Below are 111,362 nucleotides of genomic sequence, written 5' to 3'. Positions count from 1 at the left end.
GCCGAGTGGACTTCGAACCCTGCCTGGCTCAATACGGCTTCGACAAGGTTCCGAACATCTTCGTCGTCTTCTACAACGACGGCGACTCCCATGTCGGTCATGGCCCCCCTCATGTGTCACGCTACGCTGCCGTTCGCGGATGCGGCGGCAGCAATTATCTCGCCGGTCCCCACCAGCAATGTCAGAATACCCACCCTAAGGGGCAAATTCGCGGCTGCCCGGTAACAGAAATGGCAAAACTTCGATTTATGTCAAATTTGCGTGACACAGGGTGTAAAACTGGAGCAACGAGAAGGGGGCACGGCGTCTTTGCTTAGACAGCGGCTGATCCGCAGTGTGGATCGACACGGGAAGGCTTTGGGGCCGCGCGGGCGGGTCCTCGTATGCCAGTTGCCGCTGGCCGTGATGCTGGCCGGAATCGTCATGGCTGCCCCGGCCGCCTGGCCCGGCCTTCCGGACAGCATCCTGTGCCGCTACGCCTTTGCCCTGCAGGCCGCCCTCCTGGTGGCCTGCGTACTGGTCCCCTGGCAGCGTTTTGGGCCGTTGGCCCCGCTCGTCATCCCTGTCCTGGACCTGGTTGCGATTGGGCTGCTCCGGGACGGCACCACCGCCGGGCTGCCGGATCCCGGTGTGCTCTCCGTCTTGCCCGTGGTGTGGATTTCGGCGTCCAGGCTCTCCGCCCCCGCGAGCCTTTCACTGAGTTTCTCGGTGCCCCTCCTGGCCGCCCTGCCCTGGCTCCTGGCGGACCGATCGGCACCGCTTGCGGCCCGCACGGCCGAAGCCCTGCTGGTGCCCCTGATGATGCTCGCGGTGTCCCTGGCCATGCGTTTCGCGCGGGCGCGCCTGCGGCGCGAGCAGCGGCGGATCAGGTCCAAGGAAGCCGAGCTGGAGGTCCTGCTCGCGGACAGCCGGGAGCGCGAACGGCTCCTGAACACCATTCTTGACACCGTCGACGTCGGGATCGTGGCAGTGGACGCCAGCGGCCGCCGGCTGCTGACGAACACGTGGCAGGCCGAACTCGAGGAATCCGCGGCCGCGGCGCCCCGTCCTACGGCCGAAGCGGCGGGGGAAGTACTGCCGGAAGAAGAGGGCCAACTCGTGCTGACCGGGCAGGACCGAAGCACCCCCCTGCCGCTGGAGCGCCGTCCCATCCGGCGGGCGCTTGCCGGCGAGTCGTTTGCCGACTACCTTGTCTGCTTCGGTGAGGAAGCGGCCAGCCGCGTGGTCTCTACCGGGGCCCGGCCCCTGAAGAACGACGCCGGCGACTTCCGCGGCGCCGTGGTGGTCTTCAACGAGGTCACCGGCCTGGTGGACGCCCTCGCAGCGAAGGACGAGGTCGTCTCCACTGTCTCCCACGAATTCCGCACGCCGTTGACGTCCATCATCGGCAACCTGGACCTGGTGCTCGCCGACACCGAGGGCCTGGACAGTCCGGTGGTCCGCCGCGTCGAAGTGGCGCTGCGCAACGCGGAGCGGCTGCTGGCCCTGGTCTCGGATCTTCTCATGTCCGCCAGCGCCGCGGTCCATGTCCATCCGCGCCGCACCGACCTCGCCGGCATCGTGGAGGCGAGCCTCGGCTCGGCCCAGGCCCACGCCCAGGCGTCCCGCGTCTGCCTCGCCACGGACGTCCAGGGTCCGCTCTGGGCCCACGTGGACCCGCTCCGGATCAGCCAGGCCCTGGACAACCTGGTTTCCAACGCGATCAAGTACTCGCCCGACGGCGGATCGGTGCGGGTCTCCGCCAGCTCCGGCGACGGCCTGGTGCGCCTTCACGTCGAGGACACCGGGATGGGCATGACCGCCGCCGACGCCGGGCGGGTCTTCACCCGTTTCTTCCGCAGCCCGGCCGTCCGGGACGGATCCATTCCGGGCGCCGGCCTGGGGCTGTCCATCACCAAGGCCATCGTGGAAGGGCACGGCGGATCCATCTCGTGCCGCACCAGTCCGGGCCACGGCAGCACCTTCACCCTCGAGCTTCCCGCCTAATTTAGGCCCGCAGGGCGCACCGCCTATTCGTGGCCACATGGCCGTGGTGGCGTCAAAGTTTCCCGACCTTTGGTGGCCGACGCCGGCGTGTTGCGCCGACCCGCCGGCGTAGAGCGGCCTCGCTCCGGCAAAGGTGGGGAAAATCGGTGGCGCAGCTTAGGCCCGCAGTGCCCGCGTCAGTTCGGCCCGGGCCAGCATGCCGCTCTCTGTCGGGTAGGCCACTTCCTCGAGCACCAGCGGGTGCGGGGCTGCGAGCACGGAGCGGGCGTCGCGCTGCCGGGCGAGGAGCCGCTCGTAGAGCCATTCCGGGGCCTCTTCGCCCTCCCCCACGTACAACGCCGAGCCCACCAGGGAGCGGACCATGTTGTGGCAGAACGCGTCAGCCTGAACGGTGACGACAATGACCCCATCCGTGCCGCGCTCGAATTCGAAGCGCTGCAGTTCACGGATGGTCGTGGCCCCCTCGCGGGGCTTGCAGTACGAGCGGAAGTCCTGCAGGCCCAGCAGCGGCGCGGCGCCCTCGTTGAGGAGCCCGACGTCCAGCGGAACCTTGTGCCACAGGGTCGAGGCGCGTCCCAGCGGGTCCCACAGCGCGGGGCCGTCCGCGATCCGGTACGAATAGCGGCGCCAGAGGGCGGAGAACCGGGCATCGAAGCCAACGGGTGCCACGCCCACCCGGTGCACCTCGATGGCGCCGCTGAGGTCGCCCAGGCCACGGCTCAAGGCACCGCGGATACGGCGGAGCAGGGCGACGGCGGGATCCAGTTCGGCGCCCCGGTTCAGGCCCAGCCACTCCGCCTCGCTGAGGTCCAAGTGGACCACCTGGCCGCGGGCGTGCACCCCGGCGTCGGTGCGCCCGGCAACCGTAACCCGGACGGGCCGCCGGATCAGCAGCGCGAGGGCCTCCTCCAGGACGCCCTGGACGGTGCGCAGTCCCGGCTGCACGGCCCACCCGCTGAACGGGCCGCCGTCGTACGCCACATCCAGCCGGATACGCAAAAACCCGCCGCCCCCCAAGACGGGGGCAGCGGGTTTGAGCTCGTTCATAGACTTAAGTCTATAAGAAAGATTTAGCGAATTACTTCGCGTCCTTCTCGGACTCAGCGGCTGCTTCCTCAGCGGCCGGAGCCTCTTCGGTAGCGGCTTCGGTCTCAGCGACTGGAGCCTCTTCGGTCTCAGCAGCCTCTTCGGTCTCGGCAACCGGAGCTGCGTCGGCCTTTTCGGCGTCCTTCTTGTCAGCGTCGCGCTTGGCAGCAGAGGTAGCCTCGGCTACCACGGCCTGCTTTGCGGAAACCGGCTCGAGAACCAGTTCGATGACAGCCATGGGAGCGTTGTCGCCCTTGCGGTTGCCGATCTTGGTGATGCGGGTGTAGCCGCCATCGCGGTTTTCCACTGCCTGTGCAATGTCGGTGAACAGCTCGTGGACGACGCCCTTGTTGCTGATCAGGCCGAGTACACGACGGCGGGACGCGAGGTCGCCACGCTTGGCGAAAGTCACCAGGCGCTCGGCGTACGGCTTCAGGCGCTTGGCCTTGGTCACCGTGGTGGTGATCCGCTTGTGCTCGAAAAGTGCGGCGGACAGGTTCGCGAGCATAAGACGCTCGTGAGCCGCTCCGCCTCCGAGGCGCGGACCCTTAGCGGGGGTAGGCATTATAGTTTCTCCTCATTGGAAGCCGTTGGGCTGCGCACACCAGGGTGCATCCAGCCAGCCGGCCAAGATCTGTTGGTTAGAGCTCGTCGTCGCTGAACGCGGCGTCGTCCTCTTCGATGGCTGCGGCACGTGCTGCGAGATCGAAACCGGGAGGGGAGTCCTTGAGGGACAGGCCCAGTTCGACCAGCTTGGCCTTGACCTCATCAATGGACTTCGCGCCGAAGTTGCGGATGTCCATGAGGTCAGCCTCGGAGCGGGCAACGAGTTCACCCACGGTGTGGATGCCCTCACGCTTGAGGCAGTTGTAGGAACGGACCGTCAGGTCCAGATCCTCGATCGGCAGTGCCATGTCGGCTGCCAGGGCAGCGTCCGTCGGCGACGGACCGATCTCGATACCTTCAGCTGCGGTGTTCAGCTCGCGGGCCAGACCGAACAGTTCCACCAGGGTGGTACCTGCCGAAGCAACGGCGTCGCGCGGGGCGATTGCCTGCTTGGTCTCGACGTCGACAATGAGCTTGTCGAAGTCAGTGCGCTGCTCAACACGGGTAGCTTCCACGCGGAAAGTAACCTTCAGAACCGGCGAGTAGATCGAGTCGACCGGGATGCGGCCGATCTCGGAGTCGCCGGACTTGTTCTGAGCTGCCGAAACGTAGCCGCGACCGCGCTCGATGGTCAGTTCGAGTTCGAACTTGCCCTTCGAGTTCAGCGTGGCAATGTGCAGATCCGGGTTGTGGAATTCGACGCCGGCCGGCGGAGCGATGTCCGCGGCGGTGACGACTCCCGGTCCCTGCTTGCGCAGGTAAGCAACAACCGGCTCGTCGTGCTCGGAGGAAACCGACAGGTTCTTGATGTTCAGGATGATCTCAGTGACATCTTCCTTGACACCCGGAACCGTGGTGAACTCGTGCAGCACGCCATCGATCCGGATGCTCGTTACAGAGGCACCGGGGATGGAGGAGAGCAGGGTACGGCGGAGGGAGTTTCCGAGGGTGTAACCAAAGCCCGGCTCCAGCGGTTCGATGATGAACCGTGAGCGGTTTTCGGAGACGACCTCTTCGGAGAGGGTGGGGCGCTGTGCAATGAGCACTTAGGTTTCCTTTCGGCGAGCATCCGCTATATGACGCAACACAGGTGGTGGAAAGATCGGTCTGAAGACTTAACGCGGCCGGGCCTGCCCGGACCGGTGAGGGTCCGGGCAAGCTCCTGGGCGCTGGAAAGCCTTAGACGCGGCGGCGCTTCGGCGGACGGCAGCCGTTGTGGGCGCTGGGGGTGACGTCCTGGATGGAGCCAACCTCGAGGCCAGCGGCCTGCAGCGAGCGGATGGCGGTTTCGCGTCCGGAACCCGGTCCCTTGACGAACACGTCAACCTTGCGCATGCCGTGCTCCTGTGCACGCTTTGCGGCGGCTTCGGCGGCCATCTGGGCAGCGAACGGGGTGGACTTACGCGAGCCCTTGAAGCCAACCTCACCGGACGAAGCCCAGGAGATGACAGCACCGTTCGGGTCCGTGATGGACACGATGGTGTTGTTAAAGGTGCTCTTGATGTGCGCCTGGCCCAGCGCGATATTCTTCTTGTCCTTCTTACGCGGCTTGCGAACCGCGCCACGAGTCTTCGGGGGCATTTTTTCTCCTACAGAAAGTTATCGGGGGAAAACCGAGTTAATCCCTCAGGGATTAACGGGCCTTCTTCTTGCCTGCGACGGTGCGCTTCGGACCCTTGCGGGTACGCGCGTTCGTCTTCGTACGCTGACCGCGCACTGGCAGGCCCTTGCGGTGGCGAATACCTTCGTAGCTGCCGATTTCAACCTTGCGGCGGATATCAGCGGCTACTTCGCGGCGAAGGTCACCCTCAACCTTGTAGTTGCCTTCAATGTAGTCACGCAGCTCAACCAGCTGCGCGTCGGTCAGGTCCTTGACCCGAACGTCAGCGCTGATGCCGGTAGCAGCCAGGGTTTCGTGTGCACGGGTCTTGCCCACGCCGTAGATGTAAGTAAGCGCAATTTCCAGCCGCTTTTCGCGGGGAATGTCTACGCCAGCGAGACGAGCCATATTGGCAGTACTCCTTGTATAAACCGGAGGTCGTAGGCAGTACACCCGCATGTTCAGTGCGGCCCCAGCCTCCGACCGGGGGTTAGCTGTCCGGGCTCATACGTCCCAGTTCAGCTTGTGCTGCCTTTATTTACTTGCGTGGGTTAGCAACCCAGGATTTCCTGTGAAGGAAATTAGCCCTGGCGCTGCTTGTGGCGCGGGTTCTCGCAGATCACCATGACCCGGCCATTACGGCGGATCACTTTGCACTTTTCGCAGATCTGCTTGACGCTCGGCTTGACCTTCATGGCGTTCCTTTGCGTGTTGCAGTTGGTCAGCTGGACCGGCCCTCGGCTGTTGCCCTGGCCGCCCAGCGTTTACTTGTAGCGGTAGACGATACGACCACGTGTCAGGTCGTAAGGGCTCAGCTCCACCACTACGCGGTCCTCGGGGAGGATCCTGATGTAGTGCTGGCGCATCTTTCCAGAGATGTGTGCCAGAACGATGTGCTTGTTGGTGAGCTCAACGCGAAACATCGCATTGGGCAGCGCCTCGGTCACAACGCCCTCGATCTCAATGACCCCGTCCTTCTTGGCCATACCCTCCGCTAACTGTTGTTGCCGCAGCCTCCCGGTTTGCACCGGTCATGACCGCGGACGTTTTTGATTGATTGGCTGGTGCCACCCGACCCCAAAAGGGCACAACGGGGCAGACAACCAACAGACAACACTACGCCATCGCGGCCCGATTGTTAAATCCGAAGTTAAATCCGCCCATCGTAGCGCACTCAGCGTCCGTACGCACCTAGCGTCCCGGCCGCCGTCGTCACTGCCTCCGCCTGCGAGATCCCGTCGAGGATGGCCAGCCGGACGACGTCGGCGGCCGCGCTCTGCAGGGTAATGAGGCTGATCTGCCGGGCCGCCGGGGTGCTGCGGTCAAGCGCGACGGCGCCCGTCGCCAGCGCGAACACGGTATCGCCGTCGGCGAGGGTGTGGCTTGGATTCAAAGCCCGGGCCAGTCCGGCATGGGCCGCCGAGGCGGTGCGTTTGCAGTCCGCCTTGTCCAGGACGGCGTCCGTGGCGACGACGACGAGCGTGGTGTTGAGCGGCGGGGGCGTACCGCCAACGCCGTAGTCTGCGGCTTCGGCCTCACCTCCCGCCCCAACAGCCGAAACCCTCTGCGTGCTCGCTCCTTCGTCGCTTAGACGCACGCTGCCGGGTTCCGCCTGCTGCGGCGATGTGCCCCACGGCAGTCCGAGCGCGTTGACGACCGCAATGGCGCCGACGGTCACCCCGTTTTCTAGGGTGAGGGAGGCTGTGCCCACTCCCCCTTTGTACGTGCCCCTGCCGATTGCCGCTCCTGTGCCGGCGCCGACGTTGCCGCGTTCGACGTCGTGCCCTTCCGGCTGCCCGGCGGCGGCGGCCGTCGCCGCGTAGCCCATCGCCTCTCCAGGGCGGGCGGAGAAATCGCCGCCGCGGCCCAGGTCGAAAATCGCGGCCGCCGGCACGATCGGAACAAGCCCGCCGGGGACCGTGAAGCCTCGGCCGTTCTCCTCGCACCAGCGCATGGCGCCGCCCGCGGCTGCGAGGCCAAAGGCGCTGCCCCCGGTCAGGACCACGGCGTCCACGGTCTGGGACAGCGTGGTGGGATCCAGTGAGTCCGTCTCGTGCGTCGCAGGCCCGCCGCCCCGGACGTCGACCGAGCCGACGGTGCCCGGCGGCGGGAGAACCACAGTCACTCCGCTCAGCCAGCCGTCGCCGGACTTCTGGACATGGCCTATCCGGATGCCGGCCACATCTGTGATGGCTCCTGTTGCTCCCATGGCTCCATTGTGCGCCCCGGTTGACCTGCGACACGCAAAATCCCTGGCGCTACCGTATTCCGGTGTCGCCAGGGATTTTGCGCGTCGCCAGAAAAACTCGCGAGTCGCCGTGTGAGTCGGGCCTAGGGAATCGGGACGGGCACGACGCCGAGCGGCGCCAGTTTCGCCGCTCCCCCGTCAGGTGCCGAGAGGACCCAGATCCCCTTCTCGTGCACGGCCACCGAGTGCTCCCACTGGCAGGAGCGCTTGCCATCCGTGGTGACGACGGTCCAGTCGTCGTCCAGGATTGCGGTCTCGATGCTGCCCCGGACCAGCATGGGCTCGATTGCGAGGCACAGCCCCGGGCGGATCTTCGGCCCGCGGTGGCCGGTGCGGTAGTTCAGCACGTCCGGCGCCATGTGCATCTCGGAGCCGATTCCGTGCCCTACATAGTCCTCCAGGATGCCCAGCGGTTTGCCCGGCACGGAGGAGACGTAGTCGTCCACGGCGTTGCCGATATCGCCCACGAATTTCCCGGTGGCCAGGGCTGCGATGCCACGCCACATGGCTTCCTCGGTAACCTCGGAGAGGCGAACGTCTTCGGGATCGGCGGTGCCGACAATCACGGTCCGCGCCGAATCGGAGTGCCAGCCGTCCACGATCGCGCCGCCGTCGATCGAGATGATGTCGCCGTCCGCCAGGACCCGGCCGCCGGGGATGCCGTGCACCACCTCTTCGTTCACCGAGGTGCAGATCGTGGCCGGGAACCCGTGGTAGCCGAGGAAGTTGGACTTGGCGCCGGCGTCCTGGAGCACGGCGGCGAAGACCTCATCCAGCCGGGCAGTGGTGACGCCGGGGGCCGCGGCGGCCACCGCCGCATCCAGTGCCCGGCTCAGGACCAGTCCGGCCTCGTGCATCGTGCGCATCTGGGCGTTGGTCTTGTATTCAATGCGTGCCTGGCCGAATGCCATCGCTACCTCAAAATTTTCTCTCGCGGTCCGGGCGGGCTGGATCCCGGACCTCCACCATGGGTCATCAACCCAAGTCTTCAAGCTCTATTCTCCCGTACCGGTTCAACGGTTCGGAACGGGCTCGCTGCGGGGCCGCCCAACGCCGAAGGGCGCGTTCCGTACCCGATGGTACGGAACGCGCCCTTCTGCACTGCGTCTCTGTTCTGCGTCAGCCGCAATGAGCATGCGTGGATCAGGGGGTGAGGATCAGGCGGCCTGGGCCGACTTGATCGCTTCCATGACGCGCTCGGTGACTTCGTCGATGGCACCGATGCCGTCCACCTGGGTCAGGATGCCGCGTTCGGCATACTTGGCCACCACAGGTTCGGTCTGCTCGTGGTACAGGTCCAGCCGGTGACGGATAACGCCTTCGTTATCGTCGCTGCGGCCGGTTTCCTTGGCACGGCCCAGGAGGCGGGTAACCAGTTCCTCGTCGTCAGCGGTGAGCTGGAGCACGACGTCGAGCTTCTGGTCAGCGCCAGCGAGGATGTCTTCGAGGTAGTCCACCTGCGCGGTGGTGCGCGGGTACCCGTCGAGCAGGAAGCCTGCCTCGACGTCGTCCTCATTGAGGCGGTCGCGCACCATCTTGTTGGTGACGCTGTCCGGGACGAAGTCGCCGGCGTCCATGTACTTCTTGGCTTCGACGCCGAGCGGAGTCTCACCCTTGACGTTGGCGCGGAAGATGTCTCCGGTGGAGATCGCAACGACGCCGAGGCGTTCTGAAATGCGTTCCGCCTGCGTTCCCTTGCCGGACCCGGGAGGTCCGATAATCAACATTCTCGTCATCGCAAAAGCCCTTCGTAGTGACGTTGCTGTAGTTGCGCATCAATCTGCTTCACGGTCTCCAGACCGACGCCCACCATGATCAGGATCGAGGTGCCGCCGAACGGGAAGTTCTGGTTCGCGTTAATCAGGACCAGTGCAACCAGCGGGATCAATGCCACGAAGCCGAGGTAGAAGGCGCCGGGCAGGGTGATCCGGGATAGGACGTACTGAAGATAGTCCGCGGTCGGCTTGCCGGCGCGGATGCCCGGAATGAAGCCGCCGTACTTCTTCATGTTGTCCGAGACCTCTTCGGGGTTGAAAGTAATCGCAACATAGAAGTAGGTGAAAAACACAATCATGGCGAAATACAGTGCCATATAGATCGGGTGGTCGCCCTTGGTGAGGTTGTTGTTGATCCACTCAACCCAGGGCTGTACCGGCTCGCCGGCCTTGGGCTGGTTGAACTGTGAGATCAGCCCCGGCAGGTAGAGCATGGACGAGGCGAAGATGACGGGCACGACGCCGGCCATGTTCACCTTGATGGGGATGTAGGTGCTGGTTCCGCCGACCGTGCGGCGGCCGATCATCCGTTTGGCGTACTGCACCGGGATCCGGCGCTGGGACTGCTCCACGAAGACCACGAGTGCCACGGTGAGCAGGCCGATGATGAGGACCAGGAAGAACGTGCCGGGGCCCTGTGCCTTCCAGATCGCACCGAGCGAGCCGGGGAAGCCTGCGGCGATGGACGTGAAGATCAGCAGGGACATGCCGTTGCCGACGCCCTTTTCCGTCACGAGCTCGCCCATCCACATGATCAGGCCTGTGCCGGCCGTGAGCGTGATGATGATCAGGACCGTGGTGACGATCGAGCTGTCCGGGATGATGGGCAGCTGGCAGTTAGGCAGCAGCTGGCCGGAGCGTGCCAGCGACACCAGTGTCGTGGCATTGAGCAGGCCAAGTGCGATCGTGAGGTAGCGGGTGTACTGGGTCAGTTTCGACTGCCCTGACGCGCCCTCCTCGTACAGCTGCTGGAAACGGGGAATGACCACCCGGAGCAGCTGGACGATGATGCTGGCGGTGATGTACGGCATGATGCCGAGGGCAAAGATGGACACCTGCAGCAATGCACCGCCGCTGAACAGGTTGACGAGCTGGTAGATCCCGCCCGAGGTCTGACCGTTCTGCAAGCATTGCTGGACATTCTGGTAGCTCACACCAGGCGAGGGGATGAAGGCACCCAAGCGGAAGATTGTGATGATTCCCAGCGTGAACAACAACTTGCGTCGCAGATCAGGCGTGCGAAAGGCCCGGCCAAATGCGCTAAGCAAGCGTCCTCCTGAGTAATAAGTAAAGTCGTGTGAGACAGGTCAAATAAACCCAACAACCGAGTCTAACGGGTGGATGCGCCCCGCGAACAATCGGCGGGGCCCGGAAAATGAAAAAAACTCCCGGCACCGGGGGCCTGAGCCCCTGGTACCGGGAGTTTCAACAACGGGCAACTGCCCCGCCGCCTCGTTAGAGGGCGGTGGTGCTTCCGCCTGCTGCAGCAATCTTGTCAGCAGCGCTGGCCGAGAATGCGTGGACGGTGACGTCAACCTTGACGGTGATGTCGCCGGTGCCCAGCACCTTGACGGGCTGGTTCTTGCGAACGGCACCCTTTTCGACCAGGTTCTCCACGGTGACAGCGCCACCTTCCGGGAACAGCTCGTTGAGCTTGTCCAGGTTTACAACCTGGTACTCAACCCGGAACGGGTTCTTGAAGCCGCGCAGCTTCGGCAGGCGCATGTGCAGCGGCAGCTGGCCGCCGGCAAAGCCAGCCTTGATCTGGTAGCGGGCCTTCGTACCCTTGGTACCGCGACCAGCGGTCTTACCCTTGGAACCTTCACCACGACCAACACGGGTCTTGGCGGTCTTGGCACCCGGGGCGGGACGCAGGTGGTGAACCTTCAGTGCGTTCTGCTTCTCAGCGGCGCCCTGTGCCTTTTCGGCGGTGTTCTTCTCTGCCATTTACTTCGCCTCCTCTACCTTTACCAGGTGCGGAACCGTGTTGAGCATCCCGACGGTCACGGCGTCGGCGGTGCGGACAACGGTGTGTCCGATCCGCTTCAGGCCGAGGGACCGCAGGGTGTCGCGCTGGTTCTGCTTGCCGCCAATGGCGGACTTGATCTGAGTGATCTCCAACTTTGCGTCGGAGACAAGCACGTTCTTAGCCATGACTCAGACACCTGCCTTCTGGTTCAGGAGCGCCTTGACCATTGCCGGCGGGGCGATCTCGTCGAGCGGGAGGCCGCGGCGTGCTGCCACTGCTGCCGGCTCTTCGAGGCGCTTCAGCGCGTCAACGGTCGCGTGAACGATGTTGATGGCGTTGGAAGAACCGAGCGACTTGGAGAGGATGTCGTGGATGCCCACGCACTCCAGTACTGCACGGACCGGGCCACCGGCGATAACACCGGTACCGGCGGAAGCCGGGCGCAGCATGACGACGCCTGCGGCGGCCTCACCCTGAACGCGGTGGGGGATGGTGCTGCCGATGCGGGGAACGCGGAAGAAGGACTTCTTGGCCTCTTCAACGCCCTTCGCGATAGCGGCAGGAACTTCCTTTGCCTTGCCGTAGCCGACGCCGACCATGCCGTTGCCGTCACCGACGACGACGAGGGCGGTGAAGCTGAAGCGACGACCACCCTTGACGACCTTGGAAACGCGGTTGATGGTTACGACGCGCTCTACGAACTGGCTCTTCTCGGCCTCGCGGCCGCCGTCACGGCCACCACGGCCGCCACGGTCGCCACGGCCCTGGCCGCGGTCGCCACGCTCGCCACGACGAGCGCCACCACGGCGGTCGTCAGTGGTAGCAGGCGCAGCGGTCTCAGTTGCCGGAGCAGCTACAGCTTCAGTCACCTGAATGTCCTTTTCGTTATTTTCGGTCACAGTGCCAGCCCACCTTCACGTGCGCCGTCAGCGACGGCGGCGATCCGGCCGTGGTACTTGTTACCACCGCGGTCGAAGACAACTGCTTCGATACCGGCAGCCTTGGCACGCTCGGCGACCAGTTCGCCAACGCGCTTGGCCTTGGCGGTCTTGTCACCGTCGAATGCACGAAGGTCGGCTTCCAGTGTGGAGGCGCTTGCCACGGTCAGGCCCTTGGTGTCATCGACAACCTGGACGAATACGTGACGTGCGGAGCGGTTGACGACCAGACGCGGGCGTACAGCCGTTCCGGAGATGCGCTTGCGGATACGAAGCTGGCGGCGGCTGCGCTGGGCAGACTTGCTCTTGTTCGTACGCTTCTTGTTAATTGCGATCGCCATGGTTACTTACCAGCCTTTCCGACCTTGCGGCGGATGACTTCGCCTGCGTAACGGATGCCCTTGCCCTTGTAGGGGTCCGGCTTCCGCAGCTTGCGAATGTTGGCAGCAACCTCGCCGACCTGCTGCTTGGAGATACCTGAAACAGAGAGCTTGGTCGGGGTCTCAACTGCAAAGGTGATGCCGTTCGGTGCCGAGACGTTGACCGGGTGGCTGTAGCCCAGAGCGAACTCCAGGTCAGAACCCTTGGCCTGGACGCGGTAACCGGTACCGACAATCTCAAGCTTCTTCTCGTAGCCTGCGGTGACACCCTGGATCATGTTGGCGATCAGGGTGCGGGTCAGGCCGTGCAGCGAACGTGAGGCGCGCTCGTCGTTCGGGCGGGCGACAGTCAGGGTGCCATCTTCCAGGGAAACCTCGATCGGGCTGGCCACAGTGTGGCTCAGCTCGCCTTTGGAACCCTTGACGCTGACGACAGAGCCGTCAACCTTGACCTCAACGCCGGCAGGAACGGTGATGGGGAGACGTCCAATACGTGACATTATTCTCTTCCTTTCCCGTTACCAGACGTAAGCGAGGACTTCGCCGCCCACGCCCTTCTTGCCGGCCTGCTTGTCAGTCAAGAGGCCGGAAGAGGTGGACAGGATTGCGACACCCAGGCCACCGAGCACGTGCGGCAGGTTGGTGGACTTTGCGTAAACGCGCAGTCCCGGCTTGGAAATACGACGAACGCCAGCGATTGAACGCTCGCGGTTCGGACCGAACTTGAGCTCGAGGGTCAGCTTCTTGCCAACCTCAGCGTCTTCTTCTTTCCAGGAGGCGATGTAACCTTCAGCCTTCAGGATGTCGGCAACGCGTGCCTTGAGCTTGCTGTACGGCATGGTCACGGAATCGTGGTATGCCGAGTTAGCGTTGCGCAGACGCGTAAGCATGTCTGCGACGGGATCTGTCATTGTCATGTGGGCTCTTGCCCTTCCTCATAACGGTTTCCGCCGTGCTGGTTGTCCCGAACAGAATTCGGAAAGGAGCGCGGGCGGACCTTTTACGTAGCTAGATTAGTCTTCGGTCTTGAACGGGAAGCCAAGCGCCTTCAGCAGCGCGCGGCCTTCGTCGTCGGTCTTGGCAGTGGTCACGACGGTGATGTCCATACCGCGAACGCGGTCAATGGAATCCTGGTCGATCTCGTGGAACATAACCTGCTCGGTCAGACCGAAGGTGTAGTTGCCGTTGCCATCGAACTGCTTGCCGCTGAGGCCACGGAAGTCGCGGATACGCGGCAGGGCCAGCGTGACCAGACGGTCCAGGAATTCCCACATGCGGTCCCCACGCAGAGTTGCGTGTGCACCGATCGGCATGCCTTCGCGCAGCTTGAACTGTGCGATCGACTTGCGGGCCTTGGTTACCTGCGGCTTCTGGCCGGTGATCAGGGTCAGATCGCGGACAGCGCCGTCGATCAGCTTGGAGTCCTTGGCGGCATCTCCAACACCCATGTTCACAACGACCTTCACCAGGCGGGGAACCTGGTTGACGTTCTGGTACTTGAATTCCTCAGTCAGCGTGTTCTTGATGGAATCGGCGTACTTGGTCTTCAGACGAGGAACGATCTTGCTTGCCGGAGTCTCGAGAGTCTCAGTCATTAGATGTCCTTCCCTGAGCTCTTGGCCACGCGGACGCGCACGTCACGCTTCACGCCATCGCGCTCAACGGTCTCGGTGCGGAAACCGACGCGGGTGGGCTTCTTGGTGGACGGGTCAACCAGAGCCACGTTGGAGATGTGGATCGAAGCCTCGACGACCTCGATGCCACCGGTCTTGGTGCCGCGCTGCGACTGACCGACCTTGGTGTGCTTGGTTACGCGGTTAATGCCTTCAACCAACACGCGGTTGGTCTCCGGGTACACGCGCAGAACCTTGCCCTGCTTACCCTTGTCGCCGCCGCGCTCAGCCTTGGCGCCAGTGATGACCTGAACGAGGTCACCCTTTTTGATCTTAGCCATGGACTAGAGCACCTCCGGAGCCAGAGAAACGATCTTCATGAACTTCTTGTCGCGAAGTTCACGACCAACCGGTCCGAAGATACGGGTACCGCGGGGGTCACCGTCGTTCTTCAGGATGACGGCTGCGTTCTCGTCAAACTTGATGTAGGAACCATCCGCACGGCGGCGTTCCTTCTTGGTACGGACGATGACAGCCTTGACGACGTCGCCCTTCTTTACGTTGCCGCCCGGAATTGCGTCCTTGACGGTAGCGACGATTACGTCGCCAATGCCTGCGTAGCGACGGCCAGATCCACCGAGAACGCGAATGGTAAGGATTTCCTTAGCACCCGTGTTGTCGGCGACCTTGAGTCGCGACTCCTGCTGAATCACTATTTACTCCTTGCGTCGCGCTGGTTCTCAGACCGAAAATCTTCCTACGGAATGAGCCTTGCGGAACGGTTGATCGGGGTGTCTCTTGACCTGCCTGGATTTTGCCAGACCAGGCCTAAACGCCCGTGCCAAAAACATTTGCTTCCCAGGCGGTTCCCGACGAGTCGGGGCGCAAGGGGGCACTATGCCGTGGCACGATTGTTTACGAGGTTGATGACGGCGCGCAAACGGCGCCATACAAACTCAAAATCTTAGCACGTTTTGGGCGTATCCCCATATCACAGCCATGGAGCCCGCACACCCCCTCCCGCGCAGCCGCGACGCCGCCACGCCGGACAGGCTTTGGGCCAGCCCGCCGCCGCGCACCCCGGGAACCCGGCCCGCCGGCGTCGTAAGCCCCCCAGTCGTAAGCCCCCCAAAGGCTGCTTCGCGTGACGGGCACGGTAGACGGCTGCCGCCGGTCGCAGGCTGCCGGCTGCGGCGGCTGCCGGCAACGCAGAAGCCCCCGCTCCCCCAAAGGGGAACGAGGGCTTCCGCTGTATCACCAGACAAAAAGGTGCAGGTGTTACTTGGCCTTCTCGAGGATCTCGACCAGACGCCACCGCTTGGTAGCGGACAGCGGGCGGGTCTCGGCGAGGAGCACGAGGTCGCCGATGCCGGCGCTGTTCTCTTCGTCGTGAGCCTTGATCTTGGCGTTGCGGCGGATGACCTTGCCGTAGAGGGCGTGCTTCACGCGGTCTTCGACCTGGACAGTGATGGTCTTTTCCATCTTGTCCGAGACGACGTAGCCGCGCTTCGTCTTACGGTAACCGCGCTCGTCAGCCTTGGCTGCGTCGGAAACAGTTTCCGTCACGTTCTCGTCCTTTTCACTCACTTGGCATCCTCCTCGGATTCAACCGTTTCAGCCTTCTCAGCCTTCTTGGTTGCAGCCTTCTTGGACTTCTTCTCTTCCTTGGCTTCCACAACCGGTGCGGCAACCTCGGCACGAATGCCGAGCTCGCGCTCACGGAGAACGGTGTAGATGCGGGCGATGTCCTTCTTTACCGCGCGCAGACGACCGTGGTTCTCCAGCTGACCGGTGGCGGACTGGAAACGCAGGTTGAACAGCTCTTCCTTGGCCTTGCGGAGTTCTTCAACGAGACGCTCGTTGTCGAAACCGTCCAGCTGTGCGGATGCAAGTTCCTTGGATCCTACTGCCATTTCTACTCACCACCTTCGCGACGCACAATGCGTGCCTTCAACGGCAGCTTGTGGATTGCCAGGCGCAGGGCCTCGCGAGCTACCTCTTCACTGACACCGGAGAGTTCGAAGAGAACCCGGCCCGGCTTGACGTTTGAGACCCACCATTCCGGAGAACCCTTACCGGAACCCATGCGGGTTTCGGCCGGCTTCTTCGTCAGCGGACGGTCCGGGTAAATGTTGATCCAGACCTTTCCGCCACGCTTGATGTGGCGGGTCATCGCGATACGGGCAGATTCGATCTGACGGTTCGTGACGTAGGCCGGGCTCAGCGCCTGGATGCCCCACTCACCGAAGGAGACCTGGGTGCCGCCCGTAGCAGCGCCGGAACGACCCGGGTGGTGCTGCTTACGGTGCTTGACTCGACGTGGGATAAGCATTTAAGCCTGTCCTCCTTCTACTGACTGTGCCGTGCCTGCGGCACCGGCTTCGACAGCCGGAGCTTCGGCGGCAGGTGCTGCCTCGGCTGCGGGGCGGTCGGGACGACGGCGGCGGTCACCACGGTCGGCGCCACCCGGGCGGCCCGGGCGGTCGCCGGCACGGCCACGGGACGGAGCAGCAGCTGCCTGCTGAGCCAGTTCCTTGGCAGTGACGTCGCCCTTGTAGATCCAGACCTTCACGCCGATGCGGCCGAAGGTGGTCTTGGCCTCGTAGAAGCCGTAGTCGATGTTCGCACGCAGGGTGTGCAGGGGCACACGGCCTTCGCGGTAGAACTCCGAGCGGGACATTTCTGCGCCGCCCAGTCGACCCGAGCAAGCGATCCGGATGCCCTTGGCACCGGCGCGCTGTGCGGACTGCATGGCCTTCTTCATCGCACGGCGGAAAGCCACGCGGGAAGTCAGCTGCTCAGCAACGCCCTGGGCAACAAGCTGGGCTTCCATCTCGGGGTTCTTGACCTCGAGGATGTTCAGCTGAACCTGCTTGCCCGTGAGCTTCTCAAGCTCGCCGCGGATGCGGTCTGCTTCAGCGCCGCGGCGGCCGATGACGATGCCCGGACGTGCCGTGTGGATATCCACGCGGACACGGTCGCGGGTGCGCTCGATTTCGACCTTGGCGATACCGGCGCGCTCCATGCCCGTGGACATGAGCTGGCGGATACGGATGTCTTCGCGAACGAAGTCCTTGTACCGCTGGCCGGCCTTGGTGCTGTCGGCGAACCAGTGCGATACGTGATCGGTGGTGATGCCGAGTCGGAACCCGTGCGGGTTAACTTTCTGTCCCACTTAGCGAGCCTCCTCTTTCTCCGGGGTAGCGACTACCACGGTGATGTGGCTCGTGCGCTTCTTGATCTGAAATGCACGACCCTGGGCTCGCGGCTGGAACCGCTTCATGGTCGGGCCTTCATCAACAAACGCTTCGCTGATGATGAGGTCACCTTCGTCAAACGCCACGCCGTCGCGGTCCGCGAGGACCCGGGCGTTGGAGATTGCCGACTGAACTACCTTGAATACCGGCTCCGAAGCTGCCTGGGGGGCAAACTTCAGAATTGCCAGAGCCTCATTCGCTTGCTTACCACGAACAAGGTTGACGACGCGCCGGGCCTTCATAGGCGTTACGCGGATGTGACGCGCAATTGCCTTGGCTTCCATTGCTTTCCTTCTCTCGTCTTTGACGTAAGTGCAGGCGCCTAGCGGCGCTTGCCCTTACGGTCGTCCTTGACATGGCCGCGGAATGTCCGCGTGGGAGCGAATTCGCCGAGCTTGTGCCCGACCATCGACTCAGTGACAAACACGGGGATGTGCTTGCGTCCGTCGTGTACGGCGATCGTGTGGCCGAGCATGTCGGGGACGATCATCGAACGGCGGGACCAGGTCTTGATGACGTTCTTGGTGCCCTTTTCGTTTTCCCTGGCTACCTTTACAAAGAGGTGCTGGTCAACGAAAGGACCTTTTTTCAGGCTGCGTGGCATGTGTCCAGGCTCCTATCGCTTGTTCTTGCCAGTACGACGGCGACGAACAATAAGCTTGTCGCTCTCTTTGTTGGGACGGCGGGTGCGGCCTTCGCGCTTACCGTTCGGGTTGACGGGGTGACGTCCACCGGACGTCTTACCCTCGCCACCACCGTGGGGGTGGTCAACCGGGTTCATGGCGACACCACGGACGGTCGGGCGAACGCCCTTCCACCGCATACGGCCGGCCTTGCCCCAGTTGATGTTCGACTGCTCGGCGTTGCCGACCTCGCCGACGGTTGCGCGGCAGCGCACGTCAACGTTGCGGATTTCGCCGGAAGGCAGACGCAGCTGGGCGAAACGGCCTTCCTTTGCAACGAGCTGGATCGATGCGCCGGCGGAGCGGCCCATCTTGGCGCCGCCACCCGGACGCAGTTCGACTGCGTGGATTACGGTACCGACCGGGATGTTGCGCAGCGGAAGGTTGTTGCCGGGCTTGATGTCAGCGTCGGCGCCGGCCTCTACGAAGTCGCCCTGGGACAGCTTGTTCGGGGCGATGATGTAACGCTTGGTGCCATCAACGTAGTGCAGGAGGGCGATCCGAGCCGTGCGGTTCGGGTCGTACTCGATTTCGGCAACGCGGGCGTTGACGCCGTCCTTGTCGTGGCGACGGAAGTCGATCAGACGGTACTGGCGCTTGTGTCCACCACCCTTGTGACGGGTCGTGATCTTACCGGAGTTGTTACGGCCACCCTTTTTCGGGAGGGGACGTACCAACGACTTTTCCGGCGTCGACCGCGTGATTTCAGTGAAGTCCGCTACGCTCGAGCCGCGACGGCCCGGGGTAGTCGGCTTGTATTTACGGATTCCCATAATTTATTTCCTCGTTAAAGTGGTCTCCGCTATGAAAGCGGACCGCCGAAGATGTCGATAGTGCCTTCTTTGAGGCTCACAATTGCACGCTTGGTGTTCTTGCGGGTACCCCAGCCGAATTTGGTGCGCTTGCGCTTACCGGCACGGTTGATGGTGTTGATCGATTCGACCTTGACGGAGAAAATCTTCTCCACGGCCAGCTTGATCTCGGTCTTGTTCGAGCGGGGGTCCACCAGGAAGGTGTACTTGCCCTCGTCGATCAGGCCGTAGCTCTTTTCCGAGACAACGGGTGCAAGCACGACGTCGCGCGGGTCTTTGATGGTGGCTGCACTCACTTGGCATCCTCCTCGTTCTTTGCAACCTTGTCAGCAACGAATGCTTCGTAGGCAGCCTTGGTGAAGACTACGTCGTCGGAAACGAGAACGTCGTAGGTGTTCAGCTGGTCTGCGTACAGAACGTGAACTTCCTCGAGGTTGCGCACGGACAGTGCAGCAACATCGTTGGCGCGCTCAATGACAACGAGCAGGTTCTTGCGCTCGGAAACTCCGCGCAGGGTTGCCAGTGCTTCCTTGGAGGACGGCGTGGAGCCGGCAACCAGGTCAGCAACGACGTGGACGCGGCCGTTGCGGGCGCGGTCCGAGAGTGCGCCGCGCAGTGCAGCAGCAATCATCTTCTTGGGGGTGCGCTGGCTGTAGTCACGCGGCGTGGGGCCGTGGACAACGCCACCACCGGTCATGTGAGGAGCACGGATGGAACCCTGACGGGCGCGGCCGGTGCCCTTCTGCTTGAACGGCTTGCGACCTGCACCGGAAACCTCGGCGCGGGTCTTGGTCTTGTGGGTACCCTGGCGAGCAGCAGCGAGCTGGGCAACGACGACCTGGTGCAGCAGCGGCACGTTGGTCTGTACGTCGAAGATCTCTGCAGGCAGGTCAACCTTGACAGTGCTAGTCATTGAACTAGGCTCCCTTCACGGCGGTGCGTACGAGTACGACCTGGCCGCGGGCGCCGGGAACGGCGCCCTTGATCAGGAGCAGCGACTTCTCGACGTCAACCGCGTGGACCGTGAGGTTCAGCGTGGTGTGACGAACGGCGCCCATGCGGCCGGCCATTTTCATGCCCTTGAAGACGCGGCTCGGGGTGGATGCGCCACCGATTGAACCGGGCTTACGGTGGTTCTTGTGGGCACCGTGGGAAGCTCCAACGCCGTGGAAGCCGTGACGCTTCATAACACCGGCGAAGCCCTTACCCTTGGTGGTGCCAACGACGTCGATCTTCTGGCCGGCTTCGAAGAGCTCTACGGAGAGCTCCTGGCCCAGCTCGTAAGAGTCAGCATCTGCAGTGCGCAGTTCTACGACGTGGCGGCGAGGCGTGACGCCTGCCTTTTCAAAGTGACCAGCCAGCGGCTTGGTGACCTTGCGGGGATCGATCTGGCCGTAGCCGATCTGAACGGCGACATAGCCATCAGTTTCTGCGTTGCGCAGCTGCGTGATGACGTTCGAGTCAGCCTGGACCACAGTGACGGGGATGAGCTTGTTGTTCTCGTCCCAGACCTGGGTCATGCCGAGCTTCGTGCCCAGCAGGCCCTTTACGTTACGGGTTGCGGTCATAGTCTCTCAGCACCTCCCTACAGCTTGATTTCGATGTTCACGTCGGCCGGCAGGTCGAGACGCATGAGCGAATCAACAGCCTTGGGCGTGGGGTCGATGATGTCGATAAGACGCTTGTGCGTGCGCATTTCGAAGTGCTCGCGGCTGTCCTTGTACTTGTGCGGAGAGCGAATAACGCAGTAAACGTTCTTCTCCGTCGGCAGCGGCACGGGGCCAACTACAGTTGCGCCTGCGCGCGTGACCGTCTCAACGATCTTCCGTGCTGAAACGTCAATGACCTCGTGGTCATATGACTTCAGCCGGATGCGGATTTTTTGTCCCGCCATGTCGCCTGACTCTCTTTCAGTCTGTGCTTCCCCTGATTAGGGCTGCCCTGTTCACTTACTAGTTGTATGGCTGCCGAAGCATTTGAAGTCGTGACTACCACCCGCCGCACAAGCTGAATCCGGAAAGATCCGGGTTCCTCAACCTGCCGACGCAACCGACCCCCGCGGTCGGGCGTGTCGCATGTTTTCACACGTACGCGTCCGCAATTCCATGGGGAGTGGGTTATGTTTGGTCTCTTACTTGGACCCTGGCATCCGGCATTATCCGGATCGGGACGCGAAAGAGCGCTTGAACAACTCATCTAGTATGCCGGAATTTGCGGGCAGAAGCGAATCAGCCCTCTGCACGGCGGTGCAATCACTGCCGGAGGGCCATTGTCCTGAATCGCCGTCGAATGGATGATAGGGGCATGACTGTGCAGGACTCTGTAGCAGTTCAGGCCCTCGCCGCACGCCTGAGCCCGGGATTCACCCTGGGTGTTTCCTCCGCGGCATTCCAGATCGAGGGCAGCCTTGCCGCCGGCGGCCGCGGCCCCTCCGGCTGGGACGCCTTTGCCGAAAAGCCCGGCAACATCCTGCACGGGCACTCCCCCGCCGTGGCCTGCGACCACTACAACCGCGCCGAGGAAGACATCGAACTGATGCGGGATCTCGGGATCGATTCCTACCGCTTTTCGATCTCGTGGCCGCGGGTCCAGCCCGAGGGCAGCGGCCGCTTCAATGCGGCCGGGCTGGACTTCTACGACCGCCTGATCGACCGGCTCCTCGCCGCCGGCATCTCCCCCATGGCCACTCTCTACCACTGGGATACGCCGCTGCCCCTCGAGCACCGGGGCGGCTGGATGAACCGTTCGACGGCGGAACGGTTCGCCGAGTACAGCGCGGCCGCCGGCAAGCGGTTCGGCGACCGCGTGGCGCAGTGGGTGACGCTGAACGAGCCCGCCTCGGTTACCCTGAACGGCTACGCCCTGGGCGTCCACGCGCCCGGCCGAGGCCTGCTCTTCGATGCCCTGCCGTCGGTGCGGCATCAGCTCCTGGGGCACGGGCTGGCGGTTCAGGCGCTGCGCGCGGAGGGCGTCGCCGGCGCCGTCGGGGTCACGAACCTGCATTCCCCCGTCCGGCCTGCTTCGGGTTCGCCAACAGACAGGATGCTGGCCAGGGTGTTCGACTTCGTGCTGAACCGGCTCTACGCTGACCCGATCCTCCTGGGCCGCTTTCCCCGGCTGCCGCTGATCGCCCGGCCGTGGTTCCGTTCAATGCGGAGCATCAGCGACGCGGACCTGGCCACGATCCACCAGCCGCTGGATTTCTACGGCCTGAACTATTACTACCCCGTGAAGGTGGCCACGGGACGCGGCGTCGACAGCCCCTCGGCAACCGCGGAGGCGATGCTGAAAGTCCCGTTCCACATGGCCGCGTTCCCGGAGTATGAACGCACAGGATTCGGCTGGCCGGTCGCTCCGGACCACCTGGGGATCCTGCTCCGGGAGCTGAAGGACCGGTACGGGTCCTCGCTGCCGCCGCTCTACATCACCGAGAGCGGGGCGAGCTTCCCCGAACCGGACCATGTTACCGGCCCCATTCCCGATGCCGGCCGGATCAGCTACCTCGCCGCACACCTCAGCCAGGCGGTGGAGGCGACCTCCCCCGGGGGCGTGGCCCACGACGTCGAACTGCTCGGCTATTACGTCTGGACGCTGATGGACAACTTCGAATGGGCGGCCGGCTACTCGCAGCGCTTCGGCCTGGTGCACGTCGATTTCACGAGCCTCAAGCGCACGCCGAAAGACTCGTACTACTGGTACCAGGCCCTCGCGCGGGCACGCCGGGCCTGAGCCCCGCCCGGCCGCGGCTACTGGTTGCGGTTGGACCTATTGATGCGCTTGGCGCGCTCGATCTCCTGGCGGAAGTGCCTCTTCGCCCAAAAGAACGCGACGACGACCGCGGCGGCGATCAGCAGAAAAATGAACCAGCCCATGGTGAGCTCCCTTCCCTTCCTGCAAAGGTATCAGGAACTTAAAAGGAACAGCCCCGCTGCAAGTGCAGCGGGGCTGTTCCCGATCCTCTGCTCAGCTGCCAGACGGCTGGCTGATCAGGGGCAAAGCATCAGATCGGCAAGTAATTACTTGATGATCTTGGTGACGCGTCCTGAACCAACGGTGCGGCCGCCTTCGCGGATAGCGAAGCCGAGGCCCTCTTCCATTGCGATCGGCTGGATGAGCGCAACGGTCATCTCAGTGTTGTCGCCGGGCATAACCATTTCCGTGCCTTCCGGCAGGGTGATAACGCCGGTTACGTCCGTGGTGCGGAAGTAGAACTGCGGGCGGTAGTTGGAGTAGAACGGGTTGTGACGTCCGCCTTCGTCCTTGGAGAGGATGTAGACGTTAGCCTCGAAGTCGGTGTGCGGGGTGATGGAACCCGGCTTGACGACAACCTGGCCACGCTCGACATCGTCGCGCTTCAGACCGCGGAGCAGGAGGCCACAGTTCTCGCCGGCCCATGCTTCGTCGAGCTGCTTGTGGAACATCTCGATACCGGTAACCGTGGTCTTCTGGACCGGGCGGATGCCGACGATCTCGACCTCGGAGTTGATGGCGAGGGTTCCACGCTCGGCGCGGCCCGTAACAACGGTGCCACGGCCGGTGATCGTGAAGACATCTTCGATCGGCATCAGGAAGGGCTTGTCACGGTCACGTACGGGGTCCGGAACGGACTCGTCGACAGCAGCCATGAGGTCCTCAACGGACTTGACCCAGACGGGGTCGCCTTCGAGGGCCTTCAGGCCGGAAACGCGAACAACCGGAGCCTCGTCGCCATCGAAGCCCTGCGAGCTGAGCAGCTCGCGAACTTCCATTTCAACGAGGTCGAGGAGCTCTTCGTCGTCAACCATGTCAGCCTTGTTCAGCGCGACCAGCAGGTAGGGAACGCCAACCTGGCGGGCGAGCAGAACGTGCTCGCGGGTCTGAGCCATCGGGCCGTCAGTGGCGGCAACCACGAGGATTGCACCGTCCATCTGAGCAGCGCCGGTGATCATGTTCTTGATGTAGTCAGCGTGACCCGGAGCGTCTACGTGTGCGTAGTGGCGCTTCTCGGTCTGGTACTCAACGTGGGAGATGTTGATGGTAATGCCGCGCTGACGCTCTTCGGGAGCAGAGTCAATCGACGCGAAGTCACGCTTCTCGTTGAGAGTCGGGTACTTGTCGTACAGCACCTTGGAAATGGCGGCCGTCAGCGTCGTCTTACCGTGGTCAACGTGACCAATGGTACCGATGTTAACGTGCGGCTTAGTCCGCTCGAACTTTGCCTTTGCCACAGGTTCCTCCTAGAACGTTTTCAAATTGACTTACCCTTCGGCCGCGCTTGTCGCGGCAGAAACTCCAGTAAGTCTACTTGGGGGGCTTTGGATTGATGAAATTGCAGATTCAGGTACTAATGCTAGTGCCTAGAGCCTGTTCGTGCAGGCGGCCGAACTCCGGCCTGGCCGGACTACAGCTGACCGGAGTCCGGCCACTTGCACCAGATGTGTCTCCGCTGGCGGAGACGCACCCGAGTTTCTTGTTGCTGCGAGGCGTCTAGAAGACTACTCGCCGCGGTTCTTCTGGATGATCTCGTCGGCGACTGCCTTCGGGACCTCGGCGTAGCTGTTGAACGTCATGGAGTACACAGCGCGGCCCTGGGTCTTCGAGCGCAGGTCACCGATGTAGCCGAACATGCCGGACAGCGGGACGTGTGCGCGAATAACCTTGACGCCCTGGGCATCTTCCATGGACTGCATCTGGCCACGGCGGGAGTTGAGGTCACCGATAACTTCACCCATGTATTCCTCAGGGGTGCGGACCTCGACATCCATCAGCGGTTCGAGCAGGACAGGGTTCGCCTTGCGTGCGGCTTCCTTGAAAGCCATACGGCCGGCGATCTTGAACGCCATTTCCGAGGAGTCAACATCGTGGTAAGCGCCGTCAATCAGCGTCGCCTTGATGCCGACAACCGGGTAACCGGCCAGGACGCCGTCGTTAAGCGCATCCTGGATGCCGGCGTCGACCGACGGGATGTACTCGCGCGGAACGCGGCCACCGGTGACCTTGTTCTCGAACTCGTACAGCTCGCCACCTGAGGTGTCCAGCGGCTCGATCGCGATCTGGATCTTTGCGAACTGGCCGGAACCACCGGTCTGCTTCTTGTGCGTGTAGTCGTGACGCTCTACAGCACGCTTGATGGTTTCGCGGTAAGCAACCTGCGGCTTGCCAACGTTTGCCTCGACCTTGAATTCGCGGCGCATGCGGTCCACCAGGATGTCCAGGTGGAGCTCGCCCATGCCGGCGATGATGGTCTGGCCGGTGTCCTCGTTGAGGGAGACCTGGAAGGTCGGGTCCTCAGCGGAGAGCTTCTGGATGGCCGTGGAGAGCTTCTCCTGGTCACCCTTCGTGTTCGGCTCGATCGCAACCGAGATCACGGGCTCCGGGAAGCTCATGGACTCGAGGACAATCTGGTTGGCCGGATCGCACAGGGTGTCGCCCGTGGTGGTGTCTTTGAGGCCGATCGCTGCGTAGATGTGGCCGGCGGTAGCGCCCTCGACGGGCATTTCCTTGTTGGCGTGCATCTGGAACAGCTTGCCGATGCGCTCCTTCTTGCCCTTGGTGGAGTTGACCACCTGCGAGCCTGCTTCCACGTGACCGGAGTACACGCGGACGAAGGTCAGCTGGCCGAAGAAGGGGTGCGCGGCGATCTTGAACGCCAGTGCGGAGAAGGGCTCTTCAGAGGAGGGCTTACGGGTAAGCTCCTTCTCTTCGTCGCGGGGATCGTGACCGATCATCGGCGGGACGTCGAGCGGGTTCGGCAGGTAGTCCACCACAGCGTCGAGCATGGGCTGAACGCCGCGGTTCTTGAATGCAGAACCACAGAAGACCGGGTAGATCTCAGAGTTGATCGTCATCTTGCGGATGCCGGCCTTGAGCTCATCGATGCTGATCTCTTCGCCCTCAAGGTACTTCTCCATGAGTTCCTCGGAGGACTCGGCAACGGTCTCAATGAGCGTTGCGCGGTACTCTTCGGCCTTCGCCTGGAGGTCAGCCGGGATCTCGCGGATCTCGTACTTGGCACCCATGGTGACGTCACCCTTGGCGTCGCCGGGCCAGACCAGCGAACGCATGTAAAGGAGGTCGACGACGCCGATGAAGTCGTTCTCGGCGCCGATCGGCAGCTGCATGACGAGCGGCTTGGCACCGAGGCGGCTGATGATGGTGTCGACGGTGAAGTAGAAGTCAGCGCCGAGCTTGTCCATCTTGTTGACGAAGCAGATGCGCGGAACGTTGTACTTGTCAGCCTGGCGCCAAACAGTCTCGGACTGCGGCTCCACGCCTTCCTTGCCGTCGAACACGGCGACTGCGCCGTCGAGGACGCGCAGGGAGCGCTCAACCTCGACCGTGAAGTCCACGTGGCCGGGGGTGTCGATGATGTTGATCTGGTTGTTTTCCCAGAAGCAGGTCACGGCGGCAGACGTGATGGTGATGCCGCGTTCCTTTTCCTGTTCCATCCAGTCAGTCGTCGAAGCGCCGTCGTGCGTTTCGCCGATCTTGTGGTTCACACCCGTGTAGAAGAGGATGCGCTCGGTAGTAGTGGTCTTGCCGGCATCGATGTGGGCCATGATGCCGATATTGCGGACCTTGCTAAGGTCGGTAAGCACGTCCTGTGCCACGGTGTCTCCCTTTCGGATGGACTGCACGTTCGCCGCCGGCTCAGTCGAGCCGGCGGCGTCCGGGAAGTATTACCAGCGGTAGTGTGCGAAGGCCTTGTTGGACTCGGCCATCTTGTGGGTGTCTTCGCGACGCTTCACAGCGGCACCGAGACCGTTCGAGGCATCCAGGATTTCGTTCTGGAGGCGCTCGGTCATGGTCTTTTCGCGGCGGGCCTTGGAGTAGCCAACCAGCCAGCGGAGGGCGAGGGCCGTGGAACGGCCCGGCTTGACCTCAACGGGAACCTGGTAGGTGGCGCCACCAACACGGCGGGAGCGGACCTCAAGCGAAGGCTTGACGTTCTCCATGGCCTTCTTGAGGGCTGCAACGGGGTCGCCGCCGGACTTGGCGCGAGCACCCTCGAGTGCACCGTAAACGATGCGCTCTGCGGTGGACTTCTTGCCGTCAACCAGCACCTTGTTGATGAGCTGGGTGACCAGCGGGGAGCCGTAAACGGGATCTAGAACTAGCGGCCGCTTGGGGGCCGGACCCTTGCGAGGCATATTACTTCTTCTCCATCTTTGCGCCGTAGCGGCTGCGAGCCTGCTTACGGTTCTTGACACCCTGGGTATCGAGGGCGCCACGGACGATCTTGTAGCGGACACCCGGAAGGTCCTTCACGCGGCCGCCGCGGACGAGCACAATGGAGTGCTCCTGCAGGTTGTGGCCCACACCGGGGATGTATGCGGTGACTTCAATGCCGCCGTTGAGGCGCACGCGAGCAACCTTACGCAGAGCCGAGTTCGGCTTCTTCGGGGTCGTCGTGTAAACGCGGGTGCAAACACCGCGGCGCATCGGGCTGCCGTTAAGCGCGGGAGCCTTGGTCTTTTTGACCTTAGGCGTGCGGCCCTTGCGGACCAGCTGGTTAATCGTAGGCACTCTCGTGTTCTCCGTTTTATCCGGAGCGGCCGTTGGCGGCCGCTCTCTTGTCGCTGCGCCTCGCCGCCCGAGCTTTGAAGTTCTCTCCAGAGCAGCTGAGGCGAAGCCTTAATAGTCGGACCGCACGCCGGGGTCCAAGGACTTTCGACCCGAACTGCCCCTAGGCATGCGAAAATGTGGCATACGTTGCACAAGAACCCTGCAAACCGGAAACGTCGTCCTGGTTGAACCTTTCAGCTGCAAGCTGTCTGGCTCAAACCGGCGCACTCATCCACTGCCACAATAACAATTAGTCTCAAGTCTAACACGGACGGGTCCCAGCCCTTAATCGGCGGGGTTTTACCACTGGAAAGGCCCCGCCCCCACCGAGGTGGGAACGGGGCCTGTCAGTCACTCAGCTCAGCGGAAGTCGCTGCCGAGATCGTAGTCATCCAGCGGGATGGCGTGGAACTCGGGAGCTCCGTCGCCGCCCAGCGAGTCGTAGGAGAAGTCACTGAATGCGCTGGGGCCGGTGAACAGGTTGGCCTTTGCTTCTTCAGTGGGTTCCACGGTGACCTCGGTGTAGCGCGGGAGACCCGTGCCGGCCGGGATGAGCTTACCGATGATGACGTTTTCCTTGAGGCCGAGCAGCGGATCGCTCTTGCCTTCCATGGCCGCCTGCGTCAGAACGCGGGTGGTCTCCTGGAAGGAAGCTGCGGACAGCCAGGACTCGGTCGCCAGGGACGCCTTGGTGATGCCCATGAGCTCGGGACGCCCGGATGCCGGCGTCTTGCCCTCGGACACAACGCGGCGGTTGGCCTCTTCGAAACGGCTGCGTTCGGCGAGCTCGCCGGGCAGCAGGTCCGATTCGCCGGACTCGATGACCGTGACGCGGCGCAGCATCTGGCGGACGATAACCTCGACGTGCTTGTCGTGGATACCGATGCCCTGGCTGCGGTACACGCCCTGGACTTCGTCCACCAGGAACTTCTGCGCGGCACGGGGACCCATGATGCGCAGCACCTGCTTGGGGTCGACCGGGCCGTTGATGAGCTTCTGGCCAACGCTGACGTGATCGCCGTCTTCGATGAGAAGACGTGAACGGCGCAGCACCGGGTAGGCGATCTCTTCAGATCCGTCATCCGGGGTGATGACCAGGCGCATCTGGCGCTCGGACTCTTCGATGGTGATGCGGCCGGCTGCTTCAGCAATCGGTGCGACACCCTTCGGAGTACGGGCTTCGAAGAGCTCCTGGATACGGGGCAGACCCTGGGTGATGTCGTCGCCACCGCTGGCGGAAACAGCACCACCGGTGTGGAACGTACGCATGGTCAGCTGGGTACCCGGCTCACCGATGGACTGCGCGGCAATGATGCCCACGGCCTCACCGATGTCGACGGTCTTGCCAGTGGCCAGCGAACGGCCGTAGCACAGGGCGCAGGTGCCGACGCTGGACTCACAGGTGAGTACAGAGCGGACCTTGACCTCGGTGATGCCGGCTGCGAACAGTTCGGCAATGACGACGTCGCCGCAGTCGGTGCCGGCAGCTGCCAGGACCTTGCCCTTGGAGTCGACGACGTCGACGGCCAGGGTGCGGGCGTAGGCGCTGTTCTCGACGTTCTCGTCCAGGACGAGGACGCCGTTGGCGTCGGCCACGGCGATGGCGGTCATCAGGCCGCGCTCGGTACCGCAGTCCTCTTCGCGGACAATGACGTCCTGCGACACGTCCACCAGACGACGGGTCAGGTAACCCGAGTTGGCGGTACGCAGGGCGGTGTCAGCCAGACCCTTACGGGCACCGTGCGTGGCGATGAAGTATTCCAGCACCGAGAGGCCCTCGCGGTAGGAGGACTTGATCGGACGCGGGATGATTTCACCCTTAGGGTTGGCCACCAGGCCACGGATACCCGCGATCTGACGGACCTGCATCCAGTTACCACGTGCGCCCGAGGACACCATGCGGTTGATCGTGTTCATCGGAGACAGGCTGTCACGCATCGCCTGGGCGATCTCGTTCGTTGCCTTGTTCCAGATCTCGATCAGTTCCTGGCGACGCTCGTCGTCGTCGATCAGGCCCTTGTCGTACTGGCCCTGGATCTTGGCGGCCATGGTCTCGTAACCGGCGAGGATCCGCGGCTTGTCCGTGGGCACCTCGATGTCGGAGATGGCAACGGTCACGCCGGAGCGGGTGGCCCAGTAGAAACCGGCATCCTTCAGGTTGTCCAGCGTTGCCGCCGTGATCACCTTCGGGTAGCGCTCGGCGAGGTCGTTGACGATCCGGGACAGCTCGCCCTTGTCGGCAACATCCTCAACCCACGGGTAATCCGCGGGCAGCGTCTGGTTGAAGATGACCTGGCCGAGGGAGGTCTCGACCAGTGCCATCTGACCGGGCTCCCAGCCCTCCGGGGCTTCCCAGCCGGCGTAAGGCACGAAGCCCTCGAGCCGGATCTTGACCTTGGAGTTCAGGTGCAGCTCGTGAAGGTCGTAGGCCATGATGGCTTCCGCGACCGAGGAGAAGATCCGGCCTTCGCCAGCTGAACCGACACGCTTGGTGGTCAGGTGGTAGAGACCGATGATCATATCCTGCGACGGCAGGGTCACCGGGCGGCCGTCAGACGGCTTCAGGATGTTGTTCGAGGAGAGCATCAGGATGCGGGCCTCGGCCTGGGCCTCGGGGCTCAGCGGCAGGTGGACTGCCATCTGGTCGCCGTCGAAGTCGGCGTTGAAAGCGCCACAAACCAGCGGGTGCAGCTGGATTGCCTTGCCTTCAACAAGCTGCGGCTCGAACGCCTGGATGCCGAGACGGTGCAGGGTAGGTGCACGGTTCAGCAGCACGGGGTGCTCGGTGATGATCTCTTCGAGGACGTCCCAGACCTGCGGACGGTAACGCTCCACCATGCGCTTGGCCGACTTGATGTTCTGGGCGTGGTTGAGGTCCACCAGGCGCTTCATCACGAACGGCTTGAAGAGCTCCAGGGCCATCTGCTTGGGCAGACCACACTGGTGCAGCTTCAGCTGCGGGCCGACGACGATGACCGAACGGCCGGAGTAGTCGACGCGCTTGCCGAGGAGGTTCTGGCGGAAACGGCCCTGCTTGCCCTTGAGCATGTCGCTCAGGGACTTCAGCGGACGGTTGCCCGGTCCGGTGACCGGACGGCCGCGGCGGCCGTTGTCGAAGAGGCTGTCAACAGCTTCCTGAAGCATGCGCTTCTCGTTGTTGACGATGATCTCCGGAGCACCGAGGTCAAGCAGGCGCTTGAGGCGGTTGTTGCGGTTGATCACGCGGCGGTAGAGGTCGTTGAGGTCGGAGGTCGCGAAGCGGCCACCGTCCAGCTGGACCATCGGGCGCAGTTCCGGCGGGATCACCGGGACGGCGTCCAGCACCATGCCGAGCGGGCTGTTGTTGGTCGTCAGGAACGCGTTGACCACCTTGAGCCGCTTCAGGGCGCGGGTCTTGCGCTGGCCCTTGCCGTTGGCGATGATGTCGCGCAGCATGTCCGACTCGGCCTGCATGTCGAAGTTCTCAAGACGCTTCTTGATGGCCTCGGCACCCATGGAGCCTTCGAAGTACATGCCGTAGCGGTCGCGCAGTTCGCGGTACAGGCCTTCGTCACCTTCGAGGTCGGCGACCTTGAGGTTCTTGAAGCGGTCCCAGACCTGCTCGAGGCGCTCGATTTCGGCGTCGGCACGCTTGCGGACGTTCGCCATCTGGCGGTCAGCGGAGTCGCGGGCCTTCTTCTTGTCGGCAGCCTTCGCGCCTTCGCCTTCGAGACGGGCAAGCTCGTTCTCAAGGTCGCGGGCGATCGTGGCGATGTCCGAGTCGCGGTTGTCGATCAGCTGCTTCTTCTCGATGTCGTGCTCAACCTGGAGGTTGGGCAGTTCTTCGTGGCGGCTGTCGGCGTCGACGCTCGTGATCATGTAGGCGGCGAAGTAGATGACCTTTTCGAGGTCCTTCGGTGCCAGGTCAAGGAGGTAGCCCAGACGGGAGGGAACACCCTTGAAGTACCAGATGTGCGTGACCGGGGCGGCGAGTTCGATGTGGCCCATGCGCTCACGGCGGACCTTCGCACGGGTGACCTCAACGCCACACCGCTCGCAGATGATGCCCTTGAAGCGCACGCGTTTGTACTTACCGCAGTAGCATTCCCAGTCGCGGGACGGGCCGAAGATCTTCTCGCAGAAGAGGCCGTCCTTCTCGGGCTTGAGCGTGCGGTAGTTGATGGTTTCCGGCTTCTTAACCTCGCCGTACGACCAGCCACGGATGTCTTCCGCGGTGGCGAGGCCGATCTGCATGAGGCCGAAGGAGGATTCGCTGGACATATGGTCCCTGTTCTCTCTTGTTCTCTAAATTCTGAAGTCTTGGGTTACGGGAAGAGGGAGGTGGCTTACGACGGCGAGTGCGAACCCGCCGTCGTAAACCCCCTGCTAAACCTCTTCTACGGAACTGGGCTCTGCACGAGACAGATCGATGCCCAGTTCTTCCGCAGCCGTGAAGACTGCGTCATCAGAGTCACGCATTTCAATTGTGGTTCCGTCCGTGGAAAGCACTTCCACGTTCAGGCACAGCGACTGCATTTCCTTGATCAAGACCTTGAAGGACTCAGGAACGCCCGGCTCGGGGATGTTCTCGCCCTTGACGATGGCTTCGTAGACCTTCACACGACCGTGGATATCATCCGACTTGATCGTCAGCAGTTCCTGGAGCGTGTACGCGGCGCCGTAAGCTTCGAGCGCCCACACTTCCATTTCACCGAAGCGCTGGCCACCGAACTGTGCCTTACCACCCAGCGGCTGCTGCGTGATCATGGAGTACGGGCCGGTGGAGCGGGCGTGGATCTTGTCGTCCACCAGGTGGTGGAGCTTCAGGATGTACATGTAGCCGACCGAGATCGGATCCGGGAACGGCTCGCCGGAGCGGCCGTCGAACAGACGGGTCTTGCCGGAAGAGTTGATCAGGCGGTCGCCGTCGCGGGTGACGTTGGTGGAATCGAGCAGGCCCGTGATTTCCTCTTCACGCGCACCGTCGAAGACCGGCGTCGCCACAGTGGTCTGGCCACTCTCGCGCGGCAGGTTCGGCAGCTGCTTGACCCACTCGGGCTCGCCCTCGATCTTCCAGCCGGTCTTGGCAACCCAGCCGAGGTGCGTTTCCAGCACCTGGCCGACGTTCATGCGGCCCGGAACACCCAGCGGGTTCAGGACGATATCAACGGGGGTGCCGTCGGCAAGGAAGGGCATGTCCTCGATCGGAAGGATCTTGGAGATAACACCCTTGTTGCCGTGGCGGCCGGCAAGCTTGTCGCCGTCGGTGATCTTGCGCTTGGCAGCGACGTAGACGCGCACCAGCTGGTTGACGCCCGGGGGCAGCTCGTCGTCGTTGTCGCGGTCGAAGACGCGGACACCGATCACGGTGCCGGACTCGCCGTGCGGCACCTTCAGGGAGGTGTCGCGCACTTCGCGGGACTTCTCACCGAAGATGGCGCGCAGCAGGCGCTCTTCCGGGGTCAGCTCGGTCTCGCCCTTGGGGGTGACCTTACCGACCAGGATGTCGCCGGCCTCAACCTCGGCACCGATGTGGATGATGCCGCGCTCGTCCAGGCCTGCCAGGACTTCCTCAGACACGTTCGGGATGTCACGGGTGATTTCCTCGGCACCAAGCTTGGTGTCGCGGGCATCGATCTCGTGCTCCTCGATGTGGATCGAGGACAGGACGTCCTCGGCCACGATGCGCTGGGAGAGGATGATGGCATCTTCGAAGTTGTGGCCTTCCCATGACATGAATGCCACGAGCAGGTTCTTACCGAGGGCGAGCTCGCCCTGGTCCGTTGCCGGGCCGTCAGCGATGATGCCGCCGACCTCCAGGCGCTGGCCTTCGCTTACCAGGACACGGTGGTTGTAGCAGTTGCCCTGGTTGGAACGGGCGAACTTGTTGATGCGGTAGTTGGTTTCCGTACCGTCGTCGTTGAGCATGATGACCAGCTCAGCGGAGACCTCGGTAACCACACCGGCCTTCTTGGCGATGACAACGTCACCGGCGTCGACGGCTGCGGCGCGCTCCATGCCGGTACCGACGAACGGTGCCTCGGAACGGACCAGCGGCACGGCCTGGCGCTGCATGTTGGCACCCATGAGTGCACGGTTGGCATCGTCATGCTCGAGGAACGGGATCAGGGCGGTAGCCACAGACACCATCTGGCGCGGGGAAACGTCCATGAACTCGACGTCGGCGGCGGGAACCAGCACAGGCTCGCCTCCACCACCGCGGGCACGGACCAGGACGGTCTCTTCCGCGAAACGCTTGTTCTCGTCGAGCGGTGCGTTGGCCTGTGCGATCAGGACCTCGGCTTCGTCGTCGGCCGTGAGGTACTTGACCTCATCGGAGACGACACCCTCGGCGACAAGGCGGTACGGGGTTTCGATGAAACCGAACGGGTTGATGCGTCCGTAGGAAGCCAGCGAACCGATCAGACCAATGTTCGGGCCTTCAGGAGTTTCGATGGGGCACATACGTCCGTAGTGGGACGGGTGCACGTCACGAACTTCCATGCCGGCACGGTCACGGGACAGACCACCCGGGCCAAGCGCGGACAGGCGGCGCTTGTGGGTCAGACCCGAGAGCGGGTTGTTCTGGTCCATGAACTGGGACAGCTGGGAAGTTCCGAAGAACTCCTTGATGGCTGCCACGACGGGACGGATGTTGATCAGGGTCTGCGGCGTGATGGCCTCGACGTCCTGGGTCGTCATGCGTTCGCGGACAACGCGCTCCATGCGGGACAGGCCGGTGCGGACCTGGTTCTCGATGAGCTCGCCGACGGCGCGGATGCGGCGGTTGCCGAAGTGGTCGATGTCATCGATCTCGACGCGGAGCTCGTGGTCCTGGCCGTCGCGCTTGCCCATGAGGGTCTTCTCGCCGGCGTGCAGCGCAACCAGGAACTTGATCATGGCCACGATGTCTTCAACGTGCAGGACCGAAGCTTCCTTGTCGCCAAGGGAGCGGTCGATGCCAAGCTTGCGGTTGATCTTGTAACGGCCGACCTTGGCCAGATCGTAGCGCTTGGAGTTGAAGTACAGGTTGTCCAGCAGGGACTGGGCAGCCTCAACCGTGGGCGGCTCGCCCGGTCGCAGCTTCCGGTAGATGTCCAGCAACGCGTCTTCGCGGGTCTCGGTGGCGTCCTTCTCCAGCGTGGCGCGCATGGAGTCGTACTGGCCGAATTCCTCGAGGATCTGGCCTTCGGTCCAGCCGAGGGCCTTCAGCAGCACGGTGACGGACTGCTTGCGCTTGCGGTCAAGACGGACGCCGACCTGGTCGCGCTTGTCGATTTCGAGCTCGAACCAGGCGCCGCGGGAGGGGATGATCTTCGCGGTGAAGATGTCCTTGTCGCTGGTCTTGTCGGCGGTGCGCTCAAAGTAGGCGCCCGGCGAGCGGACCAGCTGGGAGACGACGACACGCTCGGTGCCGTTGACGACGAAGGTGCCCTTCTCGGTCATCAGCGGGAAGTCACCCATGAACACGGTCTGCTGCTTGATTTCGCCCGTGTTGTTGTTCATGAACTCGGCCTTGACGTACAGCGGAGCCGAGTACGTTGCGTCCCGGTCCTTGCACTCAGCCATGGTGTATTTGGGGTCAGCGAACTCCGGCTCGGAGAAGCTCAGGGACATGGTGCCCTGGAAGTCTTCGATCGGGGAGATCTCTTCGAAGATGTCGGACAGACCCGAGGAGGTGGCGACGCTGAGGTCGCCTTCTTCGACGGCCTTCGCAACGCGCGCCTGCCAGCGTTCGTTCCCGACCAGCCAGTCAAAGCTGTCGGTTTGCAGGGCGAGCAGATTCGGAACATCAAGGGGTTCGTGAATCTTTGCGAATGAGAGCCGGCGGGTTGCACCGTCGGTGCTGTCGGCATTGATAGCGGTAGCGTTGTTTACATTAGAGGTGCTCGAGGCGACCAAGAGGGATCCTTCCACAGACCTTCAGGCGTTGTCAGATCTCCCCCGTTATGCACTCTGCAGAATGACTCCGCAGCGCTACCAGTCCGGTTCCGCTATATGACCCGGGACCCGCGCTGTCCATAGCTGGTGCACGTGGTAGACGGCACATTGATGGAACAGCTGTCAGGCTAAGCCCACCGCTATATGAAGGCTGAAGGTAAACAGGGAAGACGCAAATATCTACGATACGGCAAAGCAACCTACTTGTCTACCCCACTTCCGGCGGGATTGCAAGCACGAAGTTTGGCGGAATTTCCCCGACTCTTCGCGGCGACGGTGTCCACCCTGCCGAATGGATAGGTGACGGGGCTCACGATAACGTAGACATAAGTCGAAAGTAGATCGGAAGAAAACACCATGAGCAATCCTGCAGACAACAACGATGTTGTCATTCTCGCCGCAGCCCGCACCCCCCAGGGGCGCCTGAACGGGCAGCTGGCCAGCTTCACCGCCGTCGAGCTCGGCACCCACGCCATCCGCGCGGCCCTGGCCGCCAGCGGCGTCAAGGCCGACCAGGTGGACAGCGTGATCATCGGCCAGGTCCTGCAGGCCGGCGCGGGCCAGAACCCTGCGCGCCAGAGCGCCATCGGCGCCGGCATCGGCTGGAACGTGCCGACGGTGACCATCAACAAGGTCTGCCTCTCGGGCCTCACCGCCGTGATCGACGCCGCCCGGATGATCCGCAGCGGGGACGCCACGGTGGTGGTCGCCGGCGGCCAGGAGTCCATGACCCGCGCACCTCACGTGCTGCCCGGTTCCCGGCAGGGCTGGGCGTACGGCACGGTCCAGGCCCTGGACGTGGCCGCGCACGACGGCCTGACCGACGCCTTCGACGGGCAGTCCATGGGACTGTCGACCGAGAGCAAGAACCTGACCCTCGGCATTGACCGGGCCTCCCAGGACGAGGTGGCGGCCCAGTCGCACCAGCGTGCCGCCCGGGCCGCGAAGGACGGCGTCTTCGACGGCGAGATCGCCCCGATGAGCGTCAAGCAGCGCAAGGGCGATCCGATCGCCGTCACCTCCGACGAGGGCATCCGGCCGGACACGACCGTCGAGTCGCTGGCCGGCCTGCGCGCGGCGTTCGTCACGGACGGAACCATCACCGCCGGCAACTCCTCTCCCCTGTCCGACGGCGCTGCCGCCCTGGTGCTGAGCAGCCGGAAGTTCGCCGAGGACAACGGCCTCGAGTATCTCGCGGTGGTCGGCAAGCCGGGCCAGGTCGCCGGTCCGGACAACTCGCTGCATTCCCAGCCGTCGAACGCCATCAAGAACGCCCTGGACAAGGCCGGCTGGTCCGCCGCGGACCTCGACTTCATCGAAATCAACGAGGCTTTCGGCTCCGTCGCGGTGCAGTCCCTGAAGGACCTCAACTATCCGCTGGAGCAGTGCAACATCCATGGCGGGGCCATCGCCCTGGGCCACCCGATCGGGGCCTCCGGGGCCCGGCTGGCCCTGCACGCGGCCCACGAACTCAAGCGCCGGGGTACCGGCAAGGCAGCCGTGTCCCTGTGCGGCGGCGGCGGCCAGGGCGAAGCGCTGCTGCTGTACCGCGACTAAGACCGGTAACCGGCGGGCCGGGCGGGCCCGGACCACAGGGCGGCCCGGCGGACCGGGAACAGCCGCCAGGAGTCAGGAAGGTTTGACGCGATGCCAGAGCGGAAAACAACCAGCGGCCGCGAACGGTTCCTCGCCGACGCCGCGGCGCGGGGGCTGGACGTGGAGATCGTCGAACGCCTCGCTGCCCGCAGCCTTGAGGAGGCGGCCGGTATCCTCGGGATCCGGCCCGCGGATATCGTGAAGTCGCTCGTGGTCAAGCACAAGGACGGCAGTTTCCTGTTCGCGCTGGTCCCCGGAGACCGGCAGATTTCCTGGCCCAAGCTGCGGGCGCTGCTGGGCGTCAACAAGCTCTCGCTGCCGGCGGCGGATACGGCTTTCGAGGCCACCGGGTACGAGCGCGGGACCATCACGCCGCTCGGCAGCATCCGCCCCTGGCCCGTCTACGCCGACCAGACCATCACGGGCCGGCGGATCTCCATGGGCGCAGGGGAACATGGCTACAGCGCGTTCGTGGACGCGGATGCCCTGACGGCGGCGCTGGGCGCCGTCGTCGCCGACATCACTGAACCCAACTAGCGCGCCCGGGTTAACAACAACGCGGGGTCAGTTCGGGCCCATCCGGACGGTCGGGATGGGCCGGAAGTGACCCCGCGTTGCTGTTTGACCGGGCGTCAGGCCGTAACCGTGAGGGGTGCCCCGATGACGGTGAGGCGCCAGTTGGCCTGGCTGAACACGGCGACGTCCAAGGTCCCGCGGTCCACGACGTAGTCGATGATGCGCTGCCGGATCTCCTGCTGGCTGTTGGACAGCACGGGCGCGCTCTTCACGGCCGGGAAGTTGCCGCCCCCGCTCTGCCGGTAGTTGTTGATGGCCAGCGCGAATTCCTGCTCGAGCCGCAGCGGCTCGCCACCGTAGGTCAGCTTGACGATCCGGTCCCCTGCCGGCCGGGCGAGGTCGATCTCGTAGTTCAGCGGCGCGTCCAGGCCGTAGACAACGTCGTAGTTGTAGTCCGGCGTGCCGTTCGGTGCCGTGGCGGTCACGGCATTGGTGACGTCCTGGGCCCTGGCCGTGGTAGCGGTCACCGGTTTGAAGTATTGGGCGGACCACTCCAGGTATGCCTTGACCTGCGCGCCAGTGACCTTGACGGAGAGCAGCGTGTTGTCGAAGATGTACAGCCCTGCGACGTCGCGGATGGTGAGCGCCCCGGCCTTGACATCAACGGCGCGGGAGAAGGCCGCGGCAATGGACAGTACGGGCAGCCCGGCCGCGGGACCGTTGGCCAGCTCAGCCTTGATGGTGCTCGCCTGGACGTAGTTGATGGCGTCGATCGCTGCGGAGTCCTCCCAGCAGGCGGTGGCCGTGCTGAGCGGTGCCGTGGAGGTTCCGATGACCTCATTGACGTAGTTCACCGTGGCCTCATGCCCGGCCTGCACGGCCCGGACGACGGCGGGATCCGGGTTCACCGTCTTGGCGTCCAGCAAGTGCGCATGCGCCGACGTGACGGCCCACCGCCCCTGCACCTTGGCGAGCTCGAGGTCCATGACAGATACCCGCATGCCCCACTTGAGCGGCTCGGTCAGGAGCACCTGCTTGCCGGTGGCCTTGTTGGTGACGAAACGCTCGGGGATCTCCAGGTGGGCGTGCCCGACCAGGATGGCGTCAATGCCGGGCACTTCCTCCGCCAGTTGGGTGGAGGCGTTCTCCGGGAACGGCAGGGCGTCGCCGTAAGAAGACCCCGGCGTCGCCCCGGAATGGCTCGTGACAATGACGATGTCCGCGCCGGCGGCCTTCACCTGCGGAATGACAGCTTGGGCCTCTTCGACGATGCCGTTGAAATCGAGCCTGCCTTGGACGTTGTCGCGGTCCCAGAGGGCGCAGCCTGGCGTCACGAACCCGACCAGGCCCACCGTCACCCAGCCGTTGTCCGTCTTAACCCGCTTCAGGACGTACGGCGTGAAGGCGCGCTGGCCCGAGACGGCGTCGTGCACGTTGGCGCCCAGGAGCGGAAAGTCCAGCTGCTTCTCCCAGGTGCGCAGCAGTGGAATGCCGTAGTTGAACTCGTGGTTTCCCAGCCCCGCGGCGTCATAGCCGATCGCGTTCATGGCCAGCGCCATGGGGTGTTTCACGGTGGCCGAGATGGGCTGGATTTTGGCGAAGTAGTAGGCCAGGGGCGTGCCCTGGATGGTGTCCCCGGCGTCGATGGTCAAGGTGTTCGCCGCTCCGCGCTCGGCCCGCATTGCGTTGATCAGGGTGGCAGCCTGGGCAATCCCGATCTTGTTCCCGACGGCGTCGGCATAGGGCACGTTCTTGAAGTAGTCCCAGTTGAAGACGTTGTTGTGCAGATCTGTGGTGCCGAGCACTGTCAGCGTGAAGTGCGCCTTGCCGTCCGGCCCGCCCGTGGCCGCCCGTTCGCCAGCGGCTTGGGCTGCGGGGGCTCCCGCCAGTGCGGCTGCGGCAGCGCTGCCGCCGACGAGGGCGGCTGTGAGCATCGCGCGGCGGGAGGGTGCATCGTGTGGGTTCGGCATGGTGGGTGAACTCCTGAACGTAGGGGCCGGTGGGCACAAATCCACAGTCTAGGGGCGGCTTTACAACTGCGACAGGGGTATCAGAAAAACTTTGCCAAATCCTTGGACGCCGTTCATCCCGGGCGACGGGAGCGCTCCAGCCAGCGTGGATTCCGGTCCGGGAACGCAGGAAACCCCGCCCACTGAGTGGACGGGGTTTCCTTTGAGCAGTGCGGACCGCGATGGATCCGGACGGCGGGTGTTACTTGAGGGTAACGCGGGCGCCAGCTTCTTCGAGCTGAGCCTTTGCCTTCTCGGCAGCTTCCTTGGTGGCGCCTTCGAGAACAGCCTTGGGTGCGCTGTCAACCAGGTCCTTGGCTTCCTTGAGGCCCAGGGAGGTGATGGCGCGAACTTCCTTGATCACTGCGATCTTCTTGTCGCCAGCAGCTTCGAGGATGACGTCGAAGTCAGTCTTCTCTTCAGCTTCTTCTGCAGCAGCGGCGGGGCCGGCAACGGCAACGGCAGCAGCAGTAACTTCGAAGGTCTCTTCGAAGAGCTTGACGAACTCGGAGAGCTCGATGATGGTCAGTTCCTTGAAAGCTTCAATGAGCTCTTCGTTGGTGAGCTTCGCCATGGTGTGGCGTCCTTCCTATAGTGGTGCGCGGCGGCCCTGAGGCCCGCTGTCGCACCGGAGTCTTATGGAGAAGAGGACTAGTTCTCTTCGGGGGCTGCGGCTTCGGCCGGTGCTTCGGCCTCGGCTGCTGCATCTGCTGCGGGAGCTTCTTCAGCGGCGGGTGCTTCGGCTGCTGCCGGTGCACCGTTCTCTTCTTCAAGCTTGAGGCGCAGTGCGTCGATGATGCGTACAGCGGCGGCAGCAGGAGCCTTGAGGATCCCTGCAACCTTGGCGAGCTGCAGCTCACGGGACTCGAGTGCTGCCAGGGCAGCAACTTCGCTGGCGTTCAGTGCCTTGCCCTCGAAGTAACCGGTCTTGATGACCAGCTGCTTGTTGGCCTTGGCAAAATCCGTCAGGCTCTTGGCAGCTGCAACTGCGTCACCCTTGATGAACGCGATTGCAGTGGGGCCGGCGAGCTGACCGTCGAATGCTTCGACACCAGCTTCCTTGGCTGCAATGGCGGTCAGGGTGTTCTTGACGACCGAGAACTTGGTTTCCTGGCCGAGAGAGACACGCAGCTGCTTGAGCTGTGCAACGGTGAGCCCGCGGTATTCGGTCAGGACAGCGGCGTTCGATTCCTTGAAATCGTTAGTGATCTCAGCTACTGCTGAAACCTTGCTAGGCGTTGCCATAACCCTCCTTCCGGGGATAGTGCCGGTATGTCCGGGTCCCCGCTCAAAAGAGCTAAAAACTAAAAAACGCCCCGCGCAGATGCACGGGGCTTGTCTCGACGCGGTCCATGACCGCGGAGCTTTGCTTCGTTCACCTGCGCCGGCCGCCCTATGTTCAGGGTCCTTCGTCCGGAAATCCACTGCGCTCTCCCGGCGCGACTGCAGAAGTGAGTCTTGCTTGGGAGAGTGGATTTCCAACAACCGACGGTCTTTGGTCCTCCAAGCTTACGGGACACGGCGCGCGTGTTCCAAATCGGGCCCGGCGGGCAGTGCTGGGTGAACAGCCCTCAGCTGACAGCCGGTCCGAAGTTGGGGAGTTCTTTTTGCCAGAGACCCGTCACGCCCGCTGTCGTGAAGCCCAGCTGCTGGTTGACCTTCAGGAGGTAGCGGTTCTCCGGGGCGTTCCACGTGTACAGGACCCGGGCGTCCGGGAACTGTTCGCTGAGCCGTTCCATGTTGGCGACCTTGATCAGCAGCCCGAGCTTGTTGCCGCGGTGTTCCTGCAGCACTACCGTGTCGTCCTGGAAGACGACGTCCGGGCGCAGGGCCAGGACACTGATGGTGGTCAGGCCCACGAGCGTTCCGCTGGCGATGTGCTCGACGGCGGTGACCACCGTCCGGCGGCCCTGGGCTATGGTGACTTCCTCCGCTTCCCGGAGGATGCCGCCGTCGAACACCATTTCCTGGGCATCCGGCCCCGGCACTTCGTCCTCGCCTGCCTGGTTTTCCAGCGCGGCGACGGCCTCGAGCCACTGGTCAGGACACCGGTCCGTCCAGTGGTGCAGACGGTAGCGGCCGGCATTGGCTTCCTCGGCCTCGGCCTCCAGGTCGGCGACGAGCTTGGTGTCCAGCGGCAACGCACAGGAGCTGAACTGCTCGATGTGCTGCAGGGTGTAGCCGGTGTGGCGGGCAAATTCCACGTCACGGCTGCCCAGCGGGACGAACCCGACGCCGCTGCCGGGCACGAGCTGTTCGGTCTCCGGGTCCGTCAGGGTTGATCCCGGGTGGTTGGTGTCGATCAGGATCGTGTGGCGGCCCTCGTCCCGGGCGAAATGTTCGGCGGCCGCCAGCAGCTGCCTCCCCACGCCCTGGCGCCGGAATTCCGGCAGGATGTCGAGCGTGAATTCGGCGAGATCGAGGTTGTCCACCAGCGGCAGGGCGATGTCCGCAGTCCCGACAATCACACCGTCGATCTTGGCGACGAGGATCACCTGTCGTTCGTAGGGGTCCGCCATCTCAAGCAGCTTTTCCTGCGGCGCGTAGGCGAGGTCGTCGGTGCCCCAGGTCTGCATCCGGACCCTGCGCCCCACCTCGATGGCGGCGAGAAAGTCGGCGGAATCGGGCGCGTCAAGGGAATCGGGGATCCACAGCTGCTCAATCCGTACATCGTTTGCCATAGAGGGCATCTTCCCAGCCGTTGTGCCACCCACCATCGGTACGGCCCGGCTCAAACCGGGCTTTCAACCGTCAGCATATGCTGGTTTGGGCCGCTGTTCCATTGGTGACGCCGGGCAGTTTCCGCTCCAGTCTGCGCCCGGCAGCTTCTGCCCAGCCGGCGCCTGGTCAGTTCCGGATCTCATTGCCGGTGGCTGCGTCCGCGGCGGCAGCGGTCCGCTGCCATTCGCCGTCGTAGCCTGCCGGCTTGAAGCCCAACGCGATGTTGATGCCGAGCATATGGTCGTTTTCGGCGGCGTTGTACGTCAGGACGCGCCGGACCGCTGGGTAGGACTCCCGCAGCAGGCGCAGGTTGCGGATCTTGATGAGCATGCCAAGCCGGTGGCCGCGGTGGCCCACAGCGACGAGGGTATCGTCCTGGTTGGCCAGCCAGGGCTTGTCGGCTGTTGTCTGCAGGACGGTATAGGCGGCCAGTTCGCCGCTGGCCCGGTGCCGTGCCGCCACCACGAGGGAGGACTGGCCGGCGCGCCGCCAGGTGTCCTCGACGTGGCGGACCCGGGCGACGTCCCAGATTTCCGGCTCGTAACTCAGCGCACCGGAGGGGGCATCGGTGCTCATGCGGGACATGAGCACCGCGAGCTGGGCGGCATGTTCCTCCGGGCAGGAATCGGTCCAGTGCAGCAGCTCATAGTCCCCCGCGCGGGCCAGGGCGTCCCGTTCCAGGGCGTCGAGGTCCGCGGCGGGCGGGACGTCGAGCGAACTGAACCGTTCGACCTGCTCCAGGCGGTAGCCGGCTTTTCCGGCGAAGCGGACGCCCGGCGCGCCGGCGGGCAGCGCTCCGGTCCCCGTGGCGGGCTTGATGAGGTTGGTGCCATCGACGTCGAAATCGGCCGGGTGCTCGGTGAAGGTCTGCAGGATGGTCCTCCCGTCGGCGGAGGCCAGCGCCTCGGCGTGCTCCAGCAGTGCCCGGCCGATCCCCCGCCCGGCGAAGGCATCCAGGACGCTCACGTGCAGCAGCGCACTGCCCAGATTCTCCTGCAGTTCACAGCGGACCCAGGAGTTGGCCGCCATGCGCCCGTCGACGCGGACGAAGAAGAGCCGCAGCCGGGTGTACGCCGTGTCCCGCCAGTACTGCAGGCGGGCCGCCGCGGACGATGCCCGGTCCAGGTTGCCCCAAGTCTGCAGGATGAGCTCATCACAGAGTTCCATGAATTCGAGGAACTCTGCCGTATCAGCGGCATCGGTGTCGGCAGCATCAAGGCTGGCGGGCAGGGAGAGTTCCTCGATGAGGTACGACGGCGTAGTCACCGGGACAGCCTAACCGGCAAGTCCGGCGGCACCAAGGGTCCCGGATGCCAAACGTTTCGCACGCCACGGGGTCCCGGCGCAGGACGGCAAAAGGCCGCCCCGCAGTTGCGGGACGGCCTTTGGCTGGAACCGGCGACGTCAGCGAAGCCGCAGTTCCGTGGATCCGGTGAGGACTAGACCTCGGTCAGGACCTTGGTGACGTTGGGGTCAACCGAGATGCCCGGGCCGAACGTGGTGGCCACGGTGGCCTTCTGGATGTAGCGGCCCTTGGAAGCGGACGGCTTGAGGCGGAGGACCTCTTCCAGTGCGGCTGCGTAGTTCTCGGCCAGCTTGATGGCGTCGAACGAAACCTTGCCGATGATGAAGTGCAGGTTCGAGTGCTTGTCGACGCGGAAGTCGATCTTGCCGCCCTTGATGTCGTTGACGGCCTTGGCGACGTCAGCGGTCACGGTGCCGGTCTTCGGGTTCGGCATCAGGTTACGCGGACCCAGGACCTTACCGAGGCGGCCAACCTTGCCCATGAGGTCAGGGGTGGCGACGGCGGCGTCGAAGTCGGTCCAGCCGCCGGCGATCTTTTCGATCAGGTCATCGGAACCAACGAAGTCGGCGCCGGCCGCGATTGCGGCCTCAGCCTTGTCGCCCGTTGCGAAGACGAGGACGCGGGCGACCTTACCGGTGCCGTGCGGCAGGTTGACGGTGCCGCGGACCATCTGGTCGGCCTTACGCGGGTCAACGCCGAGGCGGAAAGCGACCTCAACGGTGGCGTCGAACTTGGACGGGTTGGTGTCCTTGGCGAGCGTCACTGCCTCGAACGGCGCGTAGAACTTCTCCGCGTCGATCTTGGCCGCGGCTGCCTCATATGCTTTGCTGCGCTTTGCCATGCTGCTTATTTCTCCTTGTGCAGTTGTGGTCTGCGGACCGCGCTGGGCCCTGCCACAGGCGGCATTCCGGCTGGTGTATCCGTTCCGGAATTCCGCTCTTCATTGTTTAGGTGGTGCCGGCTGGCCGGCGGTGCTGACGGCGTCGTGACCGGTTTCCCGATCCCGGCGCATCAGCGGTGGGGAATTAACCCTCGACGGTGATACCCATGGAGCGGGCGGTGCCGGCGATGATCTTCGCTGCGCCTTCGAGGCTGGTGGCGTTGAGGTCTTCCATCTTGGTGGTGGCGATCTCGTTGACCTGGGCCTGGGTCAGCTTGGCAACCTTGACGGTGTGCGGGGTAGCCGAACCCTTGGCCACGCCTGCAGCCTTTTTGATGAGCTCTGCAGCCGGCGGGGTCTTGGTGATGAACGTGAAGGAACGGTCCTCGTAGACCGTGATTTCCACGGGGATAACGTTGCCGCGCTGGGCTTCCGTCGCAGCGTTGTACGCCTTGCAGAATTCCATGATGTTGACACCGTGCTGGCCGAGCGCAGGACCGATCGGCGGGGCCGGGTTAGCGGCACCTGCCTGGATCTGCAGCTTGATGAGGCCGGTGACCTTCTTCTTGGGAGCCAATGTAGGTCCTTCTCTCAAATACGTCCTGGGACACAGGAGCGTGCCTCAGGTTGGTGGCCGCCATGGCAAGGCGGCCGGCCGCTCCGTGGCTGCTAAGCGGGCAGCCCGGGGCGAATTCTTAGGGAAAAGCTAGATCTTGCTGACCTGGTTGAACGCCAGGGTGACCGGAGTCTCGCGCTCGAAGATGGACACCAGCACCACGAGGGTCTGGGAATCGATCTTGATCTCGGAGATCGTGGCGGGGAGGGTCTCGAACGGGCCTTCCTTGACGATGACCGACTCGCCAACCTCGAAGTCGACGTCGACCTGGGCGGCGGCGTGCTTGACCGGCTTGCCCTTCTCGGCCTGCTCTTCTTCGAAGACCGGCGCGAGCATGGAGAAGACCTCATCGAGGCGCAGCGGGACCGGGTTGTGGGCGTTGCCCACGAAGCCGGTGACACCGGGGGTGTGGCGGACGGCACCCCAGGAAGCGTCGGTCAGGTCCATGCGGACCAGGACATAACCGGGGATGCGGACACGGTTGATGACCTTGCGCTGGGCGTTCTTGATCTCAACGACTTCCTCCATCGGAACCTGGATTTCGAAGATGTAATCTTCCATGTCCAGGGTCTGGATGCGGGTCTCAAGGTTGGCCTTGACGCGGTTCTCGTAGCCTGCGTAGGAGTGAATGACGTACCAGTCACCCTCCTGGCGGCGCAGCTTGGCTTTGAACTCGTCCGCGGGGTCGACGTCGGCCTTGGCGGCCGCCGCTGCCAGCACGTCGGCGTCAGCCTCATCAGCGTCGGTGTCAGCCTCATCAGCGTCGGCGTCGGCTGCAACTACTGCCTCTGCGTCGTCTGCCGCTTCTGCTTCCGTGGCTACGGCCTCGTCAGTGACGTCGGATTCGGGCGCAGCAGACACAGCCTCGGACTCTTCCGCGGCTTCCACCGCGGCGTCCTGGCTCTTATCCAGCTCAGTCTCAGTTACCTCGAGCTCCTGCTCAGACACTTGGTCTCCTGCTTCCTCATTGCCTAACATGCCTATTTAAATGACTCAATTCCGCACACCCCGCGGAATCTCCGGTTTCCCGGGGCATCCACGCAGTCTGCGGACCGGTCGCCTTAGCTGTCCGTGGGGCCGCTGCCGCCGAAGACCCAGCTGACCGCGGTCCCAAAGGCCAGGTCCAGCAAGGTGACGATCACCATCATGATGGTCACGAACACCAGTACCACGAGTGTGTAGTTGATCAGTTCTTTACGGGTCGGTGCGACGACCTTCTTCAGTTCGCCAATGACCTGGCGGATGAAGATCGCGATACGAGCGAAGAAGCCGGGCTTGGCGGCATTCTTGGCGGGGCGGCCTTTGGAGCTGCTGGCAGCTGTTTCGGTCACCTGGTCCTCACTCATCCTCGCAATGATCGGATACCCGGCTCTGAACTGAACCATGGTTGCTGCGCTGGTTCCGGATAATCCGGAACAGCATGCGCAGGGCAGACAGGACTCGAACCTGCAACCTGCGGTTTTGGAGACCGCTGCGCTACCAATTGCGCCACTACCCTTCGGGGAGAAAAACCGCTCCGGCCGATGCGTCCCACAGGCTTCCCTGAGGCGCAGGCCATCATCGTGTTTTCAACACCGGAGAACCAGTCTACGCAACAACTGCGTCTACGTCGAACCGGCCCTCTTCGGACCCCTGCGTGCCTGCGAAAACCAACTGACAGCCGTCAGTCACATTCGGGTTCAGGCACCCCGGGGGATCCGCTGAACAGCATAGAGTAGATTTCGTCGAATCCCACATCCAGCCTTCCAGCTGCAAGCGAAGAACGGACCCGCCCATGTCTGCTGCCCGCATTTCCCAGCGCATTTCCGCCATAGCCGAATCCGCCACTCTGGCCGTCGATGCCAAGGCGAAGGCGCTGAAGGCAGCCGGCCGTCCGGTTATTGGCTTCGGAGCCGGGGAACCCGACTTCCCGACCCCCGGCTACATTGTGCAGGCCGCCATCGAGGCCGCCAGCCAGCCGAAATACCACCGCTACTCCCCCGCCGGCGGGCTCCCCGAACTGAAGCAGGCCATCGCGGACAAGACCTTCCGGGATTCCGGCTACCAGGCGGCGGCGTCCCAGGTGCTGGTGACCAACGGCGGCAAGCAGGCCGTCTACAACACCTTCGCCACCCTGCTGGATCCGGGCGACGAGGTCATTGTTCCGACCCCGTTTTGGACCACATACCCGGAGGCCATCCGGCTGGGCGGCGGCGTGCCGGTAGAGGTGTTCGCGGGCCCGGAGCAGGGCTACCTGGTCACCGTGGACCAGCTGGAAGCGGCCCTCACCGAGCGCACCAAGATCCTGCTCTTCGTCTCCCCTTCCAACCCCACCGGCGCCGTGTACTCGCCGGAGCAGGTCAAGGAGATCGGCCAGTGGGCAGCGTCCAAGGGCCTGTGGGTTGTCACCGACGAGATCTACGAACACCTGACCTACGACGGCGTGCCGTTCACCTCGATCGCCACCGCGGTGCCCGAGCTCGGCGACAAGGTGGTTATCCTCAACGGCGTGGCGAAGACCTATGCCATGACCGGCTGGCGTGTGGGCTGGATGATCGGGCCCGCGGACGTCATCAAGGCCGCCACCAACCTGCAGTCGCACGCGACGTCGAACGTCTCCAACATCCCCCAGGTCGCCGCCCTCGCGGCCGTGTCCGGGCCGCTGACCGCCGTCGAAGAGATGAAGGTCGCATTTGACCGCCGCCGCAAGGCGATCGTCGCGGGCCTGAACGCGATTGACGGCGTTGACTGCCCGACGCCGAAGGGCGCGTTCTACGTGTACGCGGACGTCCGCGCGCTGCTGGGCAAGGAGTTCCCGTCTGCGAACGGCCCGGTGCGGCCGGCCACCTCTGCCGAACTCGCGGCGCTGATCCTGGACGAGGTCGAGGTGGCCGTGGTTCCCGGCGAGGCGTTCGGCCCGTCCGGCTACCTGCGCCTGTCCTATGCACTCGGCGACGACGACCTGGCCACGGGCGTCGCCCGCCTGCAGGACTTCCTCCGCAAGGCCAACTAACACGTCACAAACCCCGATGCGCTATCACTTCGGGTCCTTATTCCAGTGCGATAAGGACCCTAAGTGATAGCGCATCCTTGGGTTAAAGCAGGCGGCGCTCGGCGGCCCAGCGGGTCAGCTCGTGGCGGCTGGAGAGCTGAAGCTTGCGCAGCACGGCCGAGACGTGGGTTTCAACGGTCTTGATCGAGATGAACAGTTCTTTGGCCACCTCCTTATAGCTGTAGCCGCGGGCGATAAGGCGCATCACTTCGAGCTCCCGCGCCGAGAGCTTGTCGAGCTCGTCGTCGGCGATGTCCGCGGGGGCCGTGCCGAACGCGTCCAGGACGAAGCCCGCCAGCCGGGGTGAGAAGACGGCGTCGCCGCCTGCCACGCGGCGGACAGCGCCGCTGATCTCCGCGCCGGAAATGGTCTTGGTGACATAGCCGCGCGCGCCGGCCCGGATCACGGACACCACATCTTCTGCCGCGTCGGAGACGCTCAGCGCCAGGAACCGCGTGGTGCCCAGCAGGGGCGCCGAGCCGGCCAGGACCTCGCGTCCGCCGCCACCCCGGCCGCCGGGAAGATGGACGTCTAGGAGCACGACGTCGGGGCGCTGGACTGCGATGACGGCGATTGCCTCCTCCACCGTTCCGGCCTCCCCCGCGACGACGATGTCCGGGTCCAGGTCCGCCTTCAACCCGGAGCGGAAGATGGCGTGGTCGTCCACGATCACCACGCGAATCGGTGCGGGGTTTCCTTGCACAGGGTTTCCTGATGTTGGGCTGGTCACGGTTTGACCTCTCCGTTGGCGTTGTTGGCGGCGGCCGAGGCGGTTCCGGCAGAGGCGGCGGCGACGGGCAGCCGGAGCCGCACTTCGGTGCCGTCCGGGCTGCTGGTGATCGCGGCGGTGCCGCCGTGGCGGTTCATCCGGCCGATGATCGATTCCCTGACGCCGAGCCGGTCCGGGGGAACGGAATCCGGATCGAAGCCCGGGCCCCGGTCCTTGACGAAAACTTCCGCGGCGGCGTCGGTGACTTCCAGGTAGACGGACACGCCGCCGCCGCCGTGCCGGGCTGCGTTCAGCATGGCCTCTCGGGATGCCTGGACGAGGGCCTCATGGCGTTGGGTCATGGCGCAGTCCCCCACGCTGACCACCTCGACGGCGTTCCCCAGGGCGTCCTCGACCTCGGCTGCGGCGGCCTTGATGCCGTCGGACAGCTGACCGGATTCCTTGTCGGCGTCCCGGTACAGCCAGCCACGCAGCTCGCGCTCCTGCGCGCGGGCCAGCCTGATGACATCGTGCTCGTTGCCGGCCCGGCGTTGGATCAGGGCGAGGGTCTGCAGCACGGAGTCATGGAGGTGGGCGGCGATCTCGGCACGCTCGGTGGCGCGGACCCGCCCCGCGCGCTCTGTTTCCAAGTCGCGCCAGAACTTCAGCCCCCATGGCAGAAGCACCAGGGCCACGCCGCCGAGCACGGCCACCGAGGCCAGGAGGGCGAGCCAAGTCTGTTCCCAGGACCCCGAGCCGGACACCATGACCAGCACGCCGGCCACGACGAGGGCGAGCCCGGCCGCGAGGCGGGCCCAGCCGCCGGCCTGGTCCGCTTTGGTCTTGTCCACGAGCCCCGCCCGGCGGGTCTCGTCCAGTTGCATCCAGGCGATCGCGGCACCGCCCAGGATCGCCGCGACCGGGATCAGGGTACCCAGCGGCACGTCGACCCCCAGGAGCCGGGCGATCAGGATCCCGGCGGCCAGCAACAGGCCCGCGCCCAGCAGGATCTCCTTGCCGAAGGGCATGCCGGAAACTTTGGACCGCCAGGACCCCGGCGCCGCCGTCGTTGGCGTTCCACTGGTTCCGGGGGCTCCAGGCATGCCGGGGGCGTCGGGCAGGTTTGCCACGCCCGGGGTGTCCGGGAAGCTCACTGCCGGAGCGATGGGCGATGCCGGGCGGCGGGCGGTGCGCCGGGCGCTTTCATCCGCCGTGGGGACCATGATCCAAAGCCAGGCGTAGAAGGCCACCCCGGCCCCGCCGGCGAGCGCAGCCACTGCCATGCCGATCCTGACCATGCGCACCGGCCAGCCCAGGTGGTTGGCGAGGCCCGCGCACACGCCGGCAATCACGCGGTCGCTGCTGCGGACCAGCGGCGGGCGGGCGGGCGCGGTTGTCATGCCTCAATCCAAGCACGGATCGGGGTTTCCCGGACGCGTTTGAGGGCCCAACCGGGGGCCACTCAGGGACCGTTCAGGGTGTTCCCCAGTAGAGGCCGGCGCCGGGAACGGGAAGGATCGAAGTATGAACCCGCACACTCCGCACCCCGATGAAGGCCCGGCCTCCGCAGACCGGCCGGCCACGGATCGATCCCACCCCGAACTTCCAGAATCGGAACTTCCAGAACCGGAACCTCCCGCCACGGATCTTCCGCACACTGAGCGTTCCGTCACGGACCTTCCGCACACGGAACGTCCCGACCCCGAACTTCCAGGCACGGGCCAGCCCGCTCCGGCCTTCTCCGGGCCGGGCGGCGCGCCGCCGGAGCCGCCGCGGCTTTACCCGCCCGGCGATCCGAATGGGCCGTTGCCCGGCCGGCAAACCCAGAATTTCTTCGACTGGATCCGCAGCCAGGGCATTTACCGCGGACGCGACCGCTGGATCGGCGGCGTGGCCAGCGGCATAGCCCACCGGCTCGGCGTCGATCCGCTGATTATCCGCGGCGTCCTGATCGTCCTGACCGTCTTCGCCGGAATTGGCGTTCTCGCCTACGGCCTGGCCTGGGCGTTGCTGCCCGAACCCGACGGCCGCATTCACGTCCAGGAGGCCGCCGCAGGGCGGTGGACAGCCGGCATGACCGGCGCGCTCATCACCTCGGTCATCGGTTTCCCCAGCCTGGGCACCGGGGTCTGGGGCTGGGACCGCTTCGGCTTCGGCGCCTTCGTCTGGACCGTCTTCTGGGTGGGCGGTGCCATCTACCTCGTCTACTACCTGACCCAACGCAACAAGATCCGGGACGGAGCCACTGGCATGCCTTCGCGTTACGACGCAGGCAGCCCGGCCGGCGCCGCGGCTTTTGCGGCTAGCCCCCGCACCGCCGCCGGGCCGCAATCAGCAGGCAGCTTCCCGCAGGGCGGCGGCCGGACATATGGCGACCCGGCTGACAGCTCTCGAGTCACCGGCACCGGCCCGGACTGGGGTCCGCCTCCGCCGTCGGGACCCATTGCGTCCGGCCCCGTCCCGCCCGGCCCTGTTCCCCCAGGCGGCTACGGACCGGGGTCCGGCGCCACACCGCCCGCACCGGCCGCGCGCAACCTTGGCCCGGGCGCTCCGGCGGTCGCCATCACCGTCGGCTCCGCCCTCCTCGTGGGCGGGGGCATCAAGGCCCTCGACGCCGCCAACGTGATCGATCTCGGCGATGCCGGCAACGCGCTGGTCTGGGCCTTCGGCGCGGCCATCCTGGGCCTCGGGATCCTGTTCGCAGGGCTGCGGGGCCGGACCTCCGGGATCCTGGGCTTCTTCGCGGTCGTGGCCCTGCTGATCGGCGCCATTTTCAGCGTGGTCCCGCACGGGGACCGGTTCCGCTTCCAGAACGCCGACTGGACGCCGGCGAGCATTCAGCAGGCCCAAGGCGGCTTCGAGATCACCGGCGGCGCCGGAACCGCGGACCTGACCAAGCTGGCGCTGAATCCGCCCCTGGGCTCCGACGTCGTAGTTCCGATCGACGCGACGGCCAGCAACCTCACCGTCGTCATCCCCGCCACCGTTCCGGTGCACATCCAGGCGGACATGACCATGGGCAACCTCCACGACGGCAACCAGGACCGCGGCGGCATGACGACGCAGCAAAGCGACTACAACACCGCGAAACCGGGCGCCCGGCTGGTCCTGGAGATCTCCGGCACCGTCAGCAACGTGACCATCAAGGAAGGCAACTGACATGAGCAGCTATGACGACTCGCCGCTGGCCGATGCCGGGCACGACCCCGAAGCGGGTTCGCCCGCCCGGGTGGGCACAGTGGTCTGGGGACTGACAGTGGTGGCATTGGCTGCACTGATCATCATTTCCCGGCTCGGCCTCGTGGCCCTCAACGGCACTTATGTGCTGATCGGCCTGATGATCGGGGCCGGGGGTGCCCTGGTAGTGGGCGGCCTGGTCTCGGCACGCAGGCGTGACAATAAGTCAACTACAGGGAAGTCTTGACCCATGGATAAATTCTTTGACACCATCCGGGGCCTCGGCCTGAAACGTGGTCCGCAGCGCTGGGTTGGCGGCGTCTGCGGCGGGGTTGCCGCCAAACTGAACGTTGATGTGGCCTATGTCCGGATCGCCTACCTGCTCCTGAGCCTGCTCCCTGGCCCGGCGTTCGTGGTCTACCTCGCGGCCTGGCTCCTCCTCCCGGACCAGCGCAACGCAATCGTCCTCGAAAGCTTCCTCTCGAAGCGTTCCTCCCGGCCCTGACATCCATCACAGGCCATCCGTCACAGGCCGGCCCGGCCCCGCGGCCCGGCCCGGCGGCAACCTTCCCCGGTAGCTGCGCCGCACCACGAAAAGGTGCCCCCGCCATCATGGCGGGGGCACCTTTTGTAACCGTTTGTGTCCTGCCCCACACCCGCCACTAGACTCTAGGGTGAGCTCAGCGTGGCGCTCTGCCTGTACCCCTTCAAACCAGGATTTGAGCCAAGACATGAAAATTGGAATCCTCACCAGCGGCGGAGACTGCCCCGGCCTGAACGCCGTCATCCGTGGCGCCGTCCTCAAAGGAATCGCGGTCCACGGCCAGCAGTTCGTAGGATTCAAGGATGGCTGGCGCGGCGTTGTCGAGGGCGACATCGTGGAAATTCCCCGCACCATGGTCCGCGGCATCGCCAAGCAGGGCGGCACCATCCTGGGCACGTCCCGCACCAACCCGTTTGAGAACGGCGGCGGTCCCGAGGTCATCAAAGCCAACATGGACCGGCTCGGGATCGACGCCATCATCGCCATCGGCGGCGAGGGCACCCTGGCCGCCGCAAAGCGGCTCACCGACGCCGGCCTCAAAATCGTGGGCGTGCCCAAGACGGTCGACAACGACCTCGACGCCACGGACTACACCTTCGGCTTCGACACGGCCGTGGAAATCGCCACCGAGGCAATCGACCGGCTGCGCACCACCGGAGAGTCCCACCACCGCTGCATGATTGCCGAAGTCATGGGACGGCATGTGGGCTGGATCGCCTTGCACGCCGGCATGGCCTCGGGCGCCCACGCCATCCTGATCCCGGAGCAGAAGGCCTCCATGGAACAGATCGCCGAATGGGTCGTCTCCGCCCACGACCGTGGCCGCGCCCCGCTGCTCGTCGTCGCCGAGGGGTTTGTGCCCGAAGGCCAGGAGTCCCCGCATTCGGAGCGCGGCCTCGACACCTTTGGCCGGCCCCGCCTCGGCGGCATCGCCGAAATGCTTGCCCCCGAACTGGAGGCACGCACCGGCATCGAGACCCGCGCGACGGTCCTTGGCCACATCCAGCGCGGTGGCGTCCCGACGGCGTTCGACCGGGTCCTGGCCACCCGCCTGGGCATGGCCGCCATCGATTCGGTAGTGGAAAAGCGCTGGGGCACCATGGTGTCGCTGCACGGCACGGATATTGTGCACGTCGGTTTCGACGCCGCACTCGGCAACCTCAAGTCCGTACCGCAGAGCCGCTACGACGAGGCCGCAGTCCTCTTCGGCTAAGCGGACACCGGCGGGGTCCGGCTCGGGCGCGGCCCGCAGGGAAGAAGCGGGCCGGCAGCGCCGCAGCCAGGCAGGGGGCAGCCGGACGCGCGGCCGCGATGGGTAGGGTCGATTCATGACTCTTGAGCCCGGTTCCGCAGAAATTGTCCAGCTCGCATGGGCGCGCCGCCTGGGGTTCGACGACGGCGCCTTCGCGGCTGCCGCCGGCGTGAGGCTCACCCGGGCGGATGAGACAGCCCGGTCCCTGCAGTTCGTCCGCCTGTTCGGCAACTCCGCGCTGGTGGGCCCGCAGTGGGCGCTGGACGCCGCCGAGGGTCTCTCGGACGAGGAACTGGCCCAGCACGTGACGCTGCTGACCATCACCCGCGGGCACGGCGGCCACGGGCTCGGCGCCGCGGCACTCTTCTTCGCCGACGACCTCCCCCTGCAGCAGCCTGCCGGGGAGCTGACGGTCTCGCACGGGAACCCGGAAGCGATCGAACTGGAGACCTTCTGCCCGCCCGACGACGTCAACGAGGTGGGCCTCGCCGACCTGGAACACCGCTTCACCGTCCTGCATCTGGAAGACGGGCGGCGGACGCCCGTGGCCTGCGGGGCGTATGCCGAATGGGAAGGGCTCCTGGCCCATATGGGCGTGCTGGTCGCGCCCGAATGGCGGCGCCACGGCCTGGGCAAGCTGGCCGCCTCAGTAGCCGCCCACGAGGCCCTCGCCGCCGGACTGACGCTGCAGTGGCGTTCAGAAGTCAGCAACAAGGGGTCGCTGGCGCTGGCCCGGAGCCTGGGATTTTCCGCGGGCGGCATCCAGACCAGCGTGCTGCTGGGCTGATCCGGATGCCGCCAGGCTAGCCGCGCTCCGCGGCGGCCCTGTCCGTGTCTGCCCTGTCCGTGTCTGCCTTACCCGTGTCCGCTGCTGCGGCTGTGGCTGCGGCAGCATCTGGTTCGCCCCAGCCCTGGACCGGCTTGGGCTTGGCGAAGAACAGCGCCACGGCAGCGCCGAGCAGGATGACCGCCGCCGGCAGCAGGATGGACTGGCCCATCGCCGTCGAGAACCCCTCATGAAGCTCCGCCGGCAGGGCCCCGCCGAAGCCCATCGGGCTGGCGTCTGCGCCTGCTCCGGGCCGGGCGGGGAGCTCGGCCGCCAGCCGCGACTGGATCAGGACGGCGATGGCGGCGCTGCCGAGTACGGCGCCGATCTGGCGGGTCGTGTTGTAGACGCCTGAGCCGGCTCCGGCCTGCCGCGGCGGCAGGTTGCGTGTGACCGTGGAACTCAACGGCGCCCAGATGCCTGCATTGGCGAAGCCCAGCACTGCGCTCGGCAGCAGGAACAGCCAGATGGGGGTGTCCGGGTGCATGAGCAGGGCATTCCAGAACAGCGCCACGGACATCAGGACCAGGCCGGTCGCGGTGATGAATTTCGGGTTGACCTTGTCGATGATCCGGCCGACGACGGGGGCGAGCCCGCCCGAGATCAGCGCCATCGGCACCATCATGAGCGCCGACTGGGTCGGGGTCAGTCCGCGGACGATCTGGTAGTAGAAGATCAGCGGCAGGCTGAACGCGGTGACGGTGAAGCCCACCGTGGTGATCGCAATGTTGGCGAGCGAGAAGTTCCGGTCCTTGAAAAGGGACAGGGGCAGCAGCGGTTCACCCGTGTTGAACTTCTGCCACAGGACGAAGACCACCAGCACGGCGATGCCGCTGATGATCAGGCCCCAGACGGTGATGGGGCCGGCGATGGTGCCCCAGTCGTACGTCGCGCCCTCCTGGATGCCGAAGACCAGGAGGAACAGGCCGAGGGCGCTGAGCAGCACGCCGGGAATATCGAACTTGTGCGGGTGGGTGGTCAGCGAGGGCACGAAACGCTGGGCGAGGATGAAGCCGACAATCCCGACGGGAACGTTGATGAAGAAGATCCATTCCCAGCCGAGGCCGTCCACCAGCACGCCGCCGAGGATCGGGCCAACCAGCGTGGCGACGCCGGCCGTGGCACCCCAGATGCCCATAGCCGCTCCGCGGCGGTCCGGGGGGAAGATCCGGGTAATGACGGCCATGGTCTGCGGCGTCATCATCGCCGCGCCAAGGCCCTGGACCACACGGGCCGCGATGAGGATCTCGACGCTGCCGGAGAGGCCGCACCACAGCGATGCCACGGTGAAGACGACGAGTCCGGAGAGGTAGAGCTTTTTCGGACCGAAACGGTCCCCGAGCCGGCCCGTGATCAGCAGCGGCACGGCATAGGCGAGCAGGTAGGCGCTGGTGACCCAGATCACCGAGTTAATGTCAGTGTTGAGGCCCTCCATGATGCTGGGGTTGGCCACCGAGACGATGGTGGTGTCGATCAGGATCATGAAGAAGCCGATCACCAGAGACCAGAGTGCCGGCCATGGCCGGGCTACGTTTTCCATGCGGTTCCTTAGGGGCTGGTGTGAAACGGTGGATGGGCTGTGTGTGGGGGCGGCCGGGTTCCGGCCGCGGTCCTGTGCGGGGTTCACCACGGCAGTTCGCCGGAGCGGAGCTGGTCCTGAAGGCTGCGGATCCAGGCGATTTCGGCGCGCAGCGTGCTCTGCTGGAACTGGACATCGATCCAGTACTTGCGCTCCACACCCTTCTTCGCGAGCAGTTCCTCGCCGGAGACCAGGAAGCCGAGTTGCTCCTCCAACGCCTGAAGGCGCCGGTCGAGGAGTTCGACGACGACGCCGGCGGGCAGGTTGTAGGCCTCGGAGACGGCCAGCGGGAAGGCCGGGTATTCGTTGACCGGGGCGGCGAGCATGTCCTGCAGCCACGTCGTGAACGCTTCGCGGCCGGCAGCCGAGATCGTGTAAGTGGTGCGCTCCGGACGGTTGCCTCCCCGGTCCGTTCCCGTGGCTGTGACCAGCCCCTGATCCTCGAGCCGCCCGACGGCGTGATAAAGCGTTCCTGGCCGCACCTTGACCAGCCGGTCCTCGTGCCGCGCGATCAGGAGCTGGTACATCTCGTAGGGATGCATCGGTTCTTCCACGAGCAGGGAAAGTGCGGCGACACCCAGGGGTGTCAATGCGGTTGCCCGGGCCATGGTGCAGTCCTTCTCGGTTTAGCAGTGTTCTCTTCGGCCTAAACGGCAGTTACTCCACTAAAGATTATTCCACGTGGAGTATTTGAGGGCAATCCTCCCCAACCCGGGCCGGCCGCGCCCCGGCCCCAGGCGCGATTGGTCAGCCGAGGAGGGCCAGGATGTCCGTTCGGGCGAACATCTGCGCGGCGGCCCGCGCGGTGGGGGTGCCGGCGTCCGGGTCGGCCCCGGCGTCCAGAAGTTCCCGGGCCACGTCCGTGTAGCCCTTGAAGACAGCACCGGCCAGCGGGGTCTGGCCGCGGTCGTTCGGCGTGTTGGCGTCGCCGCCGTGGTCCAGGATCAGCCGGACAGTGCCGGCGTGGCCGTGGTAGGCCGCCAGCATCACCAGCGAGTCGCCGGAGGAGGTGGTCAGCGTGGCCGGGGCACCGGCGGCCAGGTAGCTGCCCAGCAGCGCGGAGTTGCCCTCGCGGGCGGCGTCGAAGAGCGCGTGCGCCAGCGCGAGTGTCTCGTCGTCGGGCGCGGCGCCCGGCTCGTTCACTTTGGACCCGCCGTTCATCGGGTGCCCCGCAGGAAGCCGGTCTGGCGGCCCACCACCTGGCCGGCGTCGGGGGCCACAATGACTTCCTGGGCCGCGGAGTACGGCTCGTCCCCGTCCACGACGGTCAGGACCTCGTCCGGGGCGACGGAGCGTTTGATCACGGCCAGGGCGACGGGGCCCATCTCGTAGTGCTGCGCCACGGAGGTCACGGTGCCCACCTTGCGCTCGCCCGCACGCACCTCGCTGCCGGCCGCGGGCAGGGTGTGCTGGGAACCGTCGAGCTGGAGGAACACGAGACGGCGCGGCGGGTGGCCCAGGTTGTGGACGCGCGCGATCGTCTCCTGGCCCTTGTAGCAGCCCTTGGCCAGGTGCACGGCAGTGCGGAGGAGGTCGAGCTCATGCGGGATGGTCTTGTCGTCCGTTTCCGCGCCCCACCGGGGCCGCCACGCCGCAATCCGCAGCGCTTCGGAGGCCATGGTGCCGGCGAGGGCACGGTCGCCCACGGTCGCGACCAGTTCGTCCGCGGGGACCAGGTACTCGAACCACGGCCGTTCCAGTCCTGGATGGGCGTCCTCGCCCACCACAGCGTAGGAGTAGCCGCCGGCGCCGACGTGCGGCCACGGGTCTTCCCACGCCTGCAGCGCGTCCCATTCCGGGATGCGGTGCGTGGAGCCGAGTACGGCCCAGTCGGCGGAGACGTCCGCGATTTCGACCCGGAGCATGAATTTCATCTTGTTGAGCCATTCGGCGAGCGGGGCCGCCTCGGCTGCCTCGACGATCAGCCAGGTCGTGGCGCCGTCGTCCACCACCCTGGCGTCAAATTCGATCCGGCCCTGCACGCTCAGCAACAGCAGTTCGGTGGACTGGCCAGGGGCCAGGGAAGTGAGCTGCTGGGAGGACAGGGTGTTGAGCCAGCTCAGGCGGTCCGGCCCGCTGACCGTCACCACGCCGCGGTGTGAGAGATCGACGACGGCGGTGCCGGCGGCCAGCGCCCGCTGCTCCCGGAGCGGCTCGCCGTAGTGGGCGGCGACGCCGGCATCGGCGCCGCCGGCCTCAACCGCGGCCGGGCGCGACAACAGGGGGCTTTTGATAGTCATATTGAAAGGAACGTCCTTAGCTCTGTGCGTATTCCGGCCCCGGCAGGTTCCGGCCCCGGCAGGGACAATCTGGCTCCGCCGGACTGTGGGGCAGGCCGGTCCTAGCGGTATTCCGGATTTTCAAAGTCGAAGCGGGTGCCCGCTTTCCAGGCGTCGGGCAGGTTTCCGTAGGCGGGAATGCCGCCCGCGTCCTTGAGCATGCGCGCCAGGTGCATCATGTTCCAGGTCATGAAGGTGGTGTTGCGGTTGGTGAAATCGCTCTCCGGCCCCCCGGACCCCTGGTCAAGGTAGCTCGGTCCCGGCCCGACGGGACCGATCCAACCGGCATCGGCCTGCGGCGGGATGGTGAAGCCGACGTGCTGGAGGCTGTACAGGACGTTCATGGCGCAATGCTTGATGCCGTCCTCATTGCCGGTGATGAGGCAGCCGCCCACCTTCGGGTAGTAGGCCCACTGGCCCTTCGCGTTCAGCTGCCCGGAGTGGGCGTAGAGGCGCTCGATGAGCTTCTTCGTCTGCGAGGAGTTGTCCCCCAGCCAGATGGGCCCCGCGACGACGACGATGTCCGCTTCCTGGACGGCCGGGTAGAGTTCCGGCCACTCATCGGTGGCCCAGCCGTGTTCGCGCATGTCCGGGTAGACCCCGCTGGCGATGTCGTGGTCCACCGTGCGGATCACGCGGGTGCTGACGCCCTGCTTCTCCATGATCCGGCGGCTGACCTCGATCAGGCCCTGCGTGTTGGACACGTCCGGGGACTTCTTGAGCGTGCCGTTGAAGAACACGGCCTTGAGGTCGGCGTAGCTGGCGCTGCCGGGTGCTGTGCTGCCGGCTGAGCTGGTGACTGTGTCATTCACGGTATTTCTCCTGGGTCGATGGTGACAACGGAAAAATCAGTGAGACCGCGTAATTAGCCTGCTTTGGCGAGGATGGCCGATGCGTGGGCCTCCAGGCCGCCGCCCGCCGTCGAATTCTTGCCGGTGGCCACGTCCCAGCGCCACAGCAGGTTTCCTTCCACCAGCCCGAAGATCCGGGTGGCCGCCGTGTACTCCTTGGAGTGGCTGCCGCGCATCACCATGTCGGTGCTGAGCTGGATCTGGGGGCCCCTGATCTGGCCGTAGTACAGCTCCGAGATCCCGCCGGGGTGGGCGATGGAGACCGAGATGTCGAAGCCGCCGTCGCTGTTGCGCAGGGCCTCCACCTCGTCGGCGCTCTTGAGCACCGGGACGATGTCCGCCGGGATCAGGCCGGGGCCGCCGTCCTCCTCGCGCTGCTTACGCTCCAGCGCCCAGAAGCCGGTCTCGACAGTGAGGGGACGCAGCTTCGTGCCCTCGTCGTCGGTCAGCCAGCTCTCGGCGCGGTACTGCAGGTACGGCAGGCCGTTGTGCGTAAACGAGACGTGTTGCAGGAAGTGCTCGGAGTCCTCGTCTCCAGCCCCCAGCCGGCCGCTGCCCTCCCACTCACCAATGAGCCAGGACAGCGGAACGATTTCGGGGGTCAGATCAGTAGGGATTTCAATCGGCACAGCATCTACCTCTGGAAGCTACGGGGTCTGGAACGTGTTACTTCTGGCCTTTGAAGAGGCGGTACACGACAAAGCCGGCAAACCACGCCATGGACAGGCTGGCCACGCCAAGCAGGACAAGGAAAAAGATCTCATATGCAAGTACGGACATGATGCCATCCTAACGCTTAGTAGATGAGTAGTTTGTCTATGAAGTAGGCCAGGGAACCGACAGCAGAAACCGGCCCGAGCCCCATGCCCACGGCCGCCAAAACATTAAGGCCTTCACCGTTGAGGATGACGAGGCGGCGGAAACTCACCAGCACCGCCCCCACGACGACGCCGACGAGGGCCGCCGGCAGCACGGCGATGTCGGAGAACACCAGGCCGGCGAGCGGCCCGGCAAGGCCGGCGCTCACGATGCCCAGCGGCGCCACGATCCGGTCCGGCCAGCGGATCAGCCCCGCCAGCAGCGCGATCGCCGAGCTGATGGCCGCCACGAGGATCATTTCGCGGACCCCGTTGAAGCGCGAACTCGCAATCCAGCCGGCGCCGAGGCAGGAGAGCAGGACACCCGCGCACGAGCCCAGGGTGGATTCGAGGCGCTGGGCCTGACCGGTGCCCCGGATCAGCTGCATGACGAAGATCGCCATGACCCCGACGGCCAGGAATGACGGCGTCCAGTCCAGGAAGCCCGGAGCCGGGAGATAGGTCGCAGCCACTGCCGACCCGACGCCGGGCAGGCCAATCAAGACCGCGAGGGTCTTCTTGGCGGGGATGCCGAGAAAGTAGGGCCAGCCGATACCGATGCCGGCGGCGGCGAGCGCCGCGACGGCCAGGAGGACCTCGGGCGAGGCATAGGCTCCGGCGACAATCGCCGCGAGACCGGCCAGGCCGATGATCCCGACGCTCCACGGCTTCACTGTCTGCTCGCCATCGGCAGACCCAGCATGGCCAGACCTTCGCTCACTGCGGACCCCAATTCGACTCGGCTCAATTTCGACGGGCCGCGGGCCCTGACGGTTCAATCCTGCCCTATGTGAACGGTATGTGTCGCAAAAGGAGGCGCCGGAGGTGACGGGACCATGGCCGGAATGGGGCCTTTAGGTATACTCAACATCAGCAACAAGACGCCCAACGATGCGCGGACACCCCTTGGAGGAACAATGTCGCACATCCTGCTATTGACGAACAGCACGGGAACATCCGTGGACGTCCTGCCTGCTCTGGAACTGCTGAACCACCGGGTGCATATCCTTCCGGCCGAGCCCACTGCCCTGCTCGAGACCGACCCCTGCGACATCGTCCTGCTCGATGCCCGCAAGGACCTGGTCGGCGCACGTTCCCTCACCCAGCTGCTCAAGGCCACCGGCCTCAGCGCCCCGTTGATGCTGATCCTCACCGAGGGCGGCATGGCCGCGGTCTCCTCGGCGTGGGCCGTGGACGACATCCTCCTGGAATCCGCGGGCCCGGCAGAAGTCGAGGCCAGGATCCGGCTCGGCGTCGCGCGCGCCGTTCCGGACAAGGAAGACGTGCCGACCGAAATCCGGGCCGCCGGCGTCGTGATTGACGAGGCCAGCTACACCGCACGGGTCAACGGCGCCGCGCTCAACCTGACCTTCAAGGAATTTGAACTGCTGAAATACCTGGCCCAGCACCCCGGCCGGGTGTTCACCCGCCAGCAGCTGCTGACCGAAGTCTGGGGCTACGACTACTACGGCGGCACGCGCACCGTGGATGTCCACGTCCGGCGGCTGCGGGCCAAACTGGGCGCCGACCACGAGAACCTGATCAGCACCGTCCGCAACGTCGGCTACCGCCTGACCCTGGTCCGCCAGCCCGAGGACGAACTGACCGAGGCCTGAGCGCGCCACGGCCGCCACCGCGCGGCGGCGCCGGTACGCAGGCACTGTACACAAGCACTGAACGCAGAAGGCCCCGGACTCTGGAATCCAGAGTCCGGGGCCTTCTTGGTGCACCAAACCATCGGCACAAACTTCTCAGTATTTAACAGTATTTCTCAGTGGAGGACATACGGGTCGAACGTATCGAGGCCACCCCAGTGGTGGATCCCCCTCGCATCTGGCTCAACGCCGGACGAGATAACGACTATACGCGGCCGTCCGCAGTTCGACAAAATCGGCCGCTGACCCCCATGCACCCGATAGCCTTGCACCATGAGCCCTGCGCACCCGGAAAACTGGCCCGTACACACTGAAAAAGGAACCGTGGACGCCGCGCTGCTGCGGGACGTCGCCGCCCTTGTCGCCGCGGCGGAAGAGTCCGACGGCAATCCGCCGTTGTCCGAACAGACCCTTGTCACGCTGCGCGCCGGCGATGCGGGCGAGCACTCGGTGCTTGCCCTGGCCCTCTATGCCCCGGACGACAAGTTGGATCCCGCGACGGCGCAGGACCTGGCCGGCGTCGCCGTCGTCATCGAGGAACCCGACGGCACCGGCATCCTCGAGGTCGCCGTCCATCCCAGCTACCGCAACCAGGGCGTGGGCGACCGCCTGCTGGGCGAACTGAAGACCGTCCGCGGCTTCGCCGGCCTGAAAGCCTGGTCCCACGGAAACCACGAGGCCGCGGCCGACCTCGCGGCCCGCTACGGCTACGGAGCCGTGCGTGAGCTGTGGAAGATGCGGTTGATGACGGCGGCAGCGGCCCTGCCGGAGGTCCAACTCCCGGACGGCGTACAGCTCCGCGCCTTCGTGCCCGGCCGGGACGAGGACGCCTGGCTGGCCGCAAACAAGGCCGCCTTCGCCCACCACCCGGAGCAAGGCAACATGACGCGGGCCGATCTGGACGCCCGGATGGCCGAACCGTGGTTTGATCCCGCGGGCTTCCTGCTGGCCGTCGATCCGGCGGACCGGCTCCTGGGATTCCATTGGACCAAGGTGCACCCCCGGCACGGCGACCACCCCGCAATGGGCGAGGTCTACGTGGTGGGCGTGACCCCCGACGCCCAGGGATCCGGGCTGGGCAAGGCCCTCACGGTCGCCGGCATCAGGCATCTTCAGGACCTGGGGCTCCGCGCCGTCATGCTCTACGTCGATGCCGACAACACCCCCGCCGTCGCCCTCTACCGCCGGCTCGGATTCACCCGCTGGGATGTCGACGTGATGTACGCGCCGCTGCCGCAGCAGCCGTCACCGGCCGCCGCTCCAGCGCCGGACGGCGTTAGTCAAGTCGGCGGATAACCGTCCCGGCCCGGGCCGAAACCTGGGGTCATCCGGCCATGATTGCTTGTAAGGTTGAAGCTACATCGCGCCAGCATTGAGGAGACACCATGCCACGGGATACCGCCCGGACATCCACGTCTGAACCAGCAACGCCGGAAAAGGGGGCGCGTCCGGTACGTGCCCGCTTTGGCTCCTCCGAAGTGCCGGCCTCGCGCGCCACGCAGGACCGGATCGACATTCCGGAGTTCGCACCGAACCTGGAACCGGAAGGCGACATCCGCCCCGACCGGTTCCTGGACCGGGAACTGAGCTGGCTTGCGTTCAACGCGCGGGTCCTGGAATTGGCCGAGGACCCCAACCTGTACCTGCTGGAGCGGGTCAGCTTCCTGTCCATCTTCGCCTCCAACCTGGACGAGTTCTTCATGGTCCGGGTGGCCGGGCTGAAGCGGCGGATCGCCACGGGGCTCGCCGTCCCCTCCCCTGCCGGGCTGAGCCCCATGCAGGTCCTGGAGCAGATCGGCGAGGAGGCCCACCGGCTGCAGCAGCGCCACGCCCGGGTCTACGCCGAACAGATCCGTCCGGCGCTGGCCTATGAGCACATCCACCTGATGCACTGGGAGGAGCTCGACTCGCAGGCCAAGGACCAGCTCAGCGCCATGTTCGCGGAAAAGGTTTTCCCGATCCTGACGCCGCTGGCCGTGGACCCGGCGCACCCGTTCCCCTACATCTCCGGGCTGTCCCTGAACCTCGCCGTGGTGGTCCGCAACCCGGTCAGCGACAAGGAGCTCTTCGCCCGTGTCAAGGTCCCTGACCAGCTCCCGCGCCTGATCTCCATCGACGGCGCCCGCGCCGGCTCCGTCCCGGGACGGGTGGCACGGTTCATAGCGCTCGAAGAAGTGATCGCCGTGCACCTGGACCAGCTGTTCGCCGGCATGGAGGTCCTGGAACACCACATCTTCCGCGTGACCCGCAACGAGGACGTCGAGGTCGAAGAGGACGACGCCGAAAACCTGCTGCAGGCCTTGGAGAAGGAACTCCTGCGCCGCCGGTTCGGCCCGCCCGTCCGCCTTGAGGTCACCAATGACATCAACCCGAACATCCGTGCCCTGCTGATCCGCGAGCTCGGCGTCGAGGAATCCGAGGTCTACTCCGTGCCGGCGCCGCTGGACCTGCGCGGGCTCTCGGTGATTGCCGGGATCGACCGGGCGGACCTGCACTACCCCAAGCACGTCCCGCACACCTCGCGCTACCTCAACGAATCGGAAACGTCCAAGGCGGCCAACGTCTTTGCCGCCATGCGGCGACGGGACATCCTCCTGCACCACCCGTACGACTCCTTCTCCACGTCGGTCCAGGCGTTCCTGGAACAGGCAGCCGCGGACCCCAAAGTCCAGGCCATCAAGCAGACCCTGTACCGCACTTCCGGTGACTCCCCGATTGTCGATGCCCTGATCGACGCCGCCGAGGCCGGCAAGCAGGTCCTGGCGCTCGTGGAGATCAAGGCGCGCTTTGACGAGCAGGCGAACATCTCCTGGGCCCGGAAACTGGAACAGGCCGGCGTCCATGTGGTGTACGGCATCGTGGGGCTCAAGACCCACTGCAAGCTCTCCCTCGTGGTCCGCCAGGAAGTGGACGGCCTGCGCCGCTACTGCCACATCGGCACCGGCAACTACCACCCCCGCACGGCCCGCTACTACGAGGATCTGGGCCTGCTGACGGCGAACGAACAGGTCGGCGAAGACCTTTCGAAGCTGTTCAACCAGCTCTCCGGCTACGCGCCGAAGTCCACGTTCAAGAGGCTGCTCGTGGCGCCGCGCTCGGTCCGTTCCGGGCTGATCGACAGGATCGAGACCGAGATCAGGAACGCCCGGGCCGGCATCCCCGCCCGCGTCCAGATCAAGGTCAATTCGATGGTGGACGAAGCCATCATCGATTCCCTGTACCGCGCGTCCCAGGCCGGGGTGCAGGTGGATGTCATTGTCCGCGGCATCTGCTCCCTGCGGCCCGGCGTTCCGGGCCTGAGCGAGAACATCACGGTCCGCTCCGTGCTGGGCCGCTTCCTGGAACACTCCCGCGTCTTCGCTTTCGCCAATGCCGGCGACCCGGTGGTTTACATCGGCTCGGCCGACATGATGCACCGCAACCTCGACCGCCGCGTTGAAGCCCTCGTGCAGCTGACGAGCGGCGACGACACGAGCTATGTCCTGGACTTGCTCAACCGCTACATGGTGCCCGAAACCGCGAGTTGGCATTTGGACAAGCAGGGTGAATGGACCCGCCACCACCTGGCGGAAGACGGCCAGGACCTCAAGGACGTGCAGTCCTGGCTGCTCGCCTCCCGCTCGCGCCAGCGCTCGACCAGCCTGCGGTAGGGATCGTGAGTGTGAGCAGCGATGCACTGGTTGCGGACCAGGCTGACCAACCCGGCGAAGAGGTTTCCGTCACGGCGGCGGGCGCCATCCCGTGGCGCCTCAATTCGGTAAACAAGGACCAGCTCGAGGTCCTGCTGATCCACCGTCCGCGGTATGACGACTGGTCCTGGCCGAAGGGCAAAATCGACGCCGGCGAGACCATCCCGGAGTGCGCCGTGCGCGAGGTGGAGGAGGAGATCGGGCTCACCGCTCCGCTGGGGATCCCGCTCCCGCCCATCCACTACCACGTGGCGGCCGGGCTGAAGGTGGTCCACTACTGGGCGGTCGACGTCGACGGCGCCGTCTTGATCCCGGACGGCACGGAAGTCGACAGCGTCATGTGGTGCCCGCCCGAGAAGGCCGCCCGTCTCCTGAGCAACCCGAGCGACATCGAGCCGCTGCAGCACCTGGTGAACGCCCACGACCGCGGGGAGCTGGCGACCTGGCCGCTGCTGATCGTGCGCCATGCGAAGGCCAAGCCCCGCTCGTCCTGGTCCAAGGCCGAGGGCGACCGCCCGCTGGCCGCCACCGGCATGCGGCAGGCGCAGTCGGTGGGGCGGCTCCTGCAGGCGTGGAAGCCCGCGCGGATCGTTTCAAGCCCGTGGCTGCGGTGCGTGGCCACCATCGCACCCTACGCCAAGGCGGCCGACGCCAAGGTCAAGCTCAACGAGGCCCTCACCGAGCACCGGCACAGCCGCAGCCCGCACAAGACGGCAGCCGTCGTCGAGGGATTGTTCGACAAGCAGCGGGCCGTGGCGCTGTGTACGCACCGTCCGGCCCTGCCCACGGTCCTGAAGCAACTCGCGAAGCACATGAACTCCCGGCTGCGGGACCTGCTGCCGTCCTCGGACCCGTTCCTGGCGCCGGGCGAGATCGTGGTCTGCCACGTGGCCCGCGGCAGCAAGAAAAAAGTGGTCGCGGTGGAGCGGTTCAAGCCGTTCGACGACTGAGGTCCTTGACCCCGGGGGGCCCTAAGCCTAGTTTGTATCAATAGCTTGATACATTACTGCTGAATCTTGGGGGATTCCGTGCCGGTCCTGTTGAACGTGCCGCCGATGCTGTTGCTCGGCCCGGCGATCGCCGCCCTGCTGGTGTATGCCGTCCTGCGGTGGGTGATCTGGGCTCCCGGGACCGGAACGTCGCCGCAGACAGTGTCGGAGCACGGGCTGTGGGTAGGTGTGATTGGCTGGCTCGCGAGCTCACTCCAGGGCGCCATGACCCTGGGTATCATCCCGGCCAATCCGTCAGCGTCCGCCGTGGTGGGCGCCGACTCGATCATCCCGGCGCTGGCATGGCCGGTCCTGGGCTGCCTGGGCGTGCATGCCCTGGGACAGGTCACCTACCCGGGTCCGCGGCGAATGCGGCGGCAGGCAGTGCTGTCCGTGCGGCGCATCAAAGACTTCCTGCCCCGCAGGCTGGCATTGACCACGGCTGCGATCTTCGTCTCGGCTGCCGCGGCCATCGCCCGGACTGCCACGTTGCCCGGGTTCGCGGCCGTGGCTCCCACTACGGTCAGCGACGGCGCGTACGGCTACTACAACAGCGGCGGCGACGGCCGTATCCCCGGACCGGAGGTGGCCGCATGGCTCGGCGGCGCCCTGCTGGTGCTGGCCGTCGGCACGTGGCTGGTTTTGTGGCTGATCGGCCGCCGCCGGCAGCTGGAGGCCCTTGACGCGGCGGACAACGCTGTACTGCGGACCATCGCGATGAACCGGCTGCTGCGCACAGTGTCCACAGTGGCTGCCGGCTTGGCGGTCATCGCGGGGAACTTCGCGGCCCGTCCCGATCCGGCCCAGCAAACGGGATCGTGGACGAACTTCGCCGGCCTCGCTGCGACCGTGGTCCTGCTCGTGATGTGGTGGTGGCGGCCGCCTCGGCTTGCTTCCGCCGGGCTGGGCGTCCGGAACCGGCCGGAATCAGGGATCGCCGCCGGCCGCCAGCACCCGGCCGCCAGGCTGGTCTCCTCACTTGGAGCGCTCCTGGGCCTCGCGGCCGCCGTGCCGCTGGTCGCCGGAGCCTTCCTCGCCCCCGTGATCATGGCGGCCGCCGGCTACGGACTTGCGGGACTCGTGGCCGTGATGGGCACCTGCGTCCTGCTGGTCATCGCCGGAGGCGAGCTGGTCCTGCAGCGCAACTACGGAATGCCGGAGGCGCCGCGCACCTGGCCCCGGCAGCCGGTCAGCCCGGCCCTGCTGACCACGGCGGTCCTGGCGCTGCTGGTCTTCCTGGCAGCCCTCGCCGTCACCGCCGCGGGACAGGCCCTGCTGGCCGAAGATCGCGGCTGGGTTCCGGTTGCACTGCTCACCGCCGGGACCTGCGTTGCCGCCCTGCCGGCGTTCCTCCGGGCCCGGTCCCGCCAGGGCGTCCGCGACGCCCCGCGCGGTCTGGACCCCGCGCTGCGAGCCATCACTGTCCACCGCGTCGTGCGGACCCTCGCCGCAACCCTCACGGCCCAGGCCGGTGTCCTCCTGCTGACCCAGACCAATGCCTGGGCGGCGGTGTTCGGGCCGGACGCGTTCGGCGACGCCGTCGATCCGGCCGCCGGATCGTGGTGGCCGGCGACCCTGGCAGGCGCTGTCCTGGCCGCCAGTGCCGTGGTCATCGCCGTCATCCCCGTGGGCGGCCTGGCCCGGAAGACCCCCGCTCCCCTGCCGCGGAAGGAAGTCGCCGCGTGACGGCGGGCATCGCCGTCAACCTGCGTTCGCCAGTTCCCCCCTTCGAGCAGATCCGGACGCAGATCGCCTCCCTCATCAGCGCCGGGACGCTGGCAGCGGGAACCCGGCTGCCGACCGTCCGCAGCCTCGCGTCGGACTTGGGCCTCGCGGCCGGGACAGTCGCGCGGGCCTACAAGGAACTCGAACTGGCCGGACTGGTCGAAACCCGGCGGCGCAACGGCACGGTGGTCGCCGGCAGCCAGCCGATCCTGACCCCGCCCGCACCTCCGCCGGGCACGGTCCCGGTGGAGGTGATCGCCGCCGTCGACCGCTGCATTGCGGAAGGCCGCACTGCCGGGCTCGACGACGCGGCACTGCTGGCGATCCTGCGGGCGAGGCAGGGAGGGTCACACAAATAAGGAGAGCCAGCGAGTTCTCAGTAGACTGGAACGGTGAGCATCCCTACGCCCTATGAAGACCTCCTGCGCGACGTCCTCGAGCACGGCACGCACAAATCGGACCGCACCGGTACCGGCACCCTGAGCGTTTTTGGCCGCCAGCTCCGCTTTGACTTGAGCAAGAGCTTCCCGCTGATCACCACCAAGCGGGTGCATTTCAAGTCCGTGGCGGTGGAGCTGCTTTGGTTCCTCCGCGGCGACACGAACGTCAAATGGATGCAGGACCAGGGGGTCACCATCTGGGACGAATGGGCCGACGCCGACGGCGAACTCGGTCCCGTTTACGGGGTCCAGTGGCGTTCCTGGCCCACGCCCGACGGCGGGCACATCGACCAGATCGCCGAGCTCATCGAGAACCTGAAGTCCAACCCGGATTCGCGCCGGCACATCGTCTCGGCCTGGAACGTCTCCGAACTCAAGGACATGGCCCTGCCCCCGTGCCACGCGTTCTTCCAGTTCTACGTGGCGGACGGCAAGCTTTCGTGCCAGCTGTACCAGCGGTCGGCGGACACCTTCCTGGGCGTGCCCTTCAACATCGCGTCCTACGCCCTGCTGACACGCATGATCGCGCAGCAGACCGGCCTGGAACCGGGCGAATTCGTCTGGACCGGCGGGGATGTCCACATATACGACAACCACATGGACCAGGTCCTCAAGCAGCTCGCCCGCGAGCCCTACGACTACCCCCAGCTGAACATCACCCGAAAGCCGGACTCCATCTTCGACTACACCCTCGAGGACTTCGAGGTGGTCGGCTACCAGCACCACCCGACGATTAAGGCCCCGATAGCCGTATGAGCAACGACAACACCGCGGGCGTGCAGCCCGGCGATTTCACGGAACAACTTCGAGCGTCCACCACTGGCCTCGGGCTCGTCTGGGCCCAGACCAGCACCGGGGTGATCGGCAAGGCCGGTGACATGCCGTGGCACCTGCCCGAGGACATGTCGCACTTCAGCCGCCTCACCACCGGCCACCCGGTCATCATGGGACGCAAGACCTGGGAATCATTCCCGGACAAGTACCGCCCCCTGCCCGGCCGGACGAACATCGTCATCACCCGCCAGGCCACCTGGCAGGACACCCCGGGCGCGGAAGGCGCCGTCGCCGTCGCGTCGCTCGATGACGCCTTGCTTGAATCCCAGTTCGTGGCCGGCCATGAGACCGTGTGGATCATCGGCGGCGGCGAAATCTTTGCCCAGTCCTTGGACCTTGCCGACGTCGCCGTCGTCACCACCATCGACACCAACGCCGAAGGGGACACCTTCGCTCCGGAACTCGGCTACGACTGGACCGTCTCGGCCAGCCTCCCGGCCAACGGCTGGCTGACCTCCGCCAACGGCACCCGCTACCGGATCACGCTGTGGCGCCGGACGGAGGCCAAGTAATGCTGAGGAAGCCCGAGACCCTCTTTGTCCTGGGGTACATGCTCCTGCCCCTGCTCGCACTGCTCTCCGCGGTCGTGGGATTGACCATGATCCTGGGCGGCAACAAGATCCTCGGGGCGATCGTGCTGGTGGTGGTGACCCAGGTCTTCACGTTCGGGGCGGTTTTCGCGCTGCGCCGGCGCAAGGCGGCACTGCTGGAAGAGCCCCGCGGCGACTATAACGCGTGACGTAACCGACTGCGCCGGGCGGGCCGTGAAGTCTAAACTGGGCCCATGACTACAGCAGCTACCCCGTCCGTCGGCCTGGTTGGTTGGCGTGGCATGGTCGGTTCCGTCCTCATGCAGCGCATGCAGGATGAGGGCGACTTCGCCAACATCAACCCGGTCTTCTTCTCCACCTCGAACGCGGGCGGTGCCGCCCCGGCCCTGGCCGGCGCCGCTGCGGGCGCCGCCGGCAAGCTTGAGGACGCGTTCGACCTCGAGACCCTGGCGAAGCTGCCCATTATTGTCACCGCCCAGGGCGGGGACTACACCAAGCAGGTCCACGGCGAGCTCCGCAGCCGCGGCTGGGACGGCCTCTGGATCGATGCCGCCTCCACGCTGCGCATGAATGAGGATTCCATCATCGTGCTGGACCCCATCAACCGGGACGTCATCGACGCCGGCCTCTCCGGCGGGGTGAAGGACTACGTCGGCGGCAACTGCACCGTGTCCTGCATGCTGATGGGCCTGGGCGGGCTGTTCAAGAACGACCTGGTCGAATGGGGCACGTCCATGACGTACCAGGCGGCCTCCGGCGGCGGGGCGCGCCACATGCGTGAACTGCTGAACCAGTTCGGCAGCCTCAACGCCGAGGTCAGCACCGAACTGGACGACCCGGCGTCGGCGATCCTCGAGATCGACCGCAAGGTCCTGGCACACCAGCGCGCCGGCATCGACGCCACACAGTTCGGCGTTCCGCTGGCCGGTTCGCTGATCCCCTGGATCGACGCGGACCTCGGCAACGGCCAGTCCAAGGAGGAATGGAAGGCCGGGGTGGAGACGAACAAGATCCTTGGCACCTCCGCCGCGAACCGCGTCGTCATGGACGGCCTGTGCATCCGGATCGGTGCGATGCGCTCCCACTCCCAGGCCCTGACCCTGAAGCTGCGCGAGGACCTCCCGGTCGCCGAGATCGAGAAGCTCGTGGACGCGGACAACCAGTGGGCCCGCGTGGTGCCAAACACCAAGGAAGCCTCGATGGCCGAGCTCACGCCCGTGGCGGCGTCCGGCACCCTGGACATTCCGGTGGGCCGGATCCGCAAGCTCGAGATGGGTCCGCAGTACATCAGCGCGTTCACGGTGGGCGACCAGCTGCTGTGGGGCGCCGCGGAGCCGCTGCGGCGCATGCTCCGCATCGCCACCGGAAACCTGTAGGAGCCCGTCCGGGACACCCTACAGGCATACGTTCAGACACCCCTTCAGGCACCTGTTCAGGCGCCAAGGAATCTGCGGTATTTCGCGGCCTGCAGCCCAAAAGACTTTTGGGCTGCAGGCCGCAGCCCGTTAACGGCGTCGAAGGGTTCAGGCACGACGCCGGCTCCCCTGCGGCCCGGCGGCCCGGCCCAGGTGCCGATCACGCCGCCGCCGGCCACAATGGTCTTCTTGAACACGCCGTTGCCGCCGGGGACGATCTTGTCGGCGTGCTCCGGCGGCAGCACGAGGGACCGGTCCGCGTAGCCGAGCAGGAATTCGTCGAACCCCGGCAGCGCCAGCACCGTGCGCTGACCGGGGACGCCGTCGTCGAGCAGCGCGGCTGTCTCTGCAGAGAGCCAGTAGCTGGTCCCCTCAAACTCCAGTTCCGCCAGCTGGTCCGACACCCGGGCCAGGGCGGCCCGGGTTTCCGTCAGCGGAATGCCGGCCCACCAGGCAAAATCACGTTCCGTGGCGGGGCCGTGACTGCGAAGGTAGCGCAGCAGCCACTCGGCGATGCCGTCGGAACGGTCCAGGGTCCGCGACTCGGTGATCCAGTCGCCGAAGGCCACGACCAGCTGCTGGTTGCCGGCCAGCGGACCCTGCACCAGCAACCCCCGCTGGCACAGGATCCCGAGCAGATGGATGCCGCGCTGGCCCGCCGTGGACTGGCCCGCCCGTTCGAAGGCCTGGAACAGCTCCGCCCGGCTGGCAGCTCCTCCGGAGACCAGCTGCAGGGCAGTTGCCGCGGCGGCGTCGACGTCCGCGGCCGTGATCTCGAGCTCCCGGTGGCGCCGGGCCAGGCCCTGGATCAGCCGGTCGGAGGTGATGGCCAGCATCCATTTCAAGTCCTCGGGCGCCAGCACGTGCAAGGTGCCGCGCATTGGCCAGGAACGGACGATCTCCGCCCGGTCCAGCGCCCCGCGTACGTCTTCGGCGCGGGAACCCGGCACGCGCTGGCCGACGGCCCAGAGCACGGCCTGCAGGTCCTGGGCCTGCATCGCAGTCATGCCGCGGACGGCGTCGGGGACGGACTGAAACCCCGGTCCCAGCAGTCCCTGGGCGGCGAGCCGCAGCCTGCCGATGATTCCGGGGCCAAGCCGGCGGACGCCCGTCACTGCTGCCATGGAACCATGGTAAGTCGCGTGTGCTGCCTGTCGGGTTGTTGCCCGGCTGTTCCCAGCCGCCATCCAGCAGGCTTCCCTACCCTTGAATCATGACTATGAGTGAGGTGTGGCCGCTGCTGCGGCCCCTGTGCCGGAAGCTGGCCCTGCTGGGCTGGGCGTCCAGCGCCGCCGGCATGGCTGCCGGGCTCGCCGTCGCCATCGCCAGCGGTACCCGGCTCTCGCCCATGATGAGCACCCTGCAGCTGGTGGCCGCCTCGTCCATGGCGGTGTCCGTGGCCAGCTTCGTCACGGCCGCGGCGTTGCAGCCGCGGGCACGGTCACGGTCTCAGTCACGGTCTCAGGCACGGGTGCAGGCGGCCGTGAAGCACGGAAGCATCGCCCCGCAGGGCCGGGAGCTCCAGCTCGACTATGGCGGCGAATTTCCGGCCACCGTACAGGCCTTCCTGCTCGGCTCCCTGGCGTTCCTCGCCGGCGCCGTGGCGTTTGCGTGCGCCGGACTGGTGCTGCAAAGCGGGCCCAGCGTCCAGTCCGTGGCGTTCTGCCAGGTCTTCCTGCTCGGGGCCGCGGCCTCCGGTTTCACCTTCATGCTTTTCAGCAAGGTGGCACCCCGCCACACGGAACCGTAGCCGGGGCGCGGCGGTGCCCGGCCGGCGCTGCCCCGGCCTTGCCCGGGCAGCGGCCCTTTTCCTGGGGCCGGACTTTCCCTAGAGATCGACGCCGATCAGCAGCGGCTCCGGGTGCAGTTCAATGCCGAAACGTTCGACGACGCCGTGGCGGACCTCGCGCGCGACGGCCAGCATGTCCGCCGCGCTCGCCCCTCCCCGGTTGGTGATGGCAAGGGTGTGCTTGGTGGACAGCGAGGCCCGGCCGCCCGAGACGCTGTCCGGGTCCAGGCCGAAGCCCCTGGCGAACCCGGCCTGGTCGATCAGCCACGCCGCCGAGAGCTTGGTCAGCCCGTCCGCACCGGCGGGGTACCGCGGGGCCTCCTGCGGCAGCCGTGCCGCGACGTCCTCGGCCACGATCGGGTTCGTGAAAAAGGATCCCGTGGAGTAGGTGTCACGGTCGTCCGCGTCCCAGACCATGCCCTTGGACGCCCTGAGCCGCAGCACCTCGCGCCGGACGTCGGTGGAGTAGGCGCGCTGGCCCTGCTCGACGCCGAGCACCCGGGCGAGTTCGGCGTAGCGGACCGGGGCGCTCTTCCGGCCGAGCGGGAGCTGGAACTCCACGGTGAGCACCACATAGCGCGGTGAGCCGTTGACGGTTGTCTGCTTAAGGATGGAGTCCCGGTAGCCGAACTTGAGTTCGGAATTCGTGAAGGTCTTCACCGCGTTGCGTTCCCGGTCCCAGGTGCGCACGACGGCGATCGTCTGGGAGACGTCGGCCCCGTAGGCGCCGACGTTCTGCACGGGGGTGGCGCCCGTGGCACCGGGGATCCCGGAGAGTGCTTCGACGCCGGACCAGGCATGCTTCACAGCGTGTTCAACGAAGGCGTCCCAGTTGTGGCCGGCCTGGACCACCACCGCCACGCCGCCGCAGGAGTCCTCGGCGTCGACGGTGAACCCCTCCGAGGCGATCTTCAGCACCGTGCCGGGGAACCCGGCGTCGGACACCAACAGGTTGGAGCCGCCGCCGATGATCAGCAGGGACTGGCCGGCGGCGTCCGCGGTGCGCACGGAGTCGATGATCTCGGCCTCGGTGCTGGCCTCGATATAGCTGCCGGCGGGGCCGCCGACGGCGGAGGTGGTCAGGGCGGAGAGCTGGATCTGGGTCACCTGACCAGCCTAGCCGGGATCATCCGCCCGGCTAAGCCGGTACTGGCGGCACCTGGCTAGCTGTACTGTCCCGGCACGGGTACGGGCGCGGGGAGTTTGCGGGCCACCGGGGAGAGCAGGAAACTGACGATCAGCATCACCATGACGCCCAGCAGCGAGTGGAGAATGCCGACGTGCTCGGCCAGCAGGCCCAGCAGCGGCGGCCCGCACAGGAACGCTCCGTAGCCGATCGTGGACACCACGGACACCCGCGCGGCGGCCTTGACGGGGTCGTCGGCCGCGGCGGACATGCCGACCGGGAAGCCCAGGGACGCGCCGAGTCCCCAGATGGCCAGGGCCACGTAGGCCAGCCACGGTACCGGGGCGAAGACGAACAGGCCGAGGCCCAGAACCGCCAGCGCGGCGCACCAGCGCATCACCGGGACCCGGCCGAAGCGGTCCAGGACCAGGGTGCCGGCGAAGCGGCCGATGGTCATGAAGGTGACGAACAGCCCGTACCCGGCAGCTCCGGCGGCGTCGGTTTGGCCGTGGCCGTCGGCCAGCGCCAGCGCCACCCAGTCCCCCGCCGCTCCTTCGGCCAGGGCCAGCCCGAGGACCAGCACGCCCAGCAGCAGGGTGCGCCTGTCACGCCAGGCCTGGGCAATGAGGCGTTTGTTGTCCAGCGGCGGCTCCGGGACCGCGTCCGCCTGCCGGACGATCGGGATGGGACCGGTGGAAGGATCCTCGAAGGTGTCTGTCCCGGACGCCTTGAAGGGCCGCTCTGCCTCGAGGGGCGTGATGTCCGCCCGGAACCAGGCCGCCGCGGTGGTCACCGAGCCGGCCACCAGCAGGCCCACCACGGCCAGGTGCAGGAAGACGGGGATCCCGGCGGCGGCAGCCCAGGCGCCCAGCCCGGCGCCCGCAACAGTGCCCAGGCTGAAGGAGCCGTGCAGCCGGGGCATGATGTGCCGCCGGACGGCGCGTTCCACCGCCGCCCCTTCGACGTTGGACGCGGTGTTCCAGCTGGCGGTGCCCAGCCCGATGATTGCCAGACCCGCGGCAACCGCCACCGGGCTGGCGAGCACCGAGGTGCCGAAGCCTGCCAGCGCCAGCCCGAATCCGACCATGATGCTGCCGATCCGGATGGTGCGCTTGGAGCCAAGGCGAAGAACAATCAGGCCCGAGGCGGACACGGACACGAAGGATCCCGCCGTCATGCAGAGCAGGAGCAGCCCGATCGTGCCCGGGGTCAGGTCCAGACCGTCGCGGATGGCCGGCAGCCGGGACACCCAGGTGGAAAAAGCGATTCCGCTCGCGGCGTAGGCCACCACCACGGCGTTTCGCCAGTGCGTGATCTCGGCGGGCGGGACGAAGACTTCCTTGCTCACAGCAGCCAGATTCACAGCAGAGCCATGGGCTAGGCCACCCTGACGACGGCCTGGGCCTTGACGAGGACCTTCTGGGCGGCCGAGACGACCGTGAGGTCGACGCGGGCGGTGCCGGCGTCGGCGTCGAGGGCCCCGATGGCCCCGCTGACCTCGATCACGGCACCGGCCTCCGGTGTCCCCGTCGTGTCGGCGACGGGAACCGGCTTGGTGAAGCGGGTCTGGAAGTCGACGACGGCGGCGGGATCGCCGGCCCAGTCGGTCACGAGCTGGACGGCCGCGCCCATGGTGAACATGCCGTGGGCGATCACACCCGGCAGGCCGACGCCGGTGGCGAAGGCCTCGTTCCAGTGGATCGGGTTGAAGTCACCGGATGCGCCGGCGTACTTGACGAGGTCGGTGCGGGTGACGGTAATGCTGCGGCTGCCAATGTGCTGGCCGACCGTGAGTGCTGCGATGTCGATGCTCATGGCTACTGTCCCTCTCCGCGGACCAGGATGGACGAGGTGGTGGTGGCGACGGGCTTGCGGACGTCGGCGGCACCGGTGGCATCGCCGGCGGCACCGGTGGCATCGCCGGGGGCAAGGGCGAAGATTTCCGAGCGGGTGGTGATCATGGCTCCGCCGCCCATGGCGCGGACGCCGTCGACGTGCAGTTCGGCGACCAGCCGGTCGCCCGCGACGATCGGGCGGTGGTGCGTGAACCGCTGGTCGGCGTGGACCACGCGGGAGAAGTCGATCCCGGATTCCGGATCCTCGATCAGCTGCGCGTCGGCGCGCTGCGCGACGATAATGGCGAAGGTCGGCGGCGCCACGAGGTCGCTGTGACCCAGCGCCTCGGCGGCGGCAACATCGAAGTGGGCGGGGTGGGTGGCCTTGACCGCGCGCGCGAACTCGCGGATCTTCTCGCGGCCGACGTCATACACCTCTGCGGCAGGGTAGCTGCGCCCCTGCAGGTCCGGATTGATAGTCATGGTTCCAGCCTATCGCCACGCCCGGAGCCGTCCGGCTTCGTGACAGGGTGCGCGCCGGGGACCGGACGGGCACTGACGGGCGCTCCGGCGGGTCTTGACCGGCGCGATATGATGAAAACATCAATCCATCAATCCGTATCGCCGAGGGCGCCGCCGGACCCCGGCCGCGAACGGATGCGAGAAAGTGTTTCCCCGCCATGATCTCCGCCGCTCAGACCCCCCTGTATGAAATCAAGGCCAACCTGTTCAAAGCCCTGGCGCACCCGGCCCGAATCCGGATCCTCGAGCTTCTGGCGGCCGCGCCGGACAATACGGCACCGGTCAGTTACCTGCTCGCCGAGACGGGGCTGGAGCCCTCGCACCTGTCCCAGCATCTGGGCACGCTGCGCCGGCACGGTGTGGTGACATCGGTCCGGACGGCGAATGTCGTGACCTACCGGCTGGCTCATCCCAAGATCAAGGAGCTGCTCGCGATCGCCCGGGTCTTCCTGCTGGACACCCTGGCCGGTTCCAGCGAACAGCTCCGGATAGCGCAGGAGCTGCCGGCAGGCCACCTCGACCGCGCGGGCGACGCCGACAGTACCGGCCACCTCGACGCCGCGGCAACGTGAGCGCGGCCCAGGCAGCAGACCCGGCGACGACATCTGCCACGGCCCGGGGACGCTTCGCCCGGTTTGTGCCGTCCCGCCGCGACTACGAGCTCTTGAGGTCCGCCTGGAAGACGGATCTGTTCGCCGGCATCACGGTGGGCATTGTGGCGCTCCCCCTGGCCCTGGCCTTCGGGGTCAGTTCCGGGGTCGGGGCGGAGGCCGGACTCATCACCGCGGTGGTGGCAGGACTTGTCGCCGCCGTCATGGGCGGATCCAACGTCCAGGTCTCCGGCCCGACCGGCGCCATGGTGGTGGTCCTGGCCCCGGTGGTCGCCGTCCACGGCGTCGGCAGCATTGCCCTGGTCTCTGTACTGGCCGGGCTGCTGGTCGTGGTCCTGGGCGCCAGCGGGCTGGGCCGGGCCGTCGCGTTCATCCCGTGGCCGGTCGTGGAGGGTTTCACGCTCGGCATCGCCGCCATCATTTTCCTCCAGCAGGTTCCCTTGGCCACGGGCACCGAGGGAACGCCGGGCCACAACACCCTCCTGGCCGCCGTCGAGAGCGCGTCGCAGGCCACCATGCCGACCGTGCTGGAGACGCTCGCGGTGGTGGCCTGCGTCGCGGCCGTGATGTACCTGCTGCCGAGGCTGAATAAGGCCCTGCCCGCGAGCCTGATCGCGGTGCTGCTCACCACCGCGGCGTCGGAGATGCTGGCGCTGGACATACCGCGGATCGGCGCGCTTCCGCACTCCCTGCCGGCGCCCTCGATGCCCTCTGTCGATCCGGCCGCGCTGGGAGGCCTGCTGATGCCGGCCGTGTCCATCGCGACGCTCGCCGCCATCGAATCCCTGCTCTCGGCCCGGGTGGCCGCCGGCATGGTCGGCCCCGACGGCCGTCCGTCCGGCGCGTACAGCCCGGACCGGGAGCTCACCGGCCAGGGGCTGGCCTCGATCGCTGCCGGGTTCTTCGGCGGCATGCCAGCCACGGGCGCGATCGCCCGGACCGCCGTGAACGTCCGTTCCGGGGCCAAGACCCGGCTCTCCGCGGTGGTGCACGCCCTGGTGCTGCTGGCCATCATCTACCTGGCGGCGGGGCTTGTCGGCAGGATCCCGCTGGCGGCGCTGGCCGGCATCCTCATGGTCACGGCCGTCCGCATGGTCTCGCGGCACACCGTGACGGCGATCCTGCGCTCCACCCGGGCCGACGCCGCGGTCTTCGTGGTCACCGCCCTCATTACCGTCGCCTTCGACCTCATTGTGGCCATCCAGATCGGACTCGCCGCGGCCGCCGTGTTCACGCTGCGGACATTCGCTTCCCTGAGCGGGGTCCGGCGCGAGGACATCCCGGGGCCGCCTGTTCCGGGCGACGAGCACATCGCCATCTTCCGGCTGGACGGGGCCATGTTCTTCGGTGCAGCGGAGCGGGTCCTGCAGGAGATCAGCCAGGTCAGGGACATCCAGGTGGCCGTCATCCGGCTCTCCCAGCTGCGGATGCTGGACGCCACGGGCGCCCACATGCTCGTTGAGGTGGTCTCCGCGCTGGAGCTGCGCGGGGTCACGGTCCTGCTGAAGGGGGTCCAGCCGCAGCATCTGGAGCTCGTGACCAATGTGGGGGTCATCCGCTCTCTGCGGCATCACAAGCACCTGTTCACATCCCTCCCCGACGCGGTGGAGCATGCCCGGAGCCATGTGGTGCGGAACGCGGCCGCTAGCGCTTGAGGTTTTTCCGGATCGCCTGGCCGCGGACCACAAGCCCGGCAATGTGCAGGACCAGGCCGAGTCCGATCACTGCCAGTGAGGCGAGGGCAAGGGGCTGGTTGCCGGTGCTGTTGCCCACCACGCTGAGGATGATGCCGAGGGCGATCAGGCCCATGGCGCTGAAGACAATCACCTTGTAGGTGGTTGACGCGGTGGCCCAGAATTCATTCAGCACCGTGCCAGTCTACCGGGACGGCCGGACGACACCGCGAGCCGCAAAATTCCTGGCGACACTCAAATTGCCTGCCGACGCGGAATACGGGCGCGCCCGGTAATTTGCGCGCCGCGGGGCAATTCCAGCGTCAGAACAAGGCTTCCTGCACGGCCGGGACATCCGAGCCGTGGTCACCGAGTTCGATCACCCGGGCCTTGAGCTGGCCCAGGTTCACCACGAATTCCAGTCCGCTGCCATCCAGCGCCGCGAGGGCAATGCTGCCGCTCAGCGCGTCGATCCGGAACCCGTGCGCTCCGGCCGCCAGGTCGTGCGGATAAGCATGCCGGGCGGCCGGGGCGCAGGCCTTCGCGGAGAGTTCCGGCCGGGCCCACCGCTCATCCACCACCGCGAAGCCCTCCCCGCCGGCACCGGCAATCAGGGTCCGGGCCTCCCCTGCCAGCCGTCCGTTCAGGGCGTCGAGATCGACGGCGGCTGCCGGCGCGAGCAGCGCAGCGGCCTTGGCGGCAGCGCGGACCTGCTGCGGCAGCCCGGCCTCGCGCGTGATCATGTCTTCAAGGAGGCGGACCACGCGGCCGTCCTCGGCACGGGCGACGTACCGGGCGACGACGGCGCCCTGCTCGGCGAGCCGGTTCCATTTGCGCCGGTGGGACGCGGTGCCGACCTTGCTGGCCCCGTTGGCGAAGGTGGCGACGTAGAGCCAGTGCGGCTGCATCAGGTACGCGCGCAGGCCCGGCGGGACCCGGCCGCCGCGGTGGAAGTCATGGATCAGCCGGAATTCATCCAGGACGAAGCACCGCCCGCACTGGCTGCCCCTGGCGGCGGGAGCCCGGTCCGGGCACAGGACGTGGTCCCGGTCCGCGGGTCCGTGCACCAAGTGATGCCCAAGGCACTGTTTCCCCGCGGCGGCGAGCCGGAAACCGAGGCGGGTGCCGGCGTCGATCGTCACTGCGGTGAGGGCGCCGCCAGGGTCCTGCAGGCGCATCGCCGGCGGCCTGCCGCCGGACGCTGCGGCGGGCCCGGGCGCCGGACCATCCCAAAAGACCCCGTGCACCAGATAGCGGGTATCGGTCACGGGGTCTCCTCGAGTGGTGTGGCGGCTACAGGGCCGGCTGCACGCCAAAGGCTACCGCGAGCTTCATGATCTTCTCGGCCCGGCCCAGGCGCGGCAGGTCGGAGCCGTCCCGGATGACGCGGCCGTTGGCTTCGAAGTCGGCCATGAAGTCCGTGGCCCAGGCGACGTCGGACGGGGTGGGGCTGATGACCTCGTTGATGACCGGCGTCTGGTCGATTGCGAGGCAGAGCTTCCCGGTCATCCCCATCATCACCGTGATGCCGGTTTGTTCGCGCAGGATCGGGTGGTTCGTGCCGACGGTGGGGCCGTCGATGGGGCCGGGGAGGTTGCCCACGCGGCTGGCCACAACGAGCTTGGCGCGGGGGTAGGCCATGGCTTCCGCGGTGGCCGCCATGCCGGTGTCGCGGCGGAAGTCGCCCGAGCCGAAGGCCAGGCGGAAGGCGCCCTGGGCCTTGGCGATGTTGTTGGCTTCCTCGATGCCGACGGCGGACTCGACCAGGGGGATCACCGGGGTCTTGCCGTCCATCCGGTGGAAGCTCTCCGTGACCTGGTCGGCCGATTCGGTTTTGGCCAGCATGATGCCCAGCAGGCCGGGGGTGCCGCGCAGGCCGGCGAGGTCGTCGGCCCAGAACGGGCTGGTGGCGTCGTTGATCCGGACCCACGCACTGCCGCCGGCGGTCAGCCAGTTCACGACGTTGGCGCGGGCGGCGTCCTTCTGCGAGGGGTCCACCGCGTCTTCGATGTCGAGGATGATCGCATCGGCCCGGGAGACGGCGGACTGGTCGAAGAGATCGGTCTTCATCGCGTTAACCAGCAGCCAGGAGCGGGCGATGTCGGCCGGGATGTTGCGTTGGGGCCGAAGTGATTCGGCGGTGGTGGTAGAGGTCATGCGTCTACGCTAGTCGCCCGGGGGCACTTGCCGCTAAGCGATCCGGCCCTCAGCGGCGACCATTACGACCAAAATCACGTCCACACCCAGCTGGCCGGCAGCAGAAGCCGTTTTCGGGCTCCCAACGGCCTCGGCTGCCGGCCAGTTGGGTGGGACGGACAGGCTAGGGGATGTTGCTTCCCCGGGCCGCGACCCAGAGCCCGTACCACTCGGCGCGGGTCATCGCCGCGGCGGCCTCGGCGGCTCCGGCGCAGGCGAGGATCCGGTCCGGGTTCGCGGTGCCGATCACGGGCGCAATCCCTGCAGGGTGCCTCATGAGCCAGCCGAGCACGATCGCTTCCCCCGTGGTCCCCTTCTCGGCGGCCAGGGCGGCCACGAGGGAGGTGGCGGCCTCCTCGGCCGGCGTCCGAGCGGCCGCCGGCGCCCCGGTGTAGAGGCCGCGGGCCAGCGACCCGTATGCCTGCAGACGGATGCCGTTCCGGACGCAGTGCTCGACGGTCCCGTGCGGGAAGCTGTAGTCCGTGCCCTCGGCATGGTTGACGAGCACTGTGCTTTCCAGCCACGCCCGTTTCAGCAGGCTCATTTCGAGCTGGTTGCCCACCACGGGAACCTCGAGCCGGTCCTGCAGCATCTCGATCTGCGGGCCCGACATGTTGGACACGCCCACGGCCCGCACCTTGCCTTCGGCCATGAGCTGCCCGACGGCGGAGGCCACCTCCGCCGGATCCATCAGGGGATCCGGGCGGTGCAGCATGAGCACGTCGACGTAGTCCGTCCGGAGCCGGGCCAGGCTTTCGTTGACCCGCTCCAGGATGCCGTCCCGGCTGAGGTCGTAGTAGGCCTCCAGGCCCTGCTCGTTGAGCCGGATGCCGCACTTGGTCTGCAGCCGGATTTTCTCCCGCAGCCCGGCGGTGCGGGCCAGGACCTCGCCGAAGACGGCTTCGGCCTTGCCGTTGGTGTAGATGTCCGCGTGGTCGAACAGTGTGATGCCCGCGTTCAGGGCGGCTTCGACGGCCGCGGCCGCCTCGTCCACGTGCGCGGACGAGTACGGCTCGGCCGACCAGTCGCCGCCCAGGCCCATGCAGCCGTAGACGAGTTCCTGGGGAAGGTTCCCGGCGCCGGCGGGCGTGCCGGGCGAAGCCTGCGGTGCGGGGCTCACCGCAGCCAGACGGTGGTGTTGGCCGGCAGCTGCCCGCCATCCAGCGGGCCGCTGCTGACCAGCACCTCGCCGGCCGGCAGGTCAACCGGCGCGTCGCCGAAGTTGGTCACCGTCTGCCAGCCGCCGGGACGGCTGAAGCGCAGGACGTCGGCGCTGCCGGATTCCTGCCACTGCAGTTCCTCCGAGGTCTGCAGTTCGCGGCGCAGCTTCAGGGCCGTGCGGTAGAGCTCGAGGGTGGACCCTTCCACGCCGTCCTGGGCTGCCACCGCGTAGCGGCCGAACCAGGCCGGCTGCGGCAGGTGTGCCCCGCCGGCGCCAAAGCCGAACGAGGTGCCCTCCGGGGCCCAGGGCAGGGGCACGCGGCAGCCGTCGCGGCCGATCTCCACGCCCTTGTTCCGGAAGAAGGTGGGGTCCTGGCGCTCGGCGTCGGGGATCTCCGCGACTTCCTGCAGGCCCAGTTCCTCGCCCTGGTACAGGTAGGCCGATCCCGGCAGGGCCAGCATCAGCAAGGTCGCGGCGCGGGCCCGGCGCAGGCCGAGTTCGACGTCGAGTTCCTCGACGGGGGCGCCGGCCAGCAGCCAGCCCTTGCCGTCCTGGCCCTGGGCGTGCTTGCCCCCGCCCTGGGGCAGGCCGTAGCGGGTGGCGTGGCGGACGACGTCGTGGTTGGAGAAAACCCAGGTGGAGGAGGCCCCGGACTCGGTGGCCTCGGCGAGGTTCCGGGCGATGATTTCGCGGAACTCGCCTGCGGCGAAGTCGGCCTGCAGGAGGTCGAAGTTGAACGCCTGGCCCAGGCCCTCCGGGCTGGCGTAACGGGCGCGGCGGGTGGCGTGCACCCAGGCCTCGGCGACGGCGGTGCGCGGCGGGTTGTACTCGTTGAACACCTCGCGCCATTCGGCGTAGATCTCGTGGACTTCATCGCGGTCCCAGAACGGGTGCGAGCCGTCCGGGAAGCCGTCCGTTCCGGTGTTGGCGGCGCTGAGCTCCACCTTGGAGATCAGCGGCTCGGTGAGGTCCTTGGTCAGCGCGTGGGCGACGTCGACGCGGAAGCCGTCCACGCCGCGGTCGGACCAGAAGCGGAGCGTCTTGAGGAAGTCGTCGCGGATTTCCCGGTTGGCCCAGTTCAGGTCCGGCTGTTCCTTGGCGAAGATGTGCATGTACCACTGCCCGGGCGTGCCGTCGGGCTCGGTGATGCGCTCCCAGGCGGGGCCGCCGAAGACGGATTCCCAGTCAGACGGCGCGAGTTCGCCGTTTTCGCCGAGGCCGTCGCGGAAGATGTAGCGCTCGCGGGCCGCGGAGCCGCGCGGGGAGGCCAGAGCCTCCTGGAACCACTCGTGCCGGTTCGAGGAGTGGTTGGGGACGATGTCGGCGATGAGCTTGATGCCGGCGGCGTGCAGCGCGGCGGACATCTCGTCGAAGTCCGCCAGGGTGCCGAGCTTGGGGTCCACGTCGCGGTAGTCGTCGACGTCGTAGCCTCCGTCGGCGAGCGCCGAGGGGTAGAACGGGGAGAGCCAGACGGCGTCGATCCCGAGTTCCTTCAGGTACGGGACCTTGGCGGTGATGCCCTTGATGTCGCCCAGTCCGTCACCGTTGGAGTCCGAAAAGCTCCGCGGGTAGATCTGGTACACCGATGCCTGGCGCCACCAGTTGGGGTCGGCGGCGAGATCGGAACCGGACAGGGTTGCCAGCGTGGCGGTGTTGGTCAAAGGAGATTCCTTCGGGTCTGGGAGGGCTTCTGGTAATTTAGATACAAGCTAAATATATTGCCTGAACAATTATGGGTCCGGGGACAGAAGAGGTCAAGAAGTGATGCCGCACGCAGCCGCCGCCACGCCGCAGCTGCTGCGCCGCGTCAACGCCCAGGCCGTGCTGCGCCACATCCGCGGCGCCGATGTGGCCACCGGAACCGAGCTGATGGCCCTGACCGGGCTGACCCGGGCCTCGGTGATTGCCGTTTGCGAGGATCTGATCGGCCGGGGCTGGATCGTGGAGCAGGACCAGCCGGCAGACCCTGCCAGTCCGCGGAAGGGCCGGCCGGCCCGGCGCTTTGCCTTCAACCGGGAAGCGGGTTTCGTGTTGGGCCTGGACATTGGTGCCGCGACCACCACCGCCGCCGTGGCCGACCTCCGCGGCACGGTGATCGGCCGTTCCAGCGGGAGCTTCCGCGCGGCGGACATCCCCGCGCAGGAGCGGATCGGCGTCGTCGATCTCGCCTGCCGCGAGGCGCTGGAAGCGGCGGGAGCTGACCCGGGCAGGGTCCTGGCCGTCGGCGCCGGGATCGCAGCGCCGGTGGACCGCGACGGCAACGTTCTGGTGACGCAGCGGTTTTGGAGCCTGTTCGACGTCGGGCTCCGCTCCGCGCTGAAGGAGCTGCACGGCTGGACCGTGCTCCTGGAGAACGACGCCAACCTGGCTGCGCTCGGTGAGCGCTGGCGCGGGTCCGGCGTGGGCGTGGATGATCTGGTGGTGCTCCTGGCCGGCGAACGCCTCGGCGCCGGCGTGATGGAATCCGGCCGCCTGCTCCACGGCCGCGGCGGGGCCGCCGGCGAGATGGGCTATCTGGACATGGTGGAGGGTGTTGGCTCCAGCGACGGCATCGCCGCCCTGGTGCGGCAGTGGTCGGCTGCCGGCGGCGGACCCTCCGCGGGCGGCCCTGCCAGTGCGCCGCGCGTCTTCGCGGACGCGGCCGCGGGAGACCCGGCGGCCCTGGCCATCCTGGACCGGATTTCGGAGCGCATGGCCCGGGTCATCGCCTCGATCGCGAGCCTGATCAACCCCGAGCAGGTGGTGATCGGCGGCGCCGTCGCCGAGTCCGCCGGGGCGCTCCTGCCCGGCATCACAGCCCTGCTTCCCCGCTTCACCGCGACTCCCCCGCGGGTGACAGTCTCACCCCTGGGCGACGCGATCGTCACGGCGGGCGCGGTCCGGCACGCCCTGGACTACGTCGAGGCGAATGCCTTGGAGCTGGCCCTCCCCGCGCGGGGCTGACCCGGATCCGTTGCCTTAGTCCGGCATGATCATGGTGCGCAGGTCCAGCTGCCGCAGCACCCGGTCCGCGACTTCCGGGTCCATGCCCGGCTCGTTCCGGGCCGCTACGACTTCCCGGCGGGCCGCATCGAGGGCGATCGTCTGCACCGCGATCGCCAGTTCCCGGCCACGCTTGCGCTGCTCCCCCGCGCTTTCATTCCGCAGGCTCCCGTCCAGCAGCTCGGCGTGCAGCCGGGTCATTTTCTCCTTCACGAGCGCCACCTTATCCGCCGGCAGCTCCTTCATGAGCTCGTTGTCCTTCAGGGCCGCGATCGCTGCCTGTTGCGCCCGGCTTGCCAACACGCGGGCGGCGTCGCGTTCTTCGGAACCGTCCTCGGACGCCTTCAGGACCCGCATGAGCCACGGCAGCGTCAGCCCGGGCAGCACCAGGGTGGCCAGCAGCACGGCGCAGGCGATCACCAGCAGCTCGCTGCGGGCCGGGAACGGCGTGCCGTCCGCAACGGTTAGCGGAAGAGCCAGGGCCAGCGCCAGGGTGGCCAGGCCGCGCATGCCGCACCACGTGAGTATCAGCACGTCCTTGGCCGAAGTAGGGCGCAGAACATCCTTCCTCGCCCGGGAGAGGCCGGACATCATGGCCAGCCAGGCGAAGCGTGCGGCGAACACCAGGACGCACACCACCGCGGCCGTCCCGACCATGCCGAAAACGCCGCTGCCTTCGTCGTGGATGACCTGCCGTACTTCCAGCCCCACCAGCCCGAACGCCAGGCCGGTGACCAGCAGTTCCACGACGTCCCAGAACGCGGTGCGGGTGACCCTCTCCGCGGCGTCCCCGGGCCGGGAGTGGCGCTGCATTTCCAGCGCGGTGACGACGACGGCGATCACCCCGGAGGCGTGCACCTCCTCAGCCAGGATGTAGGCGGCAAACGGCACCACGAGGGTGACGGCGCTCCGGGCCACCATGGAGGTCACCAGGCGGGTGATCAGGCTCGTGAGCCAGCCCATGCCGATCCCCACAACCACCGCGATCGCAGCTCCCAGGACAAACTGGAGGACGACGTCGGAGGCGATCTTGGTGCCGGCGACGGCCGCGGCCACGGCCGCTTGGAAGATGACGATGGCGGCGGCGTCGTTGAACAGGCCCTCGCTCTGGAGCACGTTGATGAGCCGCCGCGGCATGTGGACCCGGCTGGCGATGGAGTCCACGGCCACGGGATCGGGCGGGGCCACCATGGCGCCCAAGGCGATCGCGGCCGGTATGCCGATGCCCGGGATCATGAGCCAGGCCGCGCCCGCGACCACCGCCGTCGAGACCACCACGAGCGCGACGGCAAGCATCAGCAACGTGCGCCAGCGGACCCGGAAAACAGCCCACGAACTGCGCTGCGCTGTCGCGAAGAGCAGCGGAGGCAGGAAAATGGGCAGGATCAGCTCGGGCGGGATCTGGATCTCCGGGAAGCCGGGGATGAACGTCAGGGCAACGGCCAGGATCAGCATCAGCACCGGGTAGGGCAGCCGCAGCTTCTCTCCGAGACCGACAGCGCCCACCGTAGCCAGCAGAAGTCCAACGATGAGTGCCAACTGATCCATGTGCCCGCTTTCCCCGGAGGCGGGCCGGGGCATCCCGGGTGGATGCGCGGACCGCCCCCACCACCCTATCGGGAAGAGTCCTGGGCTAGCCCAACGTTTCCAGCGCTGCCGCGAGCGGGAGCGTGCCGTCCCGGAACTCGATGGTGCGCCCGATCGTGGCCGGCAGCCCGAGGACCGCCGCCGCCACCAGGGCGACGTTGGCCCGGGCGGTTTCGGTGCCGTCGGACGTGTCGGCGGGGTCGACGTCGATCATCCCGTTGCCGGGTCCCGCGGTCAGCGTTCCGGGGCCCAGGACGGTCCAGTCAAGGCCTGAACCGCGCAGGTACTCATCCGCCGCGGCCTTGGCTTCGGCATAGGCGAAGAAGCCGTTGTCCGCGGGGACTCCGTGGTCCGGCCCGGCCCCGAAATAGGACACCATGACGTACCTGCTGACGCCGGCTTCCGCCGCGGCGTCCATGGAACGGATCGCGGCGTCGCGGTCCACGGCGTAGGTCCGTTCGGGGCTGCCGCCGCCGGCTCCGGCCGACCACACCAGGGCGTCGTGTCCGCGGAGGGCTCCGGCGATCTGCGCCGTCGTCGCGTTCTCCACATCCAGCAGCGCCGGTGTGGCGCCGGTGTCCGTGACGTCGGCCGCATGGTCCGGGTTGCGGATAAAGGAGGTCACCCCGTGCCCTTCCGCCGCGAGGATCCTGGACAGTTCCAAAGCCACCTTGCCGTGGCCGCCGATAATTGCGATGCGCGTCATGGTCCCATTCTGTCCCACCGGACAGCGAACTGCTGCCCCATGGTCCACAAGTTGGTGGTGGTCCAGTAGATCAGGACGCCGATGGGGAACAAGATCCCGCCCACACCGAAGACGACCGGCAGGCTGTACAGCAGCACCTTTTGCGGGCCCATGAACGGAGGCGCCACGGCCTCGCCGGACAAGCTCCTGGCCATGATCTGCCGCTGCGTGATGAGCTGCGAGGCCGTCATGGCCAGGATCATCGCAATGGAGAGGATCCACACCGAGAGCTGACTGCCGCCGACGCCGTGCAGCAGCGAGGCCGAGAGCGGGGCGCCGAAAATCGTGGACTCGTCGAACTGCGCGACCTGTTCGGGGCTCATGGCCCCGACGGCTTCGCCCTGGCCGGCCGCGGCGCTGATGCCGGACAGCATCTGGAACAGCGCGAAGAAGAAGGGCATCTGGATCAGCAGGGGCAGGCAGGCGGAGAACGGGTTGGTGCCGTGCGCCTTGTAGAGGGCCATCTGTTCCTGCGCCATGGCCTGGCGGGAGAGCGGATCGGTCTTGCCTTTGTATTTGTCCTGGAGCTTCTTCAGGTCCGGCTGCAACCGCCTCATGCGCTGCTGGACGTTGACCTGTTTGAGGAACACCGGGATCAGGGCGGCGCGGATCACCAGCACCAGCCCAATGATGGACAGCGTCCAGGTCCAGCCGCTGGCCGCCGGCATGCCGATGGCGCTGAGTCCGTCATGGAAGCCCGCCATCATGGCTGAGACCAGCCATTTGAACGGAGCCATGATGGTGCCAAGAAGGTCCACTGATATCCCCAACCGTCAGTTGCTGCAAAGCTACGGCGAAAAGTGCCTCTTGTCACGGGCGCGCGTTGCGGGAAGGCACACGGCTGACCAGGAGACGATTCAGCCGGTGTCCGGGCGTGCCCGCACTGCGCTGACGCCGTTGATTTTTAGGCTGATCTGAATTGCACGCAGGCGTCCAGGCCGGTGGTGCCCGGTGCGGGCCCGGGGGCCCTGGGCCTGAGTGTTGCTTCTGCCCCGCTGGCCCGGGCCAGTTGGTGCACGATGGACAAACCGAGGCCGCTGCCCTCGCCGCCCTGGGTGCCGCGCCAAAAACGGCCAAATGCCCGTTCGCAGTCTTCCGGGGAAAGCCCGGGGCCCTCGTCCAGGATGTGCAGTTCGATGGTGCCTGGCTGTTCACCGTGGGAGACCACGAGCTGGATCAGTGACCCCGGCGGGGCGACGGCGAGGGCGTTGTCGATCAGGTTGTCGATGATTTGCTCGGCGGCCCCGGGCAGGATCAGGATGTCTGCCGCAGGCGGGCCGTCCAGGCTCAGGCGCACACCGGTCTCCTCGGCGAGGGCCTCCCATTGTTCCTTGCGGGCCTTCGCTGCCTCGACGAGGTCGGTGGTGACCGGCGCGGCCGGGCTGCCTTCGGCCTTGCTGAGCAACAGCAGCCCGTCGATGATGCGCTGCAGCCGGTACGTCTCCTCCAGCGAGGCGGCCACCATGGTCCGGCCCGCTTCCGGGTCGGCGGGGATCGTGTCGTGGGCGTTCTCGAGCCTGAGCCGCAGCCCCGTCAGCGGGGTGCGGAGCTGATGGGAGGCGTCGGAAGCGAAGCCGCGTTGTTGCTCGAGCAGGTGTTTCATCCGGTCCGCCATGCGGTTAAAGGAACCCGCGAGGGCTTTGATCTCGGGGGCGCCCCCTTCGTCGGTTCGGGTATCCAGGTTTCCGTCGGCGAGCAGTTCCGTGGCGTCCCGCAGCCGCTGGAGTCTCCGGGTCACGGCGCCGGCCATGACGTAGGCCAGGATGCCGGCGAGCAGTACCGTGGTTCCGGCGACAGTCCAGATGGTACGCAGCTGGCCGTTCACCTGCTCGGCCACGACCGACGCCGGATACGTCAGCCGGACGACGCCGGAAATCTTCTCACCGCTGAGGACGGGAACGGCGACGTAGAGCAGGTCCAGGCCCAGTGTCTGGGAATACCGTTGGCCCGCGTTGATCTGACCGGTCAGTGCGGAGGCGATCTCGGGCCGCGAACTGTAGGGCGATCCGGTGGCCGCCTGATCGTCGTCCGAGGTCGCCACGGCCGTCCCGACGGCGTCGACGATCACCACACGGGCCCCGCCCGCCTCCCCATACCGGCGCACGTCGGCCGCGACTTCCGGAGGCAGTGGACCGCCGGCTTTCAACGCGTCGCCGGCCCGGCCGGCCAGGAGAAAAGCGTCGCGTTCAAGGGACGTGGTGAGGCGCTCCCGTTCCACACGGACCAGATAGTTTCCCAGCGGAATGTCCTGGACCAGGACCACCAGCAAGGTGATGAGCATGAAGGCGCCGATCAGCCGCCATCTCATCCAGGCACCCCGAGCCTGAACCCGACGCCGCGGACGGCCTCGATCCAGCGGGGGTCACCGAGCTTTTTGCGGATTCCGGCAATGTGGGCATCCACGGTCTTCGTGGTGCCGTACCAGTCGCCGTCCCAGACCGCTCGCAGGATTTCCCGGCGCTCGAACACCGCGCCGGGGTCGGCGGCCAGGAAATACAGGAGTTCGAACTCCTTGGCGGTCAGATAAACCTCGGCTCCGTCCAGGAGCACGCGGCGCGAGCGCTGGTCAATACTCAGGCCGCCGATGTTCCTGCTGAGCTCCGTCCCGGGCCGGCCATCCGGGAGCCGTTCTTCGGAGCGGCGCGCCACCGCCCGGATTCTCGCGATGAGTTCCCGCATCCCGAACGGCTTGACCAGATAGTCATCGGCGCCCAGTTCCAGCGCCAGGACCCGGTCAATCTCTTCATCCCGGGCACTGACCACGATGATCGGAATCGAGGTCAGCGCCCGAATGGCGCGGCACACATCGGTGCCGTCCATGTCCGGCAGCCCCAGGTCCAGAAGGACAAAATCGGGACTGGACGCGCGGACCACCTCCAGGGCCTGGCCGCCAGTTCCGACGTGGCTGGCCCCGAAGCCGGCCCGGCCCAGTCCGTCAAGGACTCCGGTGGCAACTGATTCGTCATCCTCCACTACCAGGATCTGCATACCTGATTATGTTCCTGCCTGCCGCGAATTCTGCCGCAATCCGCGTGAGTTGGCTGATCGGGGGCGCAAACTTGGACAACTCTTGGATTTCCCCAAGACCCGTCCTTTCCCACGGATTCCTAGGGTGGAGACATGAAAACTAAAACAGTCCTCGTCCTCACGGCAGCCGGTGTCCTGCTCACCGGATCCGCGGCCCTTGCAGTCAACGCCCAGACCTTGAACGGCTCACCGGCCGGAACAACGAACCCCGCCAATACCGTCCTCCTGCCGCAAAACGCCACCACCGCCGCTTCCGGCTCCCCCACATCCACGGGCAGCACGTCCGGAACCGAGGACCGCAGCCCGGCCTCCTCGCCGAGTCCCTCCGCCACCGAGGACGCGGTCCCCGCCCCAGCACCTGCCGGCTCCAGCGAACCGGGCGAGGACCGGACCGCGGTTCCCGCCCCGGCACCTGCCGGCTCCAGCGAACCGGGCGACGACCACGGCGGACACGGCGAAAACGAGCCCGGCGACGACAAGCACAAGGGAAGCGATGACTGACAGTGGGGAGACAGAAAAACCCCCGGAATCTCAATGATTCCGGGGGTTTTGTCTGTAGCGGTGGGGAGGCTCGATCTCCCGACCTCACGATTATGAGTCGTGCGCTCTAACCAACTGAGCTACACCGCCGTAAATGAGGAAAACCTGCGCTAAGCCGGTCAAAAACCGCCTTGACACAGGCCCTCATTCAGAGCCCCCCACCGGAATCGATCCGGTGACCTCGTTCTTACCAAGAACGCGCTCTACCACTGAGCTAGGGGGGCAACGAGTAAATACTCTACCGGAAGATTCGCCCACCAACAAATCGGCGGCCGTACGACGCCGGACCGGCCGGAAACAGCGGAAATCCGGGCTCCCGGCGCGGTTTTGGGGGCCCGGATCGGCTCCCGGGACCAATCGGCGGCCGCGGCTGTGACGAAGCGAACACGGGGCCGGAATGCTTAAACAAGAACGGACCGGCTCAGGGAGCCGGCCCGTTCTCAGATGGTGCTAGTGGTTACCACTTGTTGCGGGGCTTGAAGCCGCCTTCGGTGCGGGGCTTGCGGGTGTCCGCGCCGAAGGTGCGCTGCTCGGAACGCTCGCTGAAGGAGCGGCCGCCACGGTCAGCGGAGGACCGCTCGCCGTCGCCCTTGCGGAATTCGCGCTTGAAGCCGCCGTTGCCCTTGAAGTTGCCGCTGCCGCCGGAGTAGCCGCCACGGTCTCCGCCACGGTTGCCCTGGTAGGAGCCGCGGTCGCCGGCCGGCTTACGGCCGTTGTCGAGCTCCAGGTGGATCAGCTCGCCGCCGATCCGGGTGCGGGACAGTGCCTTGAGCTGATCGGCGCTCAGGTCCGCCGGGAGCTCCACGAGGGAGTGGTCCGAGCGGATGTCGATGCCGCCGATCTGGGCCGAGGAGATACCGCCTTCGTTGGCGATGGCGCCAACGATGGAACCCGGCATGACGCGCTGGCGGCGTCCGACGGCGATCCGGTAGGTGGCGTTGCCCTCGGTCAGGGTGCGGGTCGGGCCGCGTGAGCCGAAGCCGTCCTTGGAGCGCTCGCGCTTCTGGAACTCGGGCGCTGCCGGCAGTTCCTTGACCAGCAGCGGCTGTCCGCCCTGGGCCATGACGGCCAGTGCGGCGGCGATTTCCGAGGCCGGCACGTTGTGCTCTTCCTCGTAGGAGGAGATCAGGTCGCGGAACGCTGCAACGTCCTCGGACGCGAGGGTCTCCGTGATGCGCTCGGCGAACTTGCCCAGGCGCAGCGTGTTGACGGTCTCGGCCGTGGGCAGGTGCATCTGCTCCACCGGCTGGCGGGTTGCCTTCTCGATGGAACGCAGCAGGTACTTCTCGCGCGGGGTCATGAACAGGATCGCGTCGCCGGAACGGCCTGCGCGGCCGGTGCGGCCGATGCGGTGGACGTAGGACTCGGTGTCGTGCGGGATGTCGTAGTTGACCACGTGGCTGACACGCTCGACGTCCAGGCCGCGGGCGGCGACGTCGGTGGCGACCAGGATGTCGATCTTGCCGTCGCGCAGGGCCTCGACCGTGCGCTCACGCTGCTGCTGCGGGATGTCGCCGTTGATGGCGGCAGCCTGGAAGCCGCGCGAGCGCAACTTGTCGGCGAGGTCCTCGGTGGCCATCTTGGTGCGGACGAAGGCGATGACGCCCTCGAACTCCTCGACCTCGAGGATGCGGGTCAGCGCATCGAGCTTGTGCGGGCCCATGACCTGCAGGTAGCGCTGGCGGGTGTTGGCGCCCGTGGTGGTCTTGGACTTGACCTGCACCTCGGCCGGGTTGTTCAGGTACTGCTTGGAGAGCCGGCGGATCTGGCTCGGCATCGTGGCGGAGAACAGCGCAACCTGGCGGCCCGCGGGGGTCTGCTGGAAGATCTGCTCCACGTCTTCGGCGAAGCCCATGCGGAGCATCTCGTCGGCCTCATCCAGCACGAGGTACTGGAGTTCGGACAGGTCCAGGGAACCCTTGGCGATGTGGTCGATGACGCGGCCGGGGGTACCGACAACAACCTGCGCGCCGCGGCGCAGGCCGGCGAGCTGGGGGCCGTAGGCGGAGCCGCCGTACACCGGCAGGACGGTGAAGTCGTCGATGTGCTTGGCGTAGGAGGTGAAGGCCTCGGCAACCTGGAGCGCGAGCTCACGGGTGGGGGCCAGCACCAGGGCCTGGGTCTTGCGGGACGGGCCGTTGAGGTCGTGGAGCTCGGCCAGGCGGGACAGTGCCGGTACTGCGAATGCTGCAGTCTTACCGGTACCCGTCTGGGCCAGGCCCACGACGTCGCGGCCTTCGAGCAGCAGCGGGATGGTTGCTGCCTGGATCGGGGACGGCTTCTCGTAGCCGACGTCCTGCAGGGCGGCCAGGACACGGCCATCGATGCCGAGGTCTACGAACCTGACGCCTTCTTCCTCGGCGTCCTCGTCCTTGGCCGGGGCGGAAGTGGCCTCGGTCTTGGTGTCAGCCTGCGGGGCAGCTTCGGCCGCCGGTGCTACAACGTTCGCAGGAGCCTCGGTGAATTCCGGGGCGGAGCCGGCTGCGGGGGCAGCCGTTTCAGAAGTCTCGACGTCGGCCTGGGTGTTCTCGGTGGCGAGTTCGGTGTCGACGGAGTTGTTCTGATTTTCGGGCATAGGTGAAATTTCCTCATCCATAGGGGCCAAGCGGCACAACCCGAGGTGAGCGGAGCCGCAGTACGCGTGACACGAATTGCCGGGCGTACGGTTGACCGGCGGGTCACATAGAAGTCCGGCGCTTTCGCAATCCCGTGGCAGGACTTCCCGCTGCATCTCTTGGCTGCTATCCCAGCAGTCTGTACAGCGTTTTCTTTTGCCGGCTCTCCCTATGAAAATGCCCGCATCACATTTGCGGGCCCCAACACTTGCCAGTCCTGCCTCAAGAATTGGGCAGGAATAAGGGATTTCCGGAGTGGGGGATATTTCAAGTGTAGGGCATGGAGCGGAACAGTGGTAATTGAGGGGCCGACGGGGGCTGGTGAGCTTGCGCACACCGGCTCCCCACGCCTAGACCCCGAGACGGCGCTGCAGCTGTACGAACCTCTGGTGGTACTCGGGCTGCAGGCGGATCTGGCCGTCGGCGTCGGCGTCGCGCAGGGCCTCCATGTCCTCCAGGGTGGGATCGGTGAACCACTTGGCGATTGTCACGCCGTGGGCAGGGACAAAGAGCCGGTGGATGTGGTCTCCGGCCTCGATGCTGCCGGTCCGGACCACGCGGAGGTAGGTGCCCACCCTGCCGGCCTCGGTGAACCGCTGGACCCAGTGCGGCTCGCCCATCCGCCGCTGGAAGGTGGCGCAGGGGATGCGCGGGGAGGTGACTTCCACCTCGACGTCCAGTCCGACCTTCCACCGTTCGCCGATCACGGCGTTGGAGGCGTTGAGGCCCGTGATCCGCAGGTTTTCGCCGAAGATGCCCGCTGGCATGTCCCGGCCGAGTTCGCCGGCCCAGTAGTCGGCGTCGTCCTGCGAGTACGCGTAGAGTGCCTGGTCCTCGCCGCCGTGGTGGATCCTGCTCGCCTGGATATCACCGCGCAGGCCAAGTTTGTGGACTTTCACCGGTCCGTCCACGGGGCGCTTGTCGATCGCGGTGACCCCGACGCTGCCGGGATCATCGAGCAGCTGGTGAACCCTGCAGACAGCAAGCACGGATGCGGTTTCCATGGCACCAGTGTAGGCCTGCGGCGTGCCCGCGGCCCCGGACTCAGCGCCGGCACGCTTCCCACGCGCCCGCCGCAGACACGGCACGCCCTTTCCATCGCCCGGGATCCGGAGGCCGGTTAGGCTGGCGTCGGGAAAAGCACGCAAGCCTTCCGCGGGATACCCTGCGGCCAGACGTGAGGGGACACATTTGGGCCGAAACGACGAGCACCCGGACAGTCCACGGCAGGACCGGAAGCAGCCTCCGTGGCAGATTCCACAGCCGGAGCTCCGGCCCGAGCTGCAGAACCAGCCCGGCCAGCCCGCGCCGCCGGGACTTCCGGCTGACCCCACTGCCCCCGCCGTGGTTGACCCCTTCGCCCTGGAACGCGAGCGCGGCCTGGCGGCCGCGGCGGCGCGAAAGAAGCGTTCGCAGCGCCGTACCGCCGTCGTCGGGCTGGGCGTCACGGCGCTCCTGGCCGGCACGATCACCGCCATGGTGGCCAGCAACGAGGACGAGGCCGACTACGCCCAGGTGTGCTTCAACGACGACACCGGCGAGCGGGTCGACGATGCGCAGTGCAACAACAGCAGCACGGACGGCCGCAGCTCCGGCATCTACGCCTGGTACTTCTACTCCCGCGGCGCCAGCGTGCCCGGGTTGGGCCAGAACCGGTCGGGCTACCCCAGCTACAGCAGGACAGTTCCCACCGGGGCCAAGGCGTCCACGGGGTACAGCGCCAAGGGCGGCACGGTCAGCAGGGGCGGCTTCGGCGGCAGCGCCAAGGGCGGAAGCACGGGAGGCTAGGGATGAAACGACTGGGATCCGCGCCGCGGCCGGACTGGAAAGAGCGGATTGAAGCACAAGGCCTGGTTTTCTCCACCACGGCCCTGCCGGACGGCACGAACGTCGAGTACTGGCACGAAGGCGCCTACTACGAATTCACCATGGACGAAGTGGAGACCCTCGAACAGGCCGCCGAGGACATGCACCGCATGTGCCTCGAGGCCGCGAAGTTCCTCGCCACCGGGGCCATGGGCAACATCGGGATCGGGCCGCAGGCCATGGAACTGGCGGCTGCATCGCTGCAGGCCGGCGATGTGGACGTCTACGGCCGCTTCGACTTCGTCTACGACGGCCGGGGCGGCCCGGCCAAGATGCTGGAGTACAACGCGGACACCCCTACCGGACTCATTGAGGCCGCCGTCGCCCAGTGGTTCTGGCTGCAGGACGTCCATCCCGAAAAGGACCAGTGGAACGGCATCCATGAAGCCCTCATCCGGCAGTGGAAGAGGCTGCAGTACCGCACCGGCATGAGCACGCTCCACGTCGCCCACTCCGAGGCGGAAGAATCCGGCGAGGACTGGATGACGGCAGCCTACATGCGGGACGTCGCGAGCCAGGCCGGCTGGACCACCATCGGCATCAACATGTCCGACATCGGCTGGGATCCGAACCTCAACCGCTTCGTGGACCTGGACAACTTCATGATCAGCACCATGTTCAAGCTCTACCCCTGGGAACTGATGATGAAGGAGCCGTTCGGGCAGCGGCTGCTGCAGCGCGCCCACAATCCGCGCTGGGTGGAGCCGGCCTGGAAGATGCTCCTGTCCAACAAGGCCCTGCTCGCGGCGCTCTGGCACCTCTACCCGGACCACCCCAACCTGCTTCCGGCCTATCTTGACGGTCCCGGGCCGCTCACGGAGTGGGTGGCCAAGCCGCTGCATGGCCGCGAAGGGGACAACATCAGGATCCACGCCGCCGGCATCGACCTCGAACAGCCCGGCGACTATGGCCGGGAAGGCTGGTGTTACCAGCAGTTCCATGCCCTTCCCGATTTCGACGGCAACCGCCCTGTGCTCGGCCTCTGGGTGGTCGACGGCGAATCGGTCGGCTGCGGCATCCGCGAGTCGGACGGGCCCATCACCGACTACTTCTGCCGGTTCGTGCCCAACACGATTGACGCGCCCGCCCCGGCCTCGAACCAGGCCCACTCCAGCAAGGCAGGTATTGCCCTATGAGCACCGGAACCACGACGACGACGACGGCCGGCGGCCCCGGGGGTCCCGCGGCAGTTCCGGCCAAGGGACTGCGCGCCGGGATCCTGGATCTCGGAGACTCCGTCATGTTGGGGCTGGCCTCCACCGCGCCGGTCTATTCGCTCGCGGCGACCCTGGGACTGATCGTGGCGGTGAACGGCAACTACACCCCGTTGATCCTGCTGCTGGGCTTCGTGCCCGTGCTCTTCATCGCCTTCGCCTTCCGTGAGCTCAACAGCGCCATGCCGGACTGCGGGACCACCTTCATCTGGGCCCGCCGGGCGTTCGGTCCCTGGGCCGGCTGGCTGGGCGGATGGGGCGTGGCCCTGGCCGGCGTCTTGGTCCTGGCCAACCTCGCCCAGGTCGCCGGGCAGTACCTGTGGCTGCTGATCGGCGACGGTTCGCTGGCCGGGAACAGCCTCGTGGTCACCGCCACCGGCGTGCTGTTCATCGTGTTCATGACCCTCGTGAACTACCGCGGCATCCGCCTCGGGGAACATGTCCAGCGGGTCCTGACCTACGTGCAGTACCTCTCACTGGGCATCTTCGCGATGGCCATCATCTTCCGGATCGCGGGCGGGGTGCCCGGCGCGGCCACTGGCCAAGCCTTCGACCTTGAGTGGTTCAACCCCGCCGGTGCGTTCGCCGATCCGGGCGCGGTGGTGCACGGAGCCCTGCTGGCCCTGTTCATCTACTGGGGCTGGGATACCTGCCTCGCGGTGAACGAGGAGACCGAAAACCCTGCCACCACGCCCGGCCGAGGCGCCGTCATTTCCGCGCTTGTCCTCGTGGCGATCTACGTCTCTGTGGCCCTGCTGGTGATGATGTATGCCACGGTGGGCACGGATGGGATTGGGCTGGGCAACGAGGCCAACCAGAACGATGTCTTCCTGGCCATGAAGGACGTGGTGCTGGGCCCCTGGGGCTGGCTGATCGTCGTCGCCGTCCTGGCCTCGGTGCTGTCCTCGACCCAGACCACCATCCTTCCCACGGCCCGCGGCACCTTGTCCATGGGCGTGCACGGAGCCGTGCCGCGCAGGTTCGGCGAGGTCCACCCGCGCAACCAGACGCCGGGGTATTCCACCCAGGTCATGGGTGCCGCTGCCGTCGCCTATTACGTCCTGATGAGTCTCCTGAGCGAGAACCTGCTCGCCGACTCCATCACTTCGATCAGCTTGTTCATCGCGTTCTACTACGCCCTGACCGGCTTCGCGTGCGTCTGGTACTTCCGCGCGAGCCTGCGCGGCTCGGCCCGGAACTTCTGGTTCCGCGGCGTCATGCCCCTGCTCGGCGCCCTTATGCTGACTGCGGCATTCTTCGTCTCGGCGGTGCAGATGTGGGATCCGGACTACGGTGATACGCAGATCTTCGGCGTCGGCGGGGCCTTCATCAGCGGCGTGCTGCTCCTGGGGCTGGGCGTGGCGCTGGCCGCCGCCTGCCGTTTCGCGCCGTCCACGCGGGGCTACTTCCTGCAGCACCAGCCCGACGCCGGCGCGCCCCTGCAGGTGCGGCCGTAGGATGCTGGCATGAGCAACGAAGCTGGCATGAACAATGAGGCCAACCTTTCCGACGTCTCCGATGTCCTGGCCATCGATTCCCTGCTGAGCGCGGAGGAGCGCAGCGTGCGCGAGCGCGTCCGCGATTTCACGAACCAGCGGATCCGGCCGGGCATCGCCGGCTGGTACGAGGACGCCGTGTTCCCCCTCGAGCTCGCCCCGGAACTTGGCGAGCTCGGCGTGCTCGGCATGCACCTGGAGGGCTACGGCTGCCCGGGCCGTTCCGCCGTCGAATATGGCCTCGCGGCGATGGAACTCGAGGCCGGCGATTCGGGCGTCCGCACGTTCGTCTCCGTGCAGGGCTCCCTCGCCATGACGGCCATCCACAAGTGGGGCTCCGAGGACCAAAAGCAGGAGTGGCTCCCCCGGATGGCCGCCGGCGAACTGATCGGCGCGTTTGCCCTGACCGAGCCCACGGCCGGCTCGGACCCTGCCTCGATGAAGACCTTCGCCCGCCGCGACGGCTCCGGCGATGACGCGGGCTGGATCCTGGACGGCGCGAAACGCTGGATCGGGCTCGCCTCCGTGGCGGGCGTGCTGGTGGTGTGGGCCATGACCGACGACGGCGTGCGCGGCTTCCTCGTCCCCGCCGGCACCGCGGGCGTCACCGCGACGCCGATCGGGCAGAAGCTCTCGATGCGCGCCTCCATCCAGTGCGACATCACCTTCGACGCCGTCCGGCTGGGCCCGGAGGCGCTGCTGCCCGCGGCGCGCGGGCTGAGGGGTCCTTTCTCCTGCCTCAACGAGGCCAGGTACGGGATCGCGTGGGGAGCTATGGGCGCCGCGCGGGATTCCTATGAGGCCGCGCTGGCCTACTCCCAGGAGCGGCTGCAGTTCGGCAAGCCGCTGGCCGGGTACCAGCTGACGCAGGAGAAGCTGGTGAACATGGTCCTGGAGATCCAGAAGGGCACACTCCTGGCCCTGCACCTGGGCCGGCTCAAGGACGCCGGCAGGCTGAGCCCGGAGCAGATCTCACTCGGCAAGCTGAACAACGTGCGGGAGGCGCTCAGCATTGCCCGGGAGGCTCGCACGATTCTGGGCGGCAACGGCATCACGCTGGACTATTCCCCGCTGCGGCACGCCGCCAACCTGGAATCCGTCCGGACCTACGAGGGCACCGACGAGGTCCACACCCTGATCCTGGGCCAGCACATCACGGGTCTCCCCGCCTTCCGCTGAGAGCCGCGGGGTATTTCGCGGCAGTGTTTCCGTGTCCGCTCGTCACGCGCTACGGATGAGGCCAGTGATACAAGTGGTGACTGCCGGGTTTACGGGTAGCCAACACTCGTGTCCTCCCGGGGGCGCATTCGTACAGTGGTGCCATCGCCACCGGAGCAGAGGCAGCCAAATAGCCCACGGCACTTCTTCTCTGGCCGGTCGAACCGACGTAGTCCCGCCCGTCCCAGACAGGAGCTGAGCACTCTTCCTGCCCGACGGGTGGAACAGGCTGCCAAGTATAGGGGGACATCATGAGTCTCAACGCGAAGCCAGCCGCGTGGACACTTCGTTTCTTTCCGGCACGTCACGCCACTGCCGGCGCGGGCGGGGACGGCCAGGACAGGTCCGCTTCCGGTCAGGGACCCCACAGGCACCGGGCCCGCATCAGCGCGGCACTCGTCCTGGACCGCGACCGGCTTCAGGAGAGCACGGGGACGGTCCAGTCGTGGAAGTTCCACGACTTCGTCAGCACATTCCAGCTCATGCTTCCCCACCGGGTCGAAAAGATTCACCAGGCCCTGGCCGTCGGGGACTGGGAGGCCGCGCGCCTGGCCGCCCAAAGCCTGTCCTGGTCCGCATCCAAGGCCGGTGCGTGCCGGCTCGAACTCATCGCCGACCTCATCGATGCCGACCTCCAGTCCGGACGCAAGACCCGGGCACGGGAGACGGCCTGCCTCCTCCAAGGCGCCGCCACCGAACTGGCAACAGCCCTCGCCCTGCTGACCGCCGGCTGAGCGCCGGCTGACCGGGTCCGGCCACCACCGGACGTTGCCCCAACACCACACACGCTCCATGAATCAGAGCGTTCCCGCCGTTCAGTGGCTCAGGCGGAGAATCCACCGTCGGCCTTGACCAGCTGCCCGGACATCCAGCGGCCCTCGGGCGAGAGCAGGAACGCGACGGTGCCGGCCACGTCCGCCGGTGTGCCCAGCCGGCCGCCGGGTTGCCGGCGGGCCAGTTCGTCACGGAGCGGCTCATCCATCCAGCCGGTATCCACCGGTCCCGGGTTCAGGACGTTGGCGCTGATCCCGAGCGGGCCGAGTTCGCGGGCGGCGGCGATCACGATCCGGTCCAGTGCGCCCTTTGATGCCCCGTAGGGCAGGTTGAAAGCGGTGTGGTCGCTGGTCAGGGCCACGATGGCGCCGCCCTCGGGACCGGCCTGCCGGGCGAAAGCGGCAATCAACTGCCAGCTGGCCCGGGTGTTGACCGCAAAGTGCCTCTCGAAGCTCTCCAGGGACGTGTCCAGGATGGAGGAGTCCACGGATTCGGCGTGGCTGAGCACCAGACCCTGCAGGGTTCCGGCCTCCGCCGCGGCGGCGGACATCAGCCGGTCCACGGCGTGCGGGTCCTGGAAATCCGCCGGCAGCGCCACGACGGCGGCACCGATCGCCTCGAGCTCGGCGGTGAGGCGTTCGACGTCGTCCGGCTGGACTCCCCACGGCATCCGCGCGTCGTAGTCCTGCCAGTACGTCAGCACGAGGTCCCAGCCGTCCGCGGCGAGGCGGCGTGCGATGCCTGCGCCGATTCCGGCGAGCCGGCCGACACCGGTGACAAGGGCCGTCTTACGTCCGTCGGGGGAGCTCATGCCGACCAGCCTAGCGGTGGCGGCCGGCGCGGCGCCTACCAGGTGGCGGCCTGCTAGGTGCGCGGCCTGCTACGAGCGGTGCCTACGAGGAGGCTGAGGAAGTGGAGACGGCGGCCGGGACGTCCCGTTCGGCAGCCGGCCCGCGTGCAAGGTCCGGCTCCGGCCCCAGCGGGTCCCGCCGCAGGGCCACGAGCCAGCACACCAGCAGGGCCAGGGCGCAGAAGACGCCGGCGCTGGAGGCCATGATCCACACCCCGGGCGTCTGGATGTCGAGGTTTTCGGCGCCGAGGGCCGTACCGATGGTCTTGGGCGAGAACAGGAATACGAGGATCGACAGGCCCAGCACGCCGCCCATGGTCCAGCGCATCCCGACGTACCGGCGCGGAGCTTCCCGCAGGGTCCAGGCGAAAGCCGGAAAGACCGCCGCGACCCACACCCAGTGGTGGGACCACGAGACCGGGCTGATCAGCAGCATGGTGATCGCGGTCGCCGATACGGCCACGACGCGGGCACCCTGATCGCTGGCGGCCTTGATCACTGCGGCGCCCACGGCCACAACCGCCAGGCTCAGCAGCAGCCATGGCACGGTGACGTGCGCTTCCGGGACCCCGAAGTGCAGCAGGGCGCCCTTAATGGACAGGTTGTCCACGTAGCCCGCTCCCCCCATCCGGGAGGTGTCGGGCAGCATCTGGAGCCAGAACTGCAGGGATTCGGCGGGCCGGAGCAGCCAGCCGGCCGCCACGGTGGCGGTGAAGCCGGCGGCCATGTTGCCCAGCCCGCGCCAGTCCCTGCGGACCAGAAAGTAGAGCCCGAACACCAGGGGCGTCAGCTTGATGCCGGCGGCGACGCCCACCAGGAAGCCGCTGCCGGGGAAACCGCGGGCCCAGCGCCGGTTGCGGGCCAACAGGTCCACGGCGATCAGGCCCATCAGCAGGGCGTTGATTTGGCCGAACACCAGGGTCTCGCGCCAGGGACCCAGGTTCAGCACCGCCAGGACCAGGACGGCGGCGGCCCAGCCGTTGCCCGGTGCCCGGAAGGTGTCGCGCCAGGAGGCTTTCGCGTTCCAGTACCGGACCGTTCGGACCGCGGCCAGGATCGCCACCCCGGCGCCGGCGGCGTTGAACAGGGTCAGCGCCGCCGCCAGGGGCAGCCGGGCCAAGAGGCCGAAGACGATGGCGGCGAACGGCGGGTAGGTAAACATCAGCGCCGGTCCGCCGGCCCAGTCCACGTTGCCCGCATACAGGGCTGAGGGTGCCGCGCCGGCGTCGTTGAGGATTTTGCCGCCGTACCAGTAGACGCTGAAGTCCAGGCCGTGCTTGCCCCAGACTCCGAGCGAGATCCAGATGAAGTAGCCCACCGCGGCGATGGCCGGGATGACGGAGAGCCGGAACAGGTGCGGGACGGGTGAATACCGCGCCGGGCTGCGGTCTGAAACGGGCACTGACATGTACTCCCCCATCGGGCTGCTGATGTAGACGCTGGCCGTTTGGTCGATTCCGTCCAGGGCGGCGCAAACGCGCCCTCGCTGTCGGGTCAGTCTACAGAACAGCTACGCCGGGACCGGGACGGACTCCGGCTTCCGGGCGTCCTTGCGGATGGTGGCGCTGATGACGGCGGCGATGGTGCACATGGCAGCGGCGGCAAACCAGGCGTAGGTGTACTGGCCGGTGGCGTCCCGGACCGCCCCGGCCGCCAGGGCAGCGGCGGCCGCGCCGAGCTGGTGGGCCGCGAATACCCAGCCGAACACGACGCTCCCGTCGGCACCGAACACCTGGCGGCAGATCGCGGCGGTCGGCGGCACCGTGGCGACCCAGTCCAGGCCGTAGATGACCACGAACACGATCATGCTGGGCTGGACGGTAGCGCTGAGCAGCAGCGGCAGGACCAGCAGCCCGATCCCGCGGAACTGGTAGTACACGGCGAGCAGGATCCGGGGGTTGAAGCGGTCCGTGAGCCACCCGGAGGCGATGGTGCCGATGATGTCGAAGAGGCCGACGACGGCGAGCAGGCCCGCCGCGGTGGTTTCGGGCATGCCGTGGTCGTGGGCGGAGGGGATGAAGTGGGTGCCGATCAGCCCGTTGGTGGTCGCGCCGCAGATCGCGAAGCCAGCCACCAGGGCCCAGAAGGTACGCACTTTGCTGGCCCGTTTGAGGACCTGCAGGGCACGGACCGCGGCGTTCCGGCGGGGCTCCTGCACTTCCTGCCCGGCGGCCGGTCCTGTCGGTTCGGGCCCGCTGGATTCCGTGCCGGCGTTCGGGCCGGGGGCCGGCGGCGTCGCCCCGTAGGGCAGCACGCCGACGTCGGCCGGTGAGTTCTTCAGGAACATCAGCACGAGCGGCACCACGGCCAGCGCGCCGGCACCGATGAGGAGCGAGGCCTGCCGCCAGCCCGGGTCCTGGGCAAGGGCCGCGATGAAGGGCAGGAACACGAGCTGCCCGGCGGCGCTGCCGGCGGTGAGGATGCCGATGACCAGGCCGCGGCTCTTGGCGAACCAGGTGTTGGCGATGGTCGCGGCGAAGACCAGCGCCATGGACCCGGTGCCGAGCCCGATCAGCAGCCCCCACGTCAGCAGGATCTGCCAGGACTGGGTCACGAGGACCGTCAGCGCGCTGCCGGCGCCGATCAGCACCAGGGCCACGGCCGTGACTGCGCGGATGCCGAAGCGTTCCATGAGCGCTGCCGCGAACGGTGCCGTGAGCCCGAAAAGCACGAGGTTGATGCTGACCGCGGCGGAGAGCACGGTGGTGGACCAGCCGAACTCGTTCTGCAGCGGCACCATCAGCACACCCGGGGCCGCCCGGAACCCTGCCGCGCCGACCAGCGCGAGGAAAGCCACGGCGGCGACGGTCCACGCCGGGTGGATGCGGCGGCGGACGGGCGCCGGGGTCACGGTGGTTTCAGGGGCGTTCATGCGGCGGTTCCGTTCTGGACAGGTGTCCCGGTGCCGGCCGAGGCCAGCGGCACGGGGTCCGCGGTGCGGGAGAGGCTGTGCCAGCTCGTGTTGGCGGCCGTCAGCGGTTCCCCGCAGGCCGTGCACGTGTCAGCCGAGGAGGTCCGCTCCCCGCAGCCGCTGTGGATGACGAACATGTGTGCCTGCCCGGACGGCGCCGGGAGATGCTTTTCGGCCCAGATCACGACGGCGTTGAGCACCGGGAGGGCGTCTTCGCCCATGGCGGTGAGGACGTATTCCTGGCGGGTGCGGCCGCCGTCGTCGTAGGGCCTCCGGGCCAGGAGCCCGGCGGCGACGAGCCCGGCGAGCCGCTTGGTGAGCACAGAATCGGCCGCCCCCAGCCGGGCCTTCATGGCTTCGAAGCGGCCGTTGCCGAAGAACACCTCGCGCAGGACGAGCACGCTCCAGGGATCGCCCAGGATGTCGAGGCCGCGGGCCATGCTGCAGGTCCGTTGGGACCAGTCGGATCGAAGTGCCATGCGGACCACCCTAGCTGACTCTCTTAGAGAAAGCTAGGGTGGCCCGGCGGAATGATCCGGGCGCCGGGGTCGGTTGCCGGTGCAGCTACGGTGCAGTTAGCTGCCGGCGGCCAGGGAGGAAATCGCGGCGTCGAGGTCGGCGATCAGGTCCTCCACGTCCTCGATGCCGCACGAGAGCCGGATCAGGTTGACCGGGACCGCCAGTTCCGTGCCCTTGACCGAGGCGTGCGTCATTTCGGACGGGTAGTTCATGAGCGATTCGATCCCGCCCAGGGACTCCGCCAGGGTGAACACGGAGGTCGATTCGGCCACCTTGCGGGCCGCGGCCTCGCCGCCCTTGAACTGCACGGAGATCATGCCGCCGAACTTCTTCATCTGCTTTTTGGCCAGCTCGTGGCCGGGGTGGGTGGGCAGGCCCGGGTAGAGCACGGCCTCCACTTCGGGGCGCCCCAGCAGCCATTCGGCCACGGCCTGGGCGTTGTCGCTGTGCCGGTCCATGCGCACCCCGAGGGTCTTGAGCCCGCGGGTGGTGAGGAAAGCGTCCATCGGCCCGGACACGGCGCCGACGGCGAACTGCACAAAGCCGATCTTCTCGGCGAGGTCGGGGTCGTTGACCACGATCGCGCCGCCGACGACGTCGGAGTGCCCGCCGATGTACTTGGTGGTGGAATGCACCACCACATCGGCGCCGAGGGCCAGCGGGGTCTGCAGGTACGGGGAGGCGAAGGTGTTGTCTACCACGAGGAGCGCGCCGGCGTCGTGCGCCACCTTCGCGAGCGCCTCGATGTCGGTGATCTTCATCATCGGGTTCGACGGCGTCTCGACCCACACCAGGCGGGTCTTGCCGCCACCGTCGGCGGTACTGTCGGCGGTGCCGCCCGCTGCGACGGCGGCCGCGACGGCGTCGAGGTCGGACATGTCCACCGGGGTGTTGCCGATGCCCCACTCCCCCAGGACCCGGCTGATGAGCCGGTACGTGCCGCCGTAGGCGTCGTTGCCGAGCACAATATGGTCACCGGGGCGGGTGAGGGCGCGGATCATCGAGTCCTCGGCGGCCAGGCCGGAGCCAAAGGAGAACGCGGCGCTCCCGCCTTCCAGGGCCGCCAGCTGCTCCTGCAGCGAGTCACGGGTGGGGTTGGTGCCCCGGCCGTATTCGTAACCGGCCCTCAGCCCGCCGATGCCGTCCTGGGCATAGGTCGAGGAGAAGTGCACGGGGGGCACCACCGCCCCGGTGCGGGGCTCAAACGCCTGGCCGGCGTGGATGGCGCGGGTGTTGAAACCCTGGTTTTTTGAGGACGGGCTTTCGGGCACAGACATGGGACTCCTTGAACTGGTCAGTTGCTGAGGTACGCGAGGAGGTCGTGGCGGGTCAGGATCCCCACCGGGGCGCCGACAAACGTCACCATGAGGGTGTCGGCGTCGGAGAGGAGTTCGCGGGCGGTCGAGATCGATTCGAGCGAGCCGATCACGGGGAGCCGGGCCTCCATGTGTTCGGAAATCTTGTCCGAGAGCTTGGCCTCGCCGCGGAAGAGCTTGGCCGTGAGGGTGCGTTCGTCCACGGCGCCCAGCACCTCGCCCATGACGACTGGCGGTTCCTGGGACAAAACGGGGATGTGCGAGACGCCGTACTCGTTCATGATGTTGATGACGTCGCGGACGGACTCGTTCGGGTGGATGTGCACGAGGTCCGGGAGTTCACCGGTCTTGGCCTTGAGGATCTCGCCCACCGACGCCTCGTCCCCGCCGGCCAGGAAGCCGTAGGAACGCATCCACTGGTCGTTGAAGATCTTGGCCAGGTAGCCGCGGCCGGAGTCCGGCAGGATGACCACGACGACGGCGTCGGCCGGGAGGTCCTTGGCGACTTCCATGGCGGCCACGACGGCCATGCCCGAGGAGCCGCCCACCAGCAGGCCTTCCTCGCGCGCCAGCCGGCGCGTCATCGCGAAGGAGTCGGCGTCGCTGACGGCAATGACGTCGTCCGGGACCGACTTGTCGTAGTTGGCCGGCCACATGTCCTCCCCGACGCCCTCGACAAAGTACGGGCGGCCCGTGCCGCCGGAGTACACCGAGCCGGCGGGATCCGCGCCGATGATCTTCACGACGCCACCCTCGGCGCCGGGGCGCCCGGCGGAGACTTCCTTGAGGTACCGGCCGGTGCCGGTGATCGTGCCGCCGGTCCCGGCGCCGATCACGCAGTGGGTGATGCGGCCGTCGGTGTCGTGCCAGATCTCAGGGCCCGTGGTCTCATAGTGGCTGGCCGGGGCGGCGGGGTTGGAGAACTGGTCCGGCTTGTAGGCGCCGGGGATTTCGGTGACGAGCCGGTCGGAGACGCCGTAGTAGCTTTGCGGGCTGTCCGGCGGGACGGCGGTGGGCGTGACCACCACTTCCGCGCCGTAGGCCTGGAGCACGGCCCGCTTGTCCTCGCCGACCTTGTCCGGCACGACGAAGATGCAGCGGTAGCCCTTCTGCTGCGCCACGAGCGCCAAACCGACGCCGGTGTTGCCCGAGGTGGGCTCCACGATCGTGCCGCCGGGCAGGAGCTGGCCCGTTCGTTCGGCCTCCTCGATCATCTTGACCGCAATGCGGTCCTTGATCGAACCGCCGGGGTTCAGGTATTCGAGCTTCACCAGGACCGTGGCTGCGATGCCATCGGTCACGTGGTTGAGTTTGACGAGCGGCGTATGGCCAATGAGGTCCAGGACGGACGGGGCGTACTTCATAGGTACAAAGTTACCGTCTCCGGCGCGGCGGGCACGTCGGCGCGGCCACGGCGCTCCCACGGCTCTGGCAGATGCGAGGATATGGCTGTGAAGAGGATCGCCCGGCTGAAGAAGTTCAAGAGCTACGCGCTGCCCGCGGGCATGCTGCTGGCCGGGTGCGCGGCGCTGGTGTCCGGGCTGCTGCCGGTCCCCGCCTTCCAGGCGCTGGCAGCACGCACCGTGCCGATTCTGGCGTTCGTGGTCGCCATGTCCCTTGTCACCGAACTGGTGGATGAGGCCGGGCTCTTCCGCGTCGTCACGGAGCATCTGGCCGCCCTGGGCCGCGGCCGGGTCCTCTTGCTGTGGTTCCTCGCGATCGCCCTGGCCACCGTTTCCACGGTCTTCCTGTCGCTGGATACGACGGCGGTGCTGGTGACTCCCGTCGTCGTGCTGCTGGCCATTCACGCCCGCATTCCGCCGCTGCCGTTTGCGCTGACCACGGTGTGGCTGGCGAACACGGCCTCGCTGCTGCTGCCGGTCTCCAACCTGACCAACCTGCTCGCGCAGGAGCGGCTCAACCTCAGCCCCGCCGCGTTCGCTTCGCTCGTGTGGGCCCCGGCCCTGGTGGGCATCCTCGTGCCGCTGGTGCTCCTGTGGCTGGCGTTCCGGAAGGACCTGCGCGGCACGTACGGCCCCCAGCCCGTCCACAAGGTCCGGGACCGGGTGCTGCTGTACTCGGCGTCGGGGGTCATGGTGGTCCTGCTCCCGGCGCTTGTCTCCGGGGTTCCGGTGCAGATCCCGGCACTCGCGGCGGCTGCTGCCCTGCTCCTGCTCTTCCTCTGGCGGCGGCGCTCCGTCCTGCGCTGGTCCATGATTCCCTGGCGCCCGCTGATGCTCACGTCCGGGCTGTTCATGGTGGTGGAGACCCTGCACGCCAACGGGCTCACCCAGTTCCTGACCGGGATCGCCGGCACGGGCGAGAGCCTGCCGGCGCTCCTGCAGCTCGCCGGCCTGGGCGCCGGGGCAGCCAACGCGGTCAACAACCTCCCCGCCTATCTGGCCCTGGAACCGGTGGGCGGCTCCCCGGCCCGGCTGGCGGCCCTGCTGATCGGCGTGAACCTGGGCCCGCTGGTGACCCCCTGGGCGTCCCTGGCCACGCTGCTGTGGCACGAGCGGCTCCGCTCCCTGAATGTGGAGATCCGCTGGGGAGGCTTTGCCCTCGCCGGCGTGGCCGCCGTCGTCCTCACCGTCCCGTTGGCGGTCGTGGCGCTGTGGCTCACCACCGGGATGCAGTGAGGTGGATGCACTGCGGGCCGGCGTGCCCGGCCCGTCAGGCGCCGATGTCATTCCCGGCGTTCGCTGCCCCGGCGCCGCCCTCACGCGGGGCGTTCTGCCAGAGGCCGACCACATTGCCCTCAGTGTCCCGGAAGTAGGCGGCCCAGCCCATGGTGCCGATTGCCTCGCGCGGTAAGACGGTGCTGCCGCCCAGGGCATTGATCTTCTCCAACGCCGCGTCGATGTCATCGACATCCACAGTGACCACCGGGGATGTGAGGTCGCCTTCGCGGCGGAACATGCCGCCGTTGATGGAGCCCGGCACGGAGGGCATGCCGTTGGCATCCGTCTGCGTCGTCTTGATCATGGCGTAGCTCATTTCCGGCACCTGGCTTACCTCCCAGCCGAACGCCGAACTGTAGAACTCCCGTGCGCGGCCCTCGTCGTCTGCGGGAATTTCGAAATGTACCACTCCACCAGCCATCACACTCTCCTAAAAACAAGGATTCGGTGCCCAGAGGCGGGCGCGGACACAGCACGCCACTAGCCGGATTTTAGCCCCGGCAGCGCGGGAGGTTAAGGGCCGTACGGCCCCTGCATCGTTGCCGCGGATGCCGCTGCTGTCAGCGGGCCGTGGGAACATGTTCGAATGAGCCTTGCAGACGCCCCCGCAGGCATTGCCGCCGCGGCGGACGCCTCATTGCGGTGGCACCCGGGCGGCCCGTTCGACTTGATGCAAACCATCGGCACGCTGCTGCGCGGCCACGGCGACCCGTCCATCCGCACCGCCCCGGACGGCATCTGGTTCGCGTTCACGACGCCCCGCGGTCCGGCCACGCTGCGCCTGGCAACGGCCGGGACGCGGGCTGACCCTGCCGTGGACGCGCAGGCCTGGGGTCCCGGAGCGGGGGACGCCGTCGATTCCGTCCCGCGCATGCTCGGGAGCGACGACGACTGGTCCGGCTTCGACGAGCCCGCATTCCACGCGAGCCTCCCGCGCATGGTGGTTGAAGCCCGACGCCGGAACCTCGCGATCCGGCTGCCTGCAACCGGCAGGATAATCGATTCACTCGTGCCGACCATCCTGGAGCAGAAGGTCACCGTTATCGAGGCCCGCCGCGGATACCGCTACCTGATGTACCGCTTCGGGACGGCGGCGCCGGGCGCCGGCACCGTCGCGCCCGCCAATCTGCTGGTCCAGCCGACGGCCGCGCAGTGGCTGCACATCCCGTCCTGGGAGTGGCACAAGGCCGGCGTGGGCCCGCAGCGGTCGGGAACCGTCATGCGGGCGCTGCGTTCGGCCGCCGCGCTGGAACGGCTCGCCGCCCTCCCCGCCGCGGAGGCGGCGGCCAAGCTGCAGACGCTGCCCGGAATCGGGGTCTGGACGGCGGCGGAGGTAGTGCAGCGCACGCACGGCTGCCCGGATTCGATCTCGGTCGGCGACTACCACCTTGCGGCCTACGTGGGCGCCGCCCTGACCGGCCGCCGGACAGACGACGCCGGCATGCTCAGGCTGCTGGCTCCATGGGCGGGGCACCGGCAGCGGGTGGTCCGGATGATCGGGCTGAGCGGCTTCCGGAAACCGACATTTGGCCCGCGCATGACCATCCAGGACCACCGCAGCCACTGACCTCAGGAGCAACGCGGGGTCACTTACGGCCCATCCGGGGCCCCTTTATGGGCGCGATCTGACCCCGCGTTGGTGTGGGCGGTTCAGGAGGGCAGGAGTTTGCTCAGGCGCGGAGCCGGGCCCTCTTGATCCGGGCGATGACGCCGTCGAATCCCTCGGCAAGATCGTCGGCGTTGACTTTGAAATACGCCCATCCTGCGCTGCGGAACGCTTCGTCCCGCCGGTTGTCCCGAGACTGCTGTTCCCGAGTGAGGTGGTGGGCGCCGTCGTACTGCATGGCGATCCCGTACCTCCGGTAGCCCATGTCTGCAGCCGGTGAGCGCGGGTCTTCCGGGTCGAGCCTCAATTGCAGCTCCGGCTCCGGCAGACGCGCATCCAACAGCGCCAGCCGCAGGAATGTCTCCGGGAAAGAGTCTGCTCCCACCCGCATCTCGTCCAGCGCAAGCCGCGCCTTCTCGACGCCCTTCATGTTGGGATGCTGGCGGATCAGCAGCCGCAGGCCATCCTTGTAGGCGTAGGGCTCCGACCTCAGTTCGAGGCTGGGCCTGGGCTGTCGGATGAGCTGGTCTCCCATCGCGATGAGGTAGTTGAGCGGCAGGACTGCGGCCAGATCCAGCCAAGTGCGGGGCGGCGCCGTGACAGGGATGCCGTCGACGTCGGTCAGCTCGCCCGGAATGAGCCGCACGCGGTGACCCGTGACCCCGGCACGGCGGACTCTGGGCAGTTCATGGGGTTTGCTGAGGTGGATGGTGGGGCATTCGCCCAACCATGGCGGCAGCCCGAGCCTGGTCAGCACGGCCGCGGTTTCATGGGACGCCCAGGCACCCGGGGTAGCAGCGGCGAGGACCCTGGCCCGTTCGACGATCTCAAGCTGCCGGCCTGCCGGCAGATAGATAAGGCGGCCGCCGTCGGACAAATCGTGCGCCCGTAGACGTTTGGGCGGAATACCCAGCGCGCGCGACTCATAGACGGTGAACGGTGTGAGGGTGAGGCTTTCGGGAAGCGGCACAATGCGGACCATGCGCACCATTGTGACCGCGGATCAGCCTCGGCGCTGAGGTTATCCACAGGCCCTC

Annotated in this window: 114 protein-coding genes and 3 tRNA genes (1 of these 117 only partly in view); 32 read left to right on the top strand and 85 right to left on the bottom strand. The window is 66.6% G+C overall.

Features of this window, described 5'->3' with window-relative positions:
- A protein-coding gene (locus AC1DKN_RS03610; protein WP_476858990.1) for a response regulator transcription factor crosses the window boundary here: on the bottom strand, positions 1 to 101 show its start. The gene continues 667 nt to the left of window position 1, outside the view; 101 of the gene's 768 nt are visible here — the first part of the coding sequence; its start codon is at positions 99 to 101; its stop codon lies beyond the left edge, outside the window.
- A 235-nt stretch (positions 102 to 336) separates the two neighbouring features.
- On the opposite strand from AC1DKN_RS03610, the gene AC1DKN_RS03605 reads away from it, so the two are divergent.
- Positions 337 to 1,986, top strand: coding sequence for a sensor histidine kinase (locus tag AC1DKN_RS03605; RefSeq protein WP_476870469.1), 1,650 nt, complete (start codon positions 337 to 339; stop codon positions 1,984 to 1,986).
- 156 nt (positions 1,987 to 2,142) lie between these two features.
- Here the strand turns inward: AC1DKN_RS03605 and AC1DKN_RS03600 are convergent, their stop codons facing one another.
- The 31 genes from AC1DKN_RS03600 to rpsJ form a co-directional block, all read right to left on the bottom strand.
- Positions 2,143 to 3,033 (bottom strand): tRNA pseudouridine synthase A, encoded by an 891-nt coding sequence (locus tag AC1DKN_RS03600; RefSeq protein WP_476870468.1) that lies wholly within the window; start codon positions 3,031 to 3,033, stop codon positions 2,143 to 2,145.
- A 31-nt stretch (positions 3,034 to 3,064) separates the two neighbouring features.
- Positions 3,065 to 3,637, bottom strand: a complete 573-nt coding sequence (gene rplQ / locus AC1DKN_RS03595) for a 50S ribosomal protein L17 (RefSeq protein ID WP_476858992.1) — start codon at positions 3,635 to 3,637, stop codon at positions 3,065 to 3,067.
- 76 nt (positions 3,638 to 3,713) lie between these two features.
- The gene (locus AC1DKN_RS03590; protein ID WP_018773683.1) at positions 3,714 to 4,724 is read right to left on the bottom strand and encodes a DNA-directed RNA polymerase subunit alpha; all 1,011 of its coding nucleotides are present in this window, start codon (positions 4,722 to 4,724) and stop codon (positions 3,714 to 3,716) included.
- 133 nt (positions 4,725 to 4,857) lie between these two features.
- Positions 4,858 to 5,259 (bottom strand): 30S ribosomal protein S11, encoded by a 402-nt coding sequence (gene rpsK, locus AC1DKN_RS03585; RefSeq protein ID WP_018773682.1) that lies wholly within the window; start codon positions 5,257 to 5,259, stop codon positions 4,858 to 4,860.
- Positions 5,260 to 5,311: 52 nt separating this feature from the next.
- Positions 5,312 to 5,686, bottom strand: coding sequence for a 30S ribosomal protein S13 (gene rpsM / locus AC1DKN_RS03580; protein WP_028275004.1), 375 nt, complete (start codon positions 5,684 to 5,686; stop codon positions 5,312 to 5,314).
- 173 nt (positions 5,687 to 5,859) lie between these two features.
- The gene (rpmJ, locus tag AC1DKN_RS03575) at positions 5,860 to 5,973 is read right to left on the bottom strand and encodes a 50S ribosomal protein L36 (RefSeq protein WP_009358722.1); all 114 of its coding nucleotides are present in this window, start codon (positions 5,971 to 5,973) and stop codon (positions 5,860 to 5,862) included.
- Between the two features lie 69 nt (positions 5,974 to 6,042).
- Entirely contained in the window at positions 6,043 to 6,264 is a 222-nt protein-coding gene (gene infA / locus AC1DKN_RS03570) for a translation initiation factor IF-1 (RefSeq protein WP_009358723.1), read from the bottom strand.
- A gap of 188 nt (positions 6,265 to 6,452) precedes the next feature.
- Positions 6,453 to 7,487, bottom strand: coding sequence for a P1 family peptidase (locus AC1DKN_RS03565; protein ID WP_476855690.1), 1,035 nt, complete (start codon positions 7,485 to 7,487; stop codon positions 6,453 to 6,455).
- A gap of 122 nt (positions 7,488 to 7,609) precedes the next feature.
- The gene (map, locus tag AC1DKN_RS03560; protein WP_476851482.1) at positions 7,610 to 8,437 is read right to left on the bottom strand and encodes a type I methionyl aminopeptidase; all 828 of its coding nucleotides are present in this window, start codon (positions 8,435 to 8,437) and stop codon (positions 7,610 to 7,612) included.
- A gap of 246 nt (positions 8,438 to 8,683) precedes the next feature.
- Positions 8,684 to 9,253, bottom strand: a complete 570-nt coding sequence (locus tag AC1DKN_RS03555; protein ID WP_173403039.1) for an adenylate kinase — start codon at positions 9,251 to 9,253, stop codon at positions 8,684 to 8,686.
- A gap of 5 nt (positions 9,254 to 9,258) precedes the next feature.
- On the bottom strand, positions 9,259 to 10,569 hold the full coding sequence (secY, locus tag AC1DKN_RS03550; RefSeq protein ID WP_026266474.1) for a preprotein translocase subunit SecY: 1,311 nt from the start codon (positions 10,567 to 10,569) through the stop codon (positions 9,259 to 9,261).
- A gap of 187 nt (positions 10,570 to 10,756) precedes the next feature.
- A complete protein-coding gene (gene rplO / locus AC1DKN_RS03545) occupies positions 10,757 to 11,248 on the bottom strand; it encodes a 50S ribosomal protein L15 (RefSeq protein ID WP_018773677.1) in 492 nt (163 codons plus the stop codon).
- Entirely contained in the window at positions 11,249 to 11,455 is a 207-nt protein-coding gene (gene rpmD / locus AC1DKN_RS03540; protein ID WP_018773676.1) for a 50S ribosomal protein L30, read from the bottom strand.
- Positions 11,456 to 11,458: 3 nt separating this feature from the next.
- Positions 11,459 to 12,139 (bottom strand): 30S ribosomal protein S5, encoded by a 681-nt coding sequence (rpsE, locus tag AC1DKN_RS03535; protein ID WP_173403037.1) that lies wholly within the window; start codon positions 12,137 to 12,139, stop codon positions 11,459 to 11,461.
- 26 nt (positions 12,140 to 12,165) lie between these two features.
- Complete coding sequence (gene rplR, locus AC1DKN_RS03530) at positions 12,166 to 12,549, bottom strand: 50S ribosomal protein L18 (protein WP_018773674.1); 384 nt, start codon at positions 12,547 to 12,549, stop codon at positions 12,166 to 12,168.
- Between the two features lie 2 nt (positions 12,550 to 12,551).
- Positions 12,552 to 13,088 carry a 50S ribosomal protein L6 gene (rplF, locus tag AC1DKN_RS03525; RefSeq protein WP_011692797.1) on the bottom strand — a complete coding sequence of 179 codons (537 nt, stop codon included), beginning with the start codon at positions 13,086 to 13,088 and terminating at the stop codon, positions 12,552 to 12,554.
- A gap of 18 nt (positions 13,089 to 13,106) precedes the next feature.
- Positions 13,107 to 13,505, bottom strand: a complete 399-nt coding sequence (rpsH, locus tag AC1DKN_RS03520) for a 30S ribosomal protein S8 (protein ID WP_018773673.1) — start codon at positions 13,503 to 13,505, stop codon at positions 13,107 to 13,109.
- Between the two features lie 96 nt (positions 13,506 to 13,601).
- Entirely contained in the window at positions 13,602 to 14,183 is a 582-nt protein-coding gene (gene rplE, locus AC1DKN_RS03515) for a 50S ribosomal protein L5 (protein WP_018773672.1), read from the bottom strand.
- Entirely contained in the window at positions 14,183 to 14,542 is a 360-nt protein-coding gene (gene rplX / locus AC1DKN_RS03510; RefSeq protein WP_028275000.1) for a 50S ribosomal protein L24, read from the bottom strand. The genes rplE and rplX overlap by 1 nt, the downstream gene beginning before the upstream one ends.
- 3 nt (positions 14,543 to 14,545) lie before the next feature.
- A complete protein-coding gene (gene rplN, locus AC1DKN_RS03505; protein WP_003803789.1) occupies positions 14,546 to 14,914 on the bottom strand; it encodes a 50S ribosomal protein L14 in 369 nt (122 codons plus the stop codon).
- Positions 14,915 to 15,479: 565 nt separating this feature from the next.
- Positions 15,480 to 15,788 carry a 30S ribosomal protein S17 gene (gene rpsQ, locus AC1DKN_RS03500; protein ID WP_018773670.1) on the bottom strand — a complete coding sequence of 103 codons (309 nt, stop codon included), beginning with the start codon at positions 15,786 to 15,788 and terminating at the stop codon, positions 15,480 to 15,482.
- Complete coding sequence (gene rpmC, locus AC1DKN_RS03495) at positions 15,785 to 16,114, bottom strand: 50S ribosomal protein L29 (RefSeq protein WP_018773669.1); 330 nt, start codon at positions 16,112 to 16,114, stop codon at positions 15,785 to 15,787. Before rpmC ends, rpsQ begins: the two co-directional genes overlap by 4 nt.
- Before the next feature lie 2 nt (positions 16,115 to 16,116).
- The gene (rplP, locus tag AC1DKN_RS03490) at positions 16,117 to 16,533 is read right to left on the bottom strand and encodes a 50S ribosomal protein L16 (protein ID WP_018773668.1); all 417 of its coding nucleotides are present in this window, start codon (positions 16,531 to 16,533) and stop codon (positions 16,117 to 16,119) included.
- A complete protein-coding gene (rpsC, locus tag AC1DKN_RS03485) occupies positions 16,534 to 17,376 on the bottom strand; it encodes a 30S ribosomal protein S3 (protein ID WP_028275116.1) in 843 nt (280 codons plus the stop codon).
- Positions 17,377 to 17,742, bottom strand: coding sequence for a 50S ribosomal protein L22 (gene rplV / locus AC1DKN_RS03480; protein ID WP_003803798.1), 366 nt, complete (start codon positions 17,740 to 17,742; stop codon positions 17,377 to 17,379).
- 38 nt (positions 17,743 to 17,780) lie between these two features.
- Complete coding sequence (gene rpsS / locus AC1DKN_RS03475) at positions 17,781 to 18,062, bottom strand: 30S ribosomal protein S19 (RefSeq protein ID WP_018773666.1); 282 nt, start codon at positions 18,060 to 18,062, stop codon at positions 17,781 to 17,783.
- Between the two features lie 12 nt (positions 18,063 to 18,074).
- Entirely contained in the window at positions 18,075 to 18,914 is an 840-nt protein-coding gene (rplB, locus tag AC1DKN_RS03470) for a 50S ribosomal protein L2 (protein WP_026266473.1), read from the bottom strand.
- A gap of 29 nt (positions 18,915 to 18,943) precedes the next feature.
- The gene (rplW, locus tag AC1DKN_RS03465) at positions 18,944 to 19,249 is read right to left on the bottom strand and encodes a 50S ribosomal protein L23 (protein WP_018773664.1); all 306 of its coding nucleotides are present in this window, start codon (positions 19,247 to 19,249) and stop codon (positions 18,944 to 18,946) included.
- A complete protein-coding gene (gene rplD / locus AC1DKN_RS03460) occupies positions 19,246 to 19,866 on the bottom strand; it encodes a 50S ribosomal protein L4 (protein WP_028275117.1) in 621 nt (206 codons plus the stop codon). The genes rplW and rplD overlap by 4 nt, the downstream gene beginning before the upstream one ends.
- A gap of 4 nt (positions 19,867 to 19,870) precedes the next feature.
- Positions 19,871 to 20,521 carry a 50S ribosomal protein L3 gene (gene rplC / locus AC1DKN_RS03455; RefSeq protein WP_003803812.1) on the bottom strand — a complete coding sequence of 217 codons (651 nt, stop codon included), beginning with the start codon at positions 20,519 to 20,521 and terminating at the stop codon, positions 19,871 to 19,873.
- 17 nt (positions 20,522 to 20,538) lie between these two features.
- Positions 20,539 to 20,847, bottom strand: coding sequence for a 30S ribosomal protein S10 (gene rpsJ, locus AC1DKN_RS03450; RefSeq protein ID WP_003803825.1), 309 nt, complete (start codon positions 20,845 to 20,847; stop codon positions 20,539 to 20,541).
- Between the two features lie 410 nt (positions 20,848 to 21,257).
- Here rpsJ and AC1DKN_RS03445 point away from each other — a divergent pair, with 410 nt between their 5' ends.
- Positions 21,258 to 22,682: a GH1 family beta-glucosidase gene (locus tag AC1DKN_RS03445; RefSeq protein WP_476851484.1), complete on the top strand. Its 1,425-nt coding sequence runs from the start codon at positions 21,258 to 21,260 to the stop codon at positions 22,680 to 22,682.
- Positions 22,683 to 22,699: 17 nt separating this feature from the next.
- Here the strand turns inward: AC1DKN_RS03445 and AC1DKN_RS03440 are convergent, their stop codons facing one another.
- The 7 genes from AC1DKN_RS03440 to rpoB all read right to left on the bottom strand — a co-directional run bounded on the left by AC1DKN_RS03440 (position 22,700) and on the right by rpoB (position 35,378).
- Complete coding sequence (locus AC1DKN_RS03440) at positions 22,700 to 22,825, bottom strand: hypothetical protein (protein ID WP_256860042.1); 126 nt, start codon at positions 22,823 to 22,825, stop codon at positions 22,700 to 22,702.
- Positions 22,826 to 22,969: 144 nt separating this feature from the next.
- Positions 22,970 to 24,160 carry an elongation factor Tu gene (tuf, locus tag AC1DKN_RS03435; protein ID WP_018773660.1) on the bottom strand — a complete coding sequence of 397 codons (1,191 nt, stop codon included), beginning with the start codon at positions 24,158 to 24,160 and terminating at the stop codon, positions 22,970 to 22,972.
- A 267-nt stretch (positions 24,161 to 24,427) separates the two neighbouring features.
- Entirely contained in the window at positions 24,428 to 26,542 is a 2,115-nt protein-coding gene (gene fusA / locus AC1DKN_RS03430; protein ID WP_079550516.1) for an elongation factor G, read from the bottom strand.
- 69 nt (positions 26,543 to 26,611) lie between these two features.
- Positions 26,612 to 27,082 carry a 30S ribosomal protein S7 gene (rpsG, locus tag AC1DKN_RS03425; protein WP_011692813.1) on the bottom strand — a complete coding sequence of 157 codons (471 nt, stop codon included), beginning with the start codon at positions 27,080 to 27,082 and terminating at the stop codon, positions 26,612 to 26,614.
- A 1-nt stretch (position 27,083) separates the two neighbouring features.
- The gene (gene rpsL, locus AC1DKN_RS03420; RefSeq protein WP_018773658.1) at positions 27,084 to 27,458 is read right to left on the bottom strand and encodes a 30S ribosomal protein S12; all 375 of its coding nucleotides are present in this window, start codon (positions 27,456 to 27,458) and stop codon (positions 27,084 to 27,086) included.
- Between the two features lie 399 nt (positions 27,459 to 27,857).
- Entirely contained in the window at positions 27,858 to 31,757 is a 3,900-nt protein-coding gene (locus tag AC1DKN_RS03415) for a DNA-directed RNA polymerase subunit beta' (RefSeq protein ID WP_223913813.1), read from the bottom strand.
- A 105-nt stretch (positions 31,758 to 31,862) separates the two neighbouring features.
- Entirely contained in the window at positions 31,863 to 35,378 is a 3,516-nt protein-coding gene (gene rpoB / locus AC1DKN_RS03410) for a DNA-directed RNA polymerase subunit beta (RefSeq protein ID WP_028275121.1), read from the bottom strand.
- A 396-nt stretch (positions 35,379 to 35,774) separates the two neighbouring features.
- Here rpoB and AC1DKN_RS03405 point away from each other — a divergent pair, with 396 nt between their 5' ends.
- Both AC1DKN_RS03405 and AC1DKN_RS03400 read left to right on the top strand, forming a co-directional pair.
- The gene (locus AC1DKN_RS03405; RefSeq protein ID WP_459385405.1) at positions 35,775 to 36,974 is read left to right on the top strand and encodes an acetyl-CoA C-acetyltransferase; all 1,200 of its coding nucleotides are present in this window, start codon (positions 35,775 to 35,777) and stop codon (positions 36,972 to 36,974) included.
- 90 nt (positions 36,975 to 37,064) lie between these two features.
- Entirely contained in the window at positions 37,065 to 37,550 is a 486-nt protein-coding gene (locus AC1DKN_RS03400; protein WP_476870467.1) for an aminoacyl-tRNA deacylase, read from the top strand.
- 95 nt (positions 37,551 to 37,645) lie between these two features.
- Here the strand turns inward: AC1DKN_RS03400 and AC1DKN_RS03395 are convergent, their stop codons facing one another.
- The 10 genes from AC1DKN_RS03395 to AC1DKN_RS03350 all read right to left on the bottom strand — a co-directional run bounded on the left by AC1DKN_RS03395 (position 37,646) and on the right by AC1DKN_RS03350 (position 46,559).
- Positions 37,646 to 39,499 carry a bifunctional metallophosphatase/5'-nucleotidase gene (locus AC1DKN_RS03395; protein ID WP_476870466.1) on the bottom strand — a complete coding sequence of 618 codons (1,854 nt, stop codon included), beginning with the start codon at positions 39,497 to 39,499 and terminating at the stop codon, positions 37,646 to 37,648.
- Between the two features lie 241 nt (positions 39,500 to 39,740).
- Positions 39,741 to 40,112 carry a 50S ribosomal protein L7/L12 gene (gene rplL / locus AC1DKN_RS03390; RefSeq protein ID WP_028276543.1) on the bottom strand — a complete coding sequence of 124 codons (372 nt, stop codon included), beginning with the start codon at positions 40,110 to 40,112 and terminating at the stop codon, positions 39,741 to 39,743.
- Between the two features lie 77 nt (positions 40,113 to 40,189).
- Positions 40,190 to 40,783, bottom strand: a complete 594-nt coding sequence (rplJ, locus tag AC1DKN_RS03385) for a 50S ribosomal protein L10 (RefSeq protein WP_028276542.1) — start codon at positions 40,781 to 40,783, stop codon at positions 40,190 to 40,192.
- A gap of 326 nt (positions 40,784 to 41,109) precedes the next feature.
- Positions 41,110 to 42,219, bottom strand: a complete 1,110-nt coding sequence (locus tag AC1DKN_RS03380; RefSeq protein WP_476870465.1) for a GNAT family N-acetyltransferase — start codon at positions 42,217 to 42,219, stop codon at positions 41,110 to 41,112.
- A 166-nt stretch (positions 42,220 to 42,385) separates the two neighbouring features.
- Positions 42,386 to 43,525, bottom strand: a complete 1,140-nt coding sequence (locus AC1DKN_RS03375; RefSeq protein ID WP_476870464.1) for a GNAT family N-acetyltransferase — start codon at positions 43,523 to 43,525, stop codon at positions 42,386 to 42,388.
- Between the two features lie 173 nt (positions 43,526 to 43,698).
- Positions 43,699 to 44,406, bottom strand: a complete 708-nt coding sequence (gene rplA, locus AC1DKN_RS03370; protein ID WP_018773648.1) for a 50S ribosomal protein L1 — start codon at positions 44,404 to 44,406, stop codon at positions 43,699 to 43,701.
- 184 nt (positions 44,407 to 44,590) lie between these two features.
- A complete protein-coding gene (gene rplK, locus AC1DKN_RS03365) occupies positions 44,591 to 45,022 on the bottom strand; it encodes a 50S ribosomal protein L11 (RefSeq protein WP_018773647.1) in 432 nt (143 codons plus the stop codon).
- A 129-nt stretch (positions 45,023 to 45,151) separates the two neighbouring features.
- Positions 45,152 to 46,009, bottom strand: a complete 858-nt coding sequence (nusG, locus tag AC1DKN_RS03360; RefSeq protein WP_476870463.1) for a transcription termination/antitermination protein NusG — start codon at positions 46,007 to 46,009, stop codon at positions 45,152 to 45,154.
- A gap of 113 nt (positions 46,010 to 46,122) precedes the next feature.
- Entirely contained in the window at positions 46,123 to 46,407 is a 285-nt protein-coding gene (secE, locus tag AC1DKN_RS03355) for a preprotein translocase subunit SecE (RefSeq protein WP_028276538.1), read from the bottom strand.
- Between the two features lie 79 nt (positions 46,408 to 46,486).
- A tRNA-Trp gene (locus tag AC1DKN_RS03350) sits at positions 46,487 to 46,559 on the bottom strand.
- 276 nt (positions 46,560 to 46,835) lie between these two features.
- On the opposite strand from AC1DKN_RS03350, the gene AC1DKN_RS03345 reads away from it, so the two are divergent.
- Entirely contained in the window at positions 46,836 to 48,053 is a 1,218-nt protein-coding gene (locus tag AC1DKN_RS03345) for a pyridoxal phosphate-dependent aminotransferase (RefSeq protein ID WP_476870462.1), read from the top strand.
- Positions 48,054 to 48,135: 82 nt separating this feature from the next.
- Here AC1DKN_RS03345 and AC1DKN_RS03340 read toward each other — a convergent pair whose 3' ends face one another.
- Together AC1DKN_RS03340 and AC1DKN_RS03335 are read right to left on the bottom strand one after the other, a co-directional pair.
- Positions 48,136 to 48,795, bottom strand: coding sequence for a LuxR C-terminal-related transcriptional regulator (locus tag AC1DKN_RS03340; RefSeq protein WP_223913807.1), 660 nt, complete (start codon positions 48,793 to 48,795; stop codon positions 48,136 to 48,138).
- A 23-nt stretch (positions 48,796 to 48,818) separates the two neighbouring features.
- Positions 48,819 to 50,201 carry an ATP-binding protein gene (locus AC1DKN_RS03335; protein WP_476870461.1) on the bottom strand — a complete coding sequence of 461 codons (1,383 nt, stop codon included), beginning with the start codon at positions 50,199 to 50,201 and terminating at the stop codon, positions 48,819 to 48,821.
- A gap of 124 nt (positions 50,202 to 50,325) precedes the next feature.
- On the opposite strand from AC1DKN_RS03335, the gene AC1DKN_RS03330 reads away from it, so the two are divergent.
- The 5 genes from AC1DKN_RS03330 to AC1DKN_RS03310 all read left to right on the top strand — a co-directional run bounded on the left by AC1DKN_RS03330 (position 50,326) and on the right by AC1DKN_RS03310 (position 54,561).
- A complete protein-coding gene (locus tag AC1DKN_RS03330; RefSeq protein WP_476870460.1) occupies positions 50,326 to 51,960 on the top strand; it encodes a PspC domain-containing protein in 1,635 nt (544 codons plus the stop codon).
- Position 51,961: 1 nt separating this feature from the next.
- Positions 51,962 to 52,225 (top strand): hypothetical protein, encoded by a 264-nt coding sequence (locus AC1DKN_RS03325; protein ID WP_028276533.1) that lies wholly within the window; start codon positions 51,962 to 51,964, stop codon positions 52,223 to 52,225.
- Between the two features lie 3 nt (positions 52,226 to 52,228).
- Complete coding sequence (locus tag AC1DKN_RS03320; protein ID WP_476851311.1) at positions 52,229 to 52,483, top strand: PspC domain-containing protein; 255 nt, start codon at positions 52,229 to 52,231, stop codon at positions 52,481 to 52,483.
- Between the two features lie 226 nt (positions 52,484 to 52,709).
- Entirely contained in the window at positions 52,710 to 53,735 is a 1,026-nt protein-coding gene (locus AC1DKN_RS03315; RefSeq protein WP_018773638.1) for a 6-phosphofructokinase, read from the top strand.
- 115 nt (positions 53,736 to 53,850) lie between these two features.
- The gene (locus AC1DKN_RS03310; RefSeq protein WP_223913802.1) at positions 53,851 to 54,561 is read left to right on the top strand and encodes a GNAT family N-acetyltransferase; all 711 of its coding nucleotides are present in this window, start codon (positions 53,851 to 53,853) and stop codon (positions 54,559 to 54,561) included.
- 16 nt (positions 54,562 to 54,577) lie between these two features.
- Here AC1DKN_RS03310 and AC1DKN_RS03305 read toward each other — a convergent pair whose 3' ends face one another.
- The 7 genes from AC1DKN_RS03305 to AC1DKN_RS03275 all read right to left on the bottom strand — a co-directional run bounded on the left by AC1DKN_RS03305 (position 54,578) and on the right by AC1DKN_RS03275 (position 60,840).
- Positions 54,578 to 56,140: an MFS transporter gene (locus AC1DKN_RS03305; protein WP_476851313.1), complete on the bottom strand. Its 1,563-nt coding sequence runs from the start codon at positions 56,138 to 56,140 to the stop codon at positions 54,578 to 54,580.
- An 83-nt stretch (positions 56,141 to 56,223) separates the two neighbouring features.
- Entirely contained in the window at positions 56,224 to 56,787 is a 564-nt protein-coding gene (locus AC1DKN_RS03300; protein WP_476851314.1) for a PadR family transcriptional regulator, read from the bottom strand.
- 139 nt (positions 56,788 to 56,926) lie between these two features.
- Positions 56,927 to 57,322, bottom strand: coding sequence for an ankyrin repeat domain-containing protein (locus tag AC1DKN_RS03295; RefSeq protein ID WP_028276529.1), 396 nt, complete (start codon positions 57,320 to 57,322; stop codon positions 56,927 to 56,929).
- A gap of 14 nt (positions 57,323 to 57,336) precedes the next feature.
- Entirely contained in the window at positions 57,337 to 58,419 is a 1,083-nt protein-coding gene (gene ygfZ / locus AC1DKN_RS03290; RefSeq protein ID WP_476855678.1) for a CAF17-like 4Fe-4S cluster assembly/insertion protein YgfZ, read from the bottom strand.
- Positions 58,420 to 58,520: 101 nt separating this feature from the next.
- Entirely contained in the window at positions 58,521 to 59,270 is a 750-nt protein-coding gene (locus AC1DKN_RS03285) for a flavodoxin family protein (RefSeq protein WP_476870459.1), read from the bottom strand.
- Positions 59,271 to 59,323: 53 nt separating this feature from the next.
- Positions 59,324 to 59,938, bottom strand: a complete 615-nt coding sequence (locus AC1DKN_RS03280) for a nitrobindin family protein (RefSeq protein ID WP_476870458.1) — start codon at positions 59,936 to 59,938, stop codon at positions 59,324 to 59,326.
- A 167-nt stretch (positions 59,939 to 60,105) separates the two neighbouring features.
- Positions 60,106 to 60,840, bottom strand: coding sequence for a permease (locus tag AC1DKN_RS03275; protein ID WP_223913795.1), 735 nt, complete (start codon positions 60,838 to 60,840; stop codon positions 60,106 to 60,108).
- 243 nt (positions 60,841 to 61,083) lie between these two features.
- Between AC1DKN_RS03275 and AC1DKN_RS03270 the strand changes: the two genes are divergently transcribed.
- The 10 genes from AC1DKN_RS03270 (at position 61,084) to asd (ending at position 71,425) form a co-directional block, all read left to right on the top strand.
- Entirely contained in the window at positions 61,084 to 61,782 is a 699-nt protein-coding gene (locus AC1DKN_RS03270; RefSeq protein ID WP_277526303.1) for a winged helix-turn-helix transcriptional regulator, read from the top strand.
- Between the two features lie 312 nt (positions 61,783 to 62,094).
- Positions 62,095 to 63,117: a mycothiol synthase gene (gene mshD, locus AC1DKN_RS03265; RefSeq protein WP_476870457.1), complete on the top strand. Its 1,023-nt coding sequence runs from the start codon at positions 62,095 to 62,097 to the stop codon at positions 63,115 to 63,117.
- 89 nt (positions 63,118 to 63,206) lie between these two features.
- Positions 63,207 to 65,471, top strand: a complete 2,265-nt coding sequence (locus AC1DKN_RS03260; protein WP_223913793.1) for an RNA degradosome polyphosphate kinase — start codon at positions 63,207 to 63,209, stop codon at positions 65,469 to 65,471.
- An 11-nt stretch (positions 65,472 to 65,482) separates the two neighbouring features.
- Complete coding sequence (locus AC1DKN_RS03255; RefSeq protein WP_476855676.1) at positions 65,483 to 66,460, top strand: NUDIX hydrolase; 978 nt, start codon at positions 65,483 to 65,485, stop codon at positions 66,458 to 66,460.
- A 78-nt stretch (positions 66,461 to 66,538) separates the two neighbouring features.
- Positions 66,539 to 68,185 carry a hypothetical protein gene (locus AC1DKN_RS03250; protein ID WP_476870456.1) on the top strand — a complete coding sequence of 549 codons (1,647 nt, stop codon included), beginning with the start codon at positions 66,539 to 66,541 and terminating at the stop codon, positions 68,183 to 68,185.
- A complete protein-coding gene (locus AC1DKN_RS03245) occupies positions 68,182 to 68,583 on the top strand; it encodes a GntR family transcriptional regulator (protein ID WP_476851322.1) in 402 nt (133 codons plus the stop codon). The genes AC1DKN_RS03250 and AC1DKN_RS03245 overlap by 4 nt, the downstream gene beginning before the upstream one ends.
- A gap of 33 nt (positions 68,584 to 68,616) precedes the next feature.
- On the top strand, positions 68,617 to 69,420 hold the full coding sequence (locus AC1DKN_RS03240) for a thymidylate synthase (protein WP_079550143.1): 804 nt from the start codon (positions 68,617 to 68,619) through the stop codon (positions 69,418 to 69,420).
- On the top strand, positions 69,417 to 70,010 hold the full coding sequence (locus AC1DKN_RS03235; protein WP_476851323.1) for a dihydrofolate reductase: 594 nt from the start codon (positions 69,417 to 69,419) through the stop codon (positions 70,008 to 70,010). The genes AC1DKN_RS03240 and AC1DKN_RS03235 overlap by 4 nt, the downstream gene beginning before the upstream one ends.
- Positions 70,010 to 70,237, top strand: coding sequence for an NF038396 family protein (locus AC1DKN_RS03230; RefSeq protein ID WP_028276519.1), 228 nt, complete (start codon positions 70,010 to 70,012; stop codon positions 70,235 to 70,237). The genes AC1DKN_RS03235 and AC1DKN_RS03230 overlap by 1 nt, the downstream gene beginning before the upstream one ends.
- A gap of 45 nt (positions 70,238 to 70,282) precedes the next feature.
- Complete coding sequence (gene asd, locus AC1DKN_RS03225; protein ID WP_043435910.1) at positions 70,283 to 71,425, top strand: aspartate-semialdehyde dehydrogenase; 1,143 nt, start codon at positions 70,283 to 70,285, stop codon at positions 71,423 to 71,425.
- A gap of 56 nt (positions 71,426 to 71,481) precedes the next feature.
- On the opposite strand, the gene AC1DKN_RS03220 is transcribed toward asd, so the two are convergent.
- Positions 71,482 to 72,588, bottom strand: a complete 1,107-nt coding sequence (locus tag AC1DKN_RS03220) for a winged helix DNA-binding domain-containing protein (protein ID WP_476859395.1) — start codon at positions 72,586 to 72,588, stop codon at positions 71,482 to 71,484.
- Positions 72,589 to 72,677: 89 nt separating this feature from the next.
- Between AC1DKN_RS03220 and AC1DKN_RS03215 the strand changes: the two genes are divergently transcribed.
- Complete coding sequence (locus AC1DKN_RS03215; protein WP_476870455.1) at positions 72,678 to 73,214, top strand: hypothetical protein; 537 nt, start codon at positions 72,678 to 72,680, stop codon at positions 73,212 to 73,214.
- Positions 73,215 to 73,292: 78 nt separating this feature from the next.
- Here AC1DKN_RS03215 and AC1DKN_RS03210 read toward each other — a convergent pair whose 3' ends face one another.
- From AC1DKN_RS03210 to AC1DKN_RS03195, 4 genes are read right to left on the bottom strand one after another with little or no spacing between them, the layout of a single operon-like run.
- A complete protein-coding gene (locus tag AC1DKN_RS03210; protein ID WP_476870454.1) occupies positions 73,293 to 74,360 on the bottom strand; it encodes a UDP-N-acetylmuramate dehydrogenase in 1,068 nt (355 codons plus the stop codon).
- A gap of 56 nt (positions 74,361 to 74,416) precedes the next feature.
- The gene (locus tag AC1DKN_RS03205) at positions 74,417 to 75,727 is read right to left on the bottom strand and encodes an MFS transporter (RefSeq protein WP_476870453.1); all 1,311 of its coding nucleotides are present in this window, start codon (positions 75,725 to 75,727) and stop codon (positions 74,417 to 74,419) included.
- A gap of 29 nt (positions 75,728 to 75,756) precedes the next feature.
- Positions 75,757 to 76,194 carry a MaoC family dehydratase gene (locus tag AC1DKN_RS03200; protein WP_476870452.1) on the bottom strand — a complete coding sequence of 146 codons (438 nt, stop codon included), beginning with the start codon at positions 76,192 to 76,194 and terminating at the stop codon, positions 75,757 to 75,759.
- 2 nt (positions 76,195 to 76,196) lie between these two features.
- Positions 76,197 to 76,697, bottom strand: coding sequence for an FAS1-like dehydratase domain-containing protein (locus AC1DKN_RS03195; protein WP_476870451.1), 501 nt, complete (start codon positions 76,695 to 76,697; stop codon positions 76,197 to 76,199).
- Between the two features lie 197 nt (positions 76,698 to 76,894).
- On the opposite strand from AC1DKN_RS03195, the gene AC1DKN_RS03190 reads away from it, so the two are divergent.
- Both AC1DKN_RS03190 and AC1DKN_RS03185 read left to right on the top strand, forming a co-directional pair.
- Positions 76,895 to 77,308: an ArsR/SmtB family transcription factor gene (locus AC1DKN_RS03190; RefSeq protein ID WP_476851331.1), complete on the top strand. Its 414-nt coding sequence runs from the start codon at positions 76,895 to 76,897 to the stop codon at positions 77,306 to 77,308.
- On the top strand, positions 77,305 to 79,002 hold the full coding sequence (locus AC1DKN_RS03185) for a SulP family inorganic anion transporter (protein ID WP_243181115.1): 1,698 nt from the start codon (positions 77,305 to 77,307) through the stop codon (positions 79,000 to 79,002). Before AC1DKN_RS03190 ends, AC1DKN_RS03185 begins: the two co-directional genes overlap by 4 nt.
- On the opposite strand, the gene AC1DKN_RS03180 is transcribed toward AC1DKN_RS03185, so the two are convergent.
- The 5 genes from AC1DKN_RS03180 to AC1DKN_RS03160 all read right to left on the bottom strand — a co-directional run bounded on the left by AC1DKN_RS03180 (position 78,992) and on the right by AC1DKN_RS03160 (position 84,039).
- The gene (locus AC1DKN_RS03180) at positions 78,992 to 79,216 is read right to left on the bottom strand and encodes a DUF3188 domain-containing protein (protein WP_476870450.1); all 225 of its coding nucleotides are present in this window, start codon (positions 79,214 to 79,216) and stop codon (positions 78,992 to 78,994) included. The two genes, AC1DKN_RS03185 and AC1DKN_RS03180, sit on opposite strands and share 11 nt — an antisense overlap.
- A 127-nt stretch (positions 79,217 to 79,343) precedes the next feature.
- On the bottom strand, positions 79,344 to 80,288 hold the full coding sequence (locus AC1DKN_RS03175) for a DUF2797 domain-containing protein (protein ID WP_476870449.1): 945 nt from the start codon (positions 80,286 to 80,288) through the stop codon (positions 79,344 to 79,346).
- Positions 80,289 to 80,313: 25 nt separating this feature from the next.
- Positions 80,314 to 81,177 carry an HpcH/HpaI aldolase/citrate lyase family protein gene (locus tag AC1DKN_RS03170; RefSeq protein ID WP_223913776.1) on the bottom strand — a complete coding sequence of 288 codons (864 nt, stop codon included), beginning with the start codon at positions 81,175 to 81,177 and terminating at the stop codon, positions 80,314 to 80,316.
- Positions 81,178 to 81,340: 163 nt separating this feature from the next.
- Positions 81,341 to 82,336 (bottom strand): aldo/keto reductase, encoded by a 996-nt coding sequence (locus AC1DKN_RS03165; RefSeq protein ID WP_476859388.1) that lies wholly within the window; start codon positions 82,334 to 82,336, stop codon positions 81,341 to 81,343.
- Positions 82,333 to 84,039 (bottom strand): glycoside hydrolase family 13 protein, encoded by a 1,707-nt coding sequence (locus AC1DKN_RS03160; protein ID WP_476870448.1) that lies wholly within the window; start codon positions 84,037 to 84,039, stop codon positions 82,333 to 82,335. Before AC1DKN_RS03160 ends, AC1DKN_RS03165 begins: the two co-directional genes overlap by 4 nt.
- A gap of 103 nt (positions 84,040 to 84,142) precedes the next feature.
- On the opposite strand from AC1DKN_RS03160, the gene AC1DKN_RS03155 reads away from it, so the two are divergent.
- Positions 84,143 to 85,321, top strand: a complete 1,179-nt coding sequence (locus AC1DKN_RS03155) for an ROK family transcriptional regulator (RefSeq protein ID WP_476870447.1) — start codon at positions 84,143 to 84,145, stop codon at positions 85,319 to 85,321.
- 15 nt (positions 85,322 to 85,336) lie between these two features.
- Here AC1DKN_RS03155 and AC1DKN_RS03150 read toward each other — a convergent pair whose 3' ends face one another.
- The 5 genes from AC1DKN_RS03150 to AC1DKN_RS03130 all read right to left on the bottom strand — a co-directional run bounded on the left by AC1DKN_RS03150 (position 85,337) and on the right by AC1DKN_RS03130 (position 90,680).
- On the bottom strand, positions 85,337 to 86,908 hold the full coding sequence (locus AC1DKN_RS03150) for a Na+/H+ antiporter (RefSeq protein WP_028276506.1): 1,572 nt from the start codon (positions 86,906 to 86,908) through the stop codon (positions 85,337 to 85,339).
- Between the two features lie 85 nt (positions 86,909 to 86,993).
- Positions 86,994 to 87,653, bottom strand: a complete 660-nt coding sequence (locus AC1DKN_RS03145) for an NAD(P)H-binding protein (protein ID WP_476870446.1) — start codon at positions 87,651 to 87,653, stop codon at positions 86,994 to 86,996.
- A complete protein-coding gene (gene yidC, locus AC1DKN_RS03140; RefSeq protein WP_230007959.1) occupies positions 87,650 to 88,450 on the bottom strand; it encodes a membrane protein insertase YidC in 801 nt (266 codons plus the stop codon). Before yidC ends, AC1DKN_RS03145 begins: the two co-directional genes overlap by 4 nt.
- A 146-nt stretch (positions 88,451 to 88,596) precedes the next feature.
- On the bottom strand, positions 88,597 to 90,000 hold the full coding sequence (locus AC1DKN_RS03135; RefSeq protein WP_476870445.1) for a sensor histidine kinase: 1,404 nt from the start codon (positions 89,998 to 90,000) through the stop codon (positions 88,597 to 88,599).
- Positions 89,997 to 90,680 carry a response regulator transcription factor gene (locus tag AC1DKN_RS03130; protein WP_476859381.1) on the bottom strand — a complete coding sequence of 228 codons (684 nt, stop codon included), beginning with the start codon at positions 90,678 to 90,680 and terminating at the stop codon, positions 89,997 to 89,999. The genes AC1DKN_RS03135 and AC1DKN_RS03130 overlap by 4 nt, the downstream gene beginning before the upstream one ends.
- 132 nt (positions 90,681 to 90,812) lie before the next feature.
- Between AC1DKN_RS03130 and AC1DKN_RS03125 the strand changes: the two genes are divergently transcribed.
- Complete coding sequence (locus tag AC1DKN_RS03125; protein ID WP_476851342.1) at positions 90,813 to 91,220, top strand: hypothetical protein; 408 nt, start codon at positions 90,813 to 90,815, stop codon at positions 91,218 to 91,220.
- Positions 91,221 to 91,275: 55 nt separating this feature from the next.
- On the opposite strand, the gene AC1DKN_RS03120 is transcribed toward AC1DKN_RS03125, so the two are convergent.
- The 4 genes from AC1DKN_RS03120 to AC1DKN_RS03105 all read right to left on the bottom strand — a co-directional run bounded on the left by AC1DKN_RS03120 (position 91,276) and on the right by AC1DKN_RS03105 (position 94,878).
- Positions 91,276 to 91,349: transfer RNA gene (locus AC1DKN_RS03120), tRNA-Met, on the bottom strand.
- 62 nt (positions 91,350 to 91,411) lie between these two features.
- Positions 91,412 to 91,483 (bottom strand) — tRNA-Thr (locus tag AC1DKN_RS03115).
- A gap of 233 nt (positions 91,484 to 91,716) precedes the next feature.
- Complete coding sequence (locus AC1DKN_RS03110; protein WP_476870444.1) at positions 91,717 to 93,834, bottom strand: DEAD/DEAH box helicase; 2,118 nt, start codon at positions 93,832 to 93,834, stop codon at positions 91,717 to 91,719.
- A 390-nt stretch (positions 93,835 to 94,224) separates the two neighbouring features.
- Positions 94,225 to 94,878, bottom strand: coding sequence for an MOSC domain-containing protein (locus AC1DKN_RS03105; RefSeq protein ID WP_476870443.1), 654 nt, complete (start codon positions 94,876 to 94,878; stop codon positions 94,225 to 94,227).
- Positions 94,879 to 95,065: 187 nt separating this feature from the next.
- Here AC1DKN_RS03105 and AC1DKN_RS03100 point away from each other — a divergent pair, with 187 nt between their 5' ends.
- The 5 genes from AC1DKN_RS03100 to AC1DKN_RS03080 all read left to right on the top strand — a co-directional run bounded on the left by AC1DKN_RS03100 (position 95,066) and on the right by AC1DKN_RS03080 (position 100,402).
- Positions 95,066 to 95,662: a Tat pathway signal protein gene (locus AC1DKN_RS03100; RefSeq protein WP_476855657.1), complete on the top strand. Its 597-nt coding sequence runs from the start codon at positions 95,066 to 95,068 to the stop codon at positions 95,660 to 95,662.
- A 2-nt stretch (positions 95,663 to 95,664) separates the two neighbouring features.
- Positions 95,665 to 96,876 (top strand): glutathionylspermidine synthase family protein, encoded by a 1,212-nt coding sequence (locus tag AC1DKN_RS03095; RefSeq protein WP_476870442.1) that lies wholly within the window; start codon positions 95,665 to 95,667, stop codon positions 96,874 to 96,876.
- Positions 96,873 to 98,411 carry an APC family permease gene (locus tag AC1DKN_RS03090; protein ID WP_476870441.1) on the top strand — a complete coding sequence of 513 codons (1,539 nt, stop codon included), beginning with the start codon at positions 96,873 to 96,875 and terminating at the stop codon, positions 98,409 to 98,411. Before AC1DKN_RS03095 ends, AC1DKN_RS03090 begins: the two co-directional genes overlap by 4 nt.
- Before the next feature lie 9 nt (positions 98,412 to 98,420).
- On the top strand, positions 98,421 to 99,629 hold the full coding sequence (locus AC1DKN_RS03085; protein ID WP_476870440.1) for an acyl-CoA dehydrogenase family protein: 1,209 nt from the start codon (positions 98,421 to 98,423) through the stop codon (positions 99,627 to 99,629).
- A 290-nt stretch (positions 99,630 to 99,919) separates the two neighbouring features.
- The gene (locus tag AC1DKN_RS03080; RefSeq protein ID WP_476870439.1) at positions 99,920 to 100,402 is read left to right on the top strand and encodes a hypothetical protein; all 483 of its coding nucleotides are present in this window, start codon (positions 99,920 to 99,922) and stop codon (positions 100,400 to 100,402) included.
- An 89-nt stretch (positions 100,403 to 100,491) separates the two neighbouring features.
- Here the strand turns inward: AC1DKN_RS03080 and AC1DKN_RS03075 are convergent, their stop codons facing one another.
- The 6 genes from AC1DKN_RS03075 to AC1DKN_RS03050 all read right to left on the bottom strand — a co-directional run bounded on the left by AC1DKN_RS03075 (position 100,492) and on the right by AC1DKN_RS03050 (position 107,402).
- Positions 100,492 to 101,253, bottom strand: coding sequence for an SDR family oxidoreductase (locus AC1DKN_RS03075; RefSeq protein ID WP_476870438.1), 762 nt, complete (start codon positions 101,251 to 101,253; stop codon positions 100,492 to 100,494).
- 82 nt (positions 101,254 to 101,335) lie between these two features.
- Positions 101,336 to 102,700 (bottom strand): glycosyltransferase 87 family protein, encoded by a 1,365-nt coding sequence (locus tag AC1DKN_RS03070; RefSeq protein ID WP_476870437.1) that lies wholly within the window; start codon positions 102,698 to 102,700, stop codon positions 101,336 to 101,338.
- A 102-nt stretch (positions 102,701 to 102,802) separates the two neighbouring features.
- The gene (locus tag AC1DKN_RS03065) at positions 102,803 to 104,164 is read right to left on the bottom strand and encodes an MFS transporter (protein WP_223913762.1); all 1,362 of its coding nucleotides are present in this window, start codon (positions 104,162 to 104,164) and stop codon (positions 102,803 to 102,805) included.
- Positions 104,161 to 104,682 carry a winged helix-turn-helix transcriptional regulator gene (locus AC1DKN_RS03060; protein ID WP_223913761.1) on the bottom strand — a complete coding sequence of 174 codons (522 nt, stop codon included), beginning with the start codon at positions 104,680 to 104,682 and terminating at the stop codon, positions 104,161 to 104,163. The genes AC1DKN_RS03065 and AC1DKN_RS03060 overlap by 4 nt, the downstream gene beginning before the upstream one ends.
- 96 nt (positions 104,683 to 104,778) lie before the next feature.
- Positions 104,779 to 105,999, bottom strand: a complete 1,221-nt coding sequence (locus AC1DKN_RS03055) for a cystathionine gamma-synthase (RefSeq protein ID WP_476859371.1) — start codon at positions 105,997 to 105,999, stop codon at positions 104,779 to 104,781.
- Between the two features lie 17 nt (positions 106,000 to 106,016).
- Positions 106,017 to 107,402, bottom strand: coding sequence for a cystathionine beta-synthase (locus AC1DKN_RS03050; RefSeq protein ID WP_243181137.1), 1,386 nt, complete (start codon positions 107,400 to 107,402; stop codon positions 106,017 to 106,019).
- 81 nt (positions 107,403 to 107,483) lie between these two features.
- Between AC1DKN_RS03050 and AC1DKN_RS03045 the strand changes: the two genes are divergently transcribed.
- Positions 107,484 to 108,677, top strand: a complete 1,194-nt coding sequence (locus AC1DKN_RS03045; protein ID WP_476870436.1) for an ArsB/NhaD family transporter — start codon at positions 107,484 to 107,486, stop codon at positions 108,675 to 108,677.
- Between the two features lie 34 nt (positions 108,678 to 108,711).
- Here AC1DKN_RS03045 and AC1DKN_RS03040 read toward each other — a convergent pair whose 3' ends face one another.
- The gene (locus tag AC1DKN_RS03040; RefSeq protein ID WP_476870435.1) at positions 108,712 to 109,140 is read right to left on the bottom strand and encodes a VOC family protein; all 429 of its coding nucleotides are present in this window, start codon (positions 109,138 to 109,140) and stop codon (positions 108,712 to 108,714) included.
- A 165-nt stretch (positions 109,141 to 109,305) separates the two neighbouring features.
- Here AC1DKN_RS03040 and AC1DKN_RS03035 point away from each other — a divergent pair, with 165 nt between their 5' ends.
- Positions 109,306 to 110,286 carry a DNA-3-methyladenine glycosylase family protein gene (locus tag AC1DKN_RS03035; RefSeq protein ID WP_476870434.1) on the top strand — a complete coding sequence of 327 codons (981 nt, stop codon included), beginning with the start codon at positions 109,306 to 109,308 and terminating at the stop codon, positions 110,284 to 110,286.
- A gap of 103 nt (positions 110,287 to 110,389) precedes the next feature.
- On the opposite strand, the gene AC1DKN_RS03030 is transcribed toward AC1DKN_RS03035, so the two are convergent.
- Positions 110,390 to 111,307, bottom strand: coding sequence for a hypothetical protein (locus AC1DKN_RS03030; protein WP_476870433.1), 918 nt, complete (start codon positions 111,305 to 111,307; stop codon positions 110,390 to 110,392).
- Positions 111,308 to 111,362: the final 55 nt, after the last annotated feature.

The sequence above is a fragment of the Arthrobacter sp. 01N444 genome, from assembly GCF_056399305.1.
The sequence above is the reverse complement of the archived record's forward strand: the minus strand, read 5'-3'. Positions and strand labels throughout refer to the sequence as shown.

Coding starts and splice junctions, on each gene's coding strand:
- rpsS (WP_018773666.1), bottom strand. CDS start 18,062: ATGCCACGCAGCCTGAAAAAAGGTCCTTTCGTTGACCAGCACCTCTTT.
- AC1DKN_RS03415 (WP_223913813.1), bottom strand. CDS start 31,757: ATGTCCAGCGAATCCTCCTTCGGCCTCATGCAGATCGGCCTCGCCACC.
- rpsG (WP_011692813.1), bottom strand. CDS start 27,082: ATGCCTCGCAAGGGTCCGGCCCCCAAGCGGCCGCTAGTTCTAGATCCC.
- AC1DKN_RS03400 (WP_476870467.1), top strand. CDS start 37,065: ATGCCAGAGCGGAAAACAACCAGCGGCCGCGAACGGTTCCTCGCCGAC.
- AC1DKN_RS03035 (WP_476870434.1), top strand. CDS start 109,306: ATGAGCCTTGCAGACGCCCCCGCAGGCATTGCCGCCGCGGCGGACGCC.
- AC1DKN_RS03085 (WP_476870440.1), top strand. CDS start 98,421: ATGAGCAACGAAGCTGGCATGAACAATGAGGCCAACCTTTCCGACGTC.
- AC1DKN_RS03110 (WP_476870444.1), bottom strand. CDS start 93,834: ATGCCCGAAAATCAGAACAACTCCGTCGACACCGAACTCGCCACCGAG.
- rplJ (WP_028276542.1), bottom strand. CDS start 40,783: ATGGCAACGCCTAGCAAGGTTTCAGCAGTAGCTGAGATCACTAACGAT.
- AC1DKN_RS03270 (WP_277526303.1), top strand. CDS start 61,084: ATGTCGCACATCCTGCTATTGACGAACAGCACGGGAACATCCGTGGAC.
- AC1DKN_RS03155 (WP_476870447.1), top strand. CDS start 84,143: ATGCCGCACGCAGCCGCCGCCACGCCGCAGCTGCTGCGCCGCGTCAAC.
- AC1DKN_RS03305 (WP_476851313.1), bottom strand. CDS start 56,140: ATGGAAAACGTAGCCCGGCCATGGCCGGCACTCTGGTCTCTGGTGATC.
- rplF (WP_011692797.1), bottom strand. CDS start 13,088: ATGTCACGTATTGGACGTCTCCCCATCACCGTTCCTGCCGGCGTTGAG.
- AC1DKN_RS03055 (WP_476859371.1), bottom strand. CDS start 105,999: ATGTCTGTGCCCGAAAGCCCGTCCTCAAAAAACCAGGGTTTCAACACC.
- AC1DKN_RS03050 (WP_243181137.1), bottom strand. CDS start 107,402: ATGAAGTACGCCCCGTCCGTCCTGGACCTCATTGGCCATACGCCGCTC.
- rplB (WP_026266473.1), bottom strand. CDS start 18,914: ATGGGAATCCGTAAATACAAGCCGACTACCCCGGGCCGTCGCGGCTCG.
- rplO (WP_018773677.1), bottom strand. CDS start 11,248: ATGGCAGAGAAGAACACCGCCGAAAAGGCACAGGGCGCCGCTGAGAAG.
- AC1DKN_RS03600 (WP_476870468.1), bottom strand. CDS start 3,033: ATGAACGAGCTCAAACCCGCTGCCCCCGTCTTGGGGGGCGGCGGGTTT.
- rpsK (WP_018773682.1), bottom strand. CDS start 5,259: ATGCCCCCGAAGACTCGTGGCGCGGTTCGCAAGCCGCGTAAGAAGGAC.
- rpmD (WP_018773676.1), bottom strand. CDS start 11,455: ATGGCTAAGAACGTGCTTGTCTCCGACGCAAAGTTGGAGATCACTCAG.
- AC1DKN_RS03060 (WP_223913761.1), bottom strand. CDS start 104,682: ATGGCACTTCGATCCGACTGGTCCCAACGGACCTGCAGCATGGCCCGC.
- AC1DKN_RS03065 (WP_223913762.1), bottom strand. CDS start 104,164: ATGAACGCCCCTGAAACCACCGTGACCCCGGCGCCCGTCCGCCGCCGC.
- AC1DKN_RS03395 (WP_476870466.1), bottom strand. CDS start 39,499: ATGCCGAACCCACACGATGCACCCTCCCGCCGCGCGATGCTCACAGCC.
- map (WP_476851482.1), bottom strand. CDS start 8,437: ATGGCATTCGGCCAGGCACGCATTGAATACAAGACCAACGCCCAGATG.
- AC1DKN_RS03040 (WP_476870435.1), bottom strand. CDS start 109,140: ATGGCTGGTGGAGTGGTACATTTCGAAATTCCCGCAGACGACGAGGGC.
- AC1DKN_RS03150 (WP_028276506.1), bottom strand. CDS start 86,908: ATGGATCAGTTGGCACTCATCGTTGGACTTCTGCTGGCTACGGTGGGC.
- AC1DKN_RS03380 (WP_476870465.1), bottom strand. CDS start 42,219: ATGGCAAACGATGTACGGATTGAGCAGCTGTGGATCCCCGATTCCCTT.
- secE (WP_028276538.1), bottom strand. CDS start 46,407: ATGAGTGAGGACCAGGTGACCGAAACAGCTGCCAGCAGCTCCAAAGGC.
- AC1DKN_RS03070 (WP_476870437.1), bottom strand. CDS start 102,700: ATGTCAGTGCCCGTTTCAGACCGCAGCCCGGCGCGGTATTCACCCGTC.
- AC1DKN_RS03325 (WP_028276533.1), top strand. CDS start 51,962: ATGAGCAGCTATGACGACTCGCCGCTGGCCGATGCCGGGCACGACCCC.
- AC1DKN_RS03145 (WP_476870446.1), bottom strand. CDS start 87,653: ATGACGCGCATCGCAATTATCGGCGGCCACGGCAAGGTGGCTTTGGAA.
- AC1DKN_RS03300 (WP_476851314.1), bottom strand. CDS start 56,787: ATGGCCCGGGCAACCGCATTGACACCCCTGGGTGTCGCCGCACTTTCC.
- rpsM (WP_028275004.1), bottom strand. CDS start 5,686: ATGGCTCGTCTCGCTGGCGTAGACATTCCCCGCGAAAAGCGGCTGGAA.
- AC1DKN_RS03335 (WP_476870461.1), bottom strand. CDS start 50,201: ATGACAACCGCGCCCGCCCGCCCGCCGCTGGTCCGCAGCAGCGACCGC.
- rplP (WP_018773668.1), bottom strand. CDS start 16,533: ATGCTTATCCCACGTCGAGTCAAGCACCGTAAGCAGCACCACCCGGGT.
- AC1DKN_RS03345 (WP_476870462.1), top strand. CDS start 46,836: ATGTCTGCTGCCCGCATTTCCCAGCGCATTTCCGCCATAGCCGAATCC.
- AC1DKN_RS03135 (WP_476870445.1), bottom strand. CDS start 90,000: ATGAGATGGCGGCTGATCGGCGCCTTCATGCTCATCACCTTGCTGGTG.
- rplE (WP_018773672.1), bottom strand. CDS start 14,183: ATGACTGAGACTCTCGAGACTCCGGCAAGCAAGATCGTTCCTCGTCTG.
- rpmC (WP_018773669.1), bottom strand. CDS start 16,114: ATGGCAGTAGGATCCAAGGAACTTGCATCCGCACAGCTGGACGGTTTC.
- AC1DKN_RS03405 (WP_459385405.1), top strand. CDS start 35,775: ATGAGCAATCCTGCAGACAACAACGATGTTGTCATTCTCGCCGCAGCC.
- AC1DKN_RS03215 (WP_476870455.1), top strand. CDS start 72,678: ATGACTATGAGTGAGGTGTGGCCGCTGCTGCGGCCCCTGTGCCGGAAG.
- rpmJ (WP_009358722.1), bottom strand. CDS start 5,973: ATGAAGGTCAAGCCGAGCGTCAAGCAGATCTGCGAAAAGTGCAAAGTG.
- rpsH (WP_018773673.1), bottom strand. CDS start 13,505: ATGACAATGACAGATCCCGTCGCAGACATGCTTACGCGTCTGCGCAAC.
- rplL (WP_028276543.1), bottom strand. CDS start 40,112: ATGGCGAAGCTCACCAACGAAGAGCTCATTGAAGCTTTCAAGGAACTG.
- AC1DKN_RS03315 (WP_018773638.1), top strand. CDS start 52,710: ATGAAAATTGGAATCCTCACCAGCGGCGGAGACTGCCCCGGCCTGAAC.
- AC1DKN_RS03125 (WP_476851342.1), top strand. CDS start 90,813: ATGAAAACTAAAACAGTCCTCGTCCTCACGGCAGCCGGTGTCCTGCTC.
- AC1DKN_RS03260 (WP_223913793.1), top strand. CDS start 63,207: ATGCCACGGGATACCGCCCGGACATCCACGTCTGAACCAGCAACGCCG.
- asd (WP_043435910.1), top strand. CDS start 70,283: ATGACTACAGCAGCTACCCCGTCCGTCGGCCTGGTTGGTTGGCGTGGC.
- AC1DKN_RS03235 (WP_476851323.1), top strand. CDS start 69,417: ATGAGCAACGACAACACCGCGGGCGTGCAGCCCGGCGATTTCACGGAA.
- rplQ (WP_476858992.1), bottom strand. CDS start 3,637: ATGCCTACCCCCGCTAAGGGTCCGCGCCTCGGAGGCGGAGCGGCTCAC.
- AC1DKN_RS03220 (WP_476859395.1), bottom strand. CDS start 72,588: ATGGCAGCAGTGACGGGCGTCCGCCGGCTTGGCCCCGGAATCATCGGC.
- AC1DKN_RS03045 (WP_476870436.1), top strand. CDS start 107,484: ATGGCTGTGAAGAGGATCGCCCGGCTGAAGAAGTTCAAGAGCTACGCG.
- AC1DKN_RS03200 (WP_476870452.1), bottom strand. CDS start 76,194: ATGAGCATCGACATCGCAGCACTCACGGTCGGCCAGCACATTGGCAGC.
- AC1DKN_RS03095 (WP_476870442.1), top strand. CDS start 95,665: ATGAAACGACTGGGATCCGCGCCGCGGCCGGACTGGAAAGAGCGGATT.
- rplA (WP_018773648.1), bottom strand. CDS start 44,406: ATGGCAAAGCGCAGCAAAGCATATGAGGCAGCCGCGGCCAAGATCGAC.
- AC1DKN_RS03230 (WP_028276519.1), top strand. CDS start 70,010: ATGCTGAGGAAGCCCGAGACCCTCTTTGTCCTGGGGTACATGCTCCTG.
- AC1DKN_RS03090 (WP_476870441.1), top strand. CDS start 96,873: ATGAGCACCGGAACCACGACGACGACGACGGCCGGCGGCCCCGGGGGT.
- rplC (WP_003803812.1), bottom strand. CDS start 20,521: ATGACCGCAACCCGTAACGTAAAGGGCCTGCTGGGCACGAAGCTCGGC.
- ygfZ (WP_476855678.1), bottom strand. CDS start 58,419: ATGACTATCAAAAGCCCCCTGTTGTCGCGCCCGGCCGCGGTTGAGGCC.
- AC1DKN_RS03030 (WP_476870433.1), bottom strand. CDS start 111,307: ATGGTCCGCATTGTGCCGCTTCCCGAAAGCCTCACCCTCACACCGTTC.
- AC1DKN_RS03080 (WP_476870439.1), top strand. CDS start 99,920: ATGAGTCTCAACGCGAAGCCAGCCGCGTGGACACTTCGTTTCTTTCCG.
- rplX (WP_028275000.1), bottom strand. CDS start 14,542: ATGGCTAAGATCAAAAAGGGTGACCTCGTTCAGGTCATCACTGGCGCC.
- rplV (WP_003803798.1), bottom strand. CDS start 17,742: ATGGAAGCCAAGGCAATTGCGCGTCACATCCGCGTAACGCCTATGAAG.
- AC1DKN_RS03130 (WP_476859381.1), bottom strand. CDS start 90,680: ATGCAGATCCTGGTAGTGGAGGATGACGAATCAGTTGCCACCGGAGTC.
- AC1DKN_RS03445 (WP_476851484.1), top strand. CDS start 21,258: ATGACTGTGCAGGACTCTGTAGCAGTTCAGGCCCTCGCCGCACGCCTG.
- AC1DKN_RS03330 (WP_476870460.1), top strand. CDS start 50,326: ATGAACCCGCACACTCCGCACCCCGATGAAGGCCCGGCCTCCGCAGAC.
- AC1DKN_RS03320 (WP_476851311.1), top strand. CDS start 52,229: ATGGATAAATTCTTTGACACCATCCGGGGCCTCGGCCTGAAACGTGGT.
- AC1DKN_RS03440 (WP_256860042.1), bottom strand. CDS start 22,825: ATGGGCTGGTTCATTTTTCTGCTGATCGCCGCCGCGGTCGTCGTCGCG.
- AC1DKN_RS03105 (WP_476870443.1), bottom strand. CDS start 94,878: ATGGAAACCGCATCCGTGCTTGCTGTCTGCAGGGTTCACCAGCTGCTC.
- AC1DKN_RS03565 (WP_476855690.1), bottom strand. CDS start 7,487: ATGGGAGCAACAGGAGCCATCACAGATGTGGCCGGCATCCGGATAGGC.
- AC1DKN_RS03195 (WP_476870451.1), bottom strand. CDS start 76,697: ATGACTATCAATCCGGACCTGCAGGGGCGCAGCTACCCTGCCGCAGAG.
- rpsJ (WP_003803825.1), bottom strand. CDS start 20,847: ATGGCGGGACAAAAAATCCGCATCCGGCTGAAGTCATATGACCACGAG.
- infA (WP_009358723.1), bottom strand. CDS start 6,264: ATGGCCAAGAAGGACGGGGTCATTGAGATCGAGGGCGTTGTGACCGAG.
- AC1DKN_RS03190 (WP_476851331.1), top strand. CDS start 76,895: ATGATCTCCGCCGCTCAGACCCCCCTGTATGAAATCAAGGCCAACCTG.
- rplR (WP_018773674.1), bottom strand. CDS start 12,549: ATGGCGATCGCAATTAACAAGAAGCGTACGAACAAGAGCAAGTCTGCC.
- AC1DKN_RS03310 (WP_223913802.1), top strand. CDS start 53,851: ATGACTCTTGAGCCCGGTTCCGCAGAAATTGTCCAGCTCGCATGGGCG.
- AC1DKN_RS03075 (WP_476870438.1), bottom strand. CDS start 101,253: ATGAGCTCCCCCGACGGACGTAAGACGGCCCTTGTCACCGGTGTCGGC.
- AC1DKN_RS03555 (WP_173403039.1), bottom strand. CDS start 9,253: ATGTTGATTATCGGACCTCCCGGGTCCGGCAAGGGAACGCAGGCGGAA.
- AC1DKN_RS03170 (WP_223913776.1), bottom strand. CDS start 81,177: ATGACCTCTACCACCACCGCCGAATCACTTCGGCCCCAACGCAACATC.
- mshD (WP_476870457.1), top strand. CDS start 62,095: ATGAGCCCTGCGCACCCGGAAAACTGGCCCGTACACACTGAAAAAGGA.
- rplD (WP_028275117.1), bottom strand. CDS start 19,866: ATGACTAGCACTGTCAAGGTTGACCTGCCTGCAGAGATCTTCGACGTA.